The following is a 95641-nucleotide window of genomic DNA, read 5'->3' as shown; positions in this document are numbered from 1 at the left end:
GGGACGACGGGGTTTCGGGCGGGCCATGCGGGTCTCCGGGCAGGTGTGATCAGCCTCGCGCTTTCGCTGCGAAGTTGGTGGAGGGCTGGGCGGAGCGCCGGGCCTTCGCCCGGAGTGTGAGTTTGTAAGTACCGTTTCGACGAAGGGTATGACGCTCCGCGCGGTTGGTTGGCCTGCAAGCTCGGGGCGTCGAGCGGTGGCGGTCTTATCGCCTAACCCCATAAGCCTGCGACGGGTCGGCGGGGTCTGCGAAACCCCGTCCCGAGTGCGATCGAGTATCCCCCTCGACCCTCCGACGGCGTGTCGCCGTCGGCGCGGGCCGTTTCAGACCCGCTCCCGTTCCATCCGCTCCCGCCGCCGCAAGGTCGCAGGCCAAGCGAGCCCTCCGGGCGACGGGACGGGTTTAGAATACGCGCGTTTCGGAGGGGGGATGGCAGAACGGGGACATAATTCGGCAAGCGATTGAAATCACTCCGAATGGACCAGCGTCATTGTGATGGCTGGAGCGCGTTTCTCCCTCCCCTTCATGGGGAGGGGCGGCGAAGCAGAGCGCAGCCGGGGTGGGGCAGTATGAAGCGTCTCCGCTGCCCTCACGGCCCCACCCGGATCGCTGCGCGATCGTCCCTCCCCATGAAGGGGAGGGAGAGGCGCCTGTGGGACTTCAAGAGCCCCTCCACCACGCTTCGCGCGGTCCCCCTCCCCACGATGTGGGGAGGAGACAATGTGCGCCGACCTCTTAAATCAGTCCCGCCAGCGGCGACGACGGATCCGCGTACATCCGCTTCGGCATACGCCCGGCCAGATAGGCGTCGCGGCCGGCGATGACGGCGTGTTTCATGGCGCGGGCCATGCGGATGGGGTCCTTGGCGCCGGCGATGGCGGTATTCATCAGGACGGCGTCGCAGCCCAGCTCCATCGCCAGGGTCGCATCCGAGGCTGTGCCCACGCCGGCATCGACCAGGACCGGCACCTTGGCCTGTTCGACGATCAGGCGGACGTTGATGGGGTTCTGTATGCCCAGGCCCGAGCCGATGGGGGCGGCGGCGGGCATGATGGCGGCGGCGCCGGCGTCTTCCAGCCGCTTGGCCATCACCACGTCGTCAGTGCAATAGACCATGACGTCGAACCCGTCCTTGATCAGCAGGTCCAGCGCCCGCAGCGTCTCGATCATGTCGGGATAGAGGTGGGCGGTGTTGGACAGCACCTCCAGCTTGACCAGGCTCCATCCCCCCGCCTCGCGCGCCAGGCGCAGGGTGCGCACCGCGTCCTCGCCGGTGAAACAGCCGGCGGTGTTGGGCAGGAAGGTGAAGCGGTCCGGCTTCACATAATCGACCAGCATCGGCTGGTTCGGATCGGTCAGGTTCACCCGGCGCACCGCCACGGTCACGATCTCGGCGCCCGCCGCCTCGGCGGCGGCGGCGTTCTGGGCGTAGTCGACATATTTGCCGGTGCCCACGATCAGGCGCGAGGTGAAGGTGCGGCCAGCGACGGACCAGGTTTCGGAAGCTGTATCGGTCATGGGTGGTGACCTACGCGCCCCGGCCGCGAAGCGAAAGGCCGAGAAGATCACACCGCGTTGCGGGGCTGCGTCGAATGAACTAAACTAAGTGAACTAAGTTCACAGGAGCGACGTCATGGAGACGGTCAACATCCATCAGGCCAAGACTCACCTGTCCCGCCTGATCGAGAAGGCGGCCAGGGGTGAGTCCTTCATCATCGCCAAGGCCGGCAAGCCGATGGTTAAGGTGACGGCGATTGAGGAGGCTGCGCCAGTGGACACCTCGCGCCGCTTTGGATTTATGCGGGGCGAAATTCAGGTGCCTGATGACTTCGACACGATGGGCCAAGCCGAGATCGAGGCGATGTTCTACGGCGATGGAGTGCATGAGGACGGCCACAGCCGATGAGGTTGCTGATCGATACGCATCTGCTGCTGTGGGCGTCGGAGAACCGGGCGCGCCTTCCCGTTCAAGCCGCCAGTCTGATGGCCGATCCGGATAACGATCTGATCTTCAGCGCCGTCAATATATGGGAGATCGTCGTCAAGCGTGGACTGAATCGTGCCGACTTCGGTGTTGATCCCCTCGCCTTCCGCCGCCGGTTGCTGGCGGCAAGTTACGAAGAGATTCCAGTGACCAGCTTGCATACTCTGGAACTGAGCGGACTGCCCTTGATCCATCGCGACCCTTTTGATCGCCTGCTCATCGCTCAGGCCATCGCCGAAGGCGCTCGTCTTGTCACCGCAGACAGTCAGATCGCCTTCTATCCTGGCCCGATCATCAAGGTCTGATCAGCCGCCGCCGACGAACTGAACCAGTTCGATGCGGTCGCCCTGGGCCACAGGAGTGGCGGCGTGCAGGGACTTGGGCACGATCTCCAGATTGCGTTCGACGGCGACCTTGCGGGGGTCCAGCGACAGTTCCTCGACCAGGGCCAGGATGGTGGCGGCCTGGACCTGGCGGGGTTCGCCGTTGAGGTGGATCTGGTGCACGCGTCTGGTCTCCGGGCGTTGGCGACATCAGAGTTTAGGTTGGGGCCTGAGATAGACGCTGGCGGCCGGTTTCGCCAGACGGCGTGCTTAGCCGGCCTCGAACAGGAAGGCGCCGACAGCCACCGCCACGGCCGCAAAGGCGGCCACCACGGTGCGAAGGATCAGTTTGCCGTCTTGGCGCATCGTCTGCGCTCCCACAGGCTGTCCCGACCGGGGACGAATGAGGCCTTGGCTGCGAAATCCGCGCCACTGCGGCATGACCTTGGGTAAGGTTCGGTGCGGGGACCGTTTGACCCAGGCCCTGCGTCGGCTAAAAGGCCCCTCTTGTGCTGCGAAGCAGCGCCCGATTCCGGAAACCATGGCCGAAACGCCCGTCATTCATGTGCTGAACGGCCCCAATCTGAACCTGCTCGGGGTTCGGGAGCCGGACATCTATGGCCACGACACCCTGGCGGACATCGAGCAGCGCTGCGTCAAGGCGGCTGCCAAGGTAGAGGGCGGCGCGACCGTCGTGTTTCGCCAGACCAACCACGAGGGCGTGCTGGTGGACTGGATTCAGGAAGCCCGTGAAGGCGCGGACGCCCTGATCATAAATCCGGCCGCCTATGGGCACACCTCGGTGGCGCTGCACGATGCGCTGAAGACTTTGTCGATCCCGGTGATCGAACTGCATCTGTCCAACCCGGCGGCGCGCGAGGCGTTTCGCCATCACTCCTATGTTTCGTCCGCGGCGACCGGCGTCATCGCCGGCTTCGGCGCGGTCGGCTATGAACTGGCCGTCCAGGCGGCTCTCACCAAGGTTCGGGAACGCGGCTGAGGCCCGTCCCGTTTACTCAAGACCACGAAAGACAAGGCGCAAATCCAATGGCCGATGACAAGAAACACGCCGAAATCGACGCCGCCCTGGTTCGCCAGCTGGCCGACATCCTGAACGAGACCGACCTGACGGAAGTCGAAGTCGAACGCGGCGATCTGCGCATCCGCGTCGCCCGCGAGATCACGGTCAACGCCGCACCGGTGCAATACGCGGCTGCGCCGGCACCGGTCGCTGCGCCTGCCGCCGCCGCACCGGCTTCCATGCCGTCCGATCCCGCCACCATCGTCGCCCGATCCGGCGAAGAGGTGAAGTCGCCCATGGTCGGCACCGTCTATCTGCAAGCCTCGCCGGAAGCGCCGGTCTTCTGCCAGCCGGGCGACAAGGTCAAAAAGGGCCAGACCCTGCTGATCGTCGAGGCCATGAAGACGATGAACCCGATCCAGGCCCCGCGCGACGGCGTGGTCCTCGACATCCTGGTCGGTGACGCCCAGCCGGTCGAGTTTGGCGAGCCGCTCGTCCTGCTGGAAGCCTAAGGCGCCCTGATGTTCACCAAGGTTCTGATCGCCAACCGCGGCGAGATCGCGCTACGCATCCATCGGGCGTGCAAGGAGATGGGCATCTCCACCGTCGCCGTGCATTCCGAAGCCGACCGCGGCGCCATGTGGGTGCGGCTGGCCGACGAAAGCGTCTGCATCGGCCCCGCCTCGGCCGCCAAGTCGTATCTGAACATCCCGTCGATCATCGCGGCGGCGGAAATCACCGGCGCCCAGGCCATCCACCCCGGCTATGGCTTCCTGTCCGAGAACGCCCGTTTCGCCGAGATCGTCGAAGCCCACGGCATGACCTTCATCGGTCCCAAGCCCGAACATATCCGGGTCATGGGCGACAAGATCAGCGCCAAACAGACCGTGATGGACGCCGGCATCCCCGTCGTCCCCGGCTCCAAGGGCGAGGTCGAGACCGTCGAGGCGGCCATCGAGGCCTCCAAGGCCATCGGCTTCCCCCTGATCGTCAAGGCGGCGGCGGGCGGCGGCGGACGCGGCATGAAGGTTGCCCTGACGCCCGACGACCTGGTCGAGGCGGTGCAGACCGCCCAGTCCGAGGCCAAGGCCGCGTTCGGCAACGGCGCCGTCTATATGGAGCGCTACCTCCAGAAGCCGCGCCACATCGAGATCCAGGTCATCGCCGACAGCCACGGCAATGTCGTCCACCTGGGCGAGCGCGACTGCTCGCTGCAACGCCGTCACCAGAAGGTGCTGGAAGAGGCCCCCTCGCCCGCGCTTTCCGCCGAAGGCAGGAAGCAGATCGGCGAGACGGTCAACAAGGCCATCGCCGCCATTGGCTATCTGGGCGTCGGCACCATCGAATTCCTGTGGGAGGACGGCGAGTTCTTCTTCATCGAGATGAACACCCGCCTGCAGGTCGAGCATCCGGTCACGGAAATGATCACCGGCGTCGACCTCGTCCGCGAACAGGTGCGCATCGCCGCCGGCCTGCCGCTGTCCTTCACCCAGGAGGACATCAAGTTCCAGGGCCACGCCATCGAGGTGCGGATCAACGCCGAGAACCCGGAGACCTTCACCCCGTCGCCGGGCAAGATCACCGACTTTCACGCGCCGGGCGGCCTGGGCGTGCGTCTGGATAGCGCCATCTACGCCGGCTATTCGATCCCGCCCTATTACGACAGCCTGATCGGCAAGCTGATCGTCCACGGTCGCGACCGCGAAGAGGCCATCGCCCGCCTGAAGCGGTCGCTGAACGAGATCGTCATCGGCGGCGTCGACACCACCATCCCCCTGTTCCAGAAACTGTTGCAGGAGCCCGACATCCTGTCCGGCGATTACGACATCCACTGGCTGGAGAAGTGGGCTGCGCGCCAAAAGGGCGACAGCGCCTGACGCCTGGCTGAAACAAGAGGAACCGGCCCATGCGCATCGCGGTCTTTGCGACCAAGGCCTATGATCGCCGGTTCCTCGATCTCGCCAACGTTGACTTTAGACATGAACTGACCTGGTTCGAGCCGCGCCTGGACGCGGCGACGGCGCCGCTGGCCGCCGGGTTCGATGCGGTTTGCGTCTTCGTCAATGACCGGCTGGACGCCGCCGCGTTGACCCTGCTGGCGCAAGGCGGGGTGCGGGTCGTGGCGTTGCGATGCGCCGGCTACAACAATGTCGATCTGCGCGCGGCCGAGGCGCTGGGCCTGACGGTCATCCGCGTGCCGGCCTATTCGCCCGAGGCGGTGTCCGAGTTCACCCTGGGCCTGCTGCTGGCGATGGATCGCAACATTCCCCGCGCCTCCGCCCGCGTGCGCGAGAACAACTTCGCGCTGGACGGCCTGATCGGCCGCAACCTGTCGGGACGCACCGCCGGGGTCGTCGGCACGGGCCGGATCGGCGCTTTGGTCGCGCGGGCGCTGAGGCTGGGTTTCGGCTGTGAAGTCCTGGCGCACGACGTGGTCGAGGACGCCGAACTGTCCAAGATCGGCGTGCGCTACGTGGATCGCGAGACCCTGCTGCGTCAGTCGGACATCATCACCCTGCATTGCCCGCTGACGCCGGAGACGCGTCATCTGATCGACGCGGCGGCCTTGGCCATGGCCCGGCCGCGCGTGATGATCGTCAACACCAGTCGGGGCGCCCTGATCGACACCCAGGCCCTGATCGACGCGCTGAAGAGCCGGCGTGTCGGCGGCGTCGCACTGGACGTCTATGAGCAGGAAGGCGATCTGTTCTTCGAGGACCTGTCGAACGAGATCGTTCAGGACGACGTGTTCCAGCGGCTGCTGACCTTCCCCAACGTCCTGATCACCGGACACCAGGCCTTCCTGACCGAGGAGGCGTTGACGGCCATCGCCGTGACCACCCTGTCGGGGCTGAGCGAGATCGAGGCCGGCCGCGTCCCCGCCAATCGCGTGACCCCAGACCAGATCCGCCCCGCCGCATGACCGAACCCGATTTCAGCGCCAGCGGCCCGTTCGGCGGGTTCGGGCCGGAGGACCTGCTGGCCTGTTATGCGCGCGGCGTGTTTCCGATGGCCGAGGCGCGCGACGATCCGCGTGTCTTCATCATCGAGCCGGAACAGCGCGGCGTCGTGCCTCTGGACGCCTTCCACATCCCCAGCCGTCTGCGTCGCACCTTGCGGGGCGAACCGTTCGAGGTCCGGGTCGACACCGCCTTCGAGGCGGTGCTGGACGGTTGTGCGGCGGCGCAAGGGCCGGATCGCGAAGACACCTGGATCAACGGGCCGATCCGGCGGCTGTATGCGGCCCTGTTCGCCATGGGGTTCGTCCACTCCATCGAATGCTGGCGAGACGACCGGCTGGTGGGCGGCCTGTATGGGGTGTCGCTGGGCGGGGCCTTCTTCGGCGAGAGCATGTTCAGCCGCGAGCGGGATGCGTCCAAGGTGGCGCTGGTGCATCTGGTCGCGCGGTTGCGCAAGGGCGGCTGGACCCTGTTGGACGCACAGTTCCTGACCGACCATCTGAGCCAGTTCGGCGCGGTGGAGACACCGCAGGCGGCCTATCTTGACCGGCTGTCGCCGGCGCTGACGATCAGGCCGGATCAAGCGGTTTTGCGTGCACCCCTGACCGGCGTCGAGGCGGTGGCTCTGGCTACGGCCTGATGGCGTCCGCCTGATCTGTCCGGACACTATTTTCAGCCTGTCCCGACAGGTTCGGATTGGCGTCGGCGGCGGGTCTGGCGGTCAATGCCGGGATGGGATGATCCAGCCCCCATCCGCCCTATCCAAGGCCCCGCCCCGCTCGACCGTCCTGCGCGAGGTGCGAGAGATCGCCGTGACTCTGGTCGTAGCCCTGATCCTGGCGACCCTGCTCCGCATCCTGCTGTTCCAGCCCTTCACCATTCCGTCGTCGTCGATGGAGCCGGGGCTGGTGACCGGCGACTATATCGTCGTGTCGAAGTACGCCTATGGCTGGAGCACGGCGTCGCTGCCGTTCAGCCCGCCCATGGCGCCGGGGCGGGTGATGGGGCGCGAGCCTCGGCGTGGGGACGTGGTGGTCTTCCGCCTGCCGCGCGATCCGAAACAGACCTGGATCAAGCGGGTCGTGGGCCTGCCCGGCGACACGGTTCAGGTGCGCGGCGGCGTGGTCTTCGTCAACGGCGACGCGGTGCGCCAGACCCGGCTGGATGTCGTCGCCGACCATGACGCGCTCCAGCGCCGGGTGCAGCAGGTGCGCGAGACCCTGGCCGACGGGCGGACCTATGTGACCTATGACGGCGGGCCGGACCTGCAGGGCGACGACACGCCCCTGCGCCGCGTGCCTCGGGGTCAGTATCTGATGATGGGCGACAACCGCGACAACTCTCTGGACAGCCGCTGGCCGCCCGAGGTCGGGGTCGGCCTGCTGCCGGCCGAGAACATCATGGGTCGGGCCGAAGTAGTTCTGGCCTCGTGGAAGCCGGGCGCCAGCCTGTTCAAACCGTGGACGTGGTTGAACCTTCAGTGGGACCGGTTTTGGGTTCGGATTAGGTAGGTCGGGATATCGCCCTCTCCACAAAATCCGTCACCCTCGGGCTCGTCCCGAGGGCCCACCGTTGACCCTCACTCGGGCGCTAGATGTTGGAACGCGCTGCCTGAATGCCGATCCACCGCATCTGCATCCGCCGTGGGTCCTCGGGACAAGCCCGAGGGTGACGGAAAATGGGGTGATGTTTAGCGCGAGCGATATTCGTCGAAGCTGACGACGCCGTCGTGGTTGCGGTCCATCCGGTCGAAGGCGGCGCGGCTGGGCGGCGAAGATTGGGCCAGGGAGGGCGCGGCGACGGCGCCCAGGGCCAGGCCGGCGACGGCGGCGGCGAGCAGCGGACGCCAGCCCAGGCGGGGCGCACGTCGCGTCGCCGAGTTCTGGCTCAGTTCGGCCTCGATGAAGCGGCGGATGGCGTCGCTGGCGGTGCGGCCCTCGGCGCGGCAGCGGGCCATGAAGGCGGTCTTGGTCGCGTGGGGCAGCCGGATCTCGACCGTTTCGCTTTTCTTGAGCGGCTTATCGCGATCCATCCTCAGCCTCCTCGCGGCGTGAAAGGTCAGTTCTTACAGCCCACGATCCAGGCGTCGTAATAGGGGTTCTGGACACCGCTGACGGACGGCGACGAGGCGAACATCCAGCCGCGGAAGATCTGGCGGGGCGCGGTCTCGCGGCCGCGCGGCTGCAGCGACACGTCGATATAGGCGATGGCGTCCTCGGTCAGCTCGTCCGGGGTGGTGACCTCGCAGGCGCGGGCGGCGAAGATCAGGTTGCGGTTGAAGCGCACGGGGCGACCACCGACCTCGACCTCGAACTTCATCGACTCGGCCGTGACCTTGTCGATGGCCTGTATGATCGCGAACTTGCGACGCTGGCGACGGGCCGGGGTGTCGGGCTGTTCGATGGCCTTGGTCGCGACGGGCCGCTCGGCCTTGATCTCGTCCTCGGCCTTCTCCTCGACGGCGGCGTCCTCGGCGATGACGATAGCTGGCGGCGGCGTCACCGCGACGGGCGAACGCGGCGCGGGCGCGCCGGCCGGCGGGCTTTCGGTCGGCACGGAGGGCGTGGTGCGCAGAATGTCGCCGATGGGATCCTGGACTGGGCGGGCGTCACGCGGCGCGTCCTGCAGCACGCTGGCGGTCACCGCGCCGGCGCTCAGCACGCCCACGACGGCCGCTGCGCCCAACAGGATGCGGCGCGTTTTCACTCCGGCGTCCAGGCCTGATAGTCGCCGGTCGCAGCCGGGCGCTTGGCCTCGTTGGCCAGCGAGCCGGGCGGACGCCAGGCCAGGGGGGTGCCGGTCATGTTGGGCATGTGATCCTTTTCCCACACGCGACGCGGCAGCGGCTGCTCGGTAGGAGGCAGGTCGAAGGTGTAGTGCAGCCAGCCGTGCCAGTCGGGCGTCACCTTGGACGCCTCGGCATAACCGTCATAGATGACCCAGCGACGCTTGCGGCCGTCGTAGCTGACGTTGTCGCGGCTCTCGAAATAACGATTGCCGTTCTCGTCCTGGCCGACGAAGCGACCGCGCTTGGCGATGGTGAAACGGGTGCCGATCGTGGCGCCCTCCCACCAGCCGAAAATCTTGCTCAACACGTCGTGGAATCCAACCGTAAGGGTTCGCCGAAAAGGGAGGCGGCGTCTGGCGCGGATCATAGAAACCCGCGCGCTCTTCGTCCAGCGTTCAGGCGGGGGCAGTTGAATCGATATCTTGTGGGCAATACGGCCTGAGCACACCAGATGTATTGGCGAAGCGGCGCGCGACCGCCTAGGCTGGTCCGAACCTTTCGGAGAGACGCCGCCATGCGCTTTCAATCCGGCTTCGCCGTTCGCGCCGAACGAGTCGCGATGGAGACCCGCGCCGTCGAACGCCCCGCCAGCGTGCAGCAGGTGCTGGCGCCCACCGGCTGGTCCGACGCTCAGATCGAGGCCTGGCTGGACTGGGTCGAGGCGGCGGGTTTCGCGACGCCGATGTCGGGCGACTGGCTGAACGGCGGCGTGGACGCCTGGGTCGAGCGGTTGGCCGCGACCGGCGTGATGGAGGGCGTGTTCGACCGGGTCGAGGCCGCCGCGTTCGCAAGCGAACTGTCAGGCGCATTCAAACTGGGCCTGGCGGCGCCGGCGGGATCGGGGCCGGTCGCAGCCGGCGTCGTTGATCTGAACGATCCCGGCGCGGGCGCTAGTCTGATGACACACAGCGGCAAGAGGGCTGCGGCGCGGCTGGGCACCCAGGCGGCGCAGGCGCTGGCCGATGCGCTGGCGGGGGTGGCTGATGCGGTGGACCGTTGCGAAGGCCCGCGCGGCGACTGCGGCGATCCCTCGCGCAATCCGGCCCTGGGTCGGGCCGCGGCGCTGGCGCGACGGTGCGGGGCGAGCGACGCCGACATCCTGAGAGCCGTCGACGGCGAACGGCCGGCGATGGCGCTGGAGCCGACGGTCGAGGGCGCGCCCCTGGTCGCCCTGGCGGATCGGACGCAGATCGCGGCGGGCGCGCCGGAGGCCCTGCTCGCGGCGGAAGCGACGCTGGACGGCGGGCTGATCGTCGCCTTCGACCCACGCGACGCAGAAACCGCGACGGCGACGACGGGTCGGGCCGTGATCGACCTGGGCGCCGTGCTGGCGCTGGGCGGCGACGCGGCGGCCGATCTGGCGGGTCTGACGCAGTTGTTGACGGTGGCGCTGGACCTTCAGGCCGCGACGCCCGGCGTGATCGCCCTGGGGCTGGACGGGTTGCTGGAAGCCCTGGCGGCGGACAATGATCGAACAGGTCGGGCGCAGGCGTTCGCGGGACTGGTCGCGGCGACGGCGGCGCAGACCTCGGCCGAGTTGGCGAGCGTGCGCGGTCTTTGCCCCGATTGGGACGATCTGAAGGGCGCCGCCGCCGAAACCCAGACCGCGCGGCGCGACGTGCTGAAAGGGCTGACAGCCCCCCTCGCCGCCGTGGCGTCGAAAGCCTTGGCGGTCGCCCCAAAGGCGCGCCGCCATTCGGCCATCGGCCTGTTCGTCGAGGATGCGGAGGCGCGGCTGCGGCTGGGGCTGGGCCGGATCACGGCGGTCGATGTGTTCCAGACGGCGGACGGCGAGATCGGTCGTCGGCTGAACCCTGCCCTGGCGGCGGCGATCTCGGCGGCGGGCGGCGATATCGAGGCGGCGGAGCGGTGGACGTTCGGGCGGCGCACCCTGGTCGAGGCGCCAGGCATCGATCACACGGCCTTGCGCACCCTGGGCTTCACCGACATCGAACTGGCCGCCATCGAGAACGCCCTGGCCTGGGCCGAAGATTTCGACACGGTCTTCGCCGCCCCGGTCCTGGACCCCGGTTTCATCCGCGACGTGCTGGGCGTCGAGGACGGCGACGGCCTGTTGCTGACCCTGCTGGGCGTGTCCGAAGAGGCCGAGACGGCGGCGACGCGCTGGGTCTTCGGTCATGGCGACCTGAGCGATTGGCCCGAGGCGCCGGCGTCCGTCGCCGCCCTGCTGGCCGATCCGGCGGCGGCCGCAGCCGACCTGCGGCGCGCCATCGAACCGTTCAGCGACTTAGCCGACGTTGCGGTCGAACCGATGGACTGGCGCACCACCTCGGCCCAAGCCGCAAGGCTGCTGAGCCAGGGCGCATTGGACGGCCGTCGCGCCATCCGCCTGGCCCGCGCCGCGCCGCCGGCCGGTCCGCTGTTGTCCTTGCCGAACATCGAGGCAGGGCGGGCCGAGCCTGTGCGCGAAACCCCTCGCCCCACGCCCACCGAACGGGTCGTCGAGCGCGTGATCGAGCGGGAACGGGCCCGCCGCAAACTGCCCGACCGGCGCAAGGGCTATATCCAGAAGGCCGCCGTCGGGGGCCACAAGGTCTATATCCACACCGGCGAATACGAAGACGGCGAGTTGGGCGAGATCTTCATCGACATGCACAAGGAGGGCGCCGCCTTCCGCAGCCTGATGAACAACTTCGCCATCGCCATCTCCATCGGCCTGCAATACGGCGTGCCGCTGGACGAGTTCGTGGACGCCTTCGTCTTCACCCGGTTCGAGCCGGCCGGGCGCGTGACCGGCAACGATTCCATCAAGTCGGCGACCTCGATCCTGGACTACATCTTCCGCGAACTGGGCGTCTCCTATCTGGACCGCGACGAACTGGCCAACGCCGGGACCGACGACCTGAACGCAGACGGGCTGGGCGACGGCAAGCCCGACGCCAACGCGGCCGTGCCCGCCGCCCGGTTCATCTCCAAGGGTTTCGCGCGCGGATCGGCGCCCGACAATCTGGTCGTCCTGCCCTTCGGCAAGAAGGCCGAGCCCGAGCCGCGTCATGTGGCTGACAGCGAAGCCGTCGCCTGCCCCGCCTGCGGGGATTTCAGCCTGCAGCAACGCGGCGCCGCCTGGGTGTGCGACACCTGCGGAGCCGCGCCAAAGGCAGTCACGCCTTGAATTCGAAATGGTGGGCTGCGTTAGCGAGCATCAGCCCAATCTGGCTATCGCTGACTGCAATCGCGGGAATATTTGTCGGGTTGATGAATCATGGCGCTCCCACAACTTGGGGGGCTGCATTCTTTATCTTTGCTATAATTCTGCAATGGGGCTGGATCTACGGCGTCCATCGGATCGCACTCTACCCATTCGATACGAGGCACTGGCTCTCGCGTGACTGGTCGTACTTGTTGGGTTTCGCCTTTCTGGTTGCGAACGTCACCCTGACGCTTGGGCATCCAAGAGATGGAACGTGGGTCAGCGATCTCAACGATTTTGTCGGCTTTTCATTCATGCTTTTCGCGTTCGGTACGGCTTCGAATGCGGCCGGCGCAGTTTCAGATAGCTCGCCACGTCTTCGACCCGCTTTCTCTGATCGAACCGTTCTAGCGATTGGCTTCATCGCAGCACCAATCGGCGCATGGCTTTTAAAGCCAAGGTTAGATCAACTTCGCGCGGCTTCGGAGGTCAGGGGTAGGTTAAGGGTTATGGCCTAGGGTTTGCTGACAGACGATCAAACGTCGGAGCCCGGTCCATGAAACGCACACTCATCCTCGGCCTGATCGCCGCCCTGCTGGCCGTCGCCGCGCCCGCCCTGGCCCAGAACGCAGGCCAGATCGCCAGCGTGAAGCGCGGGTCGTCTTGCGCCGGCTGCAACCTGTTCCAGGGGGACTTCTCGGGGCTGGAGGCGCGGGGCCTGAATCTGTCGGGCGCGCGGCTGCGTCAGGCGGACCTGAGCCTGAGCGTCATGAACCGCACGCGGTTTTCCAACACCGACATGCGCGACGTCGAGGGCTATGGCGGCGTGTTTTCCGGCTCCAACTTCTCGCGCGCCAACCTGACCAACGCCAGTTTCGTCGGCGCCTATCTGGAAGGCGCAAGCTTCTCAGGCGCGACCTTGTCGGGGACCAATCTGTCGGGCGCCCAGCTGACGCGGGCCACCGGCCTGACCCAGGGCCAGTTGAACCAGGCGTGCGGCGACGAGTCGACCGTCCTGCCGCGCGGGCTTCGCATTCCCGCCTGCTGAGGGTCTTCGACCTTGCCTGGATTTCATGAAGTTACCTCGATTTAAGTAGGTATGGCAGGGGTTTCGGGGCATTCAGGTCTCGTGAAACAGATCGCTGAACATATCCGGGTCAAACCCTCGCTGGCGCTTCTTGCGCTCGGGACGGCGCTCATCGCCTCGCCGGCCTTCGCCGGGGTGGAGATGTCGATGCAGGACCGCGACGTGGCCCGTTCGGTGTCGCTGGGCGGATCGTGCAACCGCTGCGAACTGTCGGGCCGCAACCTGACCGGCGCGACCTTCACCGGCGCCAGCTTCATGAACGCCACCCTGGTCGGGGCCAATCTGCGCGGCGCCGAGATGATGGGCTCCAACTTCACCGGCAGCGATTTCAGCCGCGCCAATCTGTCGGGCGTCGAGATCGTCGGGGCCAACTTCACCTCCGCAAACTTCACGGGCGCCCATTTGAATGGAGCCGAGGCGCAAGGGTCGTCCTTCGTCCGCGCCAACCTGACCCGCGCCGACCTGTCGGGCGGCGAGATGCACGGAGTGAACTTCAACGGCGCGACCTTGGCGGGGACCAACTTCTCCAACAGCGAACTGTTCGGGGCGACGATCACCAATGTCCGCGCGGCCGGGGCCAACTTTTCCAACGCCGAGGTCAACGCCTCCAACCTGTCGGGCGGCGACTTCTCGAACGCGGACTTCTCGAACGCCAGCCTGGACGGGGCGCGACTGAGCGGCGCGAGCTTCTCGCGCGCCGATTTCTCGAACGCCTCACTGCGCCGCACCGACATCCGGGGCGCCGACCTGTCGAACGCGCGCGGCCTGACCCAGGACCAGATCAGCGAGGCCTGCGGCGACGGCTCGACCCGCCTGCCCGGCCGCCTGACGGCCCAGGCCTGCCGCAGCACCTCGATCCGCATCATCCGCTCGCCGCCCGCCCCTCCGGCGCCGCCGCGCGTGCGCAACTTCGTCAACGCCGGGAACTAACGGCGCAGTCCAATGCAAAAAGGGGACGCCTCGCGGCGTCCCCTTTGTCGTATTCGGCGATGTCGGCTCGATTTAGACCTTGATCGGCAGGGCCGTGCGGATGTGGACATCCTTCAACTGACGCTCTTCCGCTTCGGTCGGGGCGTTCATCAGCAAGTCTTCGCCCTGCTGGTTCAGCGGGAAGGCGATGACCTCGCGGATGGCCGTTTCGCCGGCCAGCAGCATGACAATCCGGTCGATGCCGGGGGCCAGGCCGCCGTGCGGCGGCGCGCCGTAGCGGAAGGCGTTCAACATGCCGCCGAACTGTTCTTCCACCACCGAGGCGTCGTAGCCGGCGATGGAAAAGGCCTTCAGCATGATCTCGGCCTTGTGGTTCCGGATCGCGCCCGAGCACAGCTCATAGCCGTTGCAGACGATGTCATACTGATAGGCACGGATGGTCAGCGGATCCTGGGTCTCCAAGGCCTCCATCCCGCCCTGCGGCATCGAGAAGGGGTTGTGGCTGAAGTCGACCTTCTTCTCTTCTTCCGACCATTCGAACATGGGGAAGTCGACGATCCAGCAGAACTTGAACTGGTTCTCGTCAATCAGCTTCAACTCCGTGCCCACGCGGGTGCGGGCCAGGCCGGCGAACTTGGCGAAGGTTGAAGGCAGGCCGGCGGTGAAGAAGGCGGCGTCGCCCTGGCCCAGGCCCAGCGAGGCCATCAGGGCCTGCGTCGGTTCCTGACCCAGGTTCTTGGCGATGGGGCCGCCCCAGGCGCCCTGGTCTTCGGACCAGAAGATATAGCCCAGACCCGGCTGGCCCTCGCCCTGCGCCCAGGAGTTCATGCGGTCGCAGAAGGCGCGCGAACCGCCGGTCGGCGCCGGAATGGCCCAGACGGCGTTCTTCTCGTCCGCGCCCAGGATCTTGGCGAACAGGCCGAAGCCGCCGTCGCGGAAGTGATCCGACACCACCTGCATCTTGATCGGGTTGCGCAGGTCCGGCTTGTCCGAACCATACCAGGCCATCGACTGGGCGTAGGTCAGGCGCTCGAAGCCCTTGTGCTCGAACGTCTCGCCGAAGTCGTTGGTGAAGACATGGACCCCGTCGATGGCCGAGACCGGCTTGCCCTCGCCGAACTCCTCGAACACGCCGTGCATCAGCGGTTCGATGGCGGCGAAGACGTCTTCCTGGGTCACGAAGCTCATCTCGACGTCGAGCTGGTAGAATTCCAGCGAACGGTCGGCGCGCAGGTCCTCGTCACGGAAGCAGGGCGCGATCTGGAAGTAACGGTCGAAGCCCGAGACCATCAGCAGCTGTTTGAACTGCTGCGGCGCCTGCGGCAGCGCATAGAACTTGCCCGGATGCAGACGCGACGGCACGAGGAAGTCGCGCGCACCCTCCGGCGACGAGGCGGTCAGGATCGGCGTCTGGTACTCCAGGAAGCCCTGGGCGACCATGCGCTGGCGGATCGAGGAGATGACCCTTGAGCGCAGGACGATGTTCTTGTGCAGACGCTCACGACGCAGATCCAGGAAGCGGTTCGCCAGGCGGATGTCCTCTGGATACTCCTGATCGCCGAAGACCGGCATCGGCAGTTCGGCGGCTTCCGACAGGACTTCGACGCCTTGGACGCGGACCTCGACCTCGCCGGTCGGCAGGTTCGGGTTGACCACTCCGGCTTCGCGGGCGACGACCTCACCGTCGATCTTGATCACGCTCTCGGCGCGCAGGCGCTCGACGGCCGCAAAGCCGGGCGTTTCGGGGTGCAGCACCAGTTGCGTCAGGCCGTAATGGTCGCGCAGGTCGATGAACAGCAGGCCGCCGTGATCGCGCTTCCTGTGCACCCAGCCGGACAGGCGAACGGCGGAACCGGCGTCGGAGGCGCGCAGGGCGCCGCAGGTGTGTGAGCGGTAGGCGTGCATGGAACAGACCGTCTGGAGACTTTGGCGGTGGAATCCGACGCCGTCGGCGCCCGAAATCGAAGCGGCGTAGGGCGCATCATCGCCCCGGAAAGTCAAGGTTTCGGCCGTTGCAAAGCCTGCCGTCCCGCATGATATCTGGCGCTCCCGTCCCACCTGAGGCCGCCATGTTCATCGTCACCATCACCTACACCCAGCCGATCGAAGCCATCGAGGCCAAGACGGTCGAGCATCGCGAATGGCTGGACACCTATGTCGCCAGCGGTCTGATCATCGCCGCCGGGCCGATGGTTCCGCGCACCGGCGGCATCCTGGTGGTGCGCAGCGGCGGGACGAAGGAAGAGCTGGAAGCCCTGTTGAAGGCCGATCCGTTCCAGGTTCATGGCCTGGCCGACTATGCGGTCACCGAGTTCAAGGCGGGCAAGCTGAACCCCGCCCTGGCCGAATTCGCCTGAATTCATCCACAGGGGCGAGGTTCGCTCCCCGGAACCAACAGAGGCGGCCTGACGCGGTTAACACTGGCCTCTGCTAAGACGGGGTCATGACCGCGCTGAGCGCCCCGCCCCGTCCGACCGCCGAACAGCTGCGTCTGCCGCTGGAGCGTCATGTCGTGGGCGAGGCCTTCGTGACCTCGGACAGCAACGCCGAGGCCGTTTGCGTGCTGGCGCGCTGGCCCGATGGCGCGGGGGCGGTGCTGGCCCTGCATGGGCCGGCGGGATCGGGCAAGAGCCGCCTCGCCGCCCACTGGGCCGAACGGGTCGGGGCCGTGCCGCTGAACGGCGCCGAGGCCGCCCTGATCGATCCGCTGGAGCTGGAAGGTCGGCCTGTGCTGCTGGACCGGGCGGCCGATGCGGACGACGAGAGCCTGTTTCACCTGATCAACCTGGCCAATTCGGGCGGCGGCGCCCTGCTTCTGGTGTCGCGCTCGGCGCCGCGTCAGTGGTCGGTCGACCTGCCCGATCTGCGTTCGCGTCTGGACGCCGTGCGCGCCGTCTGCATCTCCGCACCCGACGACGCCGTCCTGTCGGCCATCCTGCGCGCCCGCTTCGCCGAGCGCAGCATTACGCCGGCCGACGACGTGATCGACTATCTGGTGCGCCGTCTGGACCGGTCGGCCGACACCGCCGCCGCCGTGGTGGAACGGCTGGACGCCCTGCACCGCCCGGTCACCCGCGTCCTGGCCCGTCAGGTGCTGGATGCGATGGACGCCGCGCTAGACACCGACATCTGAGCCCTAAAAGCCCACATATCGGGATATGCACAGCTTTGCCGTCAGATCGCGCGAGGATTTTGAACGCACAGCTTGGCCTTGTCGTTGAGCCTGAGGAGCGGCAAAGCGCTCCACAAACAGGAAACGTCCAAATGCGTGTTCAGCTTGTCCTGATTTCCGCCGTCGCCCTGCTCGCGGCCTGTTCCAACTCAGAAGAGACCAAGACCGCCGCCAATGGCGAGCCTGCTGCGGCCACGCCTGCCGCCCTGGCCGCGCCTGAACCGGGCCTGTGGCAACAGACGGTGTCCGGCGCCCAGATGCCGCAACCGATGACGGTGAAGATCTGCGTCGGCGAAACCGCGCCAGGCGCCAACCCCTTCAACGCCCCGCAAGCCGGCGTGACCTGTAGCGAGAATACGGTCAAATCCACGCCCGGCGGCGCCGAGTTCCATGCCGTCTGTAACGCCCAGGGCATGACCGTCACCTCGGACGGCAAGGTCACGGGCGACATGCGCACCGCCTACAAGGTGGACATCACCACCAAGACCAGCGGCCCCAACGTCCCGCCCACGATGGCCGAAATGAAGATGAGCGTGGACGCCAAACGTCTGGGCGATTGCCCCGCCGGCGTCGCGCCGAACGCGGTCGTTCAGTAATCGAAGGGATCGGGGCGACATCGCGTCGCCCCGATCATCTCACGATTTTATCCGCGCCCGCTTGCGGCCGTCACAGACGCGCGCGAGAACCGGATCATGACCGACGCCGCGATCCATGACGACACCCGAGGCGAGGAAGTTCCCGCCTCTCGCGCCCCTCAACTGGCGCTGAGCGAGGAGCTGATGGCCTCGCCGACCCGGTTCTTCAACCGGGAGATCTCGTGGCTGGCGTTCAACGAACGCGTGCTGGAAGAGGCGGCCAACCCCAACCACCCGCTGCTGGAGCGGCTGCGTTTCCTGTCGATCTCGGCCAATAACCTGGACGAGTTCTTCATGACCCGCGTCGCCGGCCTGAAGGGCCAGTTGCGCGAACGCATCCGCGTCCTGTCCGCCGACGGCCTGACACCCGGCGAGCAGCTGGACCAGATCAACGTCTCGGCCGGCGAGTTGATGGCCGAGCAGCAGCTGCGCTGGCGTCAGTTGAAGAAGGAGTTGACCACGGCCGGGATCGAGGTCGTCGATCGCCAGAAGATCACCAAGACCGAGAAGGATCGGCTGGAGCCCGAGTTCCTGAACCAGCTGTTCGCGGTCCTGACCCCGCTGGCCATCGACCCGGCGCACCCGTTCCCCTTCCTGCCTAACCTGGGCTTCTCGCTGGCGCTGAAGCTGAAGCGCAAGGGCGAGACCAAGACCTTCTACGCCCTGGTGCCGGTGCCGACCCAGGTTCAGCGGTTCTGGCAACTGCCCACCGACGGCCGGTCCACGCCGGGGCATAAGCGGTTCATCACGCTGGAAAACGTGCTGCTGCTGTTCATCGACCACCTCTTCCCCGGCTGTGACGTGATGGAGAAGGGCGTGCTGCGCCTGATCCGCGATTCGGACATCGAGATCGAGGAAGAGGCCGAGGACCTGGTGCTGGAGTTCGAGGAGGCGCTGAAGCAGCGTCGCCTGGGCTCGGTCGTGCGGGTCAAGATCGAGGCGTCCATGCCCGCGGACCTGCGCGACTTCATCGTCGGCGAGTTGGAGGCCGCGCCCCAGGACGTGGTGCTGGTGGACGGCATGCTGGGCCTGGCCCAGCTGTCGGACCTGATCGGCGGCGGCCACCCCGACCTGAAGTTCAAGGGCTATGAGCCGCGCTATCCCGAGCGGGTGCGCGACAACGGCGGCGACGTCTTTGCGGCCATTCGCGAAAAGGATCTGTTGATCCACCATCCGTTCGAGAGCTTCGACGTGGTGGTGCAGTTCCTGCGTCAGGCGGCGCGCGATCCCAACGTCATCGCCATCAAACAGACCCTGTACCGGACCTCCAAGGACAGCCCCATCGTCGCCGCCCTGATCGAGGCGGCCGAGAACGGCAAGAACGTCACCGCTCTGGTCGAGCTGAAGGCGCGGTTCGACGAGGAGGCCAACCTGCGCTGGGCGCGGGCGATGGAACGGGCCGGCGTCCACGTCGTCTTCGGCTTCGTCGAATACAAGACCCACGCCAAGCTCAGCGTCGTCGTACGGCGCGAGGGCGAGGCGCTGAAGACCTATTGCCACTTCGGCACCGGCAACTATCACCCGGTCACGGCCAAGGTTTACACCGACCTGTCGCTGTTCAGCTGCGACCCGGTACTGGGGCGCGATGCAACCAAGGTGTTCAACTACATCACCGGCTACGCCACGCCGGACCATCTGGAGGCGGTGGTCGTTTCGCCGCTGAACATGAAGTCCACGCTGATCGAACTGATCGGCAAGGAGATGTCGGCCGCGGCCATGGGCAAGCCGGCCGCCATCTGGGTCAAGCTGAACTCGCTGGTGGATGTCGAGATCATCGACGCCCTGTATCGCGCCAGCCAGTGGGGCGTGCGCATCGACCTGGTGGTGCGCGGCATCTGCTGCCTGCGGCCCGGCGTGACGGGCCTGTCGGAGAATATCCGGGTCAAGTCCATCGTCGGACGGTTCCTGGAACACAGCCGCATCGTCTGTTTCGCCAACGGCAAGGACCTGCCGCACGACAAGGCCAAGGTCTTCATTTCCTCGGCCGACTGGATGACGCGCAACCTGGATCGTCGGGTCGAGCTGATGACGCCGATCCGCAACGCCACCGTCCACGACCAGGTGCTGGACCAGATCATGGTCGCCAATCTGAAGGATGATGCGCAAAGCTGGGTTCTGGACGCGGAAGGGCGCTATACACGCGTCACCCCAGCGGACCCGGAGCGGCCTTTCTCGGCCCACAAATATTTCATGACCAATCCCAGCCTGTCGGGCCGAGGCCGCAAGGCCAAGAGCCTGCCTGCCGTCCTGCGTTACGAGCGTCCCGGCCGCTGATGCCCGACATCACGCTTACCGACCGCGACATCGCCGCGATCGACATCGGTTCCAACTCGGTGCGGCTGGTTCTGTACCGGCTGGAGGGCCGGGCGATCTGGACCGTCTTCAACGAGAAGGTGCTGGCCGGCCTGGGCCGCGACCTGCCGACGACACGCAAGCTGTCGCCCGAGGGCGTCGTCATGGCGATGACGGCCCTGCGCCGCTTCGCCGCCGTGCTGGAAGGCGTGCGGCCTGATGCGACCCTGATCGCCGCCACCGCCGCCGTGCGCGAAGCCATCGACGGGCCGGAGTTCTGCCAGCGCGTCGCCGCCGAGACCGGTCTGAACATCCGCGTCCTGAGCGGAGAGGAAGAAGCGAAATACGCCGCCATGGGCGTGCTGGCCGGCGCCCCCCTGGCGCACGGCGTCTCGGCCGACATGGGTGGGGCCAGCCTGGAGCTGACGCGGCTGAACGGAAATGGCGTCGAGCACGGCCTGACCCTGCCGCTGGGGCCGTTCGCTTTAGCCGACGGCAAAGGGTTCGACGCCGAGCGCATCAAGGCCCGGATCGACCAGGCGCTGAAACCCGTCGCGGCCCAGTTCCAGAGCGATCGCCTCTATGCCGTCGGCGGCGCCTGGCGCACTCTGGCCCAGGTGCAGATGACGCTGAAAGCCTATCCGCTGAGGGTGGTGCATCAGTATCAGATGTCGGCCGAAGACGCGCTGGAGACCGCGCGGCTGGTCGCGCAGCAGTCGGTCGCGAGCCTGGCGAAACTACCGGGCGTGTCCAAGAAACGGGCCGAGACCCTGCCCTATGCCGGACTGGTGCTGGAGGGGCTGATCCAGCACCTGGGCCTGAAGTCGATCGAGATGTCCGCCTGGGGCGTGCGCGAGGGCCTGTTGTTCGAGACGCTGGACGAGGCGACGCGCACGGCCGATCCGCTGCTGGCCGGCTGCAGAGCCTTGGGCGGACGACAGGGCGTGGCCCCGGCCCTGCCCGGCGCGCTGAACGGCTGGATTTCCGAGATCGTCGCCGCCCTTCCCGCCGTGTTCGGCGAGGAACGCGACGCGGTCCTGGTCGCCGCCGCCTGCCGTCTGGCGGACCTGGGCGCCCGGCTGCATCCGGATCACCGGCTGGAACTGGTGTTCGACCAGGTGCTGCGCGCGCCCGTCGCGGGCATCAGCCACGTCGAGCGCGCCTTCCTGGCCAGCGCCCTGAACGCCCGCTACGGCGGCGGTCCCGCCACCCCCCAGCCCGAGATCATCGAGCGGCTGCTGAGCGGCGACGCCGCCAAACGCGCCCGCGCCATCGGCCTGGCCATTCGCCTGGCCTGCGACCTGTCGGGCCGCTCGCCGCAACTGCTGGCCAATGCGACGGCCAAGGTGAAGGGCGGCGACCTGCGCCTGACTGCGACCGAAGGCTACGCCGACGTTCTGCTGGGCGAGCAGACAAAGAAGCGCGCCAAGGCCCTGGCCGAGGCGATGGATCTGGGACTGAAGATATAAGGCAACCCGTCTCCTCCCCGCTTTGTGGGGCGGAGACGACGTCCCTACTCGATCTCGACGATCTCGACCCGCGCGCCGTTCAGCACCAGGGCGATCTCGCCGCGTTTCAGCTTCAGCGCGTCTTCGCCGAACAACTGACGGCGCCAGCCCTTCATCGCGTCCACATCGGCGTCGTCGCTGATGGCGATCTTTTCCAGGTCCGACACGGTGGCGATCAGCTTGGACGCCACGCCGGCGTTGTCGCTCTTGGCCTTCAGCAGCACTTTCAGCAGTTCGACCACAGACGGCGGGGCCGGCTGGCGGTGGGCCGGGCGTTCCATGTCGGGGGCGTGCGATTCGGGATCGGCCAGGACGCGCTTCAACTCCTCGGCCAGTTCCAGACCCAGGCGTGACCCGCCAAACCCCTTCGGCACCGAGCGCAGACGGTTGAAGGCCTCGACGTCCGTCGGCGTCTGCTGGGCGATCTCGTCGATGCCCTCGTCTTTCAGAATACGGCCGCGCGGCTGATCCCGCTCCTGCGCCGCACGCTCGCGCCACACGGCGACGGCCTTGAAAGCGGCAAGGTATTTGGCCGAGAACTTCTTGGGTTTCAGTCGCTTCCAGGCGTTTTCGGGATTGGTGTCATAGATGGCCGGATCGGTCAGAGCCGCCATCTCGGACATCACCCAGTCCAGACGGCCTTCCTTCTCCAGCCGGTCGCGCAGCTTGGGATACAGGGCCGCCAGGTGGGTCACGTCGCCCAGAGCATAGACCAGCTGGTTCTCCGACAACGGCCGGCGCGCCCAGTCGGTGAAGCGGCTGCCCTTGTCCACCTCGATGCGCAGCGTCTGTCGCACCAGCGAATCATAGGCGACCTGTTCGCCGAACCCGGCGGCCATGGCGGCGACCTGGGTGTCGAACATCGGCTTGGGCATGGCGCCCAGGCGCACGAAGATTTCCACGTCCTGGCGACAGGCGTGGAAGACCTTGACGATCTTCTCGTCGCGCAACAGGTCCAGGAAAGGCTCCAGGTCCAGGCCTTCCGCCATCGGATCGATGATGGCGGCGTGTTCGGCCGAGGCCGCTTGGATCAGGCACAGCCTGGGCCAGTAGGTCGTTTCCCGCATGAATTCGGTATCGACCGTGATGAAGGGTGCTGTGGCTACGCGGGCGCAGAATTCGGCCAGCGCCTCGGTGGTGGTGATCGGCGTCATTCCGATGCTATAGCCCCCCGCATCCTACCTGTGGCAAGAGCCGCGCTGCATTTCCGCCCCGATTCAGGCCCTAGATCCCATGAGCGACACCCAAAAGCCTCTCGAAAACGGCCTGACCTACGCCGATGCGGGCGTGGACATCGACGCCGGCGAACTGCTGGTCGAACACATCAAGCCCCTGGCCAAGTCCACGGCCCGCCCCGGATCGGAGCCGTCGCTGGGCGGATTCGGCGCACTGTTCGACCTCAAGGCCGCCGGGTTCGAGGATCCGCTGATCGTCACCACGACGGACGGCGTCGGCACCAAGCTGAAGATCGCCATCGAGACCGGCCGTCATGACGGCGTCGGGGTCGACCTGGTCGCCATGTGCGTCAACGACCTGCTGGCGCAAGGCGCCGAGCCCCTGCTGTTCCTCGACTATTACGCCACCGGCCGTCTGGAGATCGACGCCGCCCGCCGCGTCGTCGCCGGCATCGCCGAGGGCTGTCGCCAGGCGGGCTGCGCCCTGGTCGGCGGCGAGACCGCCGAAATGCCGGGCATGTACACCGACGGCGACTATGACCTGGCCGGCTTCAGCCTGGGCGCCGTCGAGCGCGGCCACGCCCTGCCCTATCTGGATCGCCAGGCGGCCGGCGACATCATCATCGGCCTGGCCTCCACCGGCCCGCACTCGAACGGCTATTCGCTGGTGCGCAAGGTGGCCGAGAAGTCCGGCCTGGCCTGGGGCGACGACGCTCCGTTCGCCAAGGACCGCTCGCTGGCCCAGGCCCTGATGGAGCCGACCCGCATCTATGTGAAGCCGGTCCTGCCGCTGATGAAGGCGGGCTTGGTCAAGGGCGCGGCCCACATCACCGGTGGCGGCCTGATCGAGAACCCGCCCCGCTGCATCGCCGAGGGTCTGCAGGCGGCGTTCGACTGGAACGCCTGGCCCATGCCCGCCGTCTTCCAGTGGCTGGCCGAGACCGGCGGCATCAGCGACCACGAGATGCGCCGCACCTTCAACTGCGGCGTCGGCTTCATCCTGATCGTCGCGCCGGAGAACGCCGAGCCGGTCCTCGCCGCCCTGCTCAACGCCGGCGAAGTCGCCTTCGTCTGCGGACAGCTGGAAGCGGCCTAAACCGCTTCCAGCATCTGCGGAGGGGCCTAGCGAACCCCGCCGTTGGCGGTCTCGCGGTAGAAGCGCGACAGGTCCGCGTGCAGCTTCACCAGGGCGTCGTGGCTCAGGTACATCATGTGCCCGCCCTCGTAGTAGGTGAACTCCAGGTTCGGCCGCAGGCTGGGTTCCAGCATCATCTGGGCCAGGTCGAACTCGGTCGAGAAGAAGGGCGTGGCGGCGTCGTAATAGCCGTTCAGCGCCATCACCTTCAGATACGGATTGCGCCGCATCGCCGTGGCCAGATCGACCGCCGTGTTCGGCGTCGTCTGCGGCCCGCCCACCGGCGGACGGTGGCTCCAGTTCCAGTTGAAGCCCGGCAGGCCCCGCGCCGACATCCTGTATTCGACGTCGGTCTTGTAGTTCAGCTCATTGGCCACATAATCGCGGAAGATGCCGAAATAGGCCCCCGTCACGGCAGAGCTGGACGGGTCGTCCTCCGGCTCGCCGCCCGACGCATCCTCATCCAGACCCAGATAGCGGGTGTCCAGACGGCCGATGGTTTGACGCCGGTCGCGTAGCAGTTCCTTGCGGAACGCGCTCAAGTCCACCCGCATATTGGCGTTGTCGATGAAGTTGGTCGACAGGCCGGTCAGTTCACTCATCTGGCGTACGATATCGGCGCGCTCGGCGTCCGAGATCATGTGCCCCTTGGCCAGGGCCGAGGCATAGGGGCCGAGCGCGAAGTCGCGCGCCCGCTGAACCTGTTCCTCGACGGTCGCCGCCGGATTGGCCAGTTTGCGGTGATACCAGGCCGTCGCCGCATAGGTCGGCAGCAGGGCGACGAAGTTCTGGGGATAGCCGGGCTGGCGCACGCCATAGTTCATGATCGACGACAGCAGCACCACGCCGTTCAGCGACATGCCCCGGTCTTCCAGCTGGAACGCCACGGCGCCGGTGCGCAGCGTGCCGTAGGATTCGCCGATGATGTATTTCGGGCTGGACCAGCGGCTGAACTTGGTCGTGTAGCGCATGATGGCGCGGGCGAAGGCGTCGGCGTCCCCGTCCACGCCCCAGAAGGTCGAACCCTGCGTCTCGCCCAGCGGCCGCGAGAAGCCGGCGCCCACCATGTCGATGAAGACCAGGTCCGTCTGGTCCAGCAGGGTCATGTCGTTGGGACCGAAGGCGAAGGGCGCGGGCCGCACCACGGTCGGCTCGTCGGTCTGGACCCGCATCGGCCCGAACGACCCCATGTGCAGCCACACTGTCGGCGAGCCCGGCCCGCCGTTGTAAAGATAGGTCACCGGCCGCGTCCCGACCGGCTGACCGTCCAGCGTATAGGCTGTGTAGAACAGGCTGGCGGTCGGCATGCCCGCATCGTCGCGGATCGTCAGCGTGCCCGCCGTCGCGTGATACCGCAGGGCCTTGCCGTGGGCGTTGACCGAGTGGGCTGTGACAACCTCGGCTTCCTCGACCGGCGCGCGCGCCCAGTCCTTCTCGATCGCCTCGGCGTTGGCGTTGCGGAATCGGTCGGTCGCCGAACGCATGGCCGAGCCGCCACCGTTATTGCTGGTGCTGTTGGCCCCGCTTTCCTGAGCCAGCGCCGCCACGGGCGCGCCCAGCATCGCGGCGATGGCCGCGAGGCAGATCAGTTTCTTCATGCGATAGTCCCCTGTACGCGCCGATCACAACGCCCCTCTTCGGACGACCGGCGGCGCACGCTAGCGTCCGAACACAGCCGACAACAAGCGGCGATCGCGTTTGAACCTTGCCAAGGCCCGCGCGCGCCGTCATGCGGAGCGCAATGTCGATCCAAGCCTCCCCGCCCGTCCGCGTCGCCGTCCTGATCTCCGGGGCCGGCTCGAACATGGCGGCCCTGATCGATGCGGGTCAGGCGCCGGACAGCGGTTATGAGGTCGTGCTGGTCGTGTCGAACGCCGAGGGCGCGGGCGGTCTGGCCATTGCGGCGGCCAAAGGGGTTGCAACCCTCGCCGTGCCGCACAAGCCGTTCGGCAAGGATCGCGAAGCGCACGAGCGCGTCGTGGACGAGGCCCTGCGCGCCGCCGGGATCGAGGTCGTGGCCCTGGCCGGATATATGCGCGTGTTGACGCCCTGGCTGGTCGGCGGCTGGCGTGAGCGGATGCTGAACATCCACCCCAGCCTGCTGCCCCTCTATCCCGGTCTGGACACTCACGCCCGCGCCATCGCCGCCGGCGACGCCGAGGCCGGATGCACCGTGCATCTGGTCACCGAGGGCGTGGACGAAGGCCCGATCCTGGGTCAGGCCCGCGTGCCGATCGTTCCGGGGGACACGCCGGAAGCCTTGGCCGAACGGGTAAAGACGGCGGAGCACGGGCTCTATCCGCAGGTGCTGGGTGCGTTCTGCCGGGACTTGGAACAGGGCTGACGGCCCGAAGATTACAAAAACGTCATGCGACAGACCGCCGCACCGGCGCGATGGTGCCGTCGATCAAAATCGGGACCCAGTCTTCCATGAATCGCATTCGTCTGATGGCCACCTGCTCGGCCTGTATCGTCGTCGCCCTGACCGGCGGCGCGGCCTCGGCCCAGGACCATTCGCCCCAAGGTCATTCACACGGCGCGCCGGGCGTTACGCCCTGGGGCTTCGACCTCGCGGGTCGCGACACGGCGGTCAAGCCGGGCGACGACTTCAACGAATACGCCAACGGCACATATCTGCGCACGACCGAGATCCCGGCCGACAAGGCCCGCTTCGGCCCGTTCGACGTCCTGTATGAAACCGCCCAGGCCCAGCTGAAGGCGATCATCGAGGCCAGCGCCGCCAATCCGACCAACGCCAACGCCCAGAAGGTCGGCGCCCTCTACGCCAGCTTCATGGACGAGGCGAAGATCGAGCAGTTGGGCGCCACACCGCTGACCGCCGACCTCGCCGCCGTCAAGTCCGTGAGCGACCACGCCGGCATGGCCCGACTGATGGGCGAAAGCCACTCCGACTTCGGCGCATCCCTGTTCGGCATCGACGTCTTCGAGGACCTGCAGAAGCCCGACCTGAACTCGGCCTATCTGGGCCAGGGCTCACTGGGCCTGCCGGACCGCGACTACTATCTGAAGCCCGACTTCGCCGCCCAGCGCGAGGCCTACCTCGCCTATCTGACCACCACCCTGACCGCCATCGGCTGGGCCGATCCGGCCAAGACCGCCGCCGACATCCTGGCCTTCGAGACCAAGGTCGCCGACAAGCAGTGGACCACGGTCGAGCGTCGCCAGATCGACAAACTCTACAACCCGACCAAGGTCGTGGACCTGGTTACCCTGGCCCCCGGCTTCGACTGGACCGGCTTCCTGGCCGGCGCCCAGGTGTCGGATGTCGACACCCTGGTGCTGATGGAAAACACCGCCATTCCCGGCATCGCCCAGGTGTTCGCCGACACCCCCATCGAGACGCTGAAGGCCTGGCAGGCGTTCAATGTAGTCGATCAAGCCAGCCCCTATCTGTCCAAGGCCTTCGTCGATGCCCGCTTCGAGTTCCGGGGCAAGACCCTGCGCGGTCAGCCCGAGAACCGTCCGCGCTGGAACCGGGGCGTGGCCCTGGTCGACGGCCAGCTGGGCGAGGTCCTGGCCCAGGAATATGTGCGCCTGCACTTCCCCGCCTCGTCCAAGGCCCAGATGGAAACCCTGGTCGGCAACATCCGCGCCGCCATGACCGAGCGTCTGAAGACCCTGGACTGGATGAGCGAGCCCACGCGCGAACAGGCCCTCTACAAGATGTCCAAGTTCGGAGTGAAGATCGGCTATCCCGACAAGTGGCGGTCCTATGACGGGCTGGAGCTGACGGCGGACGACCTTTACGGCAACGTCGAGCGCTCATCGGCCTTCGAGTGGGCCTACAAGCGCGGCAAGATCGGCCAGCCGGTCGATCCGCTGGAATGGGGCATGACGCCCCAGACGGTGAACGCCTATTACAACCCGCCGCGCAACGAGATCGTCTTCCCGGCCGCCATACTGCAGGCGCCCTTCTTCGATCCGAACGCGGACCCGGCCGTCAACTATGGCGGCATCGGCGCGGTCATCGGCCACGAGATCACCCACGGCTTCGACGACCAGGGTCGCAAGTCCGACGGCGACGGCGTGCTGCGCGACTGGTGGACGGCCGAGGACGCCGCTCGCTTCGAGGCGCGCGCCAAGGTGCTGGGCGACATCTATAATTCGCTGGAGCCCCTGCCCGGCGTCCACGTCAACGGCGACCTGACCATGGGCGAGAACATCGCCGACCTGGGCGGCCTGCTGCTGGCGCTGGACGCCTATCACAAGTCGCTGAACGGCCAGCCGGCCCCGGTGATCGACGGCCTGTCGGGCGACCAGCGCGTCTTCCTGGGCTGGGCGCAGGTCTGGCGCGAGAAGTCGCGCGAGGCGGCCCTGAAGGAACAGCTGACCACCGATCCGCACTCGCCCGGCCCGGTGCGCGCCGCCACCTCGCCGCGCAACATCGACGCCTGGTACGCGGCCTTCGGCGTCTCGCCGGACCAGAAGGAATATATCGCCCCCGAGGCCCGCGCCCGTATCTGGTAGCGGCCGATCTTCAGACGCAGAAAAGGCCCGGAGCGTGCGCTCCGGGCCTTTTCATCATCCGGCTTGAGCCGGATTTAGCGGGGCGTGGTCGCCGCGCCGCCGACAGCGCCGATGGCGGCGCCGGCCACGGTCGAACCCGTGTTGCCGCCGAGAACCTGACCGGCGACAGCGCCGCCCAGGGCGCCGGTGGCGGCGCGTTGTTCCATCGTATTGCCGCAGGCAGCCAGCAGGGCGACGACGCCGATGACGGGGGCCAGTTTGATCATGGTCTTCATGGGTCTTCTCCGGGAGGGGGATGAATCGATGAAGGTCAAACGACAAGGCCCGCGTCCGGTTCCGGACGCGGGCCTATATAGCCACGCTATGCGAAGAGCTGAGCGCCCCTCGGCTTGAGCGCGTTAGCCGACGATCTGGTCGTCGGTGAAGAACTGGGCGATCTCGATCTTGGCGTTGTCCTGGCTGTCCGAACCGTGGACCGAGTTTTCACCGATCGATAGGGCGAACGACTTGCGGATCGTGCCGTCGGCGGCGTCCTTGGGGTTGGTGGCGCCCATGACTTCACGATAGGCGGCGACGGCGTTGTCGCCTTCCAGCACCTGAACCACGACCGGCTCGGCGGTCATCTGCTCGACCAGCTCGCCGTAGAACGGGCGTTCGGCGTGGACTTCGTAGAACTTCTGGGCTTGCTCGGTCGTCAGCTTGACGCGGCGCTGGGCCACGATGCGCAGGCCGGCGCCTTCGATCACGGCGTTGATCGCGCCGGTCAGGTTGCGGCGCGTGGCGTCGGGCTTGATGATCGAGAAGGTGCGTTCGGTCATGGAAAGTGACTTCTTGTTAGGGAGAATGAAGGTCGCGGGCTTATAGCGACGCCCCGCCCCCGCGCCAAGCCACCTCTTTCAGCAGGCGACGGCGCGCACATGCCCGGCGGCGGCGTAGGCCAGGATGGCGCGGTCACGGGTGACGAGGATCAAGTCGTGAGCTCGCGCCGTCGCGATCAGCATTCGATCGGCCGGATCTCTGTGAGCAAGATCAGGCAACTCACCCACATCGAGCATGAGGTCGACGTCTAGAGACAGCAGCCGCGCGCGCGTGGCCCTTACAGCTTTGGACAACCAGCCCCTGACATCTCCGCCGATCACGACCTCCAGTGATTTTTTCTTGCGGATTATTCCCAGCTCCCATGCCGTTGTAGCGGAAATATGGACACCGCCATTGGTGCTAGCCGCCACGACCGCAGCGGCGGCGTCCTCGCGTATGGATGCCCCCAAAACGATCCAGATCAGAGCGTGAGTGTCGAGCAGCACGCCGTCGCTCATTCCTCGCGTAGTCCCATTCTGAGGTCGTAGTCAGGATCGTCCAGGCCCATATCGGCCTCAACCGTCGTTCCAAAAACCTGTTCGTAAATAGGCTTTTCCAGATCTATGCTCGGGTCGATGATGAGCGATCCCTTCATGCTGCCAAACATGCTGTGTGGGTCCCAAGGCTCTTTGACCGCTGCTTCTGGAGCAACCAGAACGGCCGCCGCCTTGCCACGTTTGGTGATGTGAACCTTTGTCACAGCGCCGCTGTTCACGCGGTCGAGCAGGTCCAGGCACTTGGCCTTGAACTCCGTCGCCGTTATGACGACCTCGCCGCTTACAAGATCATACGTCATGACTGGTCATATAGAGATGACCGGTCAGAAAGTCCATTGCGCCTCCCATGCTCCAGATCACCGACCTGACCTTCAACGCCTGGGGCCGCAAATTCCTCGTGGACGCCTCCGTCAGCCTGCCGCCCGGCGCCAAGGTCGGTCTGGTCGGCCGTAACGGCATCGGCAAGTCCACCCTGTTCAAGCTGATCCTGGGCGAGCTTCACGCCGCCGGCGACGAAATCAGCCTGCCCAAGACCGCCCGCATCGGCTCCGTCGATCAGGAACACCCGGCGACGCCCGTCAGCGTCATCGACACCATTCTGGAAGCCGATGTCGAACGCCATACCCTGCTGGGCCGGCTGGAAACCGCGCCGCCCGAGGAGATGGGCGAGATCTGGGCCCGCCTGATCGAGATCGACGCCGACGCCGCGCCTGCGCGCGCCGCCGAAATCCTGGTCGGCCTGGGCTTCGACCAGGAGAACCAGGCCCGGCCGATGTCCGAGTTCTCGGGCGGCTGGCGCATGCGCGTCGCCCTGGCCGCCGCCCTGTTCGCCGAGCCAGACATGCTGCTGCTCGACGAACCGACCAACTACCTCGACCTGGAAGGCGCCCTGTGGCTTGAGGCGCGGCTGAAGAAATACCCGCACACGGCCCTGATCATCTCCCACGACCGCGAGATGCTGAACGAGGTCTGCACCCATATCCTGCATCTCGCGAACCACACCCTGACCCTCTACACCGGCAACTACGACGCCTTCGAAAAAGCCCGCGCCGAGAAGGCCCGTCTGCAGCTGTCGGCCAAGGCCAAGCAGGACGCCGAACGCGCCCACCTTCAGTCCTTCGTAGACCGGTTCAAGGCCAAGGCGTCGAAGGCGGCCCAGGCCCAGTCGCGCATGAAGCGGCTGGAGAAGATGCAGCCGGTGGCCACCACCATCGAGGAACGCGTCGCTCCCTTCACCCTGCCCTCGCCGCCACGCCCACTCGCGCCGCCGCTGATCCGGCTGGAGCGGGCCAATGTGGGTTACGACACCGGCAAGCCGATCCTGCGCAATCTGAACCTGCGCATGGATCTGGATGACCGGATCGGCCTGCTGGGCGTCAACGGCGCGGGCAAGTCCACCTTCGCCAAGATGATCGCCGGCGCCCTGAACGTGTCCGAGGGCGAACTGCACCGCGACAAGAAGATGCGCGTGGGCTGGTTCCATCAGCACCAGATCGAGGCGATGGACCCCACCGACACGCCGCTGGAGATCATTCGCCGCGCCATGCCTGACGCGCCGGAAAGCGCCCGCCGCTCCAAACTGGCCCAGTTCGGCCTGGGCTATGAAAAGCAGGAGACCACGGTCGACAGCCTGTCGGGCGGCGAGCGCGCCCGCCTGCTGCTGAACATGGTGGCCATGGATGCGCCCCACATCCTGATCCTCGACGAACCGACCAACCACCTGGACATCGACAGTCGCCGGGCGTTGCTGGATGCGCTGAACGACTACACCGGCGCCGTCATCCTGATCACCCACGACCGGTCGCTGATGGAGATGGTCGCAGACCGGCTGTGGCTGGCCGCCGACGGCACGGTGAAGCCCTATGACGGCGACATGGAGGACTACGCCAAGTTCGTCCTCGACCGCGCCAAGGCCGCCATATCCAAGCCCAGCCAGATCAAGAAGGAAGAGGCTGCGGCCGCTGCCCCCGCTCAGAGCAACAAGAACCGCAAGAACGACAAGAAATCAGGTCCTTCGCCATCGACTCTGCGTCACGCGGTCAAGAAGGCGGAGGAAAACATGACCCGCCTGACCGCCGAGATTTCCCGCATCGACGACGACATGGCCACCGCCTCGGTCAACAACCCGAAAGCCCTGGAAGGCCTGACCCGCGCCCGCGCCAAGACCGAAGCCGATCTCGCGACGGCCGAAGCCGCCTGGGTCGCAGCGGAGGAAGCCCTGGCCGAGGTCGCCGGGTGAAGCCGATCGAGTTCTCCAAGGAGGAACGCACCGCCGCGGCTGGCAAGCTGCGCGACTATTTCGCCCGCGAACTGGATCAGGATCTGGGCCAGCTTCCCGCCGAGATGCTGCTGGACTTCATCGGCAAGGAGATCGGCGGCGCCTTCTACAATCGCGGCGTCCACGACGCCCAGCAGCTGGTCCAGCAGAAGGCCGAAGACATCGTCGAGGCCCTCTACGGGTTGGAGCGCGTCGGATAACGATCGCTGCCGTCGGCCATGCGCAACTGCGGGCGGGGCATACGCGCCCCGCCCGCGCCGGCCTTAGCTCCCGCTGCTGGCCTGCATGTAGGTTTCCTCATAGGGCTGGACCACGACCCAACCCTCGCCGGCGAACTTCATCTGGATGCTCTCGCCCGAGCCGCGGCCCATCAGGGTCTTGAACGAGATGTCGGTGGCGATCTCCGGCGACAGGCTTCCCGACCAGGCCACGGTGGCGTTCGGATCGGTGAAGATCGGGCCGGTCGCGGCGCTGACCTTGAGGATCAGCGGATCATAGTGGGAGGTGATGGCGACGATGCCGCTGCCGCTCAGCTTCACATTGAACAGGCCGCCGGACATCATGCCCGCGACCCGCTTCATCATCGTGATCTGGTTGCTGACGCCGTTTTCCAGCGCCAGCACATCGTTGCCGTTGACGAAGATGGTCTCGTTATCGAGCCTCAGCAGGGTGATCTTCTTGCCGGTGTCGGCCAGATAGACGCGCCCTTGGCCCTCCACCTTCATCAGCACCATGCCCTCGCCGCTGACGGCCTTCTTCAGCAGATTGCCGAGGCCCTGCTCCATCAGACCCTGACGGGTGAACTTCACCTGCCCCGTCCGCGCCACCATGGCCCCGGACTTGGCCCAGACCGACCCGTTTAGCCGCACCTCCAGCAGATACTGGTTCTCCAACTCGAAGGCTTCGGTGCTGACGTCCTTCTCCTTGTAGGCGGCGACGAACTCGGCGACGGTTTTCACGGGCATGGAGACCTCAAAGGGTGTTTTTCGGAAGCTCAGCCTGCGCGAACAACTCTCAGTCGCGCAAGTCCATAATATCGCAAACGCCTCGCAATCTTACGGGCTGGAGGGCGGTTAAGCCGAGGTTGCCGATCCTTAAGGTGACGCTTGGGGACCGTTGCGGCAGATAGCGCTCTCCTTCTGTCACGGCGTGGCGGACCCGCCGTGGAGATCGAGAATGTTCAAGCCCCTCAGCCGCTCTGGAGCGCCTTTCGCGCTTGCGAGCCTGATCGCCCTCGTCGCCATCGCCGGCCCGGTTCAGGCTCAAGACACCGCGCGCATGGATCGGCTCGTGCAGACATCCGCTGACGCGGACGCATTCTCGGGGTCGGTTCTGGTCGCGCGCGACGGCGAGATCCTGCTGGATCGGGGCTATGGCCTAGCCAATCGGGAGTGGCGGATCCCCAACGACGGCGACACCAAATTCCGCCTGGGATCGCTCACCAAGCAGTTCACGGCCGTCGCCATCATGATTCTGAACGAACGCGGCCTGGTCGATCTGGATGCGCCGGTGAAGACCTGGGTGGCGGACGCGCCGCCCGCCTGGGACCAGGTGACGGTGCGACGCCTGCTCGCCCACACCGCCGGGGTCCCGAACTTCACCAGCTTCGACGATTTTCAATCCCTCAAGACCCTGCCGGTCACGGTGGACGACCTGATCGCGCGCTTCCGCGATCACCCCCTGGATTTCCAGCCTGGCGAAGGGCGGAAATATTCGAACTCGGGCTATGTCCTGCTGACCGCCGTCATCGAGAAGGCCAGCGGAAAATCCTACGCCGAATTCCTCAGCGAGGCTCTCTTCACCCCGCTGGGCATGAGCGACAGCGGCTACGACAGCAATGCCTCCGTCTTGCCGCGCCGCGCCTCGGGCTATGCACCGTCGGCCAAGGGCGTGGTCAATGCCGACTATTGGGACATGAGCATTCCTCAGGGCGCCGGCGGGCTCTATTCCACCACCCACGACCTGCTGAAATGGGAACAGGGATTGTTCGGCGGTCGGCTGCTGAGCCCGGCTTCGCTCGCGCTGCTGACGACGCCCGTGCGCGATCAATATGCTTTCGGCGTCTTCGTGGCCAAGGCGCAAGGTCAGACGACCATCGCCCACTCGGGCGGGCTCGACGGCTTCAACACCTATATGGCCTATGACCCGGATCGCCGCATGACGGTGGTCGTGCTGGGCAATCTGAACGGTGCAGCCCCGGACCTGCTGGGCGCATCCCTTCTGGCCTTCGCTCGGGATGAAGCGGACGCGAGCGGAACCACCGCCGTGGCGCCCGACACCCTGCAGGCCTATTCCGGCGTCTACGCCCTGACGCCGACATCTTCGATCACCGTGTCGGTCGAGAACGACCAGCTGACGAGCCAGGCGACCGGCCAGGACGCCATGGCGTTGATCCCGCAATCCGCCGACGTCTTCCGTCAGTCCGAAGCGGGCGCCGAGACGACCTTCCTGCGCAGCGCCTCCGGCGCGGTCACGGGCCTGATCTTCAGCCACGACGGTCGCGACAGCATCGCTCAAAAGGAGTAGCCCGCCGAACGCGCCTATTTGCAAACGCTTCGCAATATTATATATAGCCGCGACGATCGAACGGAGCGCGGCCATGACCAGAACCACCATCTACGCCGGCCTGCTGGCCAGCCTGCTCGCGGTCTGGAGCGCGGGCGCGGCCCAGGCCCATTCGCCCTATCTGCGGCCCAATGTCTTCGACGCCACCAACCGCGACCATGTGACGGTCGAGGCCGCCTTCACCGAAGATGTGTTCAACGCCGAGGTGGTCATGCGCTCCGACCACTTTCATATCGTCGGCCCCAACGGCGACACGCCGATCACCGCCGTGACCTATCTGCGCGACCTGGCGGTGTTCGAGGCCCCGACGCCGGTGGACGGCCTCTATCGCCTGTCGTCGGGCGCACGCGAGGGCCGCGCGGCCAAGATGTACGAAACCCCGTCCGGCTGGAAGATGGTCGGCGAGGAGGACGAGGCGCCCCCGCCCGGCGCCGAACTGGTCGATGTCCAGAGCATCACCACGGCCGACGTCTATGTCGTGCGTGGCGATCCGGACGATGCGGCCCTGAAACCCTCGGGCCAGGGGCTTGAGCTTCAGCCCCTGATCCAGCCCAACGACATCGTGGCGGGCGAGGACGCGCCGTTCCGCCTTCTGTTCGACGGCCAGCCGGTCGCCAATGCCGCCGTGACCGTCTTTCGCGAAGCCGGCCAGTATGACGGCAGGAAGATCGAGGCGGAACTGACCACCGACGCCTCGGGCCTGGTGACGCTGAAGGTCGCCGAACCGGGGGCTTACATGACCCAGGTCCGCCACCGCGTGGCCTCGCCCGCCGGCGCCCCGACGCCCTACCGCAGCTATACCCACACCCTGACCTTCATCGCCCACGCGGGCTAGGCGCGGCGAGCAGACGCCCGTCGCCATACTGGCCGTCCAGCCGCCCGGTCTTCGCCCAGTCCAGCACGGCCTGATAATAGCCGGGCGCATAGCCGATCGAGGTGCGCTTGCCGTCCGCCGCCGTCTCGAACCGGACGATGCCGTGGTCGGTATCGGGGTATTCCAGCAGGGTGATCGGCCGCCCCTGGGCCGCCAGGTCGATCAGCCGCTGGCGCGTGGCCTCGGGCGGCGCGCCCAGGTCGTCCTCGGCCTGGATCCACAGCATCGGCGTGGCCAGCCCGCTCAGCACCGGCAGCGGGTCGTAGTCCCACGAGGTTCCGACATCGAGCACGGGGGCCATGGCGATGATCTGTTCGTTCGGCGTGGTCAGCAGAAAGCCTGTGAACTCGCCCTTGATGTCGGCGAACCAGGGCTGGGTGCGATACCTGGCCCGAACGGCTTCCAGACCGGCAAACCCGACCTCGCCGTGCGAGGCGATGAAGGCGCCAGTCACGTCGGTGATCTCGCGCGCCTGTTCCAGCACGTCCGCGCCCCACCCCTTGCCCTTCAGGTCCAGCATCACCTGGTCGCTGTCTTCCGACAGCGCGCCATAGGCCAGGCCGAAACCGACGATGACGAAGTCCACCGGCGTCTGGCTGGCGGCCAGCGGCGCGATCCAGCCGCCCTGGCTGCCTCCATGCAGGCCCACCCGGCCCGCCCGATTTCCGGCCATACGACGGGCCTCGACCACGGCGGCGGCGGCGTCCTCGGCCAAAACGTGGAAGTCCTGAGTATAGCGCCCCTCCGACCCGCCCGAGCCCCGCTTGGCATAGACGAAGACGCCGACGCCCGAGGCCGGGGCGAACCGCTGGAAGGCGTTGAAGTCCAGCGCGTTGGCGCCTTCCGACCCATGCACCTCGACCATGATCGGGACCGGTCTATCCCCCGGCGGCAGGATCAGCCGCCCGTTCAGGTGCGTCCCGCCCTGACCGACGAAGGTCGTCTCGCGCACGTCCTGGGTCAGGCGGCGGCCGGCCTGCCCCTCGAAGACCATCCGGCCTTCGTCGCAGGGTCCCAGTTGCGGTTGCGGACCTTCGACCCGCGTGGTGGATCCCAAGGTGCTGACCCAATGCCCTTGGGTGTCCACCGTCATCCTGGCCGTGGACCCATCCAGCCGACGCCACCGCAGGCCCTTGCCTGCCAGCGGCGCGACATCCACCCAATTGCCGTCGTCCAACCGATAGACGCCCACATGACAGACCACGGCCGGATCGGGTCGCTCATCCACATCACCCCCCGGCGTCTGGGCTGTCGCCGGCAAAGCCGCGACAGAGACGATGAACGCCAAGGCGGCGGCGAGCCAGGATTTCGACATGGGTTTGCCGATCAGGTTGAAGGAAGGATCGGACATGATCATCGAACTTCTTCCTTAGATGCGGCGCGCTTCAGCCAGAACTCCGCCGTGATCAGATTGGGGATCCAGGCCAGGAAAGAGATGGCGCGGTACCAGGGCAAAAACGGCAGATCCAGGATCATGACTACCGGCAAGTAGAGCCGCAAGGTTACGGCGGCCAGGGTCAGGGTCCAGGACCGGATCATCCAGCGACGATGGTCGGCGAACCGGCCCTGAACGGCTGCGCGCCACCCCAGCACGGTCACGGCGATCCACAGCAGCGCCAGACACCCGAACCCCGCCGAGGCGATCGGACCGGCGAACGACCCCGGCGCCAAAACCAGCCCCGCCACGCCGCCGACCAGACATCCGACGACATAGACCCGACCCGTCCAGCGATGCGGCGGGGAGGCCCCGCGACGCAGGCGAGGCAGAAACTGCACGGACCCCACCACCAGAGCGGTGACGGCGCCGGCGACATGGATGACGAGCCACGGCACCCCCAGCGGATTGCCTAGCGCCTGGGCCGGCGTTTTGGGCGGGTCCAGCAGATAGCGTGCGGAATAGGCGGCGACGCCCAGGCAAAGCAGGGTCAACACCAGCCAGCCGACACGGGCGGGCCATGCGGTTCGGCGGCCCGGCGGCGTTGCGTTGAATAAGGACATGCGAAGGTTCTCGTCGGCTGTTTCGCCGAACGCCATTGCCGCACGGCCGGAGGCTCGCTAGGCCCTGCTTCGCGAACGGCGCCAGGGTTACGTGAACGGGACGGCATGGACGGCAAGACCACAGCGTTGCTGCGAACGACGACGGCGCGGCGCTGGGCGATTGACCTGGTGATCCTGGTCGCGATCGGTTTGCTGATGGGGTTTCTGGGGCCCTTCTCCTCCGAGCATGTGCCGGTCGTTGGGCGCTACATCTACTGGATGATCTGCATGGTCGGCGGCGGGCTGATCGGCATCGCGGCCGATGAGGGGCTTCGCCGTCGCATCGCAAATCTGTGGATACGGACCCTGCTCGTCTCGGTGCTGATGACGCCGGTCGTGACCCTGCATGTCTTTTTGACCGAGAGTTTCATGTTCGGCGGCCATGCTGACTGGGCGGGATTTAGTCAGCGGTGCTTGCAGGTGTGTCCGATTCTACTGGCCGTCATGGCGGTCCGAGCTTTGGTCTGGCGCCAACTGCCCGCTCGTGTCGAGACACGCACCCTCGTCGTCCCGCCCCTGCCCGAGGTCGAGGCGGCGTTCAGGCGCAGATTATCCGCCAGACGACGCGGCGCCCGGCTGATCGCCATCGAGGCGCACGACCATTATCTGAGGGTCCACACCGATGCGGGCGCCGAGCTGATCACCCTGCGGTTCGCCGATGCGCTGGATGAACTGTCACGCGCGCACGGATGGCGCGTCCATCGCTCGTGGTGGGTGGCGGCCGATGCGGTGGAAGAGGTGCGCTGGCGGCGCGGGACGGGCGAGATACGCCTCGTCGGCGGCTTGACGGCGCCGGTCAGCCGGACCCATGGCCCTGTGCTGAAAGAGGCGGGCTGGCTCTAGAAGCCCCGCCCGCCAGTCGCGCCGTGATCGCCCCACGCCGGTCGAGGCCGGGCGATCACGTCTTGGGACGAAAGCCTATTCAGGCAGGTCTTCGGCCAGGATCGCCATTTCGAACATGAACGAGCCTTCCTCGTCTTCATCCTCGAAGACGATGCCGATGAACTCGTCGCCGACATAGACTTCAGCCGAGTCGTTCTGCTTGGGGCGGGCCTTCAGGATGATGCCGCCGGTGTTGAAGGTGCGCTTGAGGTGGGCCTCGATGCGCTTCAGGTCGGTGTCTTTCACGGGGGGCCTCATGGTCTGAACGTTGGCGGCGGACCCTAGAGACATCGGCCGTTCAGGGAAACCGGCCACGCGCATTTTCCCGTTTCAGAGATAACGCATCCACCACTGTGAACTGCGCCGCTTCACGCCCGCGAACCAACGGCAGGCGAACCAGCAAGGCACGGCGACGACGGCCGCCAGCAACCACAGCCAGCCGACGCCCGACACGCCGAAGCCGTCGCCCTGATTGGCGCCGAACACGGCCAGGGCCATCAGGTTCAGCAGATGCAGCCCGTAAAGGTGGATCAGATAGAAGAACAGCGGCGCCCCGCCGAACACGGCCAGCAGGCCCACCAGCCGATCCGGCGCCTTCTCCAACCCCGCCAGGATCAGCGCCCCGACGCCCAACGTCAGCAGGACGAAATCGGCCGACGGCGGATATTTGGTCAGGTTCAGCACGCTCATCACCGTCTGGATCGGCGTCGCCTGCACGGCCCACGGCGCATCGCCATAGAGATTGATCGCCCTCAGCACGACGAACAGTGCGAGCGCGCCCAGGCCCGTCAGCACCAGCCGCCGCAGCCGCACCCTCTGCTCGCCCACGAACCACGGCCCAATAGCATACCCCAGGGCCGCGATCCCGATCCACGGCAACAAGGGATAGGAGGTCCGCGCCTGAGCGCCCCCCAAATTGGCCCAAGGCAGATCGATGAAACCGCGATCATGCAGCACGGCCCAGATCGCATGGCCCGGCTGGCCCGCTGCGATCGTGACCGGATCCAGCAGATTGTGCCCCAGCACGATCGCCAGCCCCACGGCGATCAAGACCGGACGCGGCAGATGCACCAGGGCGGCGAGGGCGATCATCGACAGGCCGATGGCCCAGATGACCTGCAGGTAGATAATCTCCGGCGTGAAGGAGAAGGTCCAGGCGAAGCTGACCACTGTCAACTCCAGCACGACAAGGAACAGACCCCGCTTGAGCAGGAACTCCGACGCCGACCTGGTGCCGCTGACTTGGGCCGCGTTCGCCCCGCCCGCCTGCTTGTTCCCATACAGCCACGCCCCCAGCCCCGTAAGGGCCACGAACACGGGCGCGCAAAGGTGCGCCGACAGCCGCGTGAAGAACAACGCGGGCGAGGTCGTCTCTACATCCATCGGGTCCGAGACCTGGGCGTGGATAAAGAAAAACTCTCGCGCGTGATCGACCAACATCAGCAGGATCACCAGCCCGCGCAGGGCGTCGATGGATCGGATCCGACCCACCGCCCGGATCAGGGCGGCGGTCGAAGAGGCGAAGGCGGGAACAGGCGTTGCAGTGGTTGACATCGTCATGCCGGAGCGGATAGCCGATATATTATAACGTTTCAAACGGAGTCTGATTTGTCCCTCCTCATGAGCTGCGCCGGCGCGTGCCTGCTGGTCGCCGCCAACGCCCCCGCCCCTGGCCCCGTCGAGGCGGTCGAGCCCCAGACGGTGGGCGAGATCGTGGTTCTGGGCCGGCGTCAGGCGCCGCGCGACCTGACCCTGGGCGCCGGGCCAGTGACGGAGGCCATGTCGCCGTCCAGCCGATCCATCGAGAACGACCTGATCAAGGCCGTGGGGGCTACGCGTCTGGCCGACGCCTTGGAACTGGTCAGCGGCGTCAGCCAGCAGAACAATCGCGGCGGGGTGATGGACAACTTCGCCATCCGCGGCTTCCTGGGCACGCCCGACGGCGGCGCGGAATATTATGTCGACGGCTTCCTGGCCAACCGGGGCATGGCCCCGCCGCGCGACCCGGCGACGGCCGAGCGGATCGAGGTGCTGAAGGGGCCGTCCGGAGCCCTGTTCGGCGACATCGACCCGGCGGGACGCGTCAACATCGTGTCCAAGACCCCGCGTTTCGCAACCAGCGCCGCCTTCACCGCCACGGTCGGCTCGTTCGGTTTGAGGCGCGGCGAACTGGACCTGACGGGCCCTATCAGCGACACCCTGGCCGGGCGGCTGGTGGTCGCGGGCGAGACCAGCACCGGCTGGCGCGACCATGTCGGCCTGGACCGCACGGTGATCGCCCCGTCCCTGACCTGGCGACCCAACGATGATCTGCGCCTGACCTATGTGGGCGAGTTCACGACCTTCACCACCCTGTTCGACCGGGGGATGCCGGCGATCAACGGCGACGCCCTGGCCCTGCCGGAATCCAACTACTACGGCGAGCCCGGCGACGGCGTGACCCGGTTCCGCAACGAACGGCACCAGATCACCGGCGAATACCGGATCAACGACGGCTGGAGCGTAAACGGCGGCATCGCCTGGCGCGGCGGCTCGCTGAAGGGCCTGTCCAGCGACCATTCCCGCCTGGAGGGGGACACCCTGCGGCGGCAACGCCGCGCGCGCGATTTCACCGTCGAAGACCTGTCGGCCCGGCTGGAGGTGAACGGCATGGTCGCGACTGGCCTGGGCGTCCACAACATCAGCGTCGGGGTGAAGGGGTATAAGCTGACCTACGGCGAGAAATGGCTGAGGGTCGACCCGACAGACGCCAATCCCTATGCAATCAATGTCTTCAATCCCGTTTATGGTGCGGTTACGCCCCCGACGCCCCGGCCGCGCATCGACAATCTGGAGACGCGAGACGTCGTCACGATTTACGCCCAAGACCTGTGGGAAGTGACCGACCGCATCAGCCTGCTGGCCGGCCTGCGCTTCGACGACTACAGTCAGACCATAGACAACCGACTTCGGAACATCGTGGGCAATGCGGCGGACACGCCGGTCGATTATCGTTTCGCCGCCCGCTACCGGCTGACCAGCCACCTGACCGCCCACGCCAGTTATGGCCGATCCTTCGTACTGAATTCGGGAATCGGTCGCGACGACATGGGCTTCTCGCCGGAAGAGGGCCAAGGCTATGAGGTTGGCCTGGCCGGCGCCTGGGACGGACTGGACCTTGCCGCCACCGTCTTCGACATCGAGAAGTCGAACATCCTGACCACCGACCCGATTGATGCAAGTTTCCTGGCCCCGGTCGGCAAGCTGACGACGCGCGGGATCGAGCTGGACGGGTCCCTGCGCATCGACGACGCTTGGCAGGTAGTAGCCAACTACGGCTGGACCGACGCCAAGGCCGATGACAACGCCTTCGCCACCGACGCCGTGCTCAACGTGCCCGAACAGTCCGGCTCGCTGTTCGCCATCGGCCGGTTCGACACGGCGCACGGCACGACCTGGTCGCTGATGGCCGGCGCCGCCTACGTCGGAGATAGAGCCGGCGCCCTGACGCTCAATCCTGTGCGTCTGCCCGCCTATTGGAAGGCCAAGGCGGCGCTGGACTACGGCCTGACGCCCCAGGTGACGGCCCGAATCGAAGTCGACAACCTGTTCGACGAGCGATACGCCGCCAGCTCCTACAGCGCCCTGTGGATCTTCCCCGGCGCCCCGCGCAGCGTGCGCGCGTCACTCAGGATCGCCCTGTGAGGCGACGGCTCAGATGACGAAGTCGTAGACGACCTCGGCCAGGGTGTGATCCATCGTCCTGGCCGGTTCGGCGTTGGTCGGGCAGTTGACCAGCCGCGCCGGAACCCCCGCCACGGTGCAGCCGGACGGCACGGCCTTCAGCACCACCGAGCCGGAGGCCACCTTGGCGTAGTCGCCGACGTGGATATTGCCCAGCACCTTGGCCCCGGCGCCCAGCAGAACGCCCTTGCCGATCTTGGGGTGGCGGTCGCCGCGATCGGCGCCCGTCCCGCCCAGGGTCACGCCGTGCAGCATGGACACGTCGTCGCCGACCACCGCCGTCTCGCCGATGACGATGCCGGTGCCGTGGTCGAGGAACAGCCCCTTGCCCAGTTGCGCGCCCGGATGGATGTCCAGCTGGAACAGCTCCGAGATGCGGCTCTGGAAGTGGAAGGCCAGGGTCTCGCGCCCCTGCCCCCACAGCCAGTGCGCCACACGCCACCCCTGAAGCGCCTGGAAGCCTTTGAAATAGAGGAAGGGTTGCAACAGGTTGCGGATCGCCGGGTCGCGTTCGGCGACGGCCTGCAAGTCCGCTTCCGCCGCCTCGACCATGGCCGGATCCGCCTTGAACGCCGACAGGCAGACCTCGCGCACCGACATGGCGCTCATCTCGCCGTCCGCCAGCTTCCGCGCGATCTGGAAGCTGAGCGCGCCGGCCAAATCGTCGTGCGACAGGATCACCGCATTCATCTGCGAGCCCAGTTGCGGTTCCTCGCGCGAGGCGGCCTCGGCCGAGGCGCGCAGCTGGCGCCACACGCTGTCGGTTTCGGTCTCCGCGACGACTTCAAGCTTGGCCATGACAGGCTCCTTCGGCGACATCATACCCGCCCCAGCATGGCCTGCGCCAGCGGCTGAGGCAGTTCCCCGTTCAGGGCCATATGATAGGCCTTGTAGGCCGTCGCCACCGTCAGACTGTCGCGCACCGTCCCGCGCCCGATCTCGTCCAGCAGATCCAGGAACGGCACGCGCACTACGGCGATGATCTCGGTCGGGTCCGGCGCAACGGGCGCAGGGCTCAGGCCCCAGGCGATCCAGGTCATGCCGATCTCGTCGGTGATGGAGTTCGACATCTCGACCGTCAGCGCCGGCAGCCAGTGTTCGGCCTTCAGCCCCGCCTCCTCGGCCAGCTCGCGCCGGATGCCGTCGAACGGGTCCTCGTCCAGCGGCGCGCCCCCCTCGGGCATTTCCCACGAATAGTTGGCCAGGGCGAACCGCTGCTGGCCCACCAGGGTAACCGTGCCGTCGTCATGAACCGGCAGGACGCCGGTCCCGACATTCTTGAACCGCACCACCGCATAGTCGGCCGCATGCCCCGTCGGCGCCGTCGCCGGATGTCGGGTCAGGGTCATCCATGGGCTGTCGAACACGGTCTCGGTTCCGTCGCTGCGCCACGCCTGCGGCTTGGACAGGCCCTCAGCCCATTTCGGTTCGTCGGAATTGCGCATGGTCCACCTATGGCGAAGACGCGGATGAAAGCCTAGCTAGACGGCATGGTCGCGCTCAACGAACCCCTGCCCCTGCCTGTTCCGTCACAGGCCTTTCTCGACCGGCTGGCGACGCGCCGTTCGGCCCCGGCCCAGGCCCTGGTCGCGCCCGGCCCGTCCGAGGCGGAGCTGGAGCAGATCCTGACCCTGGGCGCCCGCACGCCGGACCATGGCAAGCTGTTCCCCTGGCGGTTCGTGGTCATGGGGCCGCAATCGCGCGCCGAGATCGCCGAGCAGCTGGCGGTGCTGGCCGAACTGAACAACCGGCCGGCCAAGGATCAGGCGGTCCTGGCCAAGCTGACCGCCGCGCCGCTCACCATCCTGGTCATCTCGACCCCCGTTCCCGCCGCCAAGCCGATCTGGGAGCAGCAGTTGTCGGCCGGCGCCGTCTGCATGAACCTGGAACACGCGGCCGCCGGCTTCGGCTATGCGTCCAGCTGGATCACCGACTGGTACAGCTACGACCCCCAGGCCACGGCCCTGTTCGGCCTGACAGACGGTGAAACCGTCGCCGGCTTCATCCATATCGGAACCCTGACCGAGCCGCCTCTGGAGCGCCCCCGCCCCGACATGGCCGCCAAGGTCACGCGCCTGCCCTAAGCGGAGCAGTGGCGGATATTAATCTTTCCTCCCTAACATCAGCGCCTTAACTGGAGACGTGGCGGCCGATGTCCTGTGTGGGTTGTAAAGATGGGGCCGGGTTCGACCTGCCCATCACCATGGCGTTTCAGCCCATCGTCGATGTCGCGAACCAGACCGTCTTCGCCTACGAGGCCCTTGTGCGCGGCAAGGACGGCCAAGGCGCCGGCCATGTTCTGTCGCAGGTCTCGCCCGACAATCGCTACGCCTTCGACCAGGTCTGCCGGACCACCGCCATCGACCTGGCGGCCGGTCTGGACATGACGGCCGACGGCGCCAACCTGTCGATCAACTTCCTGCCCAATGCAGTCTATGAGCCGCGCGCCTGCATCCGCGCCACCCTGGCGGCGGCGATGCGCACAAACTTCCCGCTGAACCGGATCATCTTCGAGTTCACCGAGAGCGAGGCGATGGACGCCGCCCACATCCTGAACATCCTGCGGTCCTATCGCGCCATGGGGTTCAAGACCGCCATCGACGACTTCGGCGCCGGCTATGCGGGCCTGGGCCTGCTGGCCCTGTTCCAGCCAGACATCGTCAAGCTGGACATGGCCCTGATCCGCGACATCGACACCGATCTGGTCAAACGCACCATCGTGCGCAACACCCTGAACATGCTGCGCGACCTGGGCGTCGAGCCGGTGTGCGAAGGGGTCGAGACCCTGGCGGAACACGACGTCCTGCGCGACCTGGGCGTCACCCTGATGCAGGGCTATCTGTTGGCCAAGCCGGCCGTCGAGGCCCTGTCGCCCGTCTCATGGCCCCGCGCGGCCCAGCCCCTGGCCCACACCGCCTGACGGTTCTTCCTCCGGCCGGTGGACCAGCGACACCAGCACCACGGATATGATCATCAGCAGGAACCAGCTGCCCAGCTTGGCCAGGGACACCATCTCCCACCCCGCCTCCTGCCCCGGATAGACCCAGGCCCGCCCCAGTGTGCCCAGGTTCTCGGCGAACCAGATGAACAGCGCGACCAGCCCGTATCCCAGCAGCAACGGCATCGACCGCCTGCGCCGGTCCGCCGTGAACCAGAACCACCCCCGCCCGAACAGCAGCACCGTCGCCGCGAACAGCGCGATCCGCACGTCCGGCAGCCAATGGTGGGCGAAGAAGTTGACGTAGATGGCCGCCACCAGCACCCAGGTTGTCCACAGCGGCGGATACCCCCGCACTCGGATGTGAAAGATGCGCTGCACCCGCGCGATATAGCTGCCCACCGCCGCATACATGAAGCCCGAGAACAGCGGCACCGCCCCGATCCGCAGCAGACTGTCCTCGGGATAGATCCACGATCCGTGCGCGGTCTTGAACAGCTCCATGATCGTCCCCGCCACATGGAACAGGAAGATCACCCGCGCCTCCTCCCAACTCTCCAGCTTGAAGGCCAGCATCGCCGCCTGGATCAGCACCGCACCGACCGCCAGAAAGTCGTAACGCGACACCGGCGCCTGATCCGGCCAGAACAGGAAGGTGCCCAGGATCAAGCCCAGCATCAGCCCCCCGAACAGACACGCCCACCCCTGCTTCAACCCGAACCACAGGAATTCGTAGGCATAGCGGCGCGGACGGGATTGGTCGGCCCAGGTCTCGGCCCGCGTGAGGTGGCGGCGGCCCCAGGCTTCGAGGGGAAGGCGAGCGGTCATTGCACCTCCGACAAGCCTCGGCATTGCATGCAGTTTGTAGCTGAGATTTTTTCGCCTTAAGCGAATTGTCGCGCCATATAAATCATTGCCCAGAGGTCGATATGAACGCTGAAGAAAAACTCACCAAACTTTACGAGACTGAAATAGCTAACGCCACTTCACATGCCAATGACGTCGCGAAGCGTTGGCTTGGAACGTTGGGTATAGGTAATGGAGCTGCTCTTCTTGGGGGCGCAACGCTCGCTGCACCGAAAGAAAACACCATCCTTCTTTACCAGCTTATTCCGTCAATGTGGCTATTCTTAATTGGCGTCGCTGCGGCTTTTGCAGCTTTTGGCTTCATAGGATCTGCATGGAGACATGACGAAAATAGCTGGCGACATTCAGACACCAATAACACGTGGGAGCGCTTGAAGAAGATTGAAAATGTGGACGAAAACATAGTCGAAAGCAAAGCTAAAAAAGCTGAACGATCCAGACAATGGGCTGTATATCTTACAATATTGTCCTGCATAACTTTCCTGATTGGTGTCGTATATCCTCTTTTCAGATTAACCATTGCAGCAATGCATGGAAACCTTTGACTGCCAGATCTCAATATTAGGGAGCCCTCACCCCCGCCCGCGATACGTCGGCACACCTTGATCCGGCAGCCACAGCCCCTCGGGCGCCACGCCCGTCTGCCAGAAGACGTCGATGGGGATGCCGCCACGAGGATACCAATACCCCCCGATCCTCAACCATTTCGGCTCCAGCAGGTCCGCCAGCCGCCGGCCGATGGCGACTGTGCAGTCCTCGTGGAAGGCGCCGTGGTTGCGGAAGCTGGTCAGGTACAGTTTCAGGCTCTTGGACTCGACCAGCCATTCGCCCGGCGCATAGTCGATGACGATGTGGGCGAAATCCGGCTGGCCCGTCACCGGGCACAGGCTGGTGAACTCGGGCGCCGTGAACCGGGCCAGATAAAGCGTGTCCGCATGCGGGTTCGCCACTCGCTCCAGCACGGCCGTCTCGGGACTGGTCGGGGCGGCGGTCTGGGCGCCGAGCTGGCTGAGGGTGTCGGTATAGTGGGTCATGCGGGGCATTTAGGCGCTTGCGACGCGTATGAAAATCCTCCCCCATCGGGGGAGGGGACCGCGAAGCGGTGGAGGGGGCCGGCCGCGCACACGGTCGGGGACGCAAATGACCTATGCACCCAAGTCGACCGTCGCCCGCGCCCGCGCGTTGCGCCGTGAGATGACCCTGCCCGAGGTGCTGCTATGGCAGCAGATTCGAGGCAGACGCCTCGACGGAATCCGTTTTCGCCGCCAGCACCCCATCGGCCCCTACATCCTGGACTTCTATTGCGAGGACGCCCGGCTGGCGGTCGAGGTGGACGGCGACAGCCATGCCCAGCCCGACGCCGTCGAACACGACAGACGCCGCACGGAATGGCTAAACCTGCGCGGGATCACCGTCGTTCGGATCGCGGCGCGGGACGTGTTGGGCGAGATGGCGGCGGCGGTGGATCATCTTCACCGGCAGGTGCGCGATCGGCCCCCTCCACCGCTACGCGGTCCTCCTCCCCCGACGGGGGAGGAATAAGACGCGCCACCCATCCTTCTTCCCGAAAACTTTAGTCGCCGTTTCAACGACCTGACGACCACCAGCGTCAATCGACCGCCCGCCCTCGCAAACGCCCATACAATGCGCGGTTTCAGCCAGGAGGGCGAAACGTCGGCCTCACGAAGCCCAACCCCGCACGCCCAAATTGCACTTCCTTGCACATTGCACTCCATTCCCGCGTGCAAGCGCAATTTCAACTCACCCCCGAGATTAGACGATTGAGACTCTGTTTTTCGCCCCACCGTCTGAAATCCCCGCGATTGCCTTCCCCGGCGACAGCCCGCTAAGCGTAGCGAAAGAAAACCAAGGAGAGACGCCCGTGGCCATTCCCGCTTCGCTGCAAAAAGGTCTGATCCTGCCGATCATTTCGGCGCCCATGTTCCTGGTCTCCGGGCCGGATCTGGTGGTCGAGGCCTGTAATGCGGGGGTGATCGGCACCTTCCCGTCGCTGAACCAGCGCACGACCGAGGGCTATCGCGACTGGATTCACGAGATCAAGGGCCGGCTGAAGCCTGACGCCGCCGCCTTCGGCGTCAACCACATCGTCCACCCGACCAATCCCCGGCTGATGGCCGACATGATGGTGTCGGTCGAGGAGAAGGTGCCGCTGATCATCACCTCCCTGGGCGCCGTCCGCGACGTGGTCGATGCGGTTCATGGCTATGGCGGTCAGGTCTTCCACGACATCGCCAACATCCGCCATGCACGCAAGGCGGCCGAGGCGGGCGTCGATGGCTTGATCCTGGTCGCCAACGGCGCGGGCGGCCATGCTGGGATCATCAACCCGTTCGCCCTGGTCAATGAGGTCCGCAGCTTCTTCAAGGGGACCATCATCCTGTCGGGCGCCCTCTCGACGGGGCAGGATGTGGCGGCCGCGATGATGCTGGGCGTCGACTTCGCCTATATGGGCACCCGCTTCATCAACACGACCGAGGCCATGGCCCCGCCCGCTTACAAGCAGATGGTGATCGACAGCGGCGCGACCGACATCGTCCACACCCCGGCGGTGTCGGGCATCCCGGCCAACTTCATGAGCAAGTCCTTGATCGACAACGGGATCGATCCGAAACACCTACCCGAGCACAAGCTGGACATGGGCGACGAGGCCAAGGCCTGGAAGACCGTCTGGTCCGCCGGCCAGGGCGCGGGCGCCATCCACGACGTCCTGCCGACCGCCGAACTGGTCGCGCGCCTGCGTCAGGAGTTCGCTCAGGCCACGGCCGAATTCGCCATCAAGACCGGAGCAGTCTAAAGGCGGCGCCAATCTGCATTTCGCGCGTTGGAGCCGCCATGATCCGCACCACCGTCCTCGCCGCCCCCATCGTCGCCCTGCTCGCCGCCGCCCTGGCTGCACCCGCAGCGGCCCAGTCCGCCTCAGGCGCGTCCGCCTCGCGCAACGCCTGGTCGTTCCTTGCCGGCGTCGGAACGGAAAACCGGTCCAAGAACATTTCCAAGTCAGGCGGGGACGGCTACGCCTTCGGATCGGCGATCTGGGAAAGCGCCGACGGCCTGTTCTACGCCGGCCCCGGCTTCGAGACGGTCCAGGCGGGCGGATCCAACGTCGAGGCGGAGTTTATCGTCGGCTATCAGCCCGAGGCCTTCGGCTACAGTTTCGATTTCAACGCGGCCTATAAACACCGCGTCGGCGCCCAGGCGGGCTACGACGAGATCGGCGTGGAGTTGACCGGCAACGTCAGCCGCTCCATCGGCCCCGCCAGCGCGCGCCTGCAGGTGCAGTATTCGCCCGACGCCCCCGGTTCGACCGACACCTTCACCTGGGTCGAGGGCCGCGTGGGCTGGGACTTCACCAACCGCCTGGAAGGCACGGTCGCCGTCGGTCGTCGCGAACAGGACGGCGCGCCCGACTACACCGGCTGGAACGCCGGCGTGACCTATGCGGTGACGGACACGCTGGACCTCGACCTGCGCTACTACGATACCGACGCCCACACCTTCGGCGAACAGTACGAAGACGCCCTGGTGGCCCAGGTCGCCTACGCCTTCTGAGCCCGCGCCTTGCTTAAAGGGCGCTGGAGGCCCATATAGGGTCTGTCGATCTCTCTGCGTAACGCCGCTGCTCCCTTTGCATCACGCACCGAGGTCCAAAAGCCGATCCCATTCAGACCCGACAGGCCGACCAGGGATCCCTCCCTGCGGTCAACGCCAGACGGAGGTCTCCAAATGGCTACCGGCACTGTAAAATGGTACAACCCCACCAAAGGCTACGGCTTCATCGCTCCCGATGACGGCGGCAAGGACGTCTTCGTCCACGCTTCGGCCGTCGAAACGTCGAGCGTTGGTTCGCTGAACGAAGGCCAGAAGATTTCCTACGAAATCGAACGCGACTCGCGCTCCGGCAAGGAATCCGCTGGTCGCCTTACGGCGGCAGAGTAGGACACGCTTCTCAACACGCACGCCATCGCTTTTGATGGCGTCGTGACGAAGCACCTTCCTCTGGGCGGCCGCAAGGTCCGCCTGGACAACGGCCACGTCGTCTCGGTCCTGCCCTCGCTCGGTTCGCCTAAAGGCCTATCCCTGCTGGGCGACCGCGTCGTGGTCGAGATCGCCTTCAATCAGCTAAAGGGCTGGCGCCTCGCGCGCCGGCCCTGAAGCCCGTTCCATCAGGACGTGACCCATGACGACCCTCGCCGAAAAAATCCCGACGATGACCGACGCCGACCTCAACAGCCTGCGCGCCAACGCCACGCGCCTGGCCGAAACCGGCGCCTCCACTCAGGTGATGGCCGCCGCGGATATCCTGCCTGTGATCGACACCGAGATCGCCCGCCGCGCCGCCCTGCCCAAGGCCGCCAAGGCGCCGGTGAAACGCGCCGCTCCCAAGAAGAAGCTGCCGCCCGTCACCGGCCACCAGACCGCCCTACCCTCCAGCTGAGATCAGCCCAGGGCCTGATCCAGATCCGCGATCAGGTCCTCGACGTTCTCGACTCCGACCGATAGCCGGATCAGGTTGTCGGTCACGCCGCCCGCATCGCGGACGTCCTTCGGCACGCTGGCGTGGGTCATGATCGCCGGGTGGTTCACCAGGCTCTCGACCCCGCCCAGCGACTCCGCCAGGGTGAAGACCTCGACCCGCTCCAGCACGCGCTTCGTGCGCTCCAGGTCGCCTTCCAGAATCACCGTCACCATCCCGCCATAGCCGCCGCTCATCTGGCGCGCGGCCAGCTCGTGCTGAGGGTGGGCGATCAGGCCGGGATAGATGACCTTCTCGATCCCCGCCCGCGTCTCCAGCCAGCGCGCGACGGTCAGAGCGTTCTCGCAATGCGCCTTCATCCGCAGCGCCAGGGTCTTCAGGCCCCGGTTGGCCAGGAAGGCGTCGAACGGCCCCATGATGCCGCCGACCGAGTTCTGCAGGAACTTGATCCGGGTCGCCAGGTCGGGATCGGCCGTCACCAGCACCCCGCCGATGATGTCCGAATGGCCGTTCAGGTATTTGGTCGCCGAGTGCATCACCACGTCCGCGCCCAGGCTCAGCGGCTGCTGGCAGAAGGGGGTGGCGAAGGTGTTGTCGACGATCAGCAGCAGGCCATGCGCCTTGGCCACCTTCGAAAGGGCGGCGATGTCGGCCAGCTTCATCAGCGGATTGGTCGGCGTCTCGACCCACAGCATCTTGGTCTTTGGCGTGATCGCCGCCTCGACCGCGGCGATGTCGCTCAGGTCCACATAGGCGAAGTCCAGCCCCATGGTGCGCCGACGCACCCGCTCGAACAGCCGCCACGAGCCGCCGTACAGGTCATCGCCGGTGACGATATGATCGCCCGCGTCCAGCAACTCCAGCGCCGTCGAGGTCGCCGCCATGCCCGAGCCGAAGCCGAACCCGTGCGTGCCGCCCTCAAGATCGGCGATACAGGCCTCGAAAGCCTCCCGCGTCGGGTTCTTGCCCCGCGCGTATTCATAGCCCTTGTTCACGCCCGGGCTTTCCTGGGCATAGGTCGAGGTGGCGTAGATCGGCGTCATCACCGCACCCGTGGTCGGGTCAGGATGCTGTCCGGCATGGATGGCGCGGGTGGAAAACCCTTGGCTGTTCTTCTTGGTCATCAAGCGGCTTTCAACGCGTCCCAGCCCCTGCAGGCCAGTTGAATGGATCGTGGCACCGTGGCGCCGGTCGAATATTTGACGACGCTTGGTCGCGTAATGCCCAAGGCTTGCGCCGCCGCAGCCGCGGAGAAGCCGTTTCTAAGCCGCCACTCCAGGAAGGCGCGCGTGTCCTCCCGCCCCCAGGCGGACAGGCAGTCCAGCCACAGCGAGTCCGCTCCGATCTCGATATCGCCGGGCCAGACCAGGCTCTGGCCCCAGTCGCCGATCTGGACAGCCTGGAACACGGCGCCCTGACGCAGCGGCGAATAGGCGTCGTCCTCCAGCACCTTGCCCAGGTCGATGGTGGCTTCCTGGTCGTTGCTCCAGCGGACATCGAGACGAGACGTGCCCGACACCTTGGCCGACACCAGCGAATGTTGCTCTTCCTCGCCCATCATGGGTTCAGCTCGTTCCATTTGCTCAACAACTCGGCCTGACGGTCGCCTGCCCACGCGATCGCCGCCGCAAGGGACTTGGGATCATAGGCGCCTATGATCACCTCCAAGGTGGCGATTGCAACCGAGCAACGCCAGCCTCGCCCCTCGACATGGAAGTGTGGGACGCCGTGATCGCGCCCATACACCGCGATCTTCCAGGCCGGCGCGCGATGCAGCGTCACCATCGATGGCGCCTCAGCGGTTCAGGCTGAGGTGGTTGATCAGGTCGGTGCGGGTGATCAGGCCGACGAACCGTTCGCCGTCCAGCACGATGGCGACGCGGTCGCGGTCGAACACGGGGATCAGGGCGTCCAGCGGCTCCTTGACCTGAAGCGTGTCCAGATCGCGAGTCATGGCCGAGGCCACCGGCTTGGCGAACCGTTCCTTGCGGGTGATCTCGTCTGTGTTCATCACCTGGATCAGGTCGCTCTCGTCCAGGATGCCGACCAGCCGGCCGTCCTCGATGATCGGCAGTTGAGACACGTCGGCGCCCTTCATCCGCTTGAAGGCGGTGTCCAGGGTGTCGCCCGGTCCGGCGACGACCACGTCGCCCTTCTCGTATTTGCGGTTGATCAGGTCCGACAGGTCGCCGTGCAACTCGCGCTCGCCCAAGCCCTGATCGGCCAGCCAGGCGTCGTTATAGACCTTGGACAGATACTTGGCCCCGGTGTCGCAAACGAAAGTGACGCAGGTCTTGGCTTCCGTCTGCTCGCGGCACCAGCGCAGGGCAGAGGCGATCAGGGTGCCCGACGACGACCCCGCCAGGATGCCTTCCTTCAGCAGCAGCTCGCGCGCCGTGGCGATCGCCTCTGCGTCCGGGATGGAATAGGCCTTGTCGATCAGGCTCATGTCCGCCGTGTCGGGCACGAAGTTCTGGCCGATGCCCTCGACAGTATAGCTGCCGTCCGGTCCCGGCACGCCGTCGTTGACGATGCCGGCCAAGGTCGAACCCATCGGGTCGGCCAGGATGATTTCAGCCTTGGAGCCGACACTTTTCAGATAGCGCGCAACGCCGGTGATCGTCCCGCCCGAGCCGATGCCAGCGACGAAGGCGTCGATGTCGCCGCCCGTCTGCTCCCAGATCTCCGGCCCCGTCGTCTTCACATGGGCGTCGGCGTTCGACTGGTTGGCGAACTGGTTGACGTAATAGGCGCCGGGGATGGCCTGGGACAGGCGCTCGGCCATGTCGGTGTAATATTCGGGGTGTCCGTGCGGCACGTCCGAACGCGTCAGGCGAACATCGGCGCCCATGGCCCGCAAATGCTGGATCTTTTCCTTGGACATCTTGTCCGGAATGACCAGCAGCACCTTATATCCCCGCGCCCGGCCGACCAGGGTCAGCGCCAGGCCCGTATTGCCCGCCGTCGCCTCGACGATGGTGCCGCCCTCCTTCAGCCAGCCTTCCTTTTCGGCCGCATCCAGCATCTCGACCGCGATCCGGTCCTTGATCGAGCCGCCGGGGTTCTGGGATTCCAGCTTCAGCAGCAGGCGGCACTTGCCGGTGTCGATCTTCGTCACCTCCACCATCGGCGTCTTGCCGATCAGATCCAGCGGCGACTTCACGGTCGCGCTCAGGGCGGGGGCATGCAGGGACATCGAAGACTCCATTCGGGGACGGCGGAAGCTGAAGCCCCGCATTCACTCGGTCAACTCACGCAAGATTTGACCTCCCAAGATTTACTCAAGAGCGCGGTTCCGCGCTACGAAAGACATAATGACCAATTCATCCAAGAGGCCGCCCGCCGGCCTGCCCGACAAAGACACCCTCCTCGCCTTCCTGCGCGAGGCCGGATCGGCCGAGAAGACCGACATCGCACGCCATTTCGGGCTGAAGGGCGGCGACCGCCGGGCCCTGCGCGAAATGATCCGCGAGCTTGAAGAAGAAGGCCGACTGGGCAAGCGCGGCCGCAAGGGCTTTTCCGAAGCCGGCGCCCTGCCCCCCGTAGGCGTCGCCGATGTGACCGAGCGCGACGGCGACGGAGAACTGTATGTCCGCCTGGTCGAGGCCAGCGCCGACGCGCCGCGCGCCATCCTGATGCCCGACAAGTCCAAGCCCGGCCCCGCGCCCGGTCTGGGCGACCGTGTGCTGGTCAAGTTCCAGCGCGGCGCCGAGGGCTGGGAAGCCCGGCTGATCAAGAAGCTGGACGTGGGCGCCAACCGCGTCCTGGGCGTCATCCGCAAGTCCGCGCGCGAGACGCGTGTCGAGCCGGTCGACCGCCGCTCAAAGGACGTGCTGCTGGTGCCACAAGCCCAGTCCGGCGACCTGCGTGACGGCGACCTGGTCCTGGCCGCCATCGAAAAGGGCGAGCAGCGGTTCGGTCCCAAGCGCGGCAAGATCCTGGAGCACATCGGCAAGGAGGATGACCCCCGCGCCGCCTCCCTGATCGCCATCCACGCCCACAGCATTCCGACGGGCTTCTCCGAAGCCGTCGAGCGCGAAGCCGAAGATCAGGCCCTGCCGACGCTGAAGGGCCGCGAGGATCTGCGCGAGGTGCCCTTCATCACGATCGACCCCGCAGATGCGCGCGATCACGACGACGCCGTCTATGCGGCGCGCGACGAGGATCCGAAGAACGACGGCGGCTGGATCGTGTGGGTCGCCATCGCCGACGTCGCCGCCTATGTCCGCCCCGGAACCCACCTGGACCGCGAGGCGCGCGACAAGGGCAATTCGACCTATTTCCCCGACCGCGTCGAGCCGATGCTGCCCGAAGTGCTGTCGAACGGCCTGTGCAGCCTGAAGGAGGGCGAGAACCGCGCCTGCCTGGCCGTCCGGATGGTGTTCGACAAGGACGGCCGAAAGACCGGCCACAAGTTCGTGCGCGGCCTGATGCGGTCGCACGCCAAGCTCAGCTACGAACAGGCTCAGGCCGCCATCGACGGGCAAACGGACGACGCCACCGGCCCGATCATGGAGGCCATCCTCTATCCGCTGTGGAACGCATATCACGCCATGCTGAAAGGCCGGCTGAAGCGCAGTCCGCTTCAGATCGAGTCGGCCGAACGCCGCATCCGTATGGCCCCGGACGGCGGCATCGCCTCCATCGAGAAGCGCGCCTCGCTGGAGGCGCACCGGCTGATCGAAGAGATGATGATCCAGGCCAACGTCTGCGCCGCCGAGACGCTGGAGCAGAAGAAGACGCCGCTCATTTACCGCATCCACGACACGCCCAGCCAGGAGAAGATCTTCAACCTGGCCGACTTCCTGTCCACCATCGGCAAGCCGTGGAATAAGGGTGAGCCGGGCACAACCAAGCGGTTCAACAAGCTGCTGGACGAGACTCGCGACACCGAACATGCCGACGTCGTCAACGAAGTCGTCCTGCGCAGCCAGATGCAGGCGATCTACAGCCCCGAGAACATCGGCCACTTCGGCCTGAACCTGGACCGCTACGCCCACTTCACCTCGCCGATCCGGCGCTATTCCGACCTGATCGTCCATCGCGGCCTGATCCGGGCGCTGAACCTGGGCAAGGATGGACTGACTGACCGCGAGATCGCCGAACTGCCCGCCATCGCCGAGGGCGTCACCATGACCGAGCGCCGGTCGATGGCGGCCGAGCGCGACGCCATGGACCGCTATATCGCCGCCTATCTGGAAGAGCATGTCGGCGCGACCTTCACCGGCCGGATCACCGGCGTGACCCGCTTCGGCCTGTTCATCCGGCTGGACGAGACCGGCGCGGACGGCCTGGTCCCCGTCTCGACCCTGGGGACCGAATATTTCGCCCACGACGACCGCGCCCACGCCCTGGTCGGCGAACGCACCGGCAAGCGGTTCACCCTGGGCCGCAACGTCGAGGTCAAGCTGATGGAGGCCACCCCCGTCACCGGCGGCCTGGTGTTCGAAATGCTGAGCGAGCCCGAAGCCCGCGACCCCAACGCTCCGGCCCCGCGCTATGGCGTGCGTGGACGCGGCGGCGACGGCCCGCCGATGCGCGGCAAGAACCGCCCCGGCGGTCCCAAGCCTGCAAAGGGCGGCCGTCCTTCGGGCGGCCTGAAAGGTGTGCGCAAGGGCAAGCGGAAGTGACGCAAGGCCTCCGCCGAATCCTCCCCCACGGGGGAGGATTGTCGTGACTGCCCCCTTCGACGCTGCTCAGGACCTGGCCGACGCCCCGCGCGTCGGCGGCGGCCAACGCCCGAAGGACGCCGCGACGCTGATCCTGACGCGGGGCGGATTGCGGCCCGAGGTGCTGATGGGAAGACGGGCGCCGGGGCATGTCTTCATGGCGTCGAAATGGGTGTTTCCGGGCGGGCGCATCGACCGCAGCGACTTCAACGCCGCCGCGACAGGCGCCCTGCCCTCCGATGTTGTGCGGCGACTGGAAGGCGAACTGCCGGCCCGCCGAGCGCGCGCCCTGGCCCTAACGGCGGTGCGCGAGACCTTCGAGGAGACCGGACTGATTCTGGGGCGGCCCGCGCCGAGCGCCTCAGTCGCCGGACCGTGGCGGGAGTATCGTCAGGCGGGCGCCCTGCCCGATCTGTCGGTCCTGTCCTACATCGCTCGCGCCATCACGCCGCCGGGCCGCACGCGACGGTTCGACGCCCGGTTCTTCATGGCGCCGGCCGAGGCCCTGTTGAGCCCTGAACCGACCGCCGGATCGGGCGAACTGGACGAGATCGCCTGGCTGCCGCTGGATGAGGCGCGCGCGCTGGACTTGCCCGCCATCACCCGCTTTGTGCTGGGGGAGCTGGCGGAGCGACTGGAACATCCGAACCGCCCCCTGCCCTTCGTGCGGATGGTGCGAGGCCGCCACACGGTCGAACACAGGGACTGACATGGCCGGATCGACGATCACCCTGCGCCTGACCATCGCCGACCCGGTCCCGCGCGTCGCCTACAGCTTGCAGGACAAGGCCAATATGCCGGTCGAGCCGCGCATCGCAGGCGACGGTCCGATCAGCTTCGATGTCCCGGTCATCCTGTCCGACGACGGGCGGCTGACCGGTCCCTTCGTGCGGCGCGAGGGACCGGCGCGGCGCTTCGTCTATATCGCCATCGGCACGTCGGCAGGTTTGCACGCCAGCGCATGGAGCCGACGCGCCAAGATCAACGTCCACGATATTCCCGCCGATCTGCTGGCCCAGGCGCGCGAGGGGCGCTTGCTTGAGGTCGTCCTGCCTGGCCGAGCCAAGGACGGTAGTCCCGCCTGCGCCACCGTGCGGCCGATTCAGGCCTGGCGCGTCGTCTGATCCTTAGTCCGCGACCGGCTTCGTCAGATCGAACTCGACGCGGAAATGGCGGTTGGGGCGGCGCAGTTCATAGGCGAACATCCGGTCGGGATGGACCTCCATCGCCCAGACATTGGTGGTCGAGACCGCCGCGTCATTGGCGTTGAACAGGGCGATCGATTCGGCGTCGACGGGAAACTCCTGCCGCTCGGCCGTGCCGGCGCCGGCCGTGTCGCCGCCATACCAGTGCAGCACGTCGGTCGTGCCGTCCTCATGCCGGTGATCGTGCTTGAGCCGCAGGCCCGCGTCCGTCTTCGTCACGACCCAGGTGCGCGAACGATCCTCGCCCACAGAGAAGGGAATGCGCACCTCGTCCGCCGAACAGTCGCGGACGTGCATGATCAGCCGCTCGCTGGCGAACTTGGCGTCGGCGGCGTCGGTCGTGACGACCCGGCCTTCGAATCGCTGGCCACACAGGGCGTTCAGCCGCGCCAGGAAATCGTTCTGGCTCAGAACGGGGGCCGGAGCAGGAGAAGCCGCCGCAACGCCGGCGGACGACAGGGAAACCAGGGCCGCAGCGGCCAGCAAGGATGCGATTTTCATATGGTCACACTATATGTGCATCCGACCGCATCAACGTGGCATCGCGCCCGTTGACTTTGGGGCGATCCTGAGTATGTTCCGCGCCTCTTATTTTAAGCGGCTTTCGCCGTCGCAGAGGTAATTCCGATGGCCAAACCGGCTTCCATCAAGATCCGCCTGAACTCCACGGCCGACACCGGCTTCTTCTATGTCACCAAGAAGAACGCCCGCACCATGACCGAGAAAATGGTCGTCAAGAAGTACGATCCCGTCGTGCGCAAGCACGTCGAGTTCAAGGAAGGCAAGATCAAGTAAGGCCTTGATCAGCTGAGAAATTGAAAACGCCCGGCTGGTCTCCAGCCGGGCGTTTTTCGTTGTCGAGCGGGTGAGTCAGGCCGCCTTGGCGATGACCTTGTTGCGGCCGGCGGCCTTGGCCTCATAGACGCCTTCGTCGGCGCGTTTCAGCAGGCCCTCGGGCGTGTCGCCGTCGCCGGTCGTGGCGGCCACGCCGATCGAGATGGTGATGGTGATCTGTTCCTTGCCGCCCATGACCCGGAACGGGGCGGAGGCGACATCGCGGCGAATCCGTTCGGCGACGCGGCCGGCGTCTTCCAGGCTGGCGCCCGGCATGACCACCACGAACTCTTCCCCGCCCATCCGGCACGGCAGATCGACGGCGCGGACGTTGGTGGCCAGGCGCACGGCGAACTCGACCAGCACCTCGTCCCCGGCGTCATGCCCGAAGCTGTCGTTGACGGACTTGAAGTGGTCGATGTCCAGCACCAGCGCCGCGACCTGAGACCCGCCCTGGGCCGCGCGGCCGACCAGAGCCTGTAGCTGGCCAGTCATGTAGCGACGATTGTGCAGGCCGGTCAGGGCGTCGGTGACCGCCATTTCCATGCTGCTGTCCAGCTTCTGGCGCAGGAAGTCGGTGTAGCGTTTGCGTCGGATCTGGGTGCGCACGCGCGCCGACAGCTCCTCGGTGTCGATGGGACGCGGCAGGATGTCGGCGGCGCCCAGTTCCAACGCCTTGACCATGCGCGGCCGTTCGGCCGGTTCCACCACCGCCAGGATCGGCGCGCGGCGCGCATCGCCCGACTTGGCCTGGGCCACGATCCGCAGGCCGTCGAAGCCGGCGGCGGCGACATTGACGATGATCAGGTCCAGCGCCCCCTTAGCCGCGACCAGCGCCGCCTCGGGATCGGATTCGATGGTGACGCGGTGTTCGCCGCTCAGCTCGGCCGCCATCTTCTCGGCCTGACGCATGTCGTCATCGACGATCAAAACCCGACCGCCCTCGCTGCGCAGCCGCGCCGCGCCATCCGAATCGACGCCCAGACGCCGGCCGCTTTCCTCACGCTCGCGCAGTTCGTCCATGACGTGCTTCAGCCGGGTCAGCGACTTGACCCGCGCGAACAGGATCACGTCGTCGATGGGCTTGGTCAGAAAGTCGTCGGCGCCGGCTTCCAGCCCCCTGATGCGATCCTGGCGACCGTCCAGTGCGGTGACAAGCACGACGGGGATATGGCGCGTCTCGGCCTGGGCCTTCAGCCGGCGACAGGTCTCGAACCCGTCCATGCCGGGCATCATGACGTCCAGCAGGATCAGGTCCGGCTGATGCTCGGCGGCGATGGCCAGGGCCGACGCGCCGTCGTTGCAGCTCAGGACGTCGTAATATTCGATAGTCAGCTTGGCTTCGAGCAGGCGGACGTTCACGTCTACATCGTCGACGACGAGGATCCGGGCGCTCATCCGAGGTGCTGCCGGATGGTTTCGAGGAAATGCATGACCGAGATGGGCTTGGAGATATAGGCCTCGCACCCACCCTGACGGATGCGCTCCTCGTCGCCCTTCATGGCGAAGGCGGTCACGGCGATGACGGGGATATGGCTGAGCTCCTCGTCGTCCTTCAGCCACTTGGTGACTTCCAGGCCCGAGATTTCCGGCAGCTGAATATCCATCAGGATCAGATCGGGATGATGGGCGCGCGCCAGGGCCAACGCCTGCAGCCCTTCGCGGGTCTGCAGCGTCTCGTAGCCCTGGGAATCGAGCAGATCATGAAAAAGCTTCATGTTCAGCTCGTTATCCTCGACGATGAGGACTTTCTTGGACATCATCACCTGACCTGCGCGCCCCTCGAACGCGGGACGCCTCGTTGGTCGCATTCGTAGGCGAGCAGTCTTAAGTTGGGGTGAAGCCAACCTTACGGAGACCTTAAGCGTGGCCATCAAGGCCATCTGTCGCGACTGCCTGTGGACCGGCGAAGATCCCGCCGGGCCGCCCGAGCGCCGCTGTCCGGCGTGCGGGTCGCGACGGATCGTCGCCGACCCCGAATTGGACCAGCTGTCGATCGCCCACATGGACTGCGACGCCTTCTACGCCTCGGTGGAGAAGCGCGACCGGCCGGAGCTGCGCGACAAGCCGGTCATCGTCGGCGGCGGCAAGCGCGGGGTCGTCTCCACCGCCTGCTATGTCGCGCGCCAATACGGCGTCGGATCCGCCATGCCGATGTTCAAGGCGCTGAAGGCCTGTCCAGAGGCGGTGGTCATCAGGCCCGACTTCACCAAATACGTCTTCGAATCGCAGCGTATCCTGGGGGCGTTGGGAAAGCTGACGCCCTTGATCCAGCCGCTGTCGCTGGACGAGGCCTGGGTCGATCTGTCGGGCACCGAACGGCTGAACGGCGGCCCACCAGCGTTTCAGTTGATCCGTTTCCAGAAACAGATCGAGGAGGAGACTGGCCTGACCGTCTCCATCGGCCTGGCCCCCAACCGTTTCCTGGCCAAGCTTGCATCTGAATTCGACAAGCCGCGCGGCTTCTCCGTCGTCGGCGCCGCCAACGCTCAGGCCCTGCTGGCGCCGCGCCTCGTTACCACCCTGCCCGGCGTCGGCCCGGTGTTCGGCAAGGCGCTGCGCAGCGACGGCTATTCGACCATCGGTGATCTGGCCCGGGCGGATGTGCGCGATCTGGTCAAACGTTACGGCGAATCGGGCCTGCGCCTGCACGAGCTGGCCCACGCCCGCGACGCCCGCGCCGTGAACCCCGAGCGCGACCGCAAGGGAATGAGCGCCGAGACCACCTTCAACGAAGACCTGACCTCGGCCGAGGCGCTGGAGGCCGAACTGTGGCCCCTGTGCGAGAAGCTGGCGTCCAAGGCCCGGCGCGACGGCGTCGCCAGCCGGGTGCTGGTGCTGAAGCTGCGCCGCACCGATTTCAAGATCGTCACCCGCCGCATCACCCTGCCCGACCCGGTCCAGACGGCGCGCGCCCTGTTCTCTGCGGGGCGCGATCTGCTGAAGCCCGAACTCGGCCAGCCCTACCGCCTGATCGGCATCGGCATGGCCGACGTCCAGGACGCCGAGGACGCGCCCGCCGGCCTGTTCCAGACCCCCGAGACCCGCACCCTGAAGACCGAACGCGCCATCGACAAGCTACGCGAAAAGTTCGGCAAGGACGCTGTGGTGGCGGGGCGCGCGCTGAAGCCGTAGGAAGCGCCATGGACCTCGCCAAACGCGCCTATGACCACGGCTTTCGCCTGGACCCGATCGTCCGCAGCCTGCTGGACACCGACTTCTATAAACTGCTGATGCTGCAGATGATCTGGCGCGAGCATCGCGACGTGCCCGTCGTCTTTCAGGTCATCAACCGCACCAAATCCGTCCGCCTGGCCGACGAGATCGACATCGACGCCCTGCGCGAGCAGCTGGATCATGCCCGCACCCTGCGCTTCACCAACAAGGAATTGGTCTGGCTGGCGGGCAACAGCTTCTATGGGGTGAAGCAGATCTTCTCGCCCGACTTCATCGCCTGGCTGACCAATTACCGCCTGCCGGACTATGACCTGTCGGTTCAGGACGGGCAGTATGTGCTGACCTTCTCGGGCGGCTGGGCCGAAGTGACGCTGTGGGAAATCCCGGCGCTGGCGATCCTGAACGAGTTGCGTTGCCGCGTCGGCATGCGTCGCCTCGGAAGGTTCGAGATCGACATCCTCTATGCCCGGGCCAAGACACGGCTGTGGTCCAAGATCGAGCGACTGCGCGCCCTGCCCGACCTGGCACTGTCCGACTTCGGCACCCGCCGCCGCCACGGCTTCCTGTGGCAACGCTGGTGCATCCAGGCGCTCAAGGAGGGGCTTGGATCCTCCTTCATCGGCACGTCCAATGTGCTACACGCGATGGAGAACGATCTGGAGGCCATCGGCACCAATGGCCACGAGCTGCCGATGGTCATGGCGGCGCTGGCGCCCGACGATGCGGCGCTGGCCCAGGTTCCCTATGCCGTGCTGGACGAGTGGCGCAGGCATTATGCGGGCAATCTGCTGATCGTCCTGCCCGACGCCTTCGGCACCGAGGCGTTTCTGGAACAAGCGCCCGATTGGGTCGCGGACTGGACCGGCTTCCGGCCCGACTCGGCCCCGCCCATTCCGGCCGGAGATCGCTTGATCGACTGGTGGCGCGCGCGTGGGCGCGATCCGAAGGACAAGCTGTTGATCTTCTCCGACGGCATGGACATCGACGGCATCGAGGCGACCCACGCCCATTTCCACGGCCGCGCCCGTCTCAGCTTCGGCTGGGGCACCAATCTGACCAATGATTTCCGCGACTGTTCACCCGCCTTCGCGCCGGAGCTGGAGCCGATCTCCCTGGTCTGCAAGGTGATCGAGGCCGGCGGCCGGCCCGCCGTCAAACTATCGGACAATCCCGAAAAGGCGGTCGGCGATCCTGCCGAGATCGAACGCTATCGCCGGGTCTTCGGCGTGCGCGGCCTGACCGCCCAACCCGTCACGGTCTGAAACCCGGCCTTAAGCCCGTTCGGCCATAAGGGCGAGATGAACGCCTTTCTCGACAAGATGCGTCGCCGCGCCGGCCGCTACCTCGATGTCCGTCCCGCCACGGTCCAGCCCGCGCGCGGCGTCCTCAGCCTGTCGTTCGACGACATCCCGGCATCGGCGTGGACCGAGGCGGGGCCGATCCTGGCCCAGCACGGGGTCAAGGCGACCTATTATGTCTGCGGCGGCCTGGCGGGCGGGCGCAATCTGGACCTACCGCAGTTCGAGGTTGAGCATCTTCAGGCCCTACACGAGGCGGGCCACGAGGTCGGCTGCCACACCTACGAACACGTCTCGACCCTGACCCTGTCGCCGGACGAACTGGACGCGAGCCTGGCCCGCAACGCCGCCTGGGTGGCCGAACGGCTGGACGGCTATCAGATGCAGACCTTCGCCTATCCGTTCGGCGACTGCGCCCTGGGGTCCAAGGCGATCATCAACAAACGTTTCCTGTGCGGGCGGGGCGTGCGCGACGGGATCAATGCCGGCCGCACCGACCGGAACCTGCTGCAAGCCATCGGCCTGGAGAGCCGTCGCCTGCCCGGCTATGATCTGGAGGCGCTGGTGGCGGAGACGGCGGCGTCCAGGGGTTGGCTGATCGCCTATGGCCACGATGTCAGCGATGCGCCGACGCCCTATGGCTGTCGTCCCGAGGACATCGACCGGCTGATCCGCCTGGCCAAGGCGGCCGATCTGGACATTCAGCCGGTCGCGGCGGCGTGGGCGATGGCGACGGCCTGACGTTTCAGCCGGCCTTGCGCCTATCCGCCCAGGCGATCAGCTCCTTGCGGGGCCAGATCATCAGCCAGGATCGGGCGGTGTATTCCCCGCTGTCGATCAGCGCCTTCCTCGACGCCGAGGCCGTCGCCGCCCGTTCGGTGTGGATCGGCGCCGGCCCCTGATGGACCATGAAGGCGCCGCCCTTCAGCGGGTTGAGCCGCAGGTGCGCCAGGCGCGGGCTGATCTCGGTCAGGGGCGGGTCGTAGAACCAGCTGGAGCCGATCATGCCCGCCAGTTCCGGCCGCGCACGACACAGCTCCGCCGCCGTCGCCCAGGCCTCGTTCCAGCCGTCCTCGTTGAAGCCCCGCAGCCAGCGGCTTTCGGTGTGCACCTCCAGCCACGGCTCGCGCTTGGCGCCCGCCGCCAGATAGCGGAACAGGAGTTTGATGCCCCAGCCGTCGCGGACGTGTTTGACGATCTGGCCCGGCCCGACCGGCGAGCTCAGATCGATCACCTGGCTTTTGGCCCCCGGCACGCTGAGCGCCAGGGTGAAGCGCACGTCCTTGGACCAATGGTCGAAGACGTAATCGCCCTCGGCCTTGTCCAGAAAGGCCGCCAACTGCTCGATCCAGTAGGGATAGAGGGCCATCACCTCGGCAGGCAGGTTCATCGCCGCCGCGCGGTCGGGCAGTTGCAGCGTCCAGGCGGCGACCAGGCCCCGCCGCACATCGTCCGAAGCCTCAGCGCCCAGCAGGGCGTCCACCGCCTTGGCCGGCATTTCGAAATCCCAGTGCGGCGCGGCCTCGGCGGCCTTTTGCGCTGCCGGTCCGGCGACGGCGTCCACGCGCGCCCGGTCGTCAGGGGACAGCCGCGCGATCACGGCATGGAAGACGGCGACGTCGGGACTCAGGTGCATATCCATGATCGGCACAATGACACGGCGCGGTTGGCGAACCTTTAAAGCGGGTCAAATGCCGGTCGAAGGCGTGACGCCGCCCTTGCCGCGCGCTAAACCGCGCCCAGATAAAAGGAGCCCCCATGAGCATCGAAGCCCGCATTGCCGAACTCGGCCTTACCCTGCCGGAACCCGCCAAGCCGGTGGCCAGCTATGTCTCCTATGTCCGCTCGGGCAATCAGGTCACCATCTCGGGCCAGCTGTCGAACGACGCCTCGGGCGGGATCAAGGGCACGGTCGGCGTGGACGTGACGCCGGAACAGGCCACGGAAGCGGCCCGCCTGTGCGGTCTGAACCTGATCGCCCAGATCAAGGCCGCCTGCGACGGCGACCTGGACCGGGTGGTCCGCATCGTCAAACTGGGCGGCTTCGTACAGGCCGGTCCCGACTTCATCGCCATTCCCGCCGTGATCAACGGCTGCTCGGACCTGATGGTCGAAGTTTTCGGCGACGCGGGCAAGCACGCCCGTTCGGCCGTCGGCGTCTACAAGCTGCCGCTCGGCTTCGCCGTCGAGATCGATGCGATCGTGGAGATCCGCTGATCTTTCAGATCTCGGTTCACGAAGGGATCGCCGACATCGGCCGCGAGGCCTGGGATGCGTGCGCGCGTCCCACCGGCGATCCCTTCGTCTCCTATGACTTCCTGCACGCCTGCGAAGCTTCGGGCAGCGCCGCGCCTCGCCAGGGCTGGGCCCCGCGTCATCTGGCCCTGCGGGGTGACGACAACGCCGTCCTGGGCGTCATGCCCCTCTATCTGAAGGGCAACAGCCAGGGCGAATACGTCTTCGACCACAGCTGGGCCGACGCCTATGAACGGGCCGGCGGGCGTTATTATCCCAAGCTGCTGGGCGCCGTGCCGTTCACCCCGGCGACCGGCCCGCGCTTCCTGAACCATCCCGAGACCGACGCCGCCACGGTGCGTCAGGCGTTGATCCAGGGGGCGGTGACGCTGGTCGAGCGGCTCGGCGTCTCGTCCCTGCACGTCAACTTCCCGACCGAGCCGGAATGGTCGGCTATGGCCGAGTCGGGCCTGCTGCCGCGCCAGGACATCCAGTTCATCTGGCGCAACAACGGCTACCGGACCTTCGACGACTTCCTCGCCGCCCTGTCGGCCAACCGCCGCAAGACCATCAAGCGCGAGCGCCGCGACGCCCAGACCGATCTCGACATCCGCGTCCTGACCGGCGCCGACATCACCGAGGCGCACTGGGACGCCTTCTTCGCCTTCTATACGGACACCGGCTCGCGCAAATGGGGCCAGCCCTATCTGACGCGCGACTTCTTCAGCCGCGTCGGCGCAACCATGGCCGACCGGATCGCCCTGGTCATGGCGTTTCGGGACCAGACGCCCATCGCCGGCGCCCTGAACTTCATCGGCCGCGACGCCTTGTATGGCCGCCAGTGGGGCACGCTGGAAGACGTGCCCTTCCTGCATTTCGAGCTCTGCTACTACCAGGCCATCGAATTCGCCATTTCGCGCGGCCTGTCCCGCGTCGAGGCGGGCGCCCAGGGCGACCACAAGATCGCGCGCGGCTACCTGCCCTCCCCCGTCTATTCCGCCCACGTCATCGCCGACCCGGCGCTGCGCGATCCCGTGGCCCGCTATCTGGACGGCGAACGCCCGGCGATGCAGGCCGAGATGGCGGCGATGACCGAGGAACTGTCGCCCTACAAGGCCACATAGAAAAAGGCCCGGCTGTTTCCAGCCGGGCCTTCCGCCTTCGACCCTTGTAAGATCAGGCCGTCTCTTCTTCCTCGGCCTTCGCCGGCGCGTTGGCGCTGGCGATGTCGAAGTCGATCTTGCCGTCCTTTAGCTGCACCTTGACGTGCCCGCCGCGCGTCAGACGTCCGAACAGGATGTCGTCGGCCAGCGGCTTCTTGATCGAGTCCTGGATGACCCGCGCCAGAGGACGCGCGCCGTACAGTTCGTCGAAGCCGTTCTTGGCCAGCCAGTCGGCGGCTTCGTCGGTCAGTTCGATGGTGATGTTGCGATCCGCCAGCTGGGCTTCCAGCTGAAGGATGAACTTGGTCACCACCGAGCGGATCGTGTCGGCCTGCAGCGGTTTGAAGGCCACTATGGCGTCCAGACGGTTCCTGAACTCCGGCGCGAACAGGCGCTGGATGGCCTTGTCGTCCTCGCCCTCGACCTTGCCCCGGCCGAAGCCGATGGAGGCGCGGGCATTGTCGGCGGCCCCGGCATTGGTGGTCATGATCAGGATGACGTTCCTGAAGTCGACCTTCTTGCCGACCGCGTCGGTCAGCATGCCGTTGTCCATCACCTGCAACAGGATGTTGTAGACATCCGGGTGCGCCTTCTCGATCTCGTCCAGCAGCACCACCGAATGCGGATGCTGATCGACGGCGTCGGTCAGCAGGCCGCCCTGGTCATGGCCGACATAGCCGGGAGGGGCCCCGATCAGGCGGCTGACCGTGTGGCGCTCCATATATTCCGACATGTCGAACCGCTGCATCTCGATGCCTAGGGTCGAAGCCAGCTGCTTGGCGACTTCGGTCTTGCCGACGCCGGTCGGGCCGCTGAACAGGAAGCTGCCGATGGGCTTGTTCGGATCGCGCAGACCCGCCCGCGCTAGCTTCATCGCCGCCGAAACCTGGTCGATGGCCTGCTCCTGGCCAAAGACCGCGCGCTTCAAATCGACTTCAAGCTCGCGCAGACTCTCGGTGTCGGACTTGGACACCGACTTGGCCGGGATGCGCGCCATCTTGGCGATGACGGCCTCGACCTCCTTCTGACCGATGACCTTCTTGCGCTTGGATTCGACCAGCAACATCTGGCCTGCTCCGGCTTCGTCGATCACGTCGATCGCCTTGTCCGGCAGTTTGCGGTCGGTCATGTAGCGGGCCGACAGTTCGACCGCGGTGCGGATGGCGCTGTCGGTGTAGCGGACCTTGTGGTGCTGCTCGTAGTAGGTCTTCAGACCCTTCAGGATCTTCACCGTATCCTCGACCGTCGGCTCGTTGACGTCGATCTTCTGGAAGCGACGCACCAGGGCGCGGTCCTTCTCGAAGTGCTGGCGATATTCCTTGTAGGTCGTCGATCCCATGCAGCGCAGCGAACCCGACGCCAGGGCCGGCTTCAGCAGGTTGGAGGCGTCCATGGCCCCGCCGGATGTCGCGCCAGCGCCGATCACCGTGTGGATCTCGTCGATGAAGAGCACGGCGTTCTCGTGGTTCTCCAGCTCCTTGACCACCTGCTTCAGGCGTTCCTCGAAGTCGCCGCGATAGCGGGTGCCGGCCAGCAGCGCGCCCATGTCGAGCGAGTAGATGGTGGCGTCCTTGAGGACGTCGGGCACCTCACCATTGACGATCTTGCGGGCCAAACCTTCGGCGATGGCGGTCTTGCCGACGCCGGGGTCGCCGACCAGCAGCGGATTGTTCTTGGTCCGGCGACACAGGATCTGGATCGAACGATCGACCTCGGCCTGGCGACCGATCAGCGGATCGACCTTGCCCTGGCGCGACTTCTCGTTGAGGTCGACGCAATAGGCTTCCAGCGCCTCGCCGCCCGACTTGACGGCCGAGGCGTCCTCGGCCTCCTCGGGCGAGGAGCCCTTGGCGGGACGAGTCTCGTTGGCGCCGGCCTTCTTGGCGATGCCGTGGGCGATGAAGTTGACTGCGTCGTAGCGCGTCATGTCCTGCTCTTGCAGGAAGTAGGCGGCGTGGCTCTCGCGCTCGGAGAAGATGGCGACCAGCACATTGGCGCCGGACACCTCCTCGCGGCCGGACGACTGGACGTGGATCACAGCGCGCTGGATCACGCGCTGGAAGCCGGCGGTCGGCTTGGCGTCCTCGCCATCGGCCGTGGCCAAGGCGGCGAGATCGTTGTCGACATAAAGCGTCAACGCCGCCTTCAGGGCGGTCAGATCGACGTTGCAGGCCTGCATGACGCCGGTCGCATCGGGGTCGTCGATCAGCGCGAGCAGCAAGTGCTCCAGCGTCGCATATTCGTGCCTGCGCGCATTAGCGTATCCCACCGCGCGGTGCAGGGTTTCTTCGAGAGGACGGGAAAATGAAGGCATCGGGAGGTTCCTCTCAGTCCTTTTCCATCGTGCATTGCAGAGGGTGCTGGTGTCGGCGCGCGGTCTCGATGACCTGCGCGACCTTGGTCTCGGCGACCTCGTAGGTGAAGACGCCGCAGACGCCCACGCCATGCTGATGCACATGCAGCATGATGCGGGTGGCCTCTTCGCGGCTCTTCTGGAAGAACCGCTCCAGCACATAGACGACGAATTCCATCGGCGAATAATCGTCGTTCAGGATCAGCACCCGATACAGCGAGGGCTTCTGAAGCTTCGGCTTTGTTTCGGTGATGGTGGCGGCGCCTTGGCCGCCCCCGGTTTCACCGGGCCTTTGTATGGGCATTCGTATTCCGTAATCGGGGAGTCGTCTTGTCTCCAACAGATAGGGAATGATGGCGTGAATTGAAGCCGCGTCCAGTCACGGATTGCGTGAAGTGCAAACGACGGATCCAAAACGAAAAAAGCCCCGGAGCGAACTCCGGGGCCTTCTCGATCCTCAAGACGGTTCGCTGTTTAGCGAGCGGCCTGGAAGTTTTCGACCGAGGCGGTGACGCGCTCGTTGATCGGCTTGATGCTGTCCTTGACCGTGGCGGTGACGATCTCGTTCGTCTTGGTCAGTTCGGCGACGTAGCGCTCCATGGACTTCTTGGCCCAGGCGGTTTGCAGTTCGAAGAACTCCTGCACCGAACGGGCGGTCGACAGTTCCTTGGAGGCGGCGACGCCTTCTTCCCAGGACGACTTGGCGAAGCCGAGCGCCTGTTGCGACAGGGCCTCGGCGCCCTTCTGGGCGACGGTGGCCGACTCGACCATGGCGTCCAGGTTCTTCTTGCTGTGAGCGTTCAGCTCGGCCATCGAGGCGGTCGACTTCTCGATGCCTTCGCGGAAGGCTTGAGTGCCTGCGGCCTGCATGGTCTCGGCCTGAGCCTTGACCTTGGCGCCGGCCGAAGCGGCGGCGGCGGTGACTTGATCGGCGGTCTTCTTCACGGTTTCGGTAGCGTCGGCCATAGTCGTTTCTCCGATAAATGTGGCCCGCGGGACGGGCGCCGGGCGGAAATGTTCAGGCGAGGATGATCCTCGCAGGCCCCCTATATGCTGCAAGTGCGAAGGTTTTTCAAGCTTATTGTGCAATGCAGCATATTATCGATGATAACCTTGGTTGGCGGTTCAAATTCCCGTTGACGAGCGGTTAACCACCACGAAACCCGTGCTTCCTATGCTAACCCTTCCATCGCGTCGGCCGGGGGGCCTGTCGCGCCCTGCTCACTGAGGGTTGTACACCCATGATTGCTTTTCTCCGCCGTGGCCTGCTCGCCGTTCTCGCGCTTTCGCTGGTGCTGGGTGCGAATGTCAGGCCGATCGAGGCTCAGGTCGCTTACTCGGCGCAGGAGAACAGTCGCTACGCCGCCATCGTCATAGACGCCGCCACCGGCGAGGTTCTGTTCGCGCGCAACGCCGACAGCCGCCGCTATCCGGCGTCCCTGACCAAGATGATGACCCTGTATCTGACGTTCGAGGCCCTTTCTCAGGGCAAGGCGAACGTGAACGACGTGCTGACGATCTCGCCGCGCGCCGCCTCGCAGCCGCCGTCGAAACTGGGCCTCGCCGCCGGTCAGACCATCACCCTGGACGACGCCATGCGCGCCACGGCCGTGCGGTCCGCCAACGACATGGCCCTGGCCATCGGCGAGCATATCGGGGGGTCGGAAGCCCGCTTCACCAACATGATGACGCTGAAGGCGGAACAGCTGGGCATGAGCCAGACCCGCTATTACACCGCCAACGGCCTGCCCGATGCCCGCCAGCTGACGTCAGCGCGCGACCAGGCCATCCTGGCCCGCGCCATCATGCGCGATTTCCCGCAATACTACAGCTACTTCGGTCTGCATGACTGGGCCTTCAACGGCCGCAACTACCGCAACACAAACGGCCTGCTGCCCACCGGGCGCGGCTATGACGGCATGAAGACCGGATACACCAATGCCTCGGGCTACAATCTCGCCGCCTCGGCGGTGCGTGACGGACGCCGGCTGATCACCGTCGTGCTGGGCGGCCGTTCGACCGCCAGCCGCAACGCCCACGTCGCCGAACTGATGGACACCGGATTCGAGGTGGAACGTCGTCGCGCCCAGGGCGAGCGGATCCAGGTGGCCCAGACCTTCTTCGAACAGCGCGGCTTCGGCGTGGGCAGCGTCTCGGCCGACGCCCCCATCGCCTATGCCTCGGTCAATGACGACGAGGACGGCATCGGCGCCGAATCCACTGCCGTCGCCTATACGGCGGCCCCTCCGCCCGCCGCCCTGCCGACCCGCGTCGCCCCTGCCCCGTCGGAACGCGCCGTCAGCCAGCGCGCCGCCGCGACCGCACAGGCCATCGGCCAGGCCGCAGCCTCGTCGGCGAACACTCGCGCCCCCCACAATGTCACCGCCTCGCTGAATGGCGCGCCATCCAGCGCAGCCCTCGCGCCCTCGACCACGCCACGTCGCGCGACCCCGCCCCCGGCGCGAGAGCCGGCCCGCGCCGCCGCCCGCACGCCCGCCGGGCGCTGGGCCGTTCAGGTCGGCGCATTCCGCGACGAGAAGGTGGCCAGCGACTGGCTGACAGAGCTCAACCGCCGTTTCCGCACCCAGTTCGCCATGGCCGAGCGCAACGTCCAGACGGCCGGCGACTGGTATCGCTCGCGCTTCGTCGGCCTGACGGAAACGGGCGCCAAGACCGCCTGCGAGGCCCTGGCCGAACGTCGGGTCACCTGCATGGTCATCGGCCCCGACTGAGGCGACCAAGAGTGAGAACAAAATGTTCTTGCTTTGTTCTAGGTGATGTCGCATCGTCCTTCCCATGGAAACCGCCAAGGGAAGAGGGGCGCGTTCGAATGCCACCGGCCGCTACGAGCCTGAACAGCATCAGTCGTTCGACGACGGCTGGACGCGCGACGACGCCGAGGCCGCGCCGCTGCGCACCACCCTCACCCCGGAGCATGCCCGCACCATCATCGCCCGGAACGACAGCCCGGACATCGGATTCGACCGCTCCATCAACCCGTACAAAGGTTGCGAACATGGCTGCATCTACTGTTACGCCCGTCCGTCCCATGCCTGGATGGGCCTATCCCCGGGCCTGGATTTCGAGAGCCGGATCTTCTTCAAGCCCCAGGCCGCAAGTCTGCTGGAACAGGCGTTCCTCGCACCCCGATACCGGTGCAAACGCATCCACATAGGCGGCAATACCGACCCCTATCAGCCGGTGGAGCGCGATCTGAAATCCACGCGCTCGATCCTGGAGGTCATGCAACGCTTCAACCACCCGTTCAGCATCATCTCCAAGTCGGTGCTGATCGGGCGCGACGCCGACATCCTGGGCCCGATGGGCAAGGCGGGTCTGGCCTCGGCCTTCGTCTCCATCACCACGCTGGATCGCGGCTTGGCCCGCGCCATGGAGCCCCGCGCCTCCACCCCCGCCAAACGGCTGGAGGCCATCAGCCGCCTGGCGGATGCGGGCTGTCCTGTCGGCGTCGGGTTCGCACCCGTCATCCCCGGCCTGAACGACCACGAACTGGAATCGATTTTGGAGGCGGCGGCGAAGGCGGGAGCGACGCGGGCCATGTATGTCACCCTGCGTTTGCCGCTGGAGATCAAGGATCTGTTCCGCGAATGGCTGGCCGACGCCCGGCCGGACCGCGCGGCGCGCGTCATGTCCCTGATCCGCCAGACGCGCGGCGGCAAGGATTACGACGCCGACTGGTCCCAGCGCATGAAGGGAACCGGCCCGGTGGCCGAACTGATCGGCGCGCGGTTCAAGGCCGCCGTCAAACGCTACGGCCTGGATATGCCGCACCGCCTGCTGGACGAGACCCAGTTCCGCGTCCCCGCCGACGCGCGGCCGCAGATGGATCTTTTCGACCGGCTCCTCGACAAGATTGCCTGAGGCTACACCTTCAGGTTAGCTTCAAGCATCCTTGGGGGATTTCATGATCAAGCGTCTGTCGGCGGCGGTCGCCGCTCTGTGCCTGTCCAGCGGCTTGGCCGGCTGCATGACCGTCAGCGTGCCGGAGGGGCAGTTCTTCTATCCCGACGCCCGCGTGACGGCCGAGAAGATGGTGCTCACGCCCGGCCCCGCCATTCCCGGCGCCGAGATCCTGTCCCTGCCCTATTCCGGCGGCACCGTCGCCGCGACGCGGGTGCGGACGGGAAGGTCCGACGCACCGCTGATCCTTTACTGCGGCGGCAATCTGTTCCGGCGCGGCGTCAATGGCGCGCAAGTCGCGAGTGAACTCGCGCCGTTCGGCGACGTGCTGATGTTCGACTACCCCGGCTCAGGCGACACGCCCGGAAAGGCAAACTTCGCGACCTATAGGTCGGCAGGCGAGGTCATTGCGGCGACCGCTCGCACACAAGCCGACGCCGAGGGCCGTAAGCTGATCGCCTGGGGGCATTCTCTGGGCGGCCCGATCTGCGCTGAAGCCGCGCGCGTCATACGCGCCGACTCCCTTGTGCTTGAGGCGACGACGCCCACCGCCCGCGACGCCGTGAACGAGATGATCGGCCTTTGGCGGCCTCTGGTCCGTGTCCAGTTGGCCGATGCCTTGGCGACCGTTGACGTGCCGGCGACTTTGGACGGCCATCCTGGCAAGGTCGTCGTGCTGGAGGCCGGTCGCGACGAGACCCTACCGCCTGCGCTCAGCCGAAAACTGGCTCAGGACCTTGAGACGCGCGGCGTCGATGTCGAGCGTCTGGTGTTTCACCGCGCGGACCATGGCGACATCCCGGCGCAGCCGGACTTCGTCGCCCGCGTCGCCGCAGCGCTGAATTAATCGTCCGCCGCCGACGGATCGATGGCGCGGGTGACCAGGTCGCGCCAGGTCGGGTCGGTATCGTCGACCAGATCGACATCCTCCATCAGGGCCACCGCCCCTTCCCCGTCCGGCAGGATCAGGCCCAGAATCTCCATCTCCTCGCCGTCAGGGCCGAGGTGGCTTTCGGCCTGGACGGCAACCGCCGCCTGCTCGCCGTCCTCTTCCCACCAGATCACGGGCTGGGGCAGGTCCATGACGATGGACCGGGGATCGTCCGTCTCGCCCAGGGCGAACACCGCGCGGCGCGCCTGAACGTCGTCCAGCGTGGCGACCGCGCCGACGAACGGCTTCAGCCGCGACCAATCGTCGGCGTCGAAACCGCCGCCATCCTCATCGTTATGATCGTCCATGGTCATCGCCTGAACACCCCCACCAGTTCGACATGCGACGACCACAGGAACTGGTCGATCGGCGTAACCTTCTCCAGCCGAAACCCGGCGTCGATCAGGACGCGGGCGTCGCGAGCGAAGGTCTGAGGGTTGCACGACACCCCGACCACGACCGAGGCCTTTGTATCCGCGATCTGCGCCGCCTGGTCGATGGCCCCGGCGCGCGGCGGGTCGAACACGATGGCGTCGCACCCCTTGAGATCATACGGATTGAGCGGTCGGCGGAACAGGTCGCGCGCCTCGGCGGTGATGGCCTTCAGGCCCTTGGCCGAGCCGACGGCGGCCTTCAGCGCGTCGATGCCTGGCTTGGAGGCGTCCGCCGCGATCACGGGGGCCACGGTCGCCAGCGGGAAGGTGAAGGCGCCCGCACCGCAGAACAGGTCGGCGATCTTCCTGGCCCCCTTCACCGCCGCCACCGCGCGTGAGGTCATCGCGTCTTCCGCCTGGGGCACGGCCTGTAGAAAACCGCCGGCCGGCAGGGAGACCGTCGCCGGGCCGAACGCCACCTTGGGCTGGCGCGCCATGACCAGAGTGTCGCCCGCCAGGCTGAGCCGCGCCAGATCGGCCCGATGCGCGGCTTGGATGGCCTTCCACTGAGCGTCGGCCGACAGCCCGCCGCCCGAGCGACGCTCGACCCCCGTCACATCGACGTCCAGCCCAGACAGGGTCCAGGTGACATGCAGGGTCGGCGCGGATTTCGGATGTTCGAAGAAGGCCGCGGCCAACTCGGACAGCGCCGGAATGGCCGCCACGATCCGGGGATCGGCCACCGGACAGGCCTGCACCTCGACCAGCCGCCACGATCGCCGCGCCTTGAACCCCAAGACAACTCGACCATCCTGCGTCCTACGGGCATGCAGCGCCACGCGGCGGCGGGTTCCGGGCGGCGTCGCCACCGTCGCCTCGATCTCGGTCTCGATCCCCTCGCGCGCCAGGGCCAGCCGGACCTGCTCGCGCTTCCAGTCCAGATACGGCCCCTCGGCCCAGTGCTGAAGCGAACACCCGCCGCAGTCGCCGTACTGCGGCGACACCGGTGCGATCCGGTCGGGGCTGGGGGTGACGATCTCGACCTGCTCCAGCCGGCCGTCCACGACCATGCCGCGCACCGTTTCGCCGGGCAGGGTCAGCCCGGCGAAGACCGGCCCCGACGGCGTCTGGGCGACGCCGTCGCCCTGGCCGCCGACGCGGTCGATCGTGAAGATGTCCATCGGCGGGCTTCTAGCCGTGCGTACCCCGCCGCTCAACCCAGGAGGCTCTCGCGGACGCGATGGCGCGGCCCTCAAAGATGAACGAAGATGAACGCGCCGATCAATTGCCGTTCAGCTTCGCGGTCGTAAATCTCATTGCAACGAGACACGAGGCTTTGCCGTTAACGATTGACGGAAACCGTTCGGTCCTCAGAGGGTTGGAAAATGCGTCTCACCAAAACATCGCTCGCCGCCGTCGCCGCCCTGGCGCTCGGCGTCACCGCCGCCCCGCTCACGGCGTCGGCTCAGGTTTATTACAGCAACGGCTACAGCCAGAACTACGGCACCGGCGCGTATGCCCCGTCCTACAACTACGGGCGCGGCCAGTCCTATGATCCCTGCTCGCGTGAACGTCAGGGCCGCACCGGCGCCGGCGCGGTCATCGGCGGCGGCGCGGGCGCCGTCATCGGCTCGCAGTTGGCCGCGCGCGGTCGCCGCACCGAGGGCAGCATCCTGGGCGGCGTGCTCGGCGCCGTGGTCGGCTCGCAGGTCGGTCGTTCCAGCTCGGACGCCTGCCGCAGCTACCAGAGCAACTATGGTTCGAACGGCTACTACGCCCAGGGCTACAGCCAGCCCGGCTACTACGATGATCGCTACACCGGCGATCAGGGCTATCGTTACGAAGATCGTCGCGACGACTATGCCTACGACCGTGGCGGCTATTACGACGACCGCTCGCGCCCGGTCGAATCGTATCAGAATTCAGACGGATGCCGTCTGGCCGAAAGCCAGGTCCGTCTGCCCGATGGTCGCACGGACACCCGTTACGTCCGCACCTGCCCCGACCAGTACGGCCGCTATCGCGTCGTCGATTAATTTTCAGCCCCCCTGTCGATCGACGACGTGACGGGAGCCGCTGGAGGATCAGTCCTCCGGCGGTTTCTCTTTGTTTAGGGGCTATCGCGCTTCGCGCTGCATGAGCTCGTGTTTGGGGGCTACCGGCGTTCAGCTTAATTGATCTGATTTAGTTGGGTTTTTTCGCCCACAGCAGGAACTCGACATTCCCATCGCCACCGGTGATGGGGCTTTCGGTCGTGGCCTGCACGATCCAGCCGAAAGCCTCCAACCAGTCGCGAACGCGCTGCACGGCAGAAGCGTGGGCCTGCGGATCCTTGACCACGCCCTTCTTGCCCCCGCCCGGGCCGTCGGCCTCGAACTGGGGCTTGACCAAGGTGATCAGGTCCGCGTCCGGCGCCGCCAAGTCGAGTGCGGCGGGCAAGACCTTGGCCAGGCTAATGAAACTGGCGTCGCACACGATCAGGGACGGCGCCGGCGAGATCAATTCGGGGGTCAGGTCGCGCGCATCGGTGCGCTCCAGATTGACCACGCGCGTATCGGCGGCGACCCGGTCGTGCATCTGGCCGAACCCGACATCGACGGCGAACACCTGGGCCACGCCGCGATCCAGCAGAACCTCGGTGAAGCCGCCGGTCGACGCCCCCACATCCAGCGCCACCTTGCCCTCGACGACGACAGGCCACACGGTCAGGGCGTGATCCAGCTTCAACGCGCCTCGACCGACCCAGCGGTGTGCCGGCTGGGCGTCCAGCGCAATGTCGTCCGCAAACTGTTCGGACGCCTTCCGCACGATCACGCCGTCGGCCAGAACCAGTCCCGCCTCGATCGCTGCGCGCGCTTGCGAGCGACTGCCAAACAGGCCGCGTGCGACCAGAAGCTGATCAATCCGCGTCTTCACGCCCGCGTCCTCGTCAGAGGAAAAGAATTCAAAGCGACGCCAGCCGCGTCAGCGCCGCCTGCAGTTTGACCTTGCCGGCCTCAGCCTCAGCCAACTTGGCGCGTTGTTCGTCCACCACTTCGGGTGCGGCGCGCGACACGAAGTTGGGGTTGCCCAGCTTCTTGTTCACATGGCCGATATCGCTTTCGAAGACGGCGATCTCCTTCTCCAACCGCGCCCGTTCGGCCGTCAGGTCGATGATCCCCGCCAGCGACAGGGCGACCGTCGAACCGCCCGAAACGAAGGTCACGGCCCCGGTCGGCGCAGCGTCCGCCGAGCCGACCTCGGACACCCGGCCCAGGGTCAGGATCAGGTCGCGGTGGCGCGCCAGCCGTTCAGCCGTGACGGCGTCCGGCGCGACGAAGGCCAGCGGCGGCTTTGCCGACGGCGGCACATTCATCTCGGCGCGCAGCCCCCGGATTTCGCCGACCAGATCGACTAGCCAGCCGATTTCGGCCTCGGCCGAGGCGTCGATGAAGGCGTTCGGCAGCACAGGCCATTCGGCGCCGATCAGCAGGCCTTCCCTCGCCGGACCTTCCTTGCCCAGTTCGGCCCAAAGTTCCTCGGTGATGAAGGGCATGACCGGGTGCAGCAGCTTCAGCGTCTGGTCCAGGGTCCAGGCGGTCATGGCCCGCGTCTCGGCCTTGGCGGCTTCATCGGCGCCGTTGAACACCGGCTTGGCCAGTTCCAGATACCAGTCGCAGAAGACGTTCCAGACGAAGCGATACAGGGCGCCCGCCGCATCGTCGAACCGCCCGCCCTCGATGGCCTCGGACACCGCCCGCTCGGCCTTGGTCAGCTCGCCACGGATCCATCGGTTGATCGTCTGTTCGACCGTCGCCACATCGAAGCCCTCGACGCGCTGCGCCTCGTTCATCTGGCTGAACCGGGCGGCGTTCCACAGCTTGGTGCCGAAGTTGCGATAGCCCTCGATCCGCTGTTTCGACAGCTTGATGTCGCGCGTGCCCGACAGGATGGCCATGGTGAACCGCAGCGGATCGGCGCCCAGTTCGTCGATGATGCCCAGGGGGTCGATGACGTTCCCCTTGGACTTGCTCATCTTCTGGCCCTTCTCGTCGCGGACCAGGCCGTTGATGATGACGCGCTTGAACGGCACCTCGCCCATGAAGTGCTGACCCATCATCATCATCCGGGCGACCCAGAAGAAGATGATGTCCGCCGCCGTGACCAGGTCGCTGGTCGGATAGAACCGCTCCAGATCCTCGGTCTTCTCGGGCCAGCCCATGGTCGAGAACGGCCACAGAGCCGAGCTGAACCAGGTATCGAGGACGTCCTCGTCCTGGGTCAGGGCGACCTCGGAATCATAGTCCGCCATCGCCTGCTCACGGGCGTCCTCTTCCGTCTCGGCGACATAGATTTCGCCGTTCGGGCCGTACCAGGCCGGGATGCGATGGCCCCACCAAAGCTGGCGGCTGATGCACCACGGCTCGATGTTGCGCAGCCATTCGAAATAGATCTTCTCGTACGATTTCGGCTCGAACACCGTGTCGCCCTGCTCCACCGCCTTCAGCGCAGGCTGGGCCAGGACCTTGGCATCGACGTACCACTGGTCCGTCAGCCAGGGCTCGATGACGACGCCGGAACGGTCGCCGTGTGGGACGACATGCTTGGTCTTCTCGATCTCGCGCAGCCAGCCCTCTTCCTCGGCGCGGGCGACGATGGCCTTGCGCGCGGCGAAACGGTCCATGCCGACATAGTCGGACGGCACGTCCGCGGTATCCACGTCGGTGATGCGCCCGAACGCGTCGAGGATATTCAGCGACGGCAGGCCCGCGCGCTTGCCAACGCCGAAGTCGTTGAAATCATGCGCTGGTGTGATCTTCACCGCGCCCGATCCCTTGGTCGGATCGGCATAGTCGTCGGCGACGATGGGGATGCGACGGCCAACGATGGGCAGGGTCACGAACTTGCCGATCAGGCCGGCATACCTCTCATCCTCGGGGTGAACGGCCACGCCGGTGTCGCCCAGCATGGTCTCGGGCCGGGTCGTGGCGACGACGATGAAGTCGCGCGTCTCCCATTCCGTCGCCTTGCCGTCCTCGTCGAAGGCGATGGGGTGTTCGTAGGTGACGGGCTTTCCGTCTTCATCGGGGGCCAGCGGATAGGCGAAATGCCAATAGGCGCCGTCCACCTCGCGCTGCTCGACCTCCAGGTCCGAGATGGCGGTCTGGAAATGCGGATCCCAGTTCACCAGCCGTTTGTCGCGATAGATCAGGCCTTCCTTGTGCAGTTGCACGAACACCTTGCGCACGGCGGCGTTCAGCCCCTCGTCCAGGGTGAAGCGCTCGCGCGACCAGTCGCAGGATGCCCCAAGGCGACGCAGTTGCTGGACGATGGCGCCGCCGCTCTCGGCCTTCCATTTCCAGACCTTTTCGATGAAGGCGTCACGACCCATGTCGCGCCGGCTGATATTGCCGGCTGCGGCCATCTGGCGTTCGACCACCATCTGGGTGGCGATACCGGCGTGGTCCGTGCCCGGCAGCCACAGCACCGCCTTGCCCTTCATCCGGTGATAGCGAGCCAGGATGTCCTGCAGCGTGTTGTTCAGCGCATGGCCGACGTGCAGGCTGCCGGTCACGTTCGGCGGCGGAATGACGATCGAATAGGCGTCGGCGGCGCCGTCGGTCGCGGCGGCGGCGCGCGGCGCGAACAGGCCGCTCTTTTCCCACTGAGCGTAAAGGCGGGGCTCGGCGGCCTGGGGTTCGAAGGTCTTCTCAAGCATGGGACTTCTTTGATCGTTGTCGTGCGGCGCAAGCGGCGCGGCCACACGGGGCCTCGAATGACAAAGGGCGGCCCCAGCAGGAGCCGCCCTTCGATTAGTCTGCGGTGAAGCGAAGGGCTAGGCGCTGCGCGCGATGCGTTCGACTTCCTTTTGTACCGCCGCCTGGACGATGCCCGGCAGATTGTTGTCCAGCCAGTCCTTCAGCAAGGGGCGCAGCATCTCGGCGACCATGGCCTCGACCGTGTTGCCGCTGACGAAGGGCAGGTCGCCCGACGCGGCCTGGGCCGGTTCTGGCTTCTTGAACGAGGCCGCCAAACCGGCGAAGGCCGAGGCGGCGCTGGCGGCGGCGCTGTCGCCAACCAGGGTGTCATAGGAGGGCGCAGGCTCGGGCGCCGATTCGGCATAGACCGGAGCGGCTTCCGGCTCGGGCTGATAGGGTTCGGGCGTGTGTTCGACCACGTCCAGGTCGCCGATGATCTCCGCTGGCGCTTCGTAGCGGTCGGTCAGTTCCAGCACGTCGTCCTCGACGGCGGCGGGTTCAGGCGTCGGCTCGACCGGTGCGGCGAAGATGGTCTCGGCCGCAAGCGGCTCGGGCACAGGTTCAGGCGTGGCTTCAGGCGCAGCCGCAGCGGGCGTCTCGGCCGGAGCGTCGTCTTCGGAGATGATCCGGCGAATCGACGCCAGGATCTCTTCCATGGTCGGTTCCTGGGCGGACTGATCGGTCATGGCGCAACCTTGGGCGAGGCCTGGGAAGAAGTTGGCTTACGGACTAGGCCGCACGCCGCGAAAGGGTCAGGCGCCGAACGACGGATCGTTCGGCGCCTATGCCTTGTCGTCGCATCTTCGCCCGTCGGAATCAACGGGCGGTTTCAGTCCGTATTCGGCGGCCGTCAGTTCTGCGGCGCGGTGCGGACGATCTCGCCTTTCAGCTGCGTGTCGATCGGCGCATCGGCGGCGTCGGCGGCGGCGACGATCGGCGGCGAGGCCACGCGGTCCAATGTCTCGATCACGCCATCCCACGGCAGGCCGCCGCGTCCCTTGACCCGGTCGTAGTTGGTCGCGGGATCATAGGCGTCGAGGGTCGGGTTCAGCGCAGGGCCTTCCAGCTGACCCATGGCGGCCAGCAGCGAGGCGCGGGCCACATATTCGGCGGCGCGCGCGCTGGCCACCAAGGTCTGCGAGTTCCGCAGGGCCAATTCCTGGTTCAGCACGTCCAGCGTGGTGCGCAGACCGACCTGGGCCTCCTGACGCACGCCCTCGGCGGCGACCGAGGCGGCGCGAACCGCTTCGCTGCCTGCCGACACCGTGGCGCGGGTGGACAGCACCTGGGCGTAAGCCGAGCTGACGTTCTGAAGCACAGTACGACGCTCACCCTCGATGCCTATCTGGGCGGCGTTGGCGCGTTCCAGCGCCTGGGCGACGCGCGAACGGTTCAGACCGCCCGTGAACAGCGGCACCGACAGGGTGGCGCCGGCGGTGAAGCTGCGACGGTCCGCCAGTTCACCCAGATCGCCCAGATCGTTGGTCGAACCGCCATACGAAGCGGTGGCGCGAACAGACGGCAGATATTCCGAGCGGGCGGCGGCGACGGCCGCCTCTGCGCCTTGCAGCGTATAGGTGGCGGCCAGCACGCCGGGATTCCGCTGAAGGGCGGTTTCAATGGCGACGTCAAAGTCGCTGGGCACGGCCGGCAGGGCCGGCGCGGCTTCCAGATCGCTAGGCGATTGGCCGACGACGGCGGCATAGGCGGCGCGCGAGGTGGACAGCTGGGCCTGGGCGTTGGCCAGATCGGCCTCCGACTGCGCCTGCGAGGCCTCGGCCTGGGCCACGTCGGTGCGGGTGATCTCGCCGACCTCGAAGCGGGCGCTGGTCTCTTCCAGCTGGCGTTGCAGGACGGTCAGGTTTTCCTGGCGGATACGCAGGATTTCCATGTCGCGGGTCACGTTCACATAGGCCTGGATGACCGACAGCATGACCGACTGTTCGATCTCGCGCAGGTTCTCGCGGCCGGCCAGGACGCTGGCGCGGGCCTGGTCGATGGCGCGCGAGGTGCGGCCGGCGGTCCAGATGTTCTGGCTCAGGCTGACGCCCACATTTGCGCCGTCGGTTTCCGACGAGGAGGACGAAACCTGGGTGTCCGGCACGCCGTCGCCGTTGGTGTCGACGAACTGGGTCACGGTGGGGAAGTCGCTGCGGGTGTAATCCACGCCCGCCGAGGCGCTCAGGGTCGGACGCAGGCCGGAGCGGGCCTGGACCACAGTCTCATCCAGCGCGCGCTGGGTGGCGCGCTGGGCCAACAGGTTGGGATTGGTCCGATAGGCCAGGGCGATCGCGTCCTGCAGCGTCTCTGCCCAGGCAGGCGCGCCCAGTCCGGTCATCACGGCGACCACTGCGGCCGAAGCCAGCACACGCGAGCGTTTCAACATTGTCCGTCCTTGCCTGACGCCCCCCGAGGAACGCCCGAATGTTTTCTCAAGCGTAACTGCGGCCTGACCGAACCACACGCCAGTTAAGTTTTCTTCACGGTTGCGAACGGGATTTCCGTCGCAACCGCGCGTCTCTTTGTCTTACAGCGCGAAAGTGGGGGCCGGCGTCAGCTCGGCAAGGACCGACGGCGACGAATCGAACAGTTCACGGCGCGACAGGCCTTCGCGCGTCTGCACATACAGGGCCGCCTTGCCGATGGCGCCGCGACGCTCGACCACCACGATCCGGCCGCCGGGACGCAGGGCGGCGCCCCACGATTCGGGCAGGCTCTGCACGCCGCCTTCGGAAATGATCAGGTCCCAGCCCTCGCCGGTCGGCTGGGCCAGCGGCGCGACGACCGTCGTCACACCCTCGGCCGCCAGGGCCTCGCCGACCACGGCGAAGACAGCGTCGTCCGATTCCTGAGCGGTGACCGCCACGCCCATGCGCGCCAGCACAGCGGCGGCGTAGGGGGCGGCGATGGCCAAGGCCTTCTCGCCTGTCCGCGCATCGGCGGCCTGCAGCAACTTGGCGACGTCGCGCGCGGGCATCAGGCGACGCTCGCCGGCGATGACCACCGATTCTTCGGAATAGGCGGCGAAGGCGCGGTCGGGCGCGCAGTACGATTCACGCGGCACGGCCATCATGGCCAGGTGAATGGCGCGATCCGTCACGTCGTTCACCCGCACCTGCGAGTCGACCATAGCCTTGCGCTCTGCGGTGAAATCCATCTTTAGGCAGCCTTCAACGATAATCCGGGAGGAAAACTCGCGCGCTTATAGGTCCGTGCGTTGCAGCGGACAATCCGATCTGATAGCGAACGCCCCTCGCGATGACCGCCCCCGAGAAATTGGGGACCAAAAGCGGCCTGATGGCGGAGTGGTGACGCAGAGGACTGCAAATCCTTGCACCCGGGTTCGATTCCCGGTCAGGCCTCCATCGCGATGACACGGACGAAGGCCGCCCCTCGGGGCGGCCTTCGCGTTTCAGCCCCGCGCCAGCGCCGTCGTCGTCAGATGATGCAGGGCCACAGCGCTGGTGGCGGCGACGTTCAGCGAATCGAACCCGCCCGCCATGGCGATGCCGATGGGCCGGCAGCGGTCGATCAGCTTTCGCGGCAGACCCGGCCCCTCCGACCCCAGAACCAAGGCGACCGGCCCCGTGCGCCGATAATCCGACAGGCGCTCGGTCGCCGACGGCGTCAGGGCCAGCACTTCGACGCCCGCCTGTTGCAGCGCGTCCACGATCACCTCGCCCTCGGCGATGGCGAACGGCGTGCGCAGCACGGCCCCGACCGAGACGCGAATGGCCTTGCGGTAAAAGGGATCGCAGCAGGTCGCATCCAGCAACACCGCCTTGGCCCCGAAGGCGGCGGCGTTCCGGAACAGCCCACCCATATTGTCGTGATTGCCGATGCCGCTGGCGACGACGAACACGTCCTGAGGCCCCACATCCGCCAGCAGTTCGGCCAGCGACGGCGGCGCAGGCTTTTCGCCCAGGGCCAATATGCCCCGGTGAAGCTCGAACCCGGCGATCCGGTCCAGCACCGGCTGGCGCGCCACATAGACGGGTGTTGCGGGCGGCAAGGCTTGGATCACATCCGTCAGGGCCGCCACCCTCTTCTCGGCCAGCAGCAGCGACAGCGGCCGACAGCGCGACGCCGCCGACGCCAGCCCACGCACCACCACCTCCCCTTCGGCGATGAACAGGCCCTGGCGGCCCGTCAGATCGCGTTCGCGGATGTCTCGATAGGCCGCAACACGCGGGTCTTCGGGATCGTCGATAATTATCGGGTCGATTTGCTCAATTTCCCATTGCAAGATCAGAACAGGCGCTGCTATAGGCCCGCCTCCCGAGCATGTTCCGCGGTAGCTCAGTGGTAGAGCAGCCGACTGTTAATCGGCTGGTCGTAGGTTCGAATCCTACCCGCGGAGCCACTCGGGAGTAAAGGCCGCCGTTCTTACAGGCCTTTGATCTAAGCCCCTCCCCCACAAAGCAATATTCGCCAAGCATCGCCCGCCCGGCTGCTTGCCGTCGCCAGATCGCATGACCGCCATGGAGCGCCAACGCGCCGTGGTGTCGCTTTGACGCGCCGCTTTCCAGTTCGTAGGTGAAGGGCGATCAGAACCTTGCCGAACCTTGAGCGTTCGGCCATGCCACCCGCGAGACTTCGGAGAGACGCGCCGCCGTAATGTCCATCAGCTTCCTTCTCGTCGTCATCCTGGTCCTACCGTTCCTCGGCGCCATCGTCGCGTCCGGTCTGCCGCGTCACGCGCGCACCGCCGCCGCCATCCTGTCGTGGGTTGTGGCCCTGGTCAGCCTGGGGTGTCTGGCGGCGCTGTGGCCGATGTTCCAGGACGGGGAGACGCTGCGCTACGAGATCCCCTGGCTTCCGTCGCTGGGGGTCAATCTGGTGCTGCGGCTGGACGGGCTGTCGTGGTTGTTCAGCGCCCTGATCCTGGGGATCGGCGCCTTGGTGGTGCTGTATGCCCGCTATTACATGTCGCCGAAGGATCCGGTGCCGCGGTTCTTCTCCTTCCTGCTGGCCTTCATGGGCGCGATGCAGGGGGTGGTGTTGTCGGGCAACCTGATCCAGCTGGTGGTCTTCTGGGAACTGACCAGCCTCTTCTCCTTCCTGCTGATCGGTTATTGGCACCAAAATTCGGCCGCGCGCGAAGGCTCGCGCATGGCCCTGACGGTGACGGCGACGGGCGGGATCGCCCTGCTGGTCGGCATGATCCTGATCGGGCGGATCGTCGGCAGCTACGATCTGGATGTCGTCCTGGCCTCGCGAGAGGCGATCCAGGAGAGCCCGCTCTATCTGCCGGCCCTGCTGCTGTTGCTGCTTGGCGCCATGACCAAGAGCGCCCAGTTCCCGTTCCACTTCTGGCTGCCGCGCGCCATGGCCGCGCCGACGCCGGTCAGCGCCTATCTGCATTCCGCGACCATGGTGAAGGCGGGCATCTTCCTGCTGATCCGTTTCTGGCCGGTCTTTGCGGGGACCGAGAGCTGGTATCTGATCGTGGGCGGCATGGGTCTGGCCACCCTGTTGCTGGGCGCCTGGTGCGCCATCTTCCAGCATGATCTGAAGGGCCTGCTGGCCTATTCGACCATCAGCCACCTGGGCCTGATCGTGCTGTTGCTGGGGCTGGGAAGCCCGCTGGGCTGTATCGCCGCCATCTTCCACACGGTGAACCACGCCACCTTCAAGGCCTCGCTGTTCATGGCCGCCGGCATCATCGATCACGAGGCCTGCACGCGGGATATGAGGAAGCTCAGCGGCCTGTTCCGCTTCATGCCCTTCACCGCGACCCTGGCCATGGTGGCGGCGGCGGCCATGGCGGGCGTGCCGCTGCTGAACGGTTTCCTGTCCAAGGAGATGTTCCTGGCCGAGGCGGTGGCCAGCGTACACACCCACGGACTGAACCTGCTGCTGCCCGCTCTGGCGACCTTGGCCAGCGCCTTCAGCGTCCTGTATTCGCTGCGCTTCATCCATACGACCTTCTTCGGCCCGCCGCCGACCAAGCTGGACCGCGTGCCGCACGAGCCGGTCGCCTGGATGCGGCGTCCGGTCGAGGTGCTGGTGGCCCTGTGCCTGGTCGTGGGCATCTTCCCGGCTGTAACGGTGGGTCCGTTCCTGAAAAGCGCCGCCGTCTCGGTGCTGGGCTTCGACCTGCCCTATTACAGCCTGGCCCTGTGGCACGGGTTCAACCTGCCGCTGGTGCTGAGCCTCATCGCCCTGGCGGGAGGCGTGGCCCTGTATGTCGTCTTCGGCAAGCGGATCAACGCCAACCCGCGCGGCGGCCCCTGGGGCTGGAAGCGGCTGAACGGCGGCTGGTTGTTCGAACGGGCGATGACCGGCCTGTTCAAGGGTTCCGAAGTGCTGGTCCGCCTGTTCGGCGCGACGCGACAACAGCCGCAGTTGCGCGCCATCGTCCTGGTCGCCCTGCTGGCGGGCGGTCTGGCCGCCCTCGGCGCGGGCCTGGTCATCAGGCCGATCATGCCGACGCCGACCCTGGCGAACTGGGCGTTTGCGGGCCTGTGGCTGGTCGGCGCCAGTTGCGCGGTCGCGGCGGCTTGGCAGGCGAAGTATCACCGGCTGGCGGCCGTGGTTCTGATGGGCGGGGCGGGTCTGGCCAGCTGCCTGTCCTTCGTCTGGCTGTCGGCGCCGGACCTGGCCGTGACCCAGTTGCTGGTCGAGGTGGTGACCACCGTCCTTCTGCTGCTGGGCCTGCGCTGGTTGCCGAAGCGGCTGGAGACCATCCGCCTGCCCCAGGCCATGGAACGGCGTTCGCGTCGCCGCCGCCGCATCGACGTCGTCATCGCCGCAGCCGTCGGCACGGCCCTCGCCGCCATCTCCTACGCGGTGATGACGCGGCCGTCGGTCGAGGGAATTTCGCGCTTCTTCGTGGAGCACGCCTACAAGGACGCGGGCGGGCGCAACATCGTCAACGTCATCCTGGTCGACTTCCGCGCCTTCGACACCTTCGGCGAGATCACGGTCCTGGGCATCGTCGGTCTGACGATCTTCGCCCTGCTGCGCCGGTTCCGCCCAGCGGACGACACCCTGCCGGATCCCAGTCAGCAGAAGGCCCAGAACGCCTCGGATCGCGATCACGACACCCGCTCGGAAGGCGATACCCTGAAGGAGACCATGCTGATCCCACGCGTGGTCATGCGCTGGATCTTCCCCTTCATCATCCTGTTGGCGGTGCATCTGTTCCTGCGCGGGCATGACCTGCCGGGCGGTGGGTTCGCGGCTGGCGTGGCCCTGTCGATCGCCTTCATCCTGCAATATATGGCCTCGGGCGCCCGGTGGGTGGAGGAGCGGCTGGCCATCCGCCCCATCTTCTGGATCGGCGCCGGTCTGGTGATCGCGGCGCTCAGCGGGATCGGGTCGTGGCTGTTCGGCTACCCGTTCCTGACCTCGTGGTTCCAGTATGCAGACCTGCCGATCCTGGGCCGTGTGCCTTTGGCCAGCGCCGTGTTGTTCGACCTGGGCGTGGTGGTCCTGGTCGTCGGCGCCACCGTTCTGACCCTGGTCGCCCTGGCGCACCAGTCGCTGCGCAAGCCAAAGCAGAGAGACGCCGAGGAAGGAGAGCCGTCATGATGGAACTGGTTCTCGCCCTCGCCATCGGCGTGCTGGCGGCCTCGGGCGTCTGGCTGCTGCTTCGCCCCCGCACCTTCCAGGTCATCATGGGGCTGTCGCTGCTGTCCTATGCGGTCAACATCTTCATCTTCGCCATGGGACGGCTGAAGTCGGGCGCGCCGCCCGTGCTGGCGGGCGATGTCTCCGATCCGGCGCGCTACACCGACCCGACGCCCCAGGCCCTGGTCCTGACGGCCATCGTCATCAGCTTCGCCCTGACGGCCTTGTTCCTGGTGGTCATCCTGGCCGCGCGCGGCATCACCGGCAGCGACCATGTCGACGGCAAGGAGCCTGACGCATGACCGACTGGCACGCCCATCTGATCATCGGCCCCATCGTTCTGCCGATGATCATCGCCTCGGCCATGCTGCTGGTGGACGAGCGTCGTCGCATCCTGAAGGCCTCGCTAAGCCTGGCCGCCATGGCGGCCATTCTGGTCATGGCCTTGGTCCTGCTGCACGAGAGCGCCAATGGCGCGGTGGGCGGCGGCGACACCGCGCGCGTCTATCGCCTGGGATCATGGGCCGCGCCCTACGGCGTCGTCCTGGTCGCCGACCGGCTGTCGACGATGATGGTGGCCCTGACCAGCGTCCTGGGCGGCTGCGCTCTGATCTTCGCCCTGGCGCGGTGGGACCGGGCCGGGCCGCGTTTCCACGCCCTGTTCCTGCTGCTGATCATGGGGGTCAACGGCGCCCTGTTGACCGGCGACCTGTTCAACCTGTTCGTCTTCTTCGAGGTGATGCTGGCCGCCTCCTACGGCCTGGCCCTGCATGGTTCGGGCGAGGCCAGGGTGCGGGCGGGCGTGATCTATATCGCCGTCAACCTGACCGCCTCCCTGCTGTTCCTGATCGGCGTCAGCCTGATCTATGGGGTGACGGGCACGCTGAATATGGCCGATCTGGCGATGCGGGTTCCCACCATCGCGGCGGGCGACCGGGGCCTGTTCCACATCGGGGCGGCGGTGCTGGGCACGGCCTTCCTGGTCAAATGCGCCATGTGGCCCGTCGGCTTCTGGCTGACCTCGACCTATTCAGCCGCCAGCGCCCCGGCGGCGGCGGTCTTCGCCATCCTGTCCAAGGTCGGGGTCTATGTGATCATCCGGCTCAGCATGCTGTTGTTCGGCGCAGACGCAGGGGCGTCGGCCGGGTTCGGGCTCACATGGCTGATGTTCGGCGGCCTGGCGACCATCGCCTTCGGCACATTCGGCCTGATCGCCTCGCGCGATCTGTCCCGCGCCGCCGGGTTCGGGGTGATGATCTCGTCGGGCACTGTGCTGGCGATCCTGGGCGTCGGCGATACGGCTGCCCTCAGCGGCGCGCTCTTCTATCTGATCGGCTCGACCCTGGCCTGCGCGGCCCTGTTCCTGCTGGCCGAGATCCTGCAGCGCGGACGCGAGACCGATGTGGGCGAGGCGCGCGCCGTCTTCGACGATGAATATCGTGACCCGTTCGACGATGAGGAACGCAATGAGCCCGGCCTGGTCATCCCGGCGGCCGTGGCGGCCCTGGGCGGCGCCTTCCTGATCTGCACCCTGATGGTGGCGGGCATGCCACCCCTCGCGGGCTTCGTCGGCAAACTGTCGATGATCAGCGCGTTAGTCGGCGTCGGCGGAGCGGCTGCGTGGACGCTGGTGGCGGTGCTGTCGGTGTCCAGCCTCGGCGCCCTGATCGGTCTGACCCGTCTGGGCGTCGGCGCCATCTGGACCCGCGACGAGGATGCCCCGCCTTTCGTTGTGGGCGCGGCCGAACTGACGGCGGTCGCCGCCCTGCTCGGCGCCTGCGTCTTCCTGGCCATCTTCGCCGGGTCCGCCCTGATCTACACCGACCACACGGCGGCCTGCCTGGCCGAGCCGCAGGGCTACATCCACGCCGTCCTGGGCGGAGGCGGCCGATGAGACGCATCCTTCCCTACCCCGTCCTGTCGCTGGGCCTGTTCGTCGCCTCGATCCTGCTCAGCGCGTCGATCGCCCCGCCGTCTCTGGTGCTCGCCCTTCTGCTGGCCCTGCTGGCGCCGATCATCATGCTGGCCTTGGGCGTCGATCGCGTCCGGTTGAAGGCGCCGAAGGCCATGGCGCGCCTCGCCGTAGACGTCATCGGCGACGTGGTGCGATCGAACTGGGCCGTGGCCCAGATCATCCTGGGTCACCGTCGCCATGAGCGGACGTCCGGCTTCATCCATATCCCGCTGGATCTGCGCGACCGATACGGCCTGGCGGTCCTGGCCATCATCGTCACCTCGACGCCCGGCACCCTGTGGGTCGAATACGAGTCCGCGACCGGCCGGCTGCTGCTGCACGTGCTCGACCTGGTGGACGAAGAGACCTGGGTGCGCCTGATCAAGGATCGCTACGAGCGCCGGCTGATGGAGATCTTCGAATGACGGCGGCGGTGCTGACCTGGGGCCTGGGTCTGGCCCAGCTGATGCTGATCTGCGCCATGGGCCTGGCCGCCTGGCGTATCATCCACGGCCCGCGCGCCCAGGATCGCGTGCTGGGCATGGACACCCTCTATCTGAACGGCATGCTTCTGGTGGTGGTGTTCGGCATCCGCACCAACAGCCAGCTCTATTTCGAGGCCGCCCTGGTGATCGGCATGCTGGGCTTCGCCGCCACCGTAGCCCTGGCCAAGTTCCTGATGCGCGGCGAGGTGATCGAATGACCCAGGCTGAAGTTCCCGCATGGGCCGCCTTCGTCGTCGTGGGTTTGGCGCTCGCCGGCTCGGCCCTGTCGCTGCTGGGCGCGGTCGGCCTGACGCGGCTGAAGACCTTCTACGAGCGTGTCCACGCGCCGACGTTGGGCGCGCCCCTGGGCATGGCGCTGGTGCTGGCGGCGTCGGTGGTGTGGTTCACGACAGTCGAGGGGCGGTTCATGCCGCGCGAAATCCTGATCGGTCTGTTCCTGACCGTCACGACGCCTGTCACCCTGATCCTTCTGGCCCGCGCCGCCCTGTTCCGGGATCGCACGGAAAAGACGAAAGACACGCCCGACAAGGGCTGAGCTGCGATCAAAAAAAGAAGCCCGGCGGGGGCGCCGGGCTGAAACAAGGTTCGGTGATGGTGTCCCTGAGGACGATCCTCTTAGTTAACCAAATTGGTTTCCAGGACGTTAACCGACCCGATCCGGCAGCCACGCCGACTGGCGACCGTTCGGCGCCACAGGCCAGGTGATCCGCCAGCCCTGCCCCGCCCGCTCGATGACGAACCCCGTCGCACCGCCCGCGCCCGGATAGTCGACGCTCTTGCCGTTCACCGTGATCGTCGCTGCGCCCGCTTGTCCTGTGACGGCGCGCCACCGCCCGCGCCCGATCGCCGTCGCCGTCACGCCGACGCCGTTGATGGTCACGACGGGCGCCGTGCTTTCCGCCTGACCCGACGCCATCAGCGTGGCGCCGTCCGAGTCCACGGCGTCCAGCCCGCCTGCGCCGTCCAGACGGACGGTCGGCTGGCCTGCGGCGATCAGCGCGACAGGCCCCGCTCCGCCCTGGATGACCACCAATGTCTCGGGCGAGACGGCAGCGTCCTCGCCCACCTGCACCTCGGGCGTGAACCGGACATCGCCGTGCAGGGGCGGCAATCGAAGTTCGAATCGGCCCGCCCCATCCGCGCTGGCCGCCACCGCAGCCGCATCGGGCGCACGCAACACCACGCGCGCGTTCGGACCCGCCGCCCCGCGCACGACCAGCACCCCGCCATCACGGGTCACACCGTCGATCAGCGGCGGCCGGACCCAGGGCGAGGCTTCGTCCGCCCCTGTCGGCCCCGCCACGCCGCCTTGCGGATCGGAACAGGCCGCCGCAGCCAGGACCGCGACACACGCGACGATCATCCGACGTTTCATCCTGCGCCTCTACGATATAGGACTGGCGACCCAGCGGCTTGAGCCTGTGTTAGCTTGAGCGCCGTCGGTTTGGCCATGGCCAGATCGGGTATTCGTTTTCTTCGAGGCTCCATGTCCCTACCCCCCGTTTCGTTCCTGCCGTTCGACGGCTCTTCCGTCTGCCTGTTCTGCGGCGCCTCCGAAACCGCCGATCCTTCCTACACCGAGGCCGCCTACGCCTTCGGCAAGGCGACGGCCGAGGCCGGATGGCGGCTGGTCTATGGCGGCGGCGGCGTGGGCCTGATGGGCGCCTCGGCGCGCGGCGCGCACGAAGCGGGCGGCCGGGTCGTCGGCATCATGCCGGCTTTCCTGCGCAGCCGCGAACGCCTGTTCGACGAGGTCGAGACCGTCGTCGTCACCTCTATGCACGAGCGCAAGCAACTGATGTACGACCAATCCGACGCCTTCGTGGTCGCCCCCGGCGGCATCGGCACCCTGGAAGAAGTCGTCGAACTGCTGTCGTGGAAGCGGCTGGACCTGCACCACAAGCCGGTGGTCTTTTTAAACCTGAACGGCTTCTGGAACGGCTTCTTCGCCCTGATGAAGCACAGCGTCGAGGAAGGCATGACCCCGCCTTCGTTCCTCGACGCCTGGACCGTCGCCGAGACGGTCGAAGAGGCGATGGCCCAGGTTCAGGGTGGCGGCGACATGCCGCAGGTGAAACATGATCAGCGATAAGTGATCGTCGCTAATATTCGCGCGACTACGTATTGACAGTTTTTATGGAAAACTGACATTGGGGCTCAGCGGCACGACGCCGTTCTTCATTTCGGAGAGTTTTCCATGCGCGCCCTGCTCATCGCCGCCGCCCTGTTCGCCGCCGCTCCGGCCGTCGCCCAGACGCCGGCCGCCACCAGCCTGACCCTGGTCGACGCCGCCTCGGCGCCCGCTCGCGCCACCATCATCGACGGCGCGCGCTGGTCTTGCGAAGGCGCGACCTGCACCGCTTCGGGCGGCACGCCGCAACCTGCAACGCGCGCCTGCCGTCGCGTGGTTCAGAAGTTCGGCCCGGTGACCGCCTTCTCGTACAAAGGTGTCGAACTCAGCGCCGACGAACTGGCCGTCTGCAATGCCTGATCGGGGTCGAGGCGGTTTAGGCCGCCTCGCCTCTCAGACGCCGCTGGATGGTCTCGCGACCGATCAGCGGCGCCATGGCCGCCATGTCCGGCCCATGCGGCTGGCCCGTCAGCGCCAGACGCAGCGGCATGAATAGCGCCTTGCCCTTGGCGCCCGTCTCAGCCTTGACGGCCGAGGTCCACGTCGACCAGGCGTTTTCGTCGATCACGTCCGGCAACAGACGAAGCGCCGTCTCGATGAAGGCGGCGTCCTCGATCACCGGCTGGACCGGCCCCTGAACGATCTTCGCCATTTCAACGACATCGGCGAACTTGGTAAGGTTGCCGCGCACCACAGACCAGAAGGTCTCGCCGAGATCGGCGTTCAGCGCCTGAAGGCGCGGCTGGGCCGTCGCATAGTCCATCACATGCAGGGCCTGGGCGTTCAGGCGGTCCAAATCCGCCGTGTCGTAACGGGCCGGCGACCGGCCCATCTTGGAAAAGGCGAAGCTCTGCCCCAGGGCCTCGACTGAGGCGCCGACTTCCAGCGGATCTGACGTTCCGATACGGCCCAGGTGGCTGGTGATGGCGATCGGCTCATAGCCCTGGTCGCGCATGTCGCTGATCGACAGGGATCCCAGACGCTTGGACAGAGCCGCGCCGTCGGCGCCGACCAGTAGCGGCATATGGGCGAAGCCGGGAACCGTCGCGCCCAGCGCTTCGAAGATCTCGATCTGCGCGCCGGTGTTGGTGACGTGGTCCTCGCCCCGGATGATGTGGGTGATGGCCATGTCGATGTCGTCCACCACGGACGGCAGGGTGTAGAGGAACAGGCCGTCCTCGCGGATCAGCACCGGGTCCGACATCGAGGCGGTGTCCACCTCGGCATGACCGCGCGCCAGGTCTTCCCAGGCGACCCGCTTGCCTTCCAGCTTGAAGCGCCAGTGCGGCCGACGCCCCTCGGTCTCATAGGCCGCCTTCTGCTCGTCCGTCAGTTCCAGGGCGGCGCGGTCATAGATCGGCGGCAGGCCGCGCGACAACTGCACCTTGCGGCGCCGGTCCAGTTCGTCGGCCGTTTCATAGGCCGGATACAGCCGGCCTGAAGCCTTCAGGCGCGCAGCCGCTTCCTCGTAACGGTCGAACCGCTTGGACTGGTTGTCCCGCTCGTCCCACAGCATCCCCAGCCAGGTCAGATCGTCCTCGATCCCCTGTTCGAACTCGGGCGTGGAGCGCGCCAGGTCGGTGTCGTCGATCCGCAACACGAACGACCCGCCCTGCCCCTTGGCGAACATCCAGTTCACCAGGGCGGTGCGGACATTGCCGACGTGCAGCTTACCCGTGGGCGACGGGGCGAAACGGACCTTGACGGACATGAATAGACGACCTCGAAAGCGAGGCGGCTAGGTCGCCCCGCAACCCGGCGAAGTCAAGGCGCGGGTTGGATTGAACGGCTCATCATGATAAATCCATAACCATCATGAACGCGCCAGTGCAGATCAGAAAGCCAGATGTCGCCGAGCGGCTGCGCAGTCTTGCGCAACGCGAAGGCCTGTCCATTACCGACTTGGTCGATGAGATGGCGCGTGATCGAGAAGCTCGGGCGAATACAGCCAGACAGGCGGAAATCGATCGAAAAATAGCGGCGGCGGAAGCCATCGTCGCGCATTTCCAGTCGCTTCCAATCCTGGGGCCGCTACTGACCGATGACGACTTCTATGATGAGGACGGCCTGCCCAAATGATCGTCGTCGATGCCACCGCATTGGTGGCCGTGCTTTTGGACGAACCGGAGAAGCGCCAGATACTGACGATCCTTGCGACCGAGAACGCCGTGCTGTCGCCAATAGGGTACTGGGAAGCCCACACGCGAATCCACGGCTTGCGTGGCGGCGACGGAGTTGCAGACCTCGACGCCCTGCTTACGAACTTTGGGATACAGGTCGCGCCAGCGACGGCCGCAACGGCGAAAGTCGCCGCGCAAGCACAGATCGACTTCGGCAAGTGCACGCCCGCCAAGCTCAATCTAGGCGAGTGTTTCGCCTACGCCCTGGCGAAAGAAAGCGACGCCCCCTTGTTGTTCAAGGGCGACGACTTCAGCCAGACCGATCTGACTCCTGCCCTGCCCGCCTGAACGGGCTGAAGGTCAGTCGTCGCGGTGGACGCGTTCGCGGCGTTCGTGGCGTTCCTGAGCTTCGACTGACAGGGTCGCCGTCGGGCGAGCTTCCAAGCGGCCCAGGCTGATGGGCTCGCCCGTATCCTCGCAATAGCCGTAGGAGCCGTCCTCGATCCGGCGCAGGGCGTCGTCGATCTTGGAGATCAACTTGCGCTGGCGGTCCCGGGTACGAAGCTCCAAGGCCCGGTCGGATTCAGAAGAGGCGCGATCCACCAGATCGGGGTGGTTTTCGGTCTCGGCCTTCAGGTTGACCACCGTGCCCTTGGACTCGCGAAGGATGTCATCCTTCCAGTCTATCAGCTTCTTCTTGAAATAGGCTTGTTGCCGTTCACTCATGAACGGCTCGCTGTCAGACGGCCGATACGGGCCGGTTTCGTCGGACACAACGGACGCCAAAGCGTTCATCGATCTCACGCTCTCTAACGCGCCCCCCTGTGGCGCAGATGGCCGTATAATCAGCCTGTCGAGTCGCGGCAATGTGGTTCTCGAATCCGTGATCCGATTATGGCGATCCGAGGGCTTACAGTGACAAATGTCACTCACTAACCAAGCTTAGCGTTCTGAGATTAGGCGATTTTTCCGCCTCAGCCGCGTTTATTGCGCATTTCGGCCTTCGCCAGCTCCACGGAGGCCCTGAGGTCGATTTGGTCCAGCAAGGCGCTCAGTCCTTCGTCGCCGTCATCGGTGCGCTCTTCGCGCAGGGTGCGCGCCAACTGATCCAGCGAGGTCTCGTCGGCGTCGCCCGTCAGTAGCGCCAGCTTGAGTTCGTCCAGTCGGTCCAGAAGACCGCCGCCCCGTCGGATCGCCCGGCGACGCTTCTCCAGCGGCCCCTCGATCCCTTGCAGCGCCATCAGGGCCGAGACGTCAGAGACACCGCCGGTCGCAGTGCTGGCGGTCGCGGCCGAAGGCGACGCGGCAGCCGGCGCCTGGCCCAGCGAAAAGTCGCTGGCGGATCGCGTCGTGCGTGTGCTTGCGGGCGTGCTGACGCCGTTTGGGCCGACAACCTTCATGCGTAGGTGCTCCGCGTCATGACCCCATGCATGACGGGCGGCGGTGACTGTTTGGTTAACGCCCCGGCAAATCCTGCCGCTTCAATACCGCTGCAAAGCCAGCCAACGTTGAATTCGCGTCGTTAATTATCCGGCATGATCCTCGCAAGGATGAAGGCGTAACCTTGCGTGGACGTCTGACCGATGCAAAATCTGCTTGCCCGCCTCATCGCCTCCGTCGCTGCGACGATCGTCGTCGCCGGCGGTGCGACCTCGGCGCTGGCCCAGTCGCAGTCCCGCATCAAGGACATCGTCGCCGTCGAGGGCGTGCGCGGCAACCAGTTGGTCGGCTACGGCATGGTCATGGGCCTGAACGGCACCGGCGATAGCTTGCGCAACTGCCCCTTCACCCGC

The 95641-nt window shown here is 66.5% G+C and carries 102 protein-coding genes and 2 tRNA genes (1 of these 104 cut by a window edge); 60 read left to right on the top strand and 44 right to left on the bottom strand.

The genetic code is table 11. The annotated features are described in order from the left end of the window. Nucleotides 1-736 precede the first annotated feature (736 nt). Nucleotides 737-1519, bottom strand: coding sequence for a thiazole synthase (locus ACQY72_RS16155; RefSeq protein ID WP_428154852.1), 783 nt, complete (start codon nt 1517-1519; stop codon nt 737-739). 115 nt (nt 1520-1634) lie between these two features. Here ACQY72_RS16155 and ACQY72_RS16150 point away from each other — a divergent pair, with 115 nt between their 5' ends. Both ACQY72_RS16150 and ACQY72_RS16145 read left to right on the top strand, forming a co-directional pair. Next, entirely contained in the window at nt 1635-1907 is a 273-nt protein-coding gene (locus ACQY72_RS16150) for a type II toxin-antitoxin system Phd/YefM family antitoxin (protein WP_428154850.1), read from the top strand. Further along, nucleotides 1904-2290 (top strand): type II toxin-antitoxin system VapC family toxin, encoded by a 387-nt coding sequence (locus tag ACQY72_RS16145; protein ID WP_428154848.1) that lies wholly within the window; start codon nt 1904-1906, stop codon nt 2288-2290. The genes ACQY72_RS16150 and ACQY72_RS16145 overlap by 4 nt, the downstream gene beginning before the upstream one ends. Here the strand turns inward: ACQY72_RS16145 and thiS are convergent, their stop codons facing one another. Further along, the gene (gene thiS / locus ACQY72_RS16140; protein ID WP_135193027.1) at nt 2291-2491 is read right to left on the bottom strand and encodes a sulfur carrier protein ThiS; all 201 of its coding nucleotides are present in this window, start codon (nt 2489-2491) and stop codon (nt 2291-2293) included. Between the two features lie 358 nt (nt 2492-2849). On the opposite strand from thiS, the gene aroQ reads away from it, so the two are divergent. The 6 genes from aroQ to lepB all read left to right on the top strand — a co-directional run bounded on the left by aroQ (nt 2850) and on the right by lepB (nt 7800). Next, nucleotides 2850-3308 carry a type II 3-dehydroquinate dehydratase gene (aroQ, locus tag ACQY72_RS16135; protein WP_428154846.1) on the top strand — a complete coding sequence of 153 codons (459 nt, stop codon included), beginning with the start codon at nt 2850-2852 and terminating at the stop codon, nt 3306-3308. 47 nt (nt 3309-3355) lie between these two features. Then, nucleotides 3356-3841 carry an acetyl-CoA carboxylase biotin carboxyl carrier protein gene (gene accB, locus ACQY72_RS16130; RefSeq protein ID WP_428154844.1) on the top strand — a complete coding sequence of 162 codons (486 nt, stop codon included), beginning with the start codon at nt 3356-3358 and terminating at the stop codon, nt 3839-3841. A gap of 9 nt (nt 3842-3850) precedes the next feature. Next, entirely contained in the window at nt 3851-5206 is a 1356-nt protein-coding gene (gene accC / locus ACQY72_RS16125; RefSeq protein ID WP_428154843.1) for an acetyl-CoA carboxylase biotin carboxylase subunit, read from the top strand. Between the two features lie 29 nt (nt 5207-5235). Continuing rightward, nucleotides 5236-6252, top strand: coding sequence for a 2-hydroxyacid dehydrogenase (locus tag ACQY72_RS16120; RefSeq protein WP_428154841.1), 1017 nt, complete (start codon nt 5236-5238; stop codon nt 6250-6252). Beyond that, nucleotides 6249-6929 carry a leucyl/phenylalanyl-tRNA--protein transferase gene (gene aat, locus ACQY72_RS16115; RefSeq protein WP_428154839.1) on the top strand — a complete coding sequence of 227 codons (681 nt, stop codon included), beginning with the start codon at nt 6249-6251 and terminating at the stop codon, nt 6927-6929. Before ACQY72_RS16120 ends, aat begins: the two co-directional genes overlap by 4 nt. Nucleotides 6930-7026: 97 nt before the next feature. Continuing rightward, a complete protein-coding gene (gene lepB, locus ACQY72_RS16110; RefSeq protein WP_428154837.1) occupies nt 7027-7800 on the top strand; it encodes a signal peptidase I in 774 nt (257 codons plus the stop codon). Between the two features lie 179 nt (nt 7801-7979). Here the strand turns inward: lepB and ACQY72_RS16105 are convergent, their stop codons facing one another. The 3 genes from ACQY72_RS16105 to ACQY72_RS16095 are packed head-to-tail and all read right to left on the bottom strand — an operon-like array spanning nt 7980 to nt 9384. After that, nucleotides 7980-8321, bottom strand: a complete 342-nt coding sequence (locus ACQY72_RS16105; RefSeq protein WP_428154836.1) for an EF-hand domain-containing protein — start codon at nt 8319-8321, stop codon at nt 7980-7982. A 26-nt stretch (nt 8322-8347) separates the two neighbouring features. Further along, a complete protein-coding gene (locus ACQY72_RS16100; RefSeq protein ID WP_428154834.1) occupies nt 8348-8995 on the bottom strand; it encodes a DUF2155 domain-containing protein in 648 nt (215 codons plus the stop codon). Beyond that, nucleotides 8992-9384, bottom strand: a complete 393-nt coding sequence (locus ACQY72_RS16095) for an NADH:ubiquinone oxidoreductase subunit NDUFA12 (protein ID WP_428154832.1) — start codon at nt 9382-9384, stop codon at nt 8992-8994. Before ACQY72_RS16095 ends, ACQY72_RS16100 begins: the two co-directional genes overlap by 4 nt. Nucleotides 9385-9591: 207 nt before the next feature. On the opposite strand from ACQY72_RS16095, the gene ACQY72_RS16090 reads away from it, so the two are divergent. The 3 genes from ACQY72_RS16090 (at nt 9592) to ACQY72_RS16080 (ending at nt 14245) form a co-directional block, all read left to right on the top strand. Continuing rightward, nucleotides 9592-12210: a TSCPD domain-containing protein gene (locus ACQY72_RS16090; RefSeq protein ID WP_428154830.1), complete on the top strand. Its 2619-nt coding sequence runs from the start codon at nt 9592-9594 to the stop codon at nt 12208-12210. A 574-nt stretch (nt 12211-12784) separates the two neighbouring features. Beyond that, on the top strand, nt 12785-13276 hold the full coding sequence (locus ACQY72_RS16085) for a pentapeptide repeat-containing protein (protein ID WP_428154829.1): 492 nt from the start codon (nt 12785-12787) through the stop codon (nt 13274-13276). An 81-nt stretch (nt 13277-13357) separates the two neighbouring features. Then, the gene (locus ACQY72_RS16080; RefSeq protein ID WP_428154827.1) at nt 13358-14245 is read left to right on the top strand and encodes a pentapeptide repeat-containing protein; all 888 of its coding nucleotides are present in this window, start codon (nt 13358-13360) and stop codon (nt 14243-14245) included. A 72-nt stretch (nt 14246-14317) separates the two neighbouring features. Here ACQY72_RS16080 and aspS read toward each other — a convergent pair whose 3' ends face one another. Beyond that, nucleotides 14318-16150 carry an aspartate--tRNA ligase gene (aspS, locus tag ACQY72_RS16075; RefSeq protein ID WP_428154825.1) on the bottom strand — a complete coding sequence of 611 codons (1833 nt, stop codon included), beginning with the start codon at nt 16148-16150 and terminating at the stop codon, nt 14318-14320. Nucleotides 16151-16314: 164 nt separating this feature from the next. On the opposite strand from aspS, the gene ACQY72_RS16070 reads away from it, so the two are divergent. The 5 genes from ACQY72_RS16070 to ACQY72_RS16050 all read left to right on the top strand — a co-directional run bounded on the left by ACQY72_RS16070 (nt 16315) and on the right by ACQY72_RS16050 (nt 21813). Next, a complete protein-coding gene (locus ACQY72_RS16070) occupies nt 16315-16602 on the top strand; it encodes a YciI family protein (RefSeq protein ID WP_428154824.1) in 288 nt (95 codons plus the stop codon). 86 nt (nt 16603-16688) lie between these two features. Then, nucleotides 16689-17378 carry a chromosomal replication initiator DnaA gene (locus ACQY72_RS16065; protein WP_428154823.1) on the top strand — a complete coding sequence of 230 codons (690 nt, stop codon included), beginning with the start codon at nt 16689-16691 and terminating at the stop codon, nt 17376-17378. 131 nt (nt 17379-17509) lie between these two features. After that, entirely contained in the window at nt 17510-18013 is a 504-nt protein-coding gene (locus ACQY72_RS16060) for a DUF3617 domain-containing protein (protein WP_428154821.1), read from the top strand. Between the two features lie 96 nt (nt 18014-18109). Continuing rightward, nucleotides 18110-20326 (top strand): RNA degradosome polyphosphate kinase, encoded by a 2217-nt coding sequence (locus ACQY72_RS16055; protein WP_428154819.1) that lies wholly within the window; start codon nt 18110-18112, stop codon nt 20324-20326. Continuing rightward, complete coding sequence (locus ACQY72_RS16050) at nt 20326-21813, top strand: Ppx/GppA family phosphatase (RefSeq protein ID WP_426016324.1); 1488 nt, start codon at nt 20326-20328, stop codon at nt 21811-21813. The genes ACQY72_RS16055 and ACQY72_RS16050 overlap by 1 nt, the downstream gene beginning before the upstream one ends. Before the next feature lie 44 nt (nt 21814-21857). Here ACQY72_RS16050 and rnd read toward each other — a convergent pair whose 3' ends face one another. After that, nucleotides 21858-23006, bottom strand: a complete 1149-nt coding sequence (gene rnd / locus ACQY72_RS16045) for a ribonuclease D (protein ID WP_428154817.1) — start codon at nt 23004-23006, stop codon at nt 21858-21860. A 79-nt stretch (nt 23007-23085) separates the two neighbouring features. Between rnd and purM the strand changes: the two genes are divergently transcribed. Next, on the top strand, nt 23086-24123 hold the full coding sequence (purM, locus tag ACQY72_RS16040; protein WP_428154816.1) for a phosphoribosylformylglycinamidine cyclo-ligase: 1038 nt from the start codon (nt 23086-23088) through the stop codon (nt 24121-24123). A gap of 26 nt (nt 24124-24149) precedes the next feature. Here the strand turns inward: purM and ACQY72_RS16035 are convergent, their stop codons facing one another. Next, nucleotides 24150-25760, bottom strand: coding sequence for a S10 family peptidase (locus ACQY72_RS16035; protein WP_428154815.1), 1611 nt, complete (start codon nt 25758-25760; stop codon nt 24150-24152). A gap of 143 nt (nt 25761-25903) precedes the next feature. On the opposite strand from ACQY72_RS16035, the gene purN reads away from it, so the two are divergent. Both purN and ACQY72_RS16025 read left to right on the top strand, forming a co-directional pair. Then, complete coding sequence (purN, locus tag ACQY72_RS16030) at nt 25904-26506, top strand: phosphoribosylglycinamide formyltransferase (protein WP_428154813.1); 603 nt, start codon at nt 25904-25906, stop codon at nt 26504-26506. Between the two features lie 86 nt (nt 26507-26592). Continuing rightward, nucleotides 26593-28650 carry a M13 family metallopeptidase gene (locus tag ACQY72_RS16025; RefSeq protein WP_428154811.1) on the top strand — a complete coding sequence of 686 codons (2058 nt, stop codon included), beginning with the start codon at nt 26593-26595 and terminating at the stop codon, nt 28648-28650. Nucleotides 28651-28724: 74 nt separating this feature from the next. Here ACQY72_RS16025 and ACQY72_RS16020 read toward each other — a convergent pair whose 3' ends face one another. From ACQY72_RS16020 to ACQY72_RS16005, 4 genes are all read right to left on the bottom strand, one after another. Continuing rightward, a complete protein-coding gene (locus ACQY72_RS16020; RefSeq protein ID WP_159844934.1) occupies nt 28725-28925 on the bottom strand; it encodes a hypothetical protein in 201 nt (66 codons plus the stop codon). Between the two features lie 123 nt (nt 28926-29048). Continuing rightward, nucleotides 29049-29468 (bottom strand): nucleoside-diphosphate kinase, encoded by a 420-nt coding sequence (gene ndk / locus ACQY72_RS16015; protein ID WP_135195295.1) that lies wholly within the window; start codon nt 29466-29468, stop codon nt 29049-29051. Nucleotides 29469-29546: 78 nt separating this feature from the next. Continuing rightward, nucleotides 29547-29966: a type II toxin-antitoxin system VapC family toxin gene (locus ACQY72_RS16010; protein WP_428154810.1), complete on the bottom strand. Its 420-nt coding sequence runs from the start codon at nt 29964-29966 to the stop codon at nt 29547-29549. After that, the gene (locus ACQY72_RS16005) at nt 29963-30304 is read right to left on the bottom strand and encodes a type II toxin-antitoxin system Phd/YefM family antitoxin (protein WP_428154808.1); all 342 of its coding nucleotides are present in this window, start codon (nt 30302-30304) and stop codon (nt 29963-29965) included. The genes ACQY72_RS16010 and ACQY72_RS16005 overlap by 4 nt, the downstream gene beginning before the upstream one ends. Before the next feature lie 47 nt (nt 30305-30351). On the opposite strand from ACQY72_RS16005, the gene ACQY72_RS16000 reads away from it, so the two are divergent. Together ACQY72_RS16000 and ACQY72_RS15995 are read left to right on the top strand one after the other, a co-directional pair. Further along, nucleotides 30352-32244, top strand: a complete 1893-nt coding sequence (locus ACQY72_RS16000; protein ID WP_428154806.1) for an ABC-F family ATP-binding cassette domain-containing protein — start codon at nt 30352-30354, stop codon at nt 32242-32244. Further along, on the top strand, nt 32241-32483 hold the full coding sequence (locus tag ACQY72_RS15995) for a DUF2164 domain-containing protein (RefSeq protein ID WP_428154804.1): 243 nt from the start codon (nt 32241-32243) through the stop codon (nt 32481-32483). Before ACQY72_RS16000 ends, ACQY72_RS15995 begins: the two co-directional genes overlap by 4 nt. A gap of 63 nt (nt 32484-32546) precedes the next feature. On the opposite strand, the gene ACQY72_RS15990 is transcribed toward ACQY72_RS15995, so the two are convergent. Then, nucleotides 32547-33248, bottom strand: a complete 702-nt coding sequence (locus ACQY72_RS15990; protein WP_428154803.1) for an AIM24 family protein — start codon at nt 33246-33248, stop codon at nt 32547-32549. Nucleotides 33249-33459: 211 nt separating this feature from the next. Between ACQY72_RS15990 and ACQY72_RS15985 the strand changes: the two genes are divergently transcribed. Both ACQY72_RS15985 and ACQY72_RS15980 read left to right on the top strand, forming a co-directional pair. Further along, entirely contained in the window at nt 33460-34809 is a 1350-nt protein-coding gene (locus ACQY72_RS15985) for a serine hydrolase (protein WP_428154801.1), read from the top strand. Nucleotides 34810-34882: 73 nt separating this feature from the next. Beyond that, the gene (locus ACQY72_RS15980; RefSeq protein WP_428154800.1) at nt 34883-35683 is read left to right on the top strand and encodes a DUF4198 domain-containing protein; all 801 of its coding nucleotides are present in this window, start codon (nt 34883-34885) and stop codon (nt 35681-35683) included. Here the strand turns inward: ACQY72_RS15980 and ACQY72_RS15975 are convergent. Together ACQY72_RS15975 and ACQY72_RS15970 are read right to left on the bottom strand one after the other, a co-directional pair. Then, entirely contained in the window at nt 35664-37073 is a 1410-nt protein-coding gene (locus ACQY72_RS15975; RefSeq protein ID WP_428154798.1) for an alpha/beta hydrolase family protein, read from the bottom strand. The genes ACQY72_RS15980 and ACQY72_RS15975 overlap by 20 nt on opposite strands. A 2-nt stretch (nt 37074-37075) precedes the next feature. Continuing rightward, complete coding sequence (locus ACQY72_RS15970) at nt 37076-37720, bottom strand: DUF2306 domain-containing protein (RefSeq protein ID WP_428154797.1); 645 nt, start codon at nt 37718-37720, stop codon at nt 37076-37078. 105 nt (nt 37721-37825) lie between these two features. On the opposite strand from ACQY72_RS15970, the gene ACQY72_RS15965 reads away from it, so the two are divergent. Further along, nucleotides 37826-38602, top strand: coding sequence for a LytTR family DNA-binding domain-containing protein (locus tag ACQY72_RS15965; protein WP_428154796.1), 777 nt, complete (start codon nt 37826-37828; stop codon nt 38600-38602). A gap of 75 nt (nt 38603-38677) precedes the next feature. Here ACQY72_RS15965 and ACQY72_RS15960 read toward each other — a convergent pair whose 3' ends face one another. After that, the gene (locus tag ACQY72_RS15960; protein WP_426016308.1) at nt 38678-38899 is read right to left on the bottom strand and encodes a DUF3126 family protein; all 222 of its coding nucleotides are present in this window, start codon (nt 38897-38899) and stop codon (nt 38678-38680) included. 72 nt (nt 38900-38971) lie between these two features. Next, complete coding sequence (locus tag ACQY72_RS15955; protein WP_428154794.1) at nt 38972-40201, bottom strand: DUF1624 domain-containing protein; 1230 nt, start codon at nt 40199-40201, stop codon at nt 38972-38974. Nucleotides 40202-40249: 48 nt separating this feature from the next. On the opposite strand from ACQY72_RS15955, the gene ACQY72_RS15950 reads away from it, so the two are divergent. Next, nucleotides 40250-42325: a TonB-dependent siderophore receptor gene (locus tag ACQY72_RS15950; RefSeq protein WP_428154793.1), complete on the top strand. Its 2076-nt coding sequence runs from the start codon at nt 40250-40252 to the stop codon at nt 42323-42325. 9 nt (nt 42326-42334) lie between these two features. On the opposite strand, the gene cysE is transcribed toward ACQY72_RS15950, so the two are convergent. Then, nucleotides 42335-43162 (bottom strand): serine O-acetyltransferase, encoded by an 828-nt coding sequence (gene cysE / locus ACQY72_RS15945; RefSeq protein ID WP_428154791.1) that lies wholly within the window; start codon nt 43160-43162, stop codon nt 42335-42337. A gap of 20 nt (nt 43163-43182) precedes the next feature. Further along, a complete protein-coding gene (locus tag ACQY72_RS15940) occupies nt 43183-43809 on the bottom strand; it encodes an NUDIX domain-containing protein (RefSeq protein WP_428154790.1) in 627 nt (208 codons plus the stop codon). 45 nt (nt 43810-43854) lie between these two features. On the opposite strand from ACQY72_RS15940, the gene ACQY72_RS15935 reads away from it, so the two are divergent. After that, entirely contained in the window at nt 43855-44448 is a 594-nt protein-coding gene (locus tag ACQY72_RS15935; RefSeq protein WP_428154788.1) for a nitroreductase family protein, read from the top strand. A 68-nt stretch (nt 44449-44516) separates the two neighbouring features. Continuing rightward, a complete protein-coding gene (locus ACQY72_RS15930) occupies nt 44517-45284 on the top strand; it encodes an EAL domain-containing protein (protein WP_428154786.1) in 768 nt (255 codons plus the stop codon). On the opposite strand, the gene ACQY72_RS15925 is transcribed toward ACQY72_RS15930, so the two are convergent. Beyond that, complete coding sequence (locus tag ACQY72_RS15925) at nt 45243-46130, bottom strand: DUF817 domain-containing protein (RefSeq protein WP_428154785.1); 888 nt, start codon at nt 46128-46130, stop codon at nt 45243-45245. The two genes, ACQY72_RS15930 and ACQY72_RS15925, sit on opposite strands and share 42 nt — an antisense overlap. A 101-nt stretch (nt 46131-46231) precedes the next feature. Between ACQY72_RS15925 and ACQY72_RS15920 the strand changes: the two genes are divergently transcribed. Beyond that, nucleotides 46232-46714, top strand: coding sequence for a hypothetical protein (locus tag ACQY72_RS15920; protein ID WP_428154784.1), 483 nt, complete (start codon nt 46232-46234; stop codon nt 46712-46714). A 27-nt stretch (nt 46715-46741) separates the two neighbouring features. Here the strand turns inward: ACQY72_RS15920 and queF are convergent, their stop codons facing one another. Further along, nucleotides 46742-47203, bottom strand: coding sequence for a preQ(1) synthase (queF, locus tag ACQY72_RS15915; RefSeq protein WP_428154783.1), 462 nt, complete (start codon nt 47201-47203; stop codon nt 46742-46744). 106 nt (nt 47204-47309) lie between these two features. On the opposite strand from queF, the gene ACQY72_RS15910 reads away from it, so the two are divergent. The 6 genes from ACQY72_RS15910 (at nt 47310) to ACQY72_RS15885 (ending at nt 50625) form a co-directional block, all read left to right on the top strand. Then, entirely contained in the window at nt 47310-47711 is a 402-nt protein-coding gene (locus ACQY72_RS15910; protein ID WP_428154781.1) for an endonuclease domain-containing protein, read from the top strand. Nucleotides 47712-48051: 340 nt separating this feature from the next. Beyond that, nucleotides 48052-48984 (top strand): NAD(P)H-dependent flavin oxidoreductase, encoded by a 933-nt coding sequence (locus ACQY72_RS15905; protein ID WP_428154780.1) that lies wholly within the window; start codon nt 48052-48054, stop codon nt 48982-48984. A 38-nt stretch (nt 48985-49022) separates the two neighbouring features. After that, nucleotides 49023-49739, top strand: a complete 717-nt coding sequence (locus ACQY72_RS15900) for a TorF family putative porin (RefSeq protein ID WP_428154778.1) — start codon at nt 49023-49025, stop codon at nt 49737-49739. A gap of 174 nt (nt 49740-49913) precedes the next feature. Further along, entirely contained in the window at nt 49914-50126 is a 213-nt protein-coding gene (locus tag ACQY72_RS15895) for a cold-shock protein (protein WP_008260450.1), read from the top strand. A 42-nt stretch (nt 50127-50168) separates the two neighbouring features. Then, complete coding sequence (locus ACQY72_RS15890) at nt 50169-50342, top strand: hypothetical protein (protein WP_167762545.1); 174 nt, start codon at nt 50169-50171, stop codon at nt 50340-50342. 25 nt (nt 50343-50367) lie between these two features. Beyond that, nucleotides 50368-50625, top strand: a complete 258-nt coding sequence (locus tag ACQY72_RS15885; RefSeq protein ID WP_135195276.1) for a hypothetical protein — start codon at nt 50368-50370, stop codon at nt 50623-50625. 2 nt (nt 50626-50627) lie between these two features. Here the strand turns inward: ACQY72_RS15885 and ACQY72_RS15880 are convergent, their stop codons facing one another. The 4 genes from ACQY72_RS15880 to ACQY72_RS15865 are packed head-to-tail and all read right to left on the bottom strand — an operon-like array spanning nt 50628 to nt 53860. After that, nucleotides 50628-51788 carry a cystathionine gamma-synthase gene (locus ACQY72_RS15880; RefSeq protein WP_428154776.1) on the bottom strand — a complete coding sequence of 387 codons (1161 nt, stop codon included), beginning with the start codon at nt 51786-51788 and terminating at the stop codon, nt 50628-50630. Continuing rightward, on the bottom strand, nt 51788-52225 hold the full coding sequence (locus ACQY72_RS15875; protein WP_428154775.1) for a DUF2442 domain-containing protein: 438 nt from the start codon (nt 52223-52225) through the stop codon (nt 51788-51790). Before ACQY72_RS15875 ends, ACQY72_RS15880 begins: the two co-directional genes overlap by 1 nt. Further along, nucleotides 52222-52449 carry a DUF4160 domain-containing protein gene (locus ACQY72_RS15870; RefSeq protein WP_428154774.1) on the bottom strand — a complete coding sequence of 76 codons (228 nt, stop codon included), beginning with the start codon at nt 52447-52449 and terminating at the stop codon, nt 52222-52224. The genes ACQY72_RS15875 and ACQY72_RS15870 overlap by 4 nt, the downstream gene beginning before the upstream one ends. A gap of 10 nt (nt 52450-52459) precedes the next feature. Further along, nucleotides 52460-53860, bottom strand: coding sequence for a pyridoxal-phosphate dependent enzyme (locus tag ACQY72_RS15865; protein WP_428154772.1), 1401 nt, complete (start codon nt 53858-53860; stop codon nt 52460-52462). Between the two features lie 118 nt (nt 53861-53978). Between ACQY72_RS15865 and rnr the strand changes: the two genes are divergently transcribed. The 3 genes from rnr to ACQY72_RS15850 are packed head-to-tail and all read left to right on the top strand — an operon-like array spanning nt 53979 to nt 57457. Further along, entirely contained in the window at nt 53979-56294 is a 2316-nt protein-coding gene (gene rnr / locus ACQY72_RS15860; RefSeq protein WP_428154770.1) for a ribonuclease R, read from the top strand. 43 nt (nt 56295-56337) lie between these two features. Continuing rightward, the gene (locus tag ACQY72_RS15855) at nt 56338-57042 is read left to right on the top strand and encodes an NUDIX hydrolase (protein WP_428154769.1); all 705 of its coding nucleotides are present in this window, start codon (nt 56338-56340) and stop codon (nt 57040-57042) included. Between the two features lies 1 nt (nt 57043). After that, complete coding sequence (locus tag ACQY72_RS15850) at nt 57044-57457, top strand: DUF5990 family protein (protein WP_428154768.1); 414 nt, start codon at nt 57044-57046, stop codon at nt 57455-57457. A 3-nt stretch (nt 57458-57460) separates the two neighbouring features. Here the strand turns inward: ACQY72_RS15850 and ACQY72_RS15845 are convergent, their stop codons facing one another. Next, nucleotides 57461-58039 carry a hypothetical protein gene (locus tag ACQY72_RS15845; RefSeq protein ID WP_428154767.1) on the bottom strand — a complete coding sequence of 193 codons (579 nt, stop codon included), beginning with the start codon at nt 58037-58039 and terminating at the stop codon, nt 57461-57463. Between the two features lie 126 nt (nt 58040-58165). Here ACQY72_RS15845 and rpmG point away from each other — a divergent pair, with 126 nt between their 5' ends. Further along, a complete protein-coding gene (gene rpmG, locus ACQY72_RS15840; RefSeq protein ID WP_003164451.1) occupies nt 58166-58333 on the top strand; it encodes a 50S ribosomal protein L33 in 168 nt (55 codons plus the stop codon). Between the two features lie 75 nt (nt 58334-58408). Here rpmG and ACQY72_RS15835 read toward each other — a convergent pair whose 3' ends face one another. Continuing rightward, nucleotides 58409-59770, bottom strand: coding sequence for a PleD family two-component system response regulator (locus tag ACQY72_RS15835; protein ID WP_428154766.1), 1362 nt, complete (start codon nt 59768-59770; stop codon nt 58409-58411). Further along, entirely contained in the window at nt 59767-60132 is a 366-nt protein-coding gene (locus tag ACQY72_RS15830) for a response regulator (protein WP_167762544.1), read from the bottom strand. Before ACQY72_RS15830 ends, ACQY72_RS15835 begins: the two co-directional genes overlap by 4 nt. Before the next feature lie 106 nt (nt 60133-60238). Between ACQY72_RS15830 and ACQY72_RS15825 the strand changes: the two genes are divergently transcribed. Genes ACQY72_RS15825 through ACQY72_RS15815 form a run of 3 tightly spaced genes read left to right on the top strand, consistent with a single transcriptional unit; the run spans nt 60239 to nt 63588 of the window. Next, nucleotides 60239-61507, top strand: a complete 1269-nt coding sequence (locus ACQY72_RS15825) for a DNA polymerase IV (protein WP_428154764.1) — start codon at nt 60239-60241, stop codon at nt 61505-61507. A gap of 8 nt (nt 61508-61515) precedes the next feature. Further along, the gene (pncB, locus tag ACQY72_RS15820; RefSeq protein WP_428154762.1) at nt 61516-62811 is read left to right on the top strand and encodes a nicotinate phosphoribosyltransferase; all 1296 of its coding nucleotides are present in this window, start codon (nt 61516-61518) and stop codon (nt 62809-62811) included. A 36-nt stretch (nt 62812-62847) separates the two neighbouring features. Further along, nucleotides 62848-63588 (top strand): polysaccharide deacetylase family protein, encoded by a 741-nt coding sequence (locus ACQY72_RS15815; protein WP_428154760.1) that lies wholly within the window; start codon nt 62848-62850, stop codon nt 63586-63588. 4 nt (nt 63589-63592) lie between these two features. Here the strand turns inward: ACQY72_RS15815 and ACQY72_RS15810 are convergent, their stop codons facing one another. Further along, the gene (locus tag ACQY72_RS15810) at nt 63593-64489 is read right to left on the bottom strand and encodes a hypothetical protein (protein ID WP_428154758.1); all 897 of its coding nucleotides are present in this window, start codon (nt 64487-64489) and stop codon (nt 63593-63595) included. A gap of 116 nt (nt 64490-64605) precedes the next feature. On the opposite strand from ACQY72_RS15810, the gene ACQY72_RS15805 reads away from it, so the two are divergent. Both ACQY72_RS15805 and ACQY72_RS15800 read left to right on the top strand, forming a co-directional pair. Further along, entirely contained in the window at nt 64606-65064 is a 459-nt protein-coding gene (locus ACQY72_RS15805) for a RidA family protein (RefSeq protein WP_135195265.1), read from the top strand. After that, nucleotides 65061-66206, top strand: a complete 1146-nt coding sequence (locus ACQY72_RS15800) for a GNAT family N-acetyltransferase (protein ID WP_428156726.1) — start codon at nt 65061-65063, stop codon at nt 66204-66206. Before ACQY72_RS15805 ends, ACQY72_RS15800 begins: the two co-directional genes overlap by 4 nt. Before the next feature lie 52 nt (nt 66207-66258). Here the strand turns inward: ACQY72_RS15800 and clpA are convergent, their stop codons facing one another. From clpA to ACQY72_RS15785, 3 genes are all read right to left on the bottom strand, one after another. Beyond that, complete coding sequence (gene clpA, locus ACQY72_RS15795) at nt 66259-68559, bottom strand: ATP-dependent Clp protease ATP-binding subunit ClpA (RefSeq protein ID WP_428154756.1); 2301 nt, start codon at nt 68557-68559, stop codon at nt 66259-66261. A gap of 13 nt (nt 68560-68572) precedes the next feature. Further along, on the bottom strand, nt 68573-68902 hold the full coding sequence (gene clpS, locus ACQY72_RS15790) for an ATP-dependent Clp protease adapter ClpS (RefSeq protein WP_428154755.1): 330 nt from the start codon (nt 68900-68902) through the stop codon (nt 68573-68575). A 170-nt stretch (nt 68903-69072) separates the two neighbouring features. Next, complete coding sequence (locus tag ACQY72_RS15785; protein ID WP_372694595.1) at nt 69073-69564, bottom strand: phasin family protein; 492 nt, start codon at nt 69562-69564, stop codon at nt 69073-69075. A gap of 275 nt (nt 69565-69839) precedes the next feature. Here ACQY72_RS15785 and ACQY72_RS15780 point away from each other — a divergent pair, with 275 nt between their 5' ends. The 3 genes from ACQY72_RS15780 to ACQY72_RS15770 all read left to right on the top strand — a co-directional run bounded on the left by ACQY72_RS15780 (nt 69840) and on the right by ACQY72_RS15770 (nt 73366). Next, nucleotides 69840-71330 (top strand): serine hydrolase, encoded by a 1491-nt coding sequence (locus ACQY72_RS15780; RefSeq protein ID WP_428154754.1) that lies wholly within the window; start codon nt 69840-69842, stop codon nt 71328-71330. A gap of 64 nt (nt 71331-71394) precedes the next feature. After that, entirely contained in the window at nt 71395-72480 is a 1086-nt protein-coding gene (locus ACQY72_RS15775) for a PA0069 family radical SAM protein (RefSeq protein ID WP_428154752.1), read from the top strand. Nucleotides 72481-72523: 43 nt separating this feature from the next. Continuing rightward, entirely contained in the window at nt 72524-73366 is an 843-nt protein-coding gene (locus ACQY72_RS15770) for an alpha/beta hydrolase family protein (RefSeq protein ID WP_428154751.1), read from the top strand. Here ACQY72_RS15770 and ACQY72_RS15765 read toward each other — a convergent pair. Next, nucleotides 73363-73758, bottom strand: coding sequence for a hypothetical protein (locus tag ACQY72_RS15765; protein ID WP_428154750.1), 396 nt, complete (start codon nt 73756-73758; stop codon nt 73363-73365). The two genes, ACQY72_RS15770 and ACQY72_RS15765, sit on opposite strands and share 4 nt — an antisense overlap. Nucleotides 73759-73760: 2 nt before the next feature. Further along, a complete protein-coding gene (locus tag ACQY72_RS15760) occupies nt 73761-75005 on the bottom strand; it encodes a class I SAM-dependent RNA methyltransferase (RefSeq protein WP_428154748.1) in 1245 nt (414 codons plus the stop codon). Between the two features lie 204 nt (nt 75006-75209). Here ACQY72_RS15760 and ACQY72_RS15755 point away from each other — a divergent pair, with 204 nt between their 5' ends. Beyond that, nucleotides 75210-75860: a glycine zipper 2TM domain-containing protein gene (locus ACQY72_RS15755; protein WP_428154746.1), complete on the top strand. Its 651-nt coding sequence runs from the start codon at nt 75210-75212 to the stop codon at nt 75858-75860. Nucleotides 75861-76008: 148 nt separating this feature from the next. Here the strand turns inward: ACQY72_RS15755 and ACQY72_RS15750 are convergent, their stop codons facing one another. The 5 genes from ACQY72_RS15750 to ACQY72_RS15730 form a co-directional block, all read right to left on the bottom strand. Beyond that, complete coding sequence (locus tag ACQY72_RS15750; protein WP_428154744.1) at nt 76009-76740, bottom strand: TlyA family RNA methyltransferase; 732 nt, start codon at nt 76738-76740, stop codon at nt 76009-76011. A gap of 28 nt (nt 76741-76768) precedes the next feature. Beyond that, nucleotides 76769-79522: a valine--tRNA ligase gene (locus ACQY72_RS15745; RefSeq protein ID WP_428154742.1), complete on the bottom strand. Its 2754-nt coding sequence runs from the start codon at nt 79520-79522 to the stop codon at nt 76769-76771. 117 nt (nt 79523-79639) lie between these two features. Next, nucleotides 79640-80248 (bottom strand): DUF2497 domain-containing protein, encoded by a 609-nt coding sequence (locus tag ACQY72_RS15740; RefSeq protein ID WP_428154740.1) that lies wholly within the window; start codon nt 80246-80248, stop codon nt 79640-79642. A gap of 164 nt (nt 80249-80412) precedes the next feature. Beyond that, on the bottom strand, nt 80413-81948 hold the full coding sequence (locus tag ACQY72_RS15735) for a TolC family outer membrane protein (protein ID WP_428154739.1): 1536 nt from the start codon (nt 81946-81948) through the stop codon (nt 80413-80415). A gap of 141 nt (nt 81949-82089) precedes the next feature. Beyond that, nucleotides 82090-82719, bottom strand: a complete 630-nt coding sequence (locus ACQY72_RS15730) for a protein-L-isoaspartate O-methyltransferase family protein (protein ID WP_428154737.1) — start codon at nt 82717-82719, stop codon at nt 82090-82092. Between the two features lie 134 nt (nt 82720-82853). Between ACQY72_RS15730 and ACQY72_RS15725 the strand changes: the two genes are divergently transcribed. Next, nucleotides 82854-82927 (top strand) — tRNA-Cys (locus ACQY72_RS15725). Nucleotides 82928-82974: 47 nt separating this feature from the next. Here the strand turns inward: ACQY72_RS15725 and ACQY72_RS15720 are convergent. Beyond that, nucleotides 82975-83808: a TrmH family RNA methyltransferase gene (locus ACQY72_RS15720; protein WP_428154735.1), complete on the bottom strand. Its 834-nt coding sequence runs from the start codon at nt 83806-83808 to the stop codon at nt 82975-82977. Between the two features lie 42 nt (nt 83809-83850). Here ACQY72_RS15720 and ACQY72_RS15715 point away from each other — a divergent pair. The 7 genes from ACQY72_RS15715 to mnhG all read left to right on the top strand — a co-directional run bounded on the left by ACQY72_RS15715 (nt 83851) and on the right by mnhG (nt 90132). Further along, nucleotides 83851-83925, top strand: a tRNA-Asn gene (locus ACQY72_RS15715). Nucleotides 83926-84179: 254 nt separating this feature from the next. Then, nucleotides 84180-87098 (top strand): monovalent cation/H+ antiporter subunit A, encoded by a 2919-nt coding sequence (locus tag ACQY72_RS15710; RefSeq protein ID WP_428154734.1) that lies wholly within the window; start codon nt 84180-84182, stop codon nt 87096-87098. Next, entirely contained in the window at nt 87095-87439 is a 345-nt protein-coding gene (locus tag ACQY72_RS15705) for a Na+/H+ antiporter subunit C (protein ID WP_428154732.1), read from the top strand. Before ACQY72_RS15710 ends, ACQY72_RS15705 begins: the two co-directional genes overlap by 4 nt. Further along, nucleotides 87436-89031, top strand: a complete 1596-nt coding sequence (locus ACQY72_RS15700) for a monovalent cation/H+ antiporter subunit D (RefSeq protein WP_428154730.1) — start codon at nt 87436-87438, stop codon at nt 89029-89031. The genes ACQY72_RS15705 and ACQY72_RS15700 overlap by 4 nt, the downstream gene beginning before the upstream one ends. Continuing rightward, nucleotides 89028-89516 (top strand): Na+/H+ antiporter subunit E, encoded by a 489-nt coding sequence (locus ACQY72_RS15695; protein ID WP_428154728.1) that lies wholly within the window; start codon nt 89028-89030, stop codon nt 89514-89516. Before ACQY72_RS15700 ends, ACQY72_RS15695 begins: the two co-directional genes overlap by 4 nt. Beyond that, nucleotides 89513-89794: a K+/H+ antiporter subunit F gene (locus ACQY72_RS15690; RefSeq protein ID WP_045810222.1), complete on the top strand. Its 282-nt coding sequence runs from the start codon at nt 89513-89515 to the stop codon at nt 89792-89794. The genes ACQY72_RS15695 and ACQY72_RS15690 overlap by 4 nt, the downstream gene beginning before the upstream one ends. After that, nucleotides 89791-90132 carry a monovalent cation/H(+) antiporter subunit G gene (gene mnhG / locus ACQY72_RS15685; protein ID WP_428154727.1) on the top strand — a complete coding sequence of 114 codons (342 nt, stop codon included), beginning with the start codon at nt 89791-89793 and terminating at the stop codon, nt 90130-90132. The genes ACQY72_RS15690 and mnhG overlap by 4 nt, the downstream gene beginning before the upstream one ends. A gap of 108 nt (nt 90133-90240) precedes the next feature. Here the strand turns inward: mnhG and ACQY72_RS15680 are convergent, their stop codons facing one another. Further along, nucleotides 90241-90972, bottom strand: coding sequence for a hypothetical protein (locus ACQY72_RS15680; RefSeq protein ID WP_428154725.1), 732 nt, complete (start codon nt 90970-90972; stop codon nt 90241-90243). Nucleotides 90973-91083: 111 nt separating this feature from the next. Here ACQY72_RS15680 and ACQY72_RS15675 point away from each other — a divergent pair, with 111 nt between their 5' ends. Then, nucleotides 91084-91689, top strand: a complete 606-nt coding sequence (locus tag ACQY72_RS15675) for a TIGR00730 family Rossman fold protein (protein ID WP_428154723.1) — start codon at nt 91084-91086, stop codon at nt 91687-91689. Between the two features lie 105 nt (nt 91690-91794). Continuing rightward, nucleotides 91795-92088, top strand: coding sequence for a CC_3452 family protein (locus ACQY72_RS15670; protein ID WP_428154721.1), 294 nt, complete (start codon nt 91795-91797; stop codon nt 92086-92088). Between the two features lie 16 nt (nt 92089-92104). Here ACQY72_RS15670 and gltX read toward each other — a convergent pair whose 3' ends face one another. Beyond that, on the bottom strand, nt 92105-93439 hold the full coding sequence (gltX, locus tag ACQY72_RS15665) for a glutamate--tRNA ligase (RefSeq protein ID WP_428154719.1): 1335 nt from the start codon (nt 93437-93439) through the stop codon (nt 92105-92107). 116 nt (nt 93440-93555) lie between these two features. Here gltX and ACQY72_RS15660 point away from each other — a divergent pair, with 116 nt between their 5' ends. Beyond that, on the top strand, nt 93556-93807 hold the full coding sequence (locus tag ACQY72_RS15660; protein WP_428154718.1) for a type II toxin-antitoxin system VapB family antitoxin: 252 nt from the start codon (nt 93556-93558) through the stop codon (nt 93805-93807). Further along, nucleotides 93804-94196 carry a type II toxin-antitoxin system VapC family toxin gene (locus ACQY72_RS15655; RefSeq protein WP_428154716.1) on the top strand — a complete coding sequence of 131 codons (393 nt, stop codon included), beginning with the start codon at nt 93804-93806 and terminating at the stop codon, nt 94194-94196. The genes ACQY72_RS15660 and ACQY72_RS15655 overlap by 4 nt, the downstream gene beginning before the upstream one ends. A 12-nt stretch (nt 94197-94208) precedes the next feature. Here ACQY72_RS15655 and dksA read toward each other — a convergent pair whose 3' ends face one another. Both dksA and ACQY72_RS15645 read right to left on the bottom strand, forming a co-directional pair. Next, nucleotides 94209-94643 carry an RNA polymerase-binding protein DksA gene (dksA, locus tag ACQY72_RS15650; RefSeq protein ID WP_428154714.1) on the bottom strand — a complete coding sequence of 145 codons (435 nt, stop codon included), beginning with the start codon at nt 94641-94643 and terminating at the stop codon, nt 94209-94211. 179 nt (nt 94644-94822) lie between these two features. Then, nucleotides 94823-95248 carry a flagellar assembly protein FliX gene (locus tag ACQY72_RS15645; protein WP_428154713.1) on the bottom strand — a complete coding sequence of 142 codons (426 nt, stop codon included), beginning with the start codon at nt 95246-95248 and terminating at the stop codon, nt 94823-94825. A gap of 183 nt (nt 95249-95431) precedes the next feature. Here ACQY72_RS15645 and ACQY72_RS15640 point away from each other — a divergent pair, with 183 nt between their 5' ends. After that, nucleotides 95432-95641, top strand: partial view of a flagellar basal body P-ring protein FlgI gene (locus tag ACQY72_RS15640; RefSeq protein WP_428154711.1) — the beginning only. 912 nt of this gene lie beyond the right edge of the window; the window shows 210 of its 1122 coding nt (coding positions 1-210); its start codon is at nt 95432-95434; the stop codon falls past the right edge of the window.

The organism is Brevundimonas sp. (assembly GCF_965279155.1).
In the GTDB taxonomy this organism is placed as follows: Bacteria; Pseudomonadota; Alphaproteobacteria; order Caulobacterales; family Caulobacteraceae; genus Brevundimonas.
The sequence above is the reverse complement of the archived record's forward strand: the minus strand, read 5'-3'. Positions and strand labels throughout refer to the sequence as shown.

Excerpts from the sequence above, each read along its gene's own strand:
- purM (WP_428154816.1), top strand. The coding sequence starts at position 23,086 with ATGAGCGACACCCAAAAGCCTCTCGAAAACGGCCTGACCTACGCCGAT.
- mnhG (WP_428154727.1), top strand. The coding sequence starts at position 89,791 with ATGACCCAGGCTGAAGTTCCCGCATGGGCCGCCTTCGTCGTCGTGGGT.
- ACQY72_RS15775 (WP_428154752.1), top strand. The coding sequence starts at position 71,395 with ATGGAAACCGCCAAGGGAAGAGGGGCGCGTTCGAATGCCACCGGCCGC.
- ACQY72_RS15985 (WP_428154801.1), top strand. The coding sequence starts at position 33,460 with ATGTTCAAGCCCCTCAGCCGCTCTGGAGCGCCTTTCGCGCTTGCGAGC.
- ACQY72_RS16010 (WP_428154810.1), bottom strand. The coding sequence starts at position 29,966 with ATGAGCGACGGCGTGCTGCTCGACACTCACGCTCTGATCTGGATCGTT.
- ACQY72_RS15700 (WP_428154730.1), top strand. The coding sequence starts at position 87,436 with ATGACCGACTGGCACGCCCATCTGATCATCGGCCCCATCGTTCTGCCG.
- ACQY72_RS15710 (WP_428154734.1), top strand. The coding sequence starts at position 84,180 with ATGTCCATCAGCTTCCTTCTCGTCGTCATCCTGGTCCTACCGTTCCTC.
- ACQY72_RS16065 (WP_428154823.1), top strand. The coding sequence starts at position 16,689 with ATGACCGCGCTGAGCGCCCCGCCCCGTCCGACCGCCGAACAGCTGCGT.
- ACQY72_RS15935 (WP_428154788.1), top strand. The coding sequence starts at position 43,855 with ATGGTCGCGCTCAACGAACCCCTGCCCCTGCCTGTTCCGTCACAGGCC.
- clpS (WP_428154755.1), bottom strand. The coding sequence starts at position 68,902 with ATGCCCATACAAAGGCCCGGTGAAACCGGGGGCGGCCAAGGCGCCGCC.
- gltX (WP_428154719.1), bottom strand. The coding sequence starts at position 93,439 with ATGTCCGTCAAGGTCCGTTTCGCCCCGTCGCCCACGGGTAAGCTGCAC.
- ACQY72_RS15940 (WP_428154790.1), bottom strand. The coding sequence starts at position 43,809 with ATGCGCAATTCCGACGAACCGAAATGGGCTGAGGGCCTGTCCAAGCCG.
- ACQY72_RS15675 (WP_428154723.1), top strand. The coding sequence starts at position 91,084 with ATGTCCCTACCCCCCGTTTCGTTCCTGCCGTTCGACGGCTCTTCCGTC.
- aspS (WP_428154825.1), bottom strand. The coding sequence starts at position 16,150 with ATGCACGCCTACCGCTCACACACCTGCGGCGCCCTGCGCGCCTCCGAC.
- ACQY72_RS15895 (WP_008260450.1), top strand. The coding sequence starts at position 49,914 with ATGGCTACCGGCACTGTAAAATGGTACAACCCCACCAAAGGCTACGGC.
- ACQY72_RS16035 (WP_428154815.1), bottom strand. The coding sequence starts at position 25,760 with ATGAAGAAACTGATCTGCCTCGCGGCCATCGCCGCGATGCTGGGCGCG.
- ACQY72_RS16000 (WP_428154806.1), top strand. The coding sequence starts at position 30,352 with ATGCTCCAGATCACCGACCTGACCTTCAACGCCTGGGGCCGCAAATTC.
- ACQY72_RS15960 (WP_426016308.1), bottom strand. The coding sequence starts at position 38,899 with ATGAGGCCCCCCGTGAAAGACACCGACCTGAAGCGCATCGAGGCCCAC.
- ACQY72_RS15730 (WP_428154737.1), bottom strand. The coding sequence starts at position 82,719 with ATGGATTTCACCGCAGAGCGCAAGGCTATGGTCGACTCGCAGGTGCGG.
- accB (WP_428154844.1), top strand. The coding sequence starts at position 3,356 with ATGGCCGATGACAAGAAACACGCCGAAATCGACGCCGCCCTGGTTCGC.
- ACQY72_RS15785 (WP_372694595.1), bottom strand. The coding sequence starts at position 69,564 with ATGGCCGACGCTACCGAAACCGTGAAGAAGACCGCCGATCAAGTCACC.
- ACQY72_RS15780 (WP_428154754.1), top strand. The coding sequence starts at position 69,840 with ATGATTGCTTTTCTCCGCCGTGGCCTGCTCGCCGTTCTCGCGCTTTCG.
- ACQY72_RS15810 (WP_428154758.1), bottom strand. The coding sequence starts at position 64,489 with ATGGATATGCACCTGAGTCCCGACGTCGCCGTCTTCCATGCCGTGATC.
- rpmG (WP_003164451.1), top strand. The coding sequence starts at position 58,166 with ATGGCCAAACCGGCTTCCATCAAGATCCGCCTGAACTCCACGGCCGAC.
- ACQY72_RS15980 (WP_428154800.1), top strand. The coding sequence starts at position 34,883 with ATGACCAGAACCACCATCTACGCCGGCCTGCTGGCCAGCCTGCTCGCG.
- ACQY72_RS15910 (WP_428154781.1), top strand. The coding sequence starts at position 47,310 with ATGACCTATGCACCCAAGTCGACCGTCGCCCGCGCCCGCGCGTTGCGC.
- ACQY72_RS15770 (WP_428154751.1), top strand. The coding sequence starts at position 72,524 with ATGATCAAGCGTCTGTCGGCGGCGGTCGCCGCTCTGTGCCTGTCCAGC.
- ACQY72_RS16085 (WP_428154829.1), top strand. The coding sequence starts at position 12,785 with ATGAAACGCACACTCATCCTCGGCCTGATCGCCGCCCTGCTGGCCGTC.
- ACQY72_RS15815 (WP_428154760.1), top strand. The coding sequence starts at position 62,848 with ATGAACGCCTTTCTCGACAAGATGCGTCGCCGCGCCGGCCGCTACCTC.
- ACQY72_RS16050 (WP_426016324.1), top strand. The coding sequence starts at position 20,326 with ATGCCCGACATCACGCTTACCGACCGCGACATCGCCGCGATCGACATC.
- accC (WP_428154843.1), top strand. The coding sequence starts at position 3,851 with ATGTTCACCAAGGTTCTGATCGCCAACCGCGGCGAGATCGCGCTACGC.
- ACQY72_RS15735 (WP_428154739.1), bottom strand. The coding sequence starts at position 81,948 with ATGTTGAAACGCTCGCGTGTGCTGGCTTCGGCCGCAGTGGTCGCCGTG.
- ACQY72_RS16025 (WP_428154811.1), top strand. The coding sequence starts at position 26,593 with ATGAATCGCATTCGTCTGATGGCCACCTGCTCGGCCTGTATCGTCGTC.
- ACQY72_RS16120 (WP_428154841.1), top strand. The coding sequence starts at position 5,236 with ATGCGCATCGCGGTCTTTGCGACCAAGGCCTATGATCGCCGGTTCCTC.
- ACQY72_RS15990 (WP_428154803.1), bottom strand. The coding sequence starts at position 33,248 with ATGCCCGTGAAAACCGTCGCCGAGTTCGTCGCCGCCTACAAGGAGAAG.
- clpA (WP_428154756.1), bottom strand. The coding sequence starts at position 68,559 with ATGCCTTCATTTTCCCGTCCTCTCGAAGAAACCCTGCACCGCGCGGTG.
- ACQY72_RS15845 (WP_428154767.1), bottom strand. The coding sequence starts at position 58,039 with ATGAAAATCGCATCCTTGCTGGCCGCTGCGGCCCTGGTTTCCCTGTCG.
- ACQY72_RS15900 (WP_428154778.1), top strand. The coding sequence starts at position 49,023 with ATGATCCGCACCACCGTCCTCGCCGCCCCCATCGTCGCCCTGCTCGCC.
- ACQY72_RS16005 (WP_428154808.1), bottom strand. The coding sequence starts at position 30,304 with ATGACGTATGATCTTGTAAGCGGCGAGGTCGTCATAACGGCGACGGAG.
- ACQY72_RS16105 (WP_428154836.1), bottom strand. The coding sequence starts at position 8,321 with ATGGATCGCGATAAGCCGCTCAAGAAAAGCGAAACGGTCGAGATCCGG.
- ACQY72_RS15870 (WP_428154774.1), bottom strand. The coding sequence starts at position 52,449 with ATGGTGACGCTGCATCGCGCGCCGGCCTGGAAGATCGCGGTGTATGGG.
- ACQY72_RS15705 (WP_428154732.1), top strand. The coding sequence starts at position 87,095 with ATGATGGAACTGGTTCTCGCCCTCGCCATCGGCGTGCTGGCGGCCTCG.
- ndk (WP_135195295.1), bottom strand. The coding sequence starts at position 29,468 with ATGACCGAACGCACCTTCTCGATCATCAAGCCCGACGCCACGCGCCGC.
- ACQY72_RS15805 (WP_135195265.1), top strand. The coding sequence starts at position 64,606 with ATGAGCATCGAAGCCCGCATTGCCGAACTCGGCCTTACCCTGCCGGAA.
- ACQY72_RS15645 (WP_428154713.1), bottom strand. The coding sequence starts at position 95,248 with ATGAAGGTTGTCGGCCCAAACGGCGTCAGCACGCCCGCAAGCACACGC.
- ACQY72_RS16150 (WP_428154850.1), top strand. The coding sequence starts at position 1,635 with ATGGAGACGGTCAACATCCATCAGGCCAAGACTCACCTGTCCCGCCTG.
- ACQY72_RS16155 (WP_428154852.1), bottom strand. The coding sequence starts at position 1,519 with ATGACCGATACAGCTTCCGAAACCTGGTCCGTCGCTGGCCGCACCTTC.
- ACQY72_RS15755 (WP_428154746.1), top strand. The coding sequence starts at position 75,210 with ATGCGTCTCACCAAAACATCGCTCGCCGCCGTCGCCGCCCTGGCGCTC.
- ACQY72_RS16020 (WP_159844934.1), bottom strand. The coding sequence starts at position 28,925 with ATGAAGACCATGATCAAACTGGCCCCCGTCATCGGCGTCGTCGCCCTG.
- purN (WP_428154813.1), top strand. The coding sequence starts at position 25,904 with ATGTCGATCCAAGCCTCCCCGCCCGTCCGCGTCGCCGTCCTGATCTCC.
- lepB (WP_428154837.1), top strand. The coding sequence starts at position 7,027 with ATGATCCAGCCCCCATCCGCCCTATCCAAGGCCCCGCCCCGCTCGACC.
- ACQY72_RS15975 (WP_428154798.1), bottom strand. The coding sequence starts at position 37,073 with ATGTCCGATCCTTCCTTCAACCTGATCGGCAAACCCATGTCGAAATCC.
- ACQY72_RS16070 (WP_428154824.1), top strand. The coding sequence starts at position 16,315 with ATGTTCATCGTCACCATCACCTACACCCAGCCGATCGAAGCCATCGAG.
- aroQ (WP_428154846.1), top strand. The coding sequence starts at position 2,850 with ATGGCCGAAACGCCCGTCATTCATGTGCTGAACGGCCCCAATCTGAAC.
- ACQY72_RS15835 (WP_428154766.1), bottom strand. The coding sequence starts at position 59,770 with ATGAGCGCCCGGATCCTCGTCGTCGACGATGTAGACGTGAACGTCCGC.
- ACQY72_RS15765 (WP_428154750.1), bottom strand. The coding sequence starts at position 73,758 with ATGGACGATCATAACGATGAGGATGGCGGCGGTTTCGACGCCGACGAT.
- ACQY72_RS15745 (WP_428154742.1), bottom strand. The coding sequence starts at position 79,522 with ATGCTTGAGAAGACCTTCGAACCCCAGGCCGCCGAGCCCCGCCTTTAC.
- rnd (WP_428154817.1), bottom strand. The coding sequence starts at position 23,006 with ATGACGCCGATCACCACCACCGAGGCGCTGGCCGAATTCTGCGCCCGC.
- ACQY72_RS15955 (WP_428154794.1), bottom strand. The coding sequence starts at position 40,201 with ATGACGATGTCAACCACTGCAACGCCTGTTCCCGCCTTCGCCTCTTCG.
- ACQY72_RS16145 (WP_428154848.1), top strand. The coding sequence starts at position 1,904 with ATGAGGTTGCTGATCGATACGCATCTGCTGCTGTGGGCGTCGGAGAAC.
- ACQY72_RS15670 (WP_428154721.1), top strand. The coding sequence starts at position 91,795 with ATGCGCGCCCTGCTCATCGCCGCCGCCCTGTTCGCCGCCGCTCCGGCC.
- ACQY72_RS16090 (WP_428154830.1), top strand. The coding sequence starts at position 9,592 with ATGCGCTTTCAATCCGGCTTCGCCGTTCGCGCCGAACGAGTCGCGATG.
- ACQY72_RS15880 (WP_428154776.1), bottom strand. The coding sequence starts at position 51,788 with ATGACCAAGAAGAACAGCCAAGGGTTTTCCACCCGCGCCATCCATGCC.
- ACQY72_RS15965 (WP_428154796.1), top strand. The coding sequence starts at position 37,826 with ATGGACGGCAAGACCACAGCGTTGCTGCGAACGACGACGGCGCGGCGC.
- ACQY72_RS15850 (WP_428154768.1), top strand. The coding sequence starts at position 57,044 with ATGGCCGGATCGACGATCACCCTGCGCCTGACCATCGCCGACCCGGTC.
- rnr (WP_428154770.1), top strand. The coding sequence starts at position 53,979 with ATGACCAATTCATCCAAGAGGCCGCCCGCCGGCCTGCCCGACAAAGAC.
- ACQY72_RS15970 (WP_428154797.1), bottom strand. The coding sequence starts at position 37,720 with ATGTCCTTATTCAACGCAACGCCGCCGGGCCGCCGAACCGCATGGCCC.
- ACQY72_RS15830 (WP_167762544.1), bottom strand. The coding sequence starts at position 60,132 with ATGTCCAAGAAAGTCCTCATCGTCGAGGATAACGAGCTGAACATGAAG.
- pncB (WP_428154762.1), top strand. The coding sequence starts at position 61,516 with ATGGACCTCGCCAAACGCGCCTATGACCACGGCTTTCGCCTGGACCCG.
- ACQY72_RS16060 (WP_428154821.1), top strand. The coding sequence starts at position 17,510 with ATGCGTGTTCAGCTTGTCCTGATTTCCGCCGTCGCCCTGCTCGCGGCC.
- dksA (WP_428154714.1), bottom strand. The coding sequence starts at position 94,643 with ATGAACGCTTTGGCGTCCGTTGTGTCCGACGAAACCGGCCCGTATCGG.
- ACQY72_RS15865 (WP_428154772.1), bottom strand. The coding sequence starts at position 53,860 with ATGTCCCTGCATGCCCCCGCCCTGAGCGCGACCGTGAAGTCGCCGCTG.
- cysE (WP_428154791.1), bottom strand. The coding sequence starts at position 43,162 with ATGGCCAAGCTTGAAGTCGTCGCGGAGACCGAAACCGACAGCGTGTGG.
- queF (WP_428154783.1), bottom strand. The coding sequence starts at position 47,203 with ATGACCCACTATACCGACACCCTCAGCCAGCTCGGCGCCCAGACCGCC.
- ACQY72_RS15680 (WP_428154725.1), bottom strand. The coding sequence starts at position 90,972 with ATGAAACGTCGGATGATCGTCGCGTGTGTCGCGGTCCTGGCTGCGGCG.
- ACQY72_RS15690 (WP_045810222.1), top strand. The coding sequence starts at position 89,513 with ATGACGGCGGCGGTGCTGACCTGGGGCCTGGGTCTGGCCCAGCTGATG.
- ACQY72_RS15885 (WP_135195276.1), top strand. The coding sequence starts at position 50,368 with ATGACGACCCTCGCCGAAAAAATCCCGACGATGACCGACGCCGACCTC.
- ACQY72_RS15740 (WP_428154740.1), bottom strand. The coding sequence starts at position 80,248 with ATGACCGATCAGTCCGCCCAGGAACCGACCATGGAAGAGATCCTGGCG.
- ACQY72_RS16055 (WP_428154819.1), top strand. The coding sequence starts at position 18,110 with ATGACCGACGCCGCGATCCATGACGACACCCGAGGCGAGGAAGTTCCC.
- ACQY72_RS15920 (WP_428154784.1), top strand. The coding sequence starts at position 46,232 with ATGAACGCTGAAGAAAAACTCACCAAACTTTACGAGACTGAAATAGCT.
- aat (WP_428154839.1), top strand. The coding sequence starts at position 6,249 with ATGACCGAACCCGATTTCAGCGCCAGCGGCCCGTTCGGCGGGTTCGGG.
- ACQY72_RS15925 (WP_428154785.1), bottom strand. The coding sequence starts at position 46,130 with ATGACCGCTCGCCTTCCCCTCGAAGCCTGGGGCCGCCGCCACCTCACG.
- ACQY72_RS15875 (WP_428154775.1), bottom strand. The coding sequence starts at position 52,225 with ATGATGGGCGAGGAAGAGCAACATTCGCTGGTGTCGGCCAAGGTGTCG.
- ACQY72_RS15930 (WP_428154786.1), top strand. The coding sequence starts at position 44,517 with ATGTCCTGTGTGGGTTGTAAAGATGGGGCCGGGTTCGACCTGCCCATC.
- ACQY72_RS15695 (WP_428154728.1), top strand. The coding sequence starts at position 89,028 with ATGAGACGCATCCTTCCCTACCCCGTCCTGTCGCTGGGCCTGTTCGTC.
- ACQY72_RS15760 (WP_428154748.1), bottom strand. The coding sequence starts at position 75,005 with ATGGACATCTTCACGATCGACCGCGTCGGCGGCCAGGGCGACGGCGTC.
- ACQY72_RS15655 (WP_428154716.1), top strand. The coding sequence starts at position 93,804 with ATGATCGTCGTCGATGCCACCGCATTGGTGGCCGTGCTTTTGGACGAA.